We start from the raw sequence: 114,219 nt of genomic DNA on the forward strand, positions 1-114,219 counted from the left end.
AGATAGCCCGTATCCTCGCCGTCGATAAACCAGTTCCCGTTCTCGCCGATCTCCGGGGTGTTGCCGACAGCCTTGACCTCGGTATCCACATCCCCGACCCAACACGGAAATCAGCGGTTTTCTTCCAGCGCGTTTTCATATGGTGTCTGGCGGGGCTGCACCGGCTGATTGGGAACAACTATCGGTTCAGCATTTCAGGTAAGGCCAGAGAGAACATGGAGACGGTCAAACGTAGCAGCAACAATGTGATCGAGTTTCTGCAATCTGAGGGCTACATCCGTTTCAAGGCTGACAGCGAAGCCAGCTCGAAGGCGATCTATGAAGCCTACACAAGATGGTGCGACGATAACGCACAGAAGCCTATGTGGGGATATGTTTGCGAACCTGACCATGAATGTCAAATCAACGCTGATGGTGATTCGTTGTAGACACCCGTCAAATTGTCGGGACGGCATCTCTGTAAATCCTGCACTTTGCGGGATGCTGTTTTCTGAAATATTTTGTATAATATTATCAATGAATAAGAAAAAGGAGGTACTCATTATGGCATTTTCTCTCGACAGCAAGGTAAAGGACATTCTGAAGAATCCGGCGGCAGCAGCTGTTCTGGACAAGTACAGCCCTGATGCTTCCAAGAACCCGCAGATGAAGCTCGTCGGCGGTCTGACGCTGCGCAAACTCGCCAGCTTCCCGCAGTCGGCGTTCCTGCAGCCCCATCTGGAGGAGCTGGACAAGGAGCTTCAGGCGATCGAGTAATTACCGAAGCCAAAAAGGAGCCTGACCACAGGCTCCTTTTTGTATGCTGCATGAAAGGAAAACAATATGGATCTGAAAAAACTGTTTGGATATGAGGGAAAAACGGTTGTCGTTTCCGGAGCATACTCCGGCATGGGACTGGCTGCGGCACGGCTGCTGCAGGAGCTCGGGGCAAACGTTTATACGATCTGCCGCCGCAACGGGCGGCACAGTAAGCTGGATTTTCCAGTCGCAGGCGAGCTGTACGCCGACTTCGGCGTCAAGGCGGATCTGGATGCGCTTGCAGATGCGCTGCCGGAAACGATCGATGCCATGTTCCTCTGCCACGGTATCGCGCTGAAAGCGGATGCCTCCAATGCGCTGGAGGTGCAGAAGGTCAATTTCCTCAGTCACAAATATCTGCTAGAAAAGACGCTGCCAAAAATTGCGGAGAACGGCTCTGTCAATATCATCGCCTCGACCGGCGGCTTTGGCTGGCAGGATGCCTTTGCAGACTGCGCAGCAGTCGTAAATGCCCCGAGCTATGAGGCTGCGCTCGACTGGTATGCCGCGCACCCTGATGTCATTCAGAACGGCTATGTCTTCTCCAAGCAGTGCCTATGCACGTATGTCAAAATGAAAGTCCACGCGCCGGAATACATCGACCGCAAAATTCGCCTGAATGCCATCAATCCCGGCAATACGATCACGGGACTGACCGATGAGTTTAACCGGAACACCTCGCCAAACGGCGACGCAGCCGAGGGAAAGGCCGTCATTGAGGCGATTTTTCTGGACAGCTGGAACGGTCGCTGGGCAACCGCGGAGGAAATGGGCTATCCTCTGGTCGCCATCGGCAGTCAGATCTTCTCTTATATGAGTGGTCAGATCATTTATTTTGACTACGGCATGAGCAGCGTCTGGGAAACAGATGCGCTGGACGCCGCACCCAACTGATTTTGCCCGGTTCATCCCTTCAAAATGGGCGGCACTCCGATTGGAGCGCCGCCCGTTTTATGTGCCTGTCAAATCTGCGGGACAAAAACCCCGGCGTTCTGACCGCCGTCGGCGAGAATGTCCACGCCGTTGATGTATCCGGCCCCGGAAGAGCAGAGGAACGCCGTCAGTGCGCCCATCTCATACGGATGCCCCCAGCGCCCGGCGGGGATCAGCTCGAGCTGGTTTTCTGCCGTCTCCGGCTGATTGTCGATGAGCTTCTGGTGCATGGGCGTGAGCAGCCGGTCATAGAAATCCGGCTCATTCCATGCTTCAAACGCCTGCGACCACTCGTCTGTCTGCGGCATGGTGTAGGCAGCGACGGAGGAGAAATTGATCATCACGCCGCCCCCGGCCAGCACCAGATAGAATGCCTCGACCATATTGACCGTACCGGCCGCGTTGATACGGATAATATTTTCCGTCGCCGTGTCGCTCGGCGAGACGCCGGAGGTATGGATGACCTGCGTCACGTCACCGAGGGAAGCGGCGAACTCCGCCAACGCCTGCACCTGCGCGCGATCCGCGATGTCCGTTTTGCAAAGGTGCCTCTCCACGCCAAGCTCGTCCAGCTCCACTTTTGCCGCTTCCATCTTTGCGAGGTTGCGCCCCGCCAGCACGATCACGGACGTTTTTCCGAGTTCCTTACAGATCGCCTTTTCCCATGCCGCCGTGACCGCCTGTCACGACCGTAATTGTTTTCTTCATGTGTGACCTCCCTGATTTGGATACGGCACAGGCGGCTCTGTATAGGCCGCCTGTGCTGTGTTTTCGTTTGTATTCTTTCAGAAGCACGTCCAGCCGCCGTCGCATTTGAGTTCTTCGCCGTTCACATAGCGGGACTGGTCGCTGGCAAGGAATAAAATCGCATCTGCCAAGTCCTCCGGCATGGCCAGCTCGCCGGAGAACTCCAGCAGCTTGCTGGTCCTGCCGAAGCCGAACTCGTCGGCGGGCGGCATGACCAGCGGAATATCGGTCACGACGCCGCCGGGCGAGAGCGCGTTGCAGCGGATGCCCTCCTCCATGTACATGAACGCCGTGTTCTTCGTCGCCGCCAGCACCGCGCCCTTGCTCGCGCAGTAGGCCGCGCCCGCGGTCTGGTGCGTTGCGCCGACGGAGCAGATGTTGACGATTACACCGCCGTCGCCCTGTGCCAGATACTGTTTGCATTCCTCGCGCAGGCCGTACATCAGGCCGAACGTGTTGATGCGGAACGTCTTTTCCAGCATTTCATCCGACATATCGGCAATGGCGGTATTGTCGTCCATCACGCCCGCGCAGTTGACGGCAACGTCCAGCCGTCCAAACGTCTCGACTGCCTTTTTCACCATGCCCACGGCTACCGCCGGGTCGCCGCCGTCGCCCGCGTACCACGTCATTTCACCGGGAGCATCCTTGCATTCCTCGGCCAACTCCTTCAGGCGTTCTTCGCGGCGGGCGACCGCCACGACCTTCGCGCCCTCGCGGCAGAACAGCTCCGCCGCGGCGCGCCCGATCCCGGCGGAAGCGCCGGTCACGATGCAGACTTTACCATCTAATCTTCCCATAATGTCCTCCTCAGCAGAAAACCTTGTTTACGACAACAGCGGGCGAATCGTTGCAGCCGACGGTCAGCTCCGCGCCGTCGGGCACGTCCGCGCAGACGGTGGCGAAGCCAATGTTCTTGTTCACGGTATAGCCGTAGATGGTCTGCGCGCAGCGGCCGACCTCGACGCCGTACCAGTACACACGCTCCCAAATGGAGATATCCTCCGTCGATTCGCGGGAAAATTCCAGACCGACCATACGGTATTTCGGGTGCTCTTTCCGTGCCAGCGCCGCTTCTTTGCCGATAAAGTCCTTGTCGGCGGCGACCGCCCAGCCGAGACCGCACTCATACGGGCTTAAATACTTGAAGTCCTGCTTCAGTGCAAAGCCCTTTTCCATCGGGATGGAACGGACGTAGACCTCGAGCGTCTGCAGCTCGCGGCCGCCGACGGACGCGACTGCCTTCAGCGCCAAGTCGTGAACTTCCGCGCTCTTGTCGAATGCGGAGTAGATCTCATATCCGTTTTCGCCGGTGAAGCCGGAGCGGTGGATATAAACGGGGATATCGCCGAGCTTCCGCTCACAGATGCCGAAGCGCTTCAGGTCGTCGACCGGCGCGTCCAGCATGGCGTTCATCGCCTTGAGGCTGTCCGGGCCCTGCACGGCGTACATATCCCAGTCGTAGGTGATGATCTTCGCGTGAATATCAGCCTCTCCCTTGTGCTGCTCGATCCACGGCAGCAGGCGCGGGCCGTAGAGGTCGGAGACCCAATACAGGCCGTCCGCCATGTGCATAACGATCACGTCGTCGATGATCTCGCCGTTTTCGTCCAGCGAGGCGGTGTATTTCGAGCGCCCGACGGCGACCTTAGAAATGTCGCTGATATAAATTTTTTGCAGGACTTCCAGTGCGTCCTTGCCGGTGATCTCCACCAGATCGTGCGTCCAGCGGTAGAAGCCGACCCCTTTGCGGATGGCTTCGGCATCGGCGCGCGCAACTTTGTCTTCCTTAAACAGCATATTCCCGCACCTCCTTACAGCATCCGCAGGTCTTCCTTGCGGATAACCTTGATGAGCATATCTTCCTCGTCACGGTCCTCAATGACGCAGGACCATTCCGGACTGACGAGCGTCTTTGCCGCGCCGTTCCACTGCGCTTCGTAGGCGTCGACCAGCTCGTCGAGCGGCGCCATCTCATAGCGTGCAGTGAAGTCCTCTGATTTGACCTTGATCCATGTCTCGTCCTTCGTCCAGCGCACCATCTCATACGGCACCTGCTGCACGTCGAGCATATAGCGGATATATCCGCCGAGGATCCGGCCGTCGTTCTCGTCCATCTCGTGTGGCACGCCGAGGTAGCTGCGCAGGCCCTCTTTGGCGAACGGATCGATGAACTGGTTCTTGCCGGCAGTCGCAAAGACGATACGGAACACGCGCAGGAACTCGTCTTCATCGGGGGCCATGTCCTTGATGGCCATCATCGGGAACTGGATGGACCAGACCCAGCCCATCTGCGCGACCCAGTGGTACGCTTTTTCGAGCGACGTTTCCTCGCCGAAGTTCTGCGTGTACTGCCCGTTGCGCAGGCACTGGCCTTCCTTGACCATACGCTCGCGCGGGGTGTCGTGGATGGGGTCGACGGGCTGCTGCATGTGGTCGAGCCATCCCTGCTTGGGAAGGCCGTACACGTCGCGGCGCTCCGCGACGACGCGGCAGTGCTTGTTGCCGCAGCCTCGGGCCTGACACATGTTGAGCGCGACCTCGTTCTCCGTGCCCTTGGAGGACGCGAGGTCGAAGTTCGCCGTGAACATACTAGTCGTCATGTTGCAGAGCTCACTGCCGACGATGTCCCACGGACAGGTGTCGAGCTCCTTTTCCACACGGTTGCGCGTGAACTGCACGACGCGGCCCGCCATGTTCTCCCACTCATCGCCGGAGTCGCCGGTGATGCCGCCGAGCCAGCTCGACTTTTCGCACAGCTCCGGGATGTTGAAGGCTTCATAGAGCGAAGCGTTGACATAGTTCTTCTGTTCCTCCGGGGTTCCCGCGACGGCCATATTCATCATGTTGGCGATGTCGCAGATGGCTTCTGTGCGTTTTTCCCAGCTTGGCTCGAAAATCCGCATGACCTGGAAAAGGTTGGCGGTCATGGCGGCGATCTGGCGGTTCAGCTGCCGGTAGGCTTCCTCCTCTGTGATGAGCTTGCCCCACGCGGTCGCGAAGCATTTCCTGGAATCCAGTTTTTCTTTCAGCATGGTATTCCTCCTATTTTGTTTTTACGATACATCTATTATAAGCCGCTGGACACACAGCGAAAATCCTACAAAAAGTTTGTTTTTTGCAGCTTGCAATCGTTCACTTTGTATACTGGAAAGTCATACAATTTGCAGGTGTGATTTTTGTGCAAAACAGCAATTTTAACGCGAATTCACATGCATAACCATTTAAATTGTACGGTTATGCATTGACAGTCAGGAGCAGTCGAAATATAATAAAATGAACAAAAATTTGAAATGAGGGACTGCTTATGAAGCTGTGCGCGGATATTCTCTATTGGAAGTTGAAGGAGGAACTGAAAGCCGTCGAGATGCACGGTGCTGGCAGCCAGGAATTAAAGCTGATCCGGCCGGAATTTTATCTCGACCAATCACAGACCTTTGAGAAAAACCGCGTCTACGTCTGTTCCGCCGATCATCTGCCCGTGCATCCGTCGCTGAACGAGAATGTGTGCCTCGTCTGCCTCGGGCAGCACTGGAATCTGACGACATTTTATAACCGGTGCAGCGTGATCGTCATCGAAGCCGACACGGATATTTTCCGCGTGTTTAATCTAGTGCAGCACATTTTTGATCGGTATGAAGCATGGGAAGAACAACTATGGCACATCCTCCGCCATGGAGCGGGTCTGCCGCAAATGCTGACGGCTAGCCGGGGCGTCTTTGAAAATCCAGTGCTGCTCATTGGCTCAGACTTCCGTTACCTAGCGGTTACGGATGAGGAATATTTTCAAAAGGATCTCGGCATCCGATTAGACACCGAAACCTTCGACGCAGAGAAAATGGCGACATTTTTGTCCCTGCATGATCTTTCTACCCATGTGCACGAGCCGCTCCTGCTGGAACTGCAAAATACGCGAACGTTGTCGGTCAATGTGTTCGATCAGGAGGAATACCTCGGCTGTCTTACGGTGTTTGAGGCGTTCCGGCCGCTGCGGGAGTCTGATCGGTCGCTTGCTGTCTTCTTTGCCAAGCTCCTGCGGCAGGCCATCCAGCAGAATCCTGTCCTGGCAAGTACCCGTTCCGCCGTCCGCCGTGCGCTGCGCAGCGTCATTGCCGGGCAGCCGGTCGATTTTGAGCTGCGGCGGGCGCTCAGCCAGGAAAATGGGAAGACGGACTGGGTCTGTGTCCGGCTCCAGCCGAAGGCCGGCGCAACTTTCCTGCCCGGCGCTTATCTTTCCGCCGCTCTGGAGGAACGGCATCCCGGCGCAATGGCGTTTGAATATGAACGTGCTGTCGTTGCATTTTTGCCCGCTGAACAGGCAGAAAGGGAAACAACGGCGCAGCTCTTGCCGCTGCTGGACAGGCTGGGACTGGTCTGTGGTGTTTCCAGCGTGTTTTCCAATTTGTATGAGACGAATCAGGCGTGGTTTCAGGCGTCCAGCGCACTGCAAAACGGGCTTTCGCGGGACGAGAGCAGCGTTGTATTCTATTTTCAGGACTATCTGCTGCCCCAGCTCCTGTCCGGTGCGTTGGCTGGCCGGCCCTCGTGGGTCTATTACCCGGACGGCCTGAAAAAGCTTAAGGCGCACGACGAGGGCTCGCAGGTCTCGTATCTGGAGACGCTGCGCGTCTACCTTGACAACAATCTTTCCGTTACCAAAACGGCGGCAGCGCTCTATCTGCACCGTTCGACGCTCTTAGACCGCCTCGCTCATATCACACAAATGCTCGGCTGCAACTTGAAAGACCCTGACTTTTGCCTTACCCTCGGTATCATTCTCAGAGCCGAGCTGGAGCAAAATCGGGTGAATCAATCGCATTAAGGCAAAGATGAACCTTGCATTTTTCTTCTAACACCCCCTATGTAGTTTGTTTTCCTACATAGGGGCGTTTTGCCTATTGTCCGCTTTTACTGTTCGGTTCAGATTTTGCATAGGGCGTTCTTTTATGAAAAAATACCCTTGACAAATCTCGTCTCATAACGCCCCATTTGATTTTTCTCATGTTAAAATCCTCCTCTTATATAAAAAATTCAAATTAACTCTCCGTTAAAAATTGCCGTCAGCAACGCGCCGGTACAGCCAATCCTTGTAGATTCCGTTCCGAAAAATGCCTTTACAATCGGAATCTTACGATATTTTCGAAATATCTGACGACAGTTCAGAATCTCTTCTGCCTGCAGCAGATAATAATCCGGAATCCACCACCCCTCATGTCCTATGATGACCCTCTGCGGATTGAAACTGTTGCAAAAACTGATAAGACCACATGCAAGCTTTTCTGTCATATCCGAAAAGATGACATCCATCTTTTTTTCCCGCTCTGTCCATTCCATTCCCTTTTCTTTTTTTACAAGCGCGTCCTCCATCTCACTGCAGAAGGCTGCAAAGGGTTTCCCATCGCCCGTAGCTTCCATAAGCCTTCTCTCTATGATATCACTCGATATATATTTTTCCAGACAGCCTCTGTTTCCGCAGTCGCAGGGAATCCCATTCCAGTCAATGCTGGTATGGCCCAGTTCACAAATCATACCGGTCCCGTTTTTGTACAACTCTCCATTTACGATTACTCCCACGCCCACGCCATTTCCCAGACCCACATAAAGGAAATCATCGCAGTCGCTGCCACTGCCGTAATACTTTTCCGCAATCGCGGCACAATTACATTCTCCGTCAAAATATGTCGGCAGATGATATTGCGTCTGAATTTTTCGTTTCACTTCCAAATCATGAAGTCCATAAAAATCGATGGGCGTCAGAATTTCTCCATAAAGCGTATCCACCGGTCCCATGGAGCCAATTCCAATCCCGAAAATCTTTTTCTCCGGAAATGTATCCAATATCTCATCAATCGACCGAAATATATGAGGGAAAAACTCTTCCGCCACGTTTTCGTTCATCTGGTATTCCAGTTTTTTCAGAACCTGCAAATGCATATCACAGAGAAAAACACTGCATCGTTCCCGATGAATATGCACACCAATCAGCTTCGGCGCCCTGTGGGAAATACAAAGCTGAATCGGATTACGTCCTTTTCCATCCACCTGCATTTTTTCCCGTTCTTCCAGAACTCCCTGCTCCAGAAACTCATTGACGATATAGGTCACTGTCATTTTTGACAACCCGGTTTGCTGCGCCAGCTCGATGCGCGAACTGCATTCCCCCGTGGCGATAAGCTGGAGAATCAGCCCCCGGTTTTGCTGCTTCAGTCTTGTGTTGTTGACTCCTGTTTTCGGCATAAAAGCTGCCTCCCAAGTAAATATCTTTTCTCTATCTGTATTCATAAAACAGTTTTACTTTATCTCTATTTATATAATACATTGCTCTTACTATTTGTCAAGATAAAAGTAAATTCATTTTACAAATACACTAAAGAGCACAAAAAAAGTCCCCGAAGCTGCTCCGAGGACTTTTTTGTACCGAATTCACTCTCTTTTTTACGCAAACATGGAAAATGCCATAACCACGCTTCCGAGAATCACCAGAATCACACCCGTCACCCGGTTCAGGGTCTTCGGGGTCGCTTTATTGGCAAACACCGCCGCGATTCGCGCCCAGAGCAGGGTAAAGATCACGCAGAGAATCCAGACCGTCCAGTCCGGCGTGCCACCGATGGCGAAATGAGATACCGCTCCGGTAAATGCTGTGAAGGCCATGATAAACACACTGGTTCCCACCGCTGTCTTCAGCTCGTAGCCCAGCACCGAGGTCAGGATAAGAAGCATCATCATACCGCCGCCTGCGCCCACGAAGCCGCAGATAAAGCCGATGAAGATACCACAGACCATGGACTGAATCGCCCGCTTCTTCGCGGATACGCCCTGCATGGCCTCCTTCGTGGTCATAACCGGCCGCACGATGAATTTGATGCCCAGCAGGAAGGTCATAAAGACAGAAAAGGTTCCCATGGTCGTGGACGGCACCAGACTGGATATCCAGCTTCCCACCACCGTAAATACCAGCACACTGACCATCATAATCAGACCGTTTTTCACATCCAGATTTCCATTTTTCTTATAGGTATAAGCGGATACGGCGCTGGCCAGCACATCCGAGGAAAGGGCGATGCCCACCGCCATATAGGGCTCCATTCCCAGAAATGTAATCAGCATGGGGCTGATGACCGCCGCTGCGCTCATACCGGCGAATCCGGTTCCAAGACCTGCTCCCATGCCGGCAAAAAATGTCACAAAAAAAGTAAGTAAGATTTTCATTTTAATGTTCTCCCTTCAAGATTTCTTCTGCGTTCTTTCCAATGCTGTCCAGGGTCTCCACAAACACCCTACGGGTTTCTTCATCCACCTGCGCAAACAGCTTTTCGCCAAAAGCCAGCTGTACTGCCCGCCCCTCTTTGATGAGCGGTTTCGCCTTTTCCGTGCAGAGAAGCTCTGTTTTTCGCCGATCCCCTGCTACGCTTCGGCGCTTGAGATACCCCTCCTGCACCAGCCGCTCCACGTTGACTGATACCAGATTTGCCTTGATATCCCGCACCTCCACGATATCACGGGCAGTCCGATATTCCGGGTTATTACCCAGGAACATCAGGATGTCGAAGGCTGTCTGCGGAAGACCGAGCTTTTTGCATAAAGGCTTGCACATGGCATTGTAGGCCAGAAGGAGCTTCCTTGGAAATTCAATTTCCGTAACCATTTCATTCTCCTTTTATTTCTTTTTTGGATAGTTCATTTTTGAACTATTATAACACAGAGAGCGATAAATGCAAGAGAAAAAGACCGGAAAAACGGATTCCGATCTTTTTTCTCTCATATCCCAATCTTTACTTATAACTGTTTTACTTCCGGATATCCACCATCCAGCCATTCTCCAGCGCACTCTCGGTATCCCCTGTATTGTCCAGGTTCAGATACATCTCGCCCAGCTTGTCGGCAGGAACCGCGAAGGCCGCATGGACCGTAACGGTCTCGCCGGACTTCAATGTGTCGATGTAGTTATTACCCCGCTCGCCGCCGTAGACGTCGTAGGCGCCGACTTCAGCAGTCAGCATGAGGCCTTCCTCGACGACATAGTCCCACTCATCGCCTGTAGCGGGTGTTTCCAGTTCCCGATGCCATACGCTTGCCCGGTCGCCTTTGGTCTCCAGAAGCTGGATTGAACCGTTGTACATGATATCGGTCAGTGTGTCGCTTCCGGTATTGGTATATTCGACGGTCACGTAGACCAGCTTATTTTCGGATTTTTCCGTCTTCACCACCTGATCCAGCGTATCGATACCGTCACCTTTTTTAATATAAGAAATGGTGCTGCTCTTCAGGTTTCCATTTGCGTCAAAGGCAGTAGCTGCCTCCGCGTCCAGCATGCCCTCCGGCAGGATGCTCTGATTGTCGGCCGTCTGTACATCGGTTACTTTTGCGGTCAGTCCCGGCAGCTTCTCCAAACCATTGTTTTCCATATCCATGATCCTGCCGATACGCTCCGCTTTCTCAAGCAGCTTTTGGGAAAAGGTCACTTCTACCGAATCAGAGCTTTCTTCCGCCAGTGCGTTTTCCTTTTCCGCATCCAGGTACTTACTCCAGTTATAGCAGAGCATCACATCGTCCCCGACGGTCTCTTCCGTGAGCGTCACAGTCACACCCTGGGCGATTTTCAGGGCCTCTTCCTTGGATATATCGGAGCTTGCCAGCATTTCCAGTACCAGATGCTCCTCCGGGTAGGTCACATACAGACTCTGGTTATAGGCCTCCAATGCAGTTTTCAGGTAGACGCCGTCGCGGCCGTTCACCTTCAGTTCTTCTTTTTCCGTCACATTGTAACTGAGCTTTTCAAAGGAAGTGTCTCCGGTGTCCATATAGTAGCAGCCCATGGTCACGCCGCCCCGGCCACCCCGGTAGTTGTATTTGCCCTCTTCCGTCTGTACCATGCCATCAGGCAGGTAAGATGCCTGTATCTTCACATAGTGCTGTTCGTCTGCGGCGGACACTGCGCTGTCCTGAGTGCCGTCCTGACGCTCCTGCTTTGTCTCGTAAGCGTATTTTCCCACCTGGTTATTTTTCAGTCCGTAGAGCACGCCTGCAAACACGGTGGTTCCGAGGGCCAGTGTAGCGGCGGCTACCGCTACGACCAGCCGTTTCTTCGGAATGTGGCGTCCGGCTTTTCGATTTCCGGGAAGCACATCCGGTTTTGCCAGCTGCTTTTCTATCTCCTGTTCGATCATCTGCCGCATGCTCTCCGGCATGTTCGGGAAATCACGGTTCATATTTTCTAATTTCATACCCTGCTCCGTCCTTTTCTTATTGGTAAATCTTCATTCATCAGATTCATGGGAACTCCGCGGCTTTACTGTCGGCGCGAAACTGTCTTTTTTCTTTATTACTGCGCGGCCCGTTCTGTCAGTTCCCTTTTCAACCGCTGTCTGGCCCGGGCCAGCCGATTTTTCACAGCGCTTTCGGTGGTCTCCATCATTGCCGCAATCTCCCGCACACTGTACCCGTCCAGATAGTAGAGAGTCACGCTTAACCGCATCTCCTCCGGCAGCCGGTAAATGGCCTCATAGAGATCCGAATAATCCTTCTGCTCCTCTGTCTTTTCCTCCTGTCGGTAATCCTCCAGGGATACGACGCGCTTTTCCTTCCGCATGACGCTGTAGCATTCATTGAGCAGAATCCGCATGAGCCAGGTTTTCGCATAAGCGTCCTTTTTCAATGTATCTAATTTGGAAAATGCCTTTACAATGGCCTCCTGAATGGCGTCGGCGCAGTCCGCGTCGCTGTATAACAGGGTCTTGGCCACATGATACATGGCGTCCTCCGATGCCATGATCAATTCTCCCAGTTCTTCTTTTTTCATTGTTTCCTTCCCGCCGGCTTTGGTTATTTGGTTGCGCGCTGCATTTGCTTTACATAGATTAGATGCATGGGAACAGGGTTTGGTCGCATACGTCCGGAAAAAATTTATTTCCACTGTATTATATCAAAAAACGACTGTCCGGATCCTACAGCAGATCCATTCAGCCGCTTTTATTATTTCACTTTCTATTTTCCAAAACAGTCCCCTGCCTTAGCCGCCATAATCACTGTTGACCTTATATCGGATCCTCAGGAACATGCACATCTTATCTCCCCGGTAATAGAAATCGTAGGTGGGGCTATGGATAGTTCGTCAATTCTATTATACCTTTCATATTTATTTTCCAAAGGATAATATGTAGCATGTAAAAGTAATTTGTCAAAATTTTTTCTTGACATTTGAATCCCTTTTTCCGTATAATAAGCGGCGGACAATTTCACAGAACAAATCAGAACTGGTATAGAATTGGAAACGACACAAGCGCTTCGCTCTTGATAACGAACAACACATGTGTCTTTTTTGTACCCATTTTTCGAAAAGGAGAACAATTTTATGCCAAAAACAAAATTTCAAAATGTCATTTTCACTCTTATGATGGCTTTCCTCATGGTCTATGCTATGATCTGCTACAACATTTCCCTGAATATCGGAGAAATGAGCAATCAGGTCTTTCTGATGGCTTTTCATGAAATGGTCATCATGTGGCCGATAGCTTTTATCCTGGAGTTCTTTGTGGTTGATAACCTGGCTCACAAGCTCGCTTTCCGCATGGTAACGCCGCAGGATCGCCCGATCGTTATCACGCTGGCTATCTCTGTCATGATTATCTGCATCATGTGTCCGGTCATGAGTCTGATTGCAACCCTGCTGTTCAAAAACGCCGGCTCTCAGTTTATTGCTGTCTGGCTGCAGACCACTTTCATGAATTTCCCGGTGGCTTTCTTCTGGCAGCTGATGTACTGCGGACCGTTTATCCGACTGATTTTCCGGAAAATGTTTCCGGAGAAATAAGTGATATTGAATGGGATTCCAAAGGATTTTCCCCTTGCATAAAATAGTCTGTATCTGCACCATTTCTGAGAAACAGTTGCAAATACAGACTATTTTTTCACAAAAATTGAATTCTATTGCATTAAATCGCATCCAGCGCCTGGGCGATATCCGCAATCAGATCCTTCTTATCCTCCAGTCCGCAGGAAATTCGGATGAGCCCGGCCGGAACCCCGGCAGCGGCCAGCTGCTCATCGTTCATCTGTCTGTGGGTGGATGTGGCCGGATTCAGGCAGCAGGTGCGGGCGTCCGCCACATGGGTCTCAATGGCCGCCAGCTTCAGGTTCTTCATGAATTTTTCCGCCGCTTTTCTTCCGCCCTTCAGCTCGAAGGAAACCACGCCGCAGCCGCCGTTGGGCAGATATTTCTTCGCCAGTTCATAATATTTGTTGGAGGGCAGCGTCGGATAATTGACGAACTCTACCTTCTCATGCTGCTCCAGAAATTCTGCTACAGCCTGGCCGTTTTCCACATGGCGGGGCATCCGCACATGCAGGGACTCCAGACCCAGATTCAGGATAAAGGCGTTCTGGGGAGACTGGACACAGCCCAGATCCCGCATGAGCTGGGAGGTACATTTCGTGATAAAGGCTCCCTCTTTACCGAATTTCTCTGCATAAGTGATACCATGATAGGATTCGTCCGGCGTACAGAGCCCGGGAAACTTGTCTGCATGGGCCATCCAGTCAAACTTACCGCTGTCGATAATGGCTCCGCCCAGAGCCGCGCCGTGGCCGTCCATATATTTGGTGGTGGAATGGGTGACAATGTCAGCGCCCCACGCAAAAGGCCGCAGATTTACCGGCGTCGGGAAGGTATTGTCCACGATGAGCGGTACGCCGTGGGCGTGGGCCGCCTTTGCGAATTTTTCGATATCCAGTACCGTCAGGGCCGGATTGGCAATGGACTCTCCGAATACAGCCCGGGTATTATCCTGAAATGCCGCATTCAGTTCTTCCTCTGTGCAGTCCGGAGCCACGAAGGTGGATTCCACACCCATTTTCTTCAGGGTCACGTCAATCAGGTTATAGGTACCGCCGTAGATGGAGGAAGACGCCACGATATGGCTGCCTGCCTCGCAGATATTAAACAGAGCGAAGAAGTTCGCCGCCTGTCCGGATGAGGTCAGCATACCTGCCGTACCGCCCTCCAGGGCCGTGATCTTCGCTGCCACATAATCATTGGTAGGGTTCTGCAGTCTGGAATAGAAATAGCCTTCCGCTTCCAGATCAAAAAGCTTTCCCATATCCTCGCTGGTGTCATACTTATAGGTGGTAGACTGAATGATCGGAATCTGTCTCGGTTCTCCGTTTCCCGGTGTGTAACCGGCCTGTACGCATTTGGTATTTAATGAATAATCCATGTGTATTCTCCGCCTTTACTTTCATTTTCATGGCTTCTATGTTACACCTATTTTACATATCTGTAAAGATAGTGAACGCATGTTTTGCTTATTCCTGTCGCTTTTTGATCTGCGGCGGCCGATAATGATAGAGTTCGTTGTAGGCCTCCAACTCGTCCACATCTTTCACCCCGCCTGGAATCAGGCCCGTACAGTCCTGGGCTGATGCGGCATTGGCCAGATAATCATAGGAATCAATGAGCTGCTCGTTCGGTTTTCGCATGACAGAACCTCCTGTTATCTATAAGAAAAATCATGAAAAAGGGACAATAGCTGTATTTTCTGTGACACTGCTATTGTCCCCTGCTTTTGTATTCTTATGTCTGCCGTTTTATGGCTTTATTTTTCCTGCATATATTTTCCGGTCACACTTTCCGGATTGGCCGCCACCTGCGCGGGCGTACCGGCAGCTACAATGTATCCTCCGGCTTCTCCGCCGCCCGGCCCCATATCAATGATATAATCGGCGTTCCTGATCACATCCAGATCGTGTTCGATAACCATCACCGTAGCACCATTGTCCACCAGGGTCTGGAAGACCTGCAACAAAGTCCGGACGTCCAGCGGATGCAGGCCGATGGTGGGTTCATCGAAGACAAAGACCGAATCAGACTGACCTTTCCCCATCTCACTGGCCAGCTTCAGACGCTGGGCTTCGCCGCCGGAGAGGCTTGGCGTCTCCTCGCCCAGGGTCAGATAGCCCAGCCCCAGCTTTTCCAGAACCTCCAAGCGCTGATGAACAGTCTTCAGATCTTTCGTGGCCTCCAGCGCCGTATGCACATCCATTTCCATAAGCTCCGGCAAGGAATACTGCTTTCCTGATTTCGTTTCATACCGAATCTGCCAGGTCTTTTTCCTGTACCGGGATCCGCCGCACTCAGTACAGGGGATATCCACATCCGGAAGGAACTGCACATCCAGGCTGATTTCTCCGGTGCCATCGCAGATTGGACAGCGCAGCGCCCCTGTATTGTAGGAGAAATCGCCTGCTTTATAACCGTCTCTTTTTGCGTCTGCCGTCCTGGCAAATACCTTCCGTAGTTCATCATGGACGTTGGCATAGGTGGCCACGGTAGAGCGTACATTGATCCCGATGGGCGTGGCATCGATAAGCTTTACATGGGAGATGCCTTCGGCTGAAATCCCTTTCACATGCTCCGGCAGCTTGGTTCCGGCTGTCACAGCCTGCAGACCCGGTACCAGACTTTCTAGTACCATGGTAGTTTTTCCGGAACCGGATACGCCGGTTACGACTGTCAGCCTGCCTTTGGGAATGTCTGTTTCCAATGGTTTTACCGTATGAATCTGCGCCGTGGAAAGATGGATCTTTCCCAGAGAAAACAAGTCTGTTTCTGCCGCCTGGCAGCGTATCCGGCTGTCTGCCTTTCCTGACAAAAACGGACCAATCATGGAAGCCGGATTTGCCACAATCTCCGGGATACTGCCCTCGGCAATCACGTGTCCCCCACCTGCGCCTGCCTCCGGTCCCATCTCGATAATCCAGTCGGATTCTGCAAGGATCTGGATATCATGGTCCACCAGAATGACTGAATTACCGTCGGCGATCAGATCCTGCATCACTGCATTCAGTCCGACGATATTGGAAGGATGCAGACCGATAGATGGCTCGTCCAGCACGTAGAGCACGCCGGTGGTTCGGTTCCGGACGGCTCTGGCCAGCTGCATCCGCTGACGCTCTCCGGTAGACAGCGTCGAAGCCGCCCGATCCAGTGACAGGTAAGAAAGTCCCAGATCCATCAGACGCCTTGCCGCGCTCCGGAAGGACTCGCAGATGCTTTCGGCCATGGGGCGCATCTCTTTTGGCAGAGATGCAGGCACACCGTCCACCCAGTCCGCCAGCTCCCCAAGGGTCATCCGACAGGCCGCCTCTAACCCAATGCCGCGAAGCTTCGGTGCTCTGGCCTGTCCGGAAAGTCTGCTTCCACCGCATTCCGGACAGATTTCTTCTTTTAGAAAACGCTCTACCCGCTTCATGCCCTTATCATCCTTTACCTTCGCAAGCGCATTTTCTACGGTATAGACTGCGTTAAAATAAGTAAAATCCAGTTCTCCCGCCTGATTGGTCTTCTTTGCTTTATAAAAAATGTGTTTTTTCTCCGCCGGACCATGGTAAACAATCTCTTTTTCCCTTTCCGTCAGATCCCGGAAAGGCACATCGGTACGCACGCCCATTTCCCGGCACACATCGGTCATCAGGGACCACATGAGGCTATTCCAGGGAGCCACCGCACCCTCGTCAATGGTCAGGGACTCATCGGGCACCAGCGTGTCCAGATTTACCGTACGAACACTTCCGGTACCGCCACATTTCGGGCATGCCCCCTGGGAATTGAAGGACAGCTCTTCCGCCGACGGCGCATAGAAATGCTCGCCGCATTCCGGACAAATCAGCTCAGAACCGGCCGCTACTGCAAGGCTTGGCGCCACATAATGGCCATTCGGACAGCGGTGGCTTGCAAGTCTCGAATACATCAGTCTTAAGGAATTCAGAAGTTCTGTTCCGGTACCGAAGGTACTTCGGATGCCCGGAACGCCGGGCCGCTGATGAAGAGCCAATGCCGCAGGGACATACAGAACCTCGTCCACCTGGGCCTTGGCTGCGCCTGTCATACGCCGCCTGGTGTAGGTAGACAGGGATTCCAGGTAACGCCTGGAGCCTTCCGCGTACAGAACGCCCAGAGCCAGAGAAGATTTCCCTGAACCGGAGACACCTGCGATTCCCACGATTTTATTCAGAGGCACGTCCACGTCGATATTTTTCAAATTGTGTACTCTTGCGCCACGCACCCGGATACACGCAGGCGCTGTATGCAATTCTTTCATTTATTTCCCCTTTTATCCGATAATGGTGGAACCGTTTCCATAGAGATAAACGCGAAGCAGACCCATCAATACCAGATGCCCCACATAAAACCAGTAGAAAAACCACTTCATGCCTTTCCAGTTTCCCCTGGTTCCATTATAGTAATACATAAACGGCCACACAAGGATGATGCCATATTGCAGCAGACCATATACCACGTCGATGCAGAGACACCATACCAGCACATACATGGAGATGTAAGCCAGCATCCCAAGCACCTGTTTTCTCAGATTTCCCCGGTTGTTGTAAATATGCAGGGAGCATAAGACCGGAAAGCAGGACCAATCGGACGGAAACGCCAACAGGCATAACAGAAGAATCAGCAAATTCTTCTGCCACTCCGTCAGAGCAAAGCTCCGGCGTTCCTCGTCATTCACATACAGCGCCAGCGCCGCGCAGAACAGAGCCCAGATTACGCTGGTCTGATTCAGCACGGAGCTTCGGAATGGAATCCAGGAAATGTCGAAACAAAAGGTGTAGGCGAAATGGGATATGACTGCGAAAACGAACAGCCTCTCCAGATACTTTTTCAGATTTTTCGTATATTGATAGCCCTCGGCAATCATAAACCACATGGTGGGAGCCGCCAGACGGCCAATCAGGTGAATACCCAGAAGCCACCAGGCCTTGTTATCGTAGCCCGGCCAAAGGGTCCAGGCCAGATGGTCAAGAGCCATGGCCAGGATGGCAAATACTTTCAACTGGTTTCCGGAAAAACCGGTAAATTTATTTTCCTTCGTCTGCATTCTCCCCTCCCATTCCGAAGTAACGAGAATGTGGCGTGCAGTTATTCATCATACCATCTCGTTTCTTCGCATTTTTGTCATTTCATGATTTTGCCGCAAACATTTTCAACCGTTCCAGCAGATCGCCCTGTAAATAGTATGTCGTCTCAAAATTCAGATACCGCATGGTCTGATCGTCCCACATGATTTTGATCTGTGCCGGGAATTCATCGTCGGCGTCCCAGAATTGAATCAAAACCGGGAAAAATGAAAATGCGGGGATCTCTGCCGTCACGTCCGCGCCTGCCAGCCTGGGCTTTATCTGACCGCCCAGGCGGATGCAGGATTGTTTTAATTCTTCCACTTTTCCGGAAAAATAATCGGCGTATTTCTGTGAGAAAATATCCGCGCTGGGGCTTGCTCCTGCTGCTGCAAAATTCGCCACCAGCGTCCATTTTCCACCGAGGGGCGGAAGCTCCGGCTCTGAACTGTGGCAGAGCATGTCGTAGATGGTCATGACGGTCTCGTAGGAACGGCACTCTGTATATGCCTCCCCATTCTTTTCATAGACCGTACCGGTGACCCGCTCGATGCGGCAGGGTGTCCCGATATAGGTCAGGTACAGATACCGCTCATCCATTTCCAGATGGAATTTCACTGCTAACTTTTCCTGATCATATTTCAAAAAATAACTCTTTCCGATATCAACCTGTTTGTCATAGTTTGATGCCATTTGTTTCATCCTTTCCTGCATTAAGCCCTTCCCGTTTCTGCACCTTTCCTGGAAAAAGCTTGCCAAAGCTATACTCTCTTTTATAACTTTATTTTCAGAGTACTGAGCGCCGCAATCAGAATTCCCACACAGGCAATCACTATATCAAATCCATAGGGAATCCCAAGCATAAGCGACACCACCGTATACGCCAGAAACGCCAGCGCAAAGTACCCGAACCGCTTCATATGCGCCAGAGCGAACGCCTTTCTCCGCTCGCTGCCTGCGGCTTTGGCGTCCTCATAACTGGTGCCATTGTACCAGTAGACATACTCTGTCTGATAAATCAGAAAGGTCAGGATAAAGATACCGATGGTGCACGCATTATCTACGACAGCCAGCGTGAGCTGTGTGCTAAGATTTGGCAGAAAACACGCGCCTACTGTGAGCACACAGAATCCGATGAGCCAGATCACAAACCCGGTGTAGCTTTTCTTATATACCTCCATGAATAACTCCTCCTTAATTGACTGATATACGTTTTCACGCCCTGTTTGTCTCCATCCATTTCACCGCAAAATCCACAAGCTCTCTCTGATACATCAGCCTGACAAAGGCATTGCCAATCTGGACCCCGGGAACCGCATACGCTTCTTCAAAATCCTCTCCGATTTTTTCAAAATCATTGCCATCCACAAACAGGGTTTCGTAGGCTTTCCAGACTCTTTTCCCCGCTTCTGACACTGCGCTGTGTTCCACACAGGTATGCTTGCCCGGATATTCCGCATATCTGCCCCACACGCACACAGACCGAGCCGGGTGGTCGCTCCGGACACTGCCGGGCATCTGCCGGAACATTTCCGCAACAGCACCCATTGTATTGGTCGGGGTCAGATTTTTGTCATAAACCGGCCAGTTGTCCCGAATGAGCTGCCAGTCCTTTTGATCTGCCTCCCAATGAACCCCCGTCTCCGGATCCAGGTTTTTCCATGACTGTGTGGGCATCATGATTGTTCCGGAATCTCCAACCACTTCCATTAGCGCCTCAATTACAGCCTGTGCGCCGCCGCAGACATACCCCATCTTTCCCAGGGAAGTATGAACCATTACGGTATCTCCGATTTTCAAACCAACCTCTTTTAATTTTTGGATTATTTCATCTTTCAGGATAACCTGCATTCCACTCCCCCTCCATGTCTTGAAATCAACGCTATCCCCTACAAAACCTTCCGTCCGTTCACCGTCAGCTTAAATGTGGTTCCCAGCACCTCAGCCGATTTCCGGCAGAGCATCATCCGCCCCAGGAAGCTCTCAAAATAATCATACATGAAGCAGATACTTTCGTCAATCTGCAGATCCAGCGCGATCACAGATCTGTCCTTCTCAATTTTCGGCTTGTATTCCGCGTGGTGGGTCCGGTTGATGGCGTTGCCGATATCGTGCATATAACCGGCGATTTTCACCAGCTCCACATCGTGGTTTGTCTGGATATGCAGAATGTCTTTGCTATTTTCTCGTTTAAGGGAACAAGTCCACAGCCTTTTTCGTGTTCGAGCCGTTTGTGGGAATATATCTACTTACTTTCACTTACAAGAACCATGTCAGGATGAATCACAAACTCAATACCAGCTTTTATTGAATGGTAGTCTGTTATACCTGCGATATTTTCTTTATTTCTTTGTTTGAGAACTCCTGGATTATTCAGAAATTCGATTTGTAATGTCCCCGCCTCATTTGCCCAAGCAGACATATACAACACATGGCGGATTTTCTTCACATCACCGTCAAACTCGAACAGCAAAGCAAAGTTCGCCGTTTCCACATTGGCGTTCTCCACCAGCACCTTGTTGGTATCCAGTGTTTCTTTCAGCACATCGGTACGGAAGGACTCAGGAATCATTGCAAGCTCCAGATCGCCCTCATACCCCATATTGTTGCTGCAAAGTCAGTAAAGGAGTGATCGTATGGGTATGACAAAGATGATTGAGATTGACGGAAAGCAGGTGCCCTTCAAGGCATCTGCCGCCATTCCGCGTATTTATCGTATTAAGTTCCATCGGGATATTTATAAGGATCTCGATGCGCTTGGAAAAGCAGTCGGAAACGGTGATGAGGATTCCTCTCACCTCGATATGTTTTCCCTTGAGATGTTCGAGAATATCGCCTACATCATGGCAAAGCACGCAGACCCTTTCATCCCGGACAGCCCGGAGGAGTGGCTGGATGAGTTCAGCACCTTCTCCATCTACCAGGTGCTTCCGAAGATTATCGAGCTGTGGGGGCTGAATGTCCAAACGGATGTGGAGTCTAAAAAAAACTTCACGCAACTGACCGCCCGATGACCACACCATTATTTCTGCTTCGCTGCGTACAACTCGGCATCTCCATCCGGGATCTTGACTTACTCACAATCGGAATGGTGAACGATATGTACGCAGAAGGCGGAAATGATAAATATAAAGGCTATTCACAGATGGCTACGCAATCTGACATAGATGCCTTTTAACAGAAAGTTTACAGCTTATATAATGACACTATATTGACGTGACACGAGTATGTGAGTATACTGTAAACCATATGGAGATTTTGCGTATGTCAGCAACAAATCTGAACATCCGAACGGATAAGGAAATCAAAAATCAGGCTGAGAAGATTTTTAATGAACTCGGTCTGAATATGACAACTGCAATCAATATGTTTCTGAGAACTGTGGTTCGAGAATACGGCATTCCATTTGAATTAAGGCTGGACGTGCCGCAGGAAACAGCGGCAGAAGCAGCTTTAGAGAGCAAGAAAATGTTGTCTGACCTTTCAGAATGTAAATCCTCGAATGAGGAAACAATTAAAGGATAAATCTGAAAAGCGAATCAGCTGATGGAAAAATGCACGCTCTGCAGATGCGGTATTTACATCAGTCCTTTCCACATATTTCTACGAAATAAGAAGTGGAGTCAAATTGAATGAAAACACAAGCAGACAAGAAGTCAGTCAAAGACATTCAGGAGTTAAAGCAGAGATTTACTAAGATTTCCATAGGTTTATTTGCAATTTTGACGCTTTCAATCATATTGTTGGCATCAGCATATACATATATTCTGCAAAAATCGTATACAGATATCGCCCTTGAAACGGAACTCAAACGTGATATGGAAAATGCGGATGCAATCCATAAATTGGTAAATGAAAAAATCGGAAGAGAAGAATTTGCCACGCTCCGCCATCAATCTGATGAAAATACAGAAATGTATCACGAGATTTCCTCGTTTCTAAATGAAATTCGAACGCTGAATTCAACCAGATATTTATACACCGCCACCCGAAATGAAGAAAACAGGCTGATCTATGTGGTGGACGGTCTGGATCCCAACGCAGGAGATGTCAGACATCCGGGAGACTATATTGAGGATGAAATGATTCCGTATATTAGCAAGGCTCTTTCAGGAGAAACGGTGTATTCGCAGAACATTGTTGATACGACATGGGGTCCTATTTTCACAGCCTGTTATCCTATAACAGGCGATTTAACGGGCGATTCGGATGAAATAGTTGGTGCTTTATGCATTGAAATGGATATGCAGTCTGTGAATGGGCTGGTAGAGCGAACAAGAAGAGCATCCGTTTATGTTGGAACTATGGCAGGATGTATGCTGTTTTTGCTTTGTGCTGTCTGCTTTATCGGCTACAAAAGAAAAAGAGAAGATGAAATTGAACAGACGCTTTTATTACGCGAGGCTGCGGAAAAAGCAGAGACCGCAAACAGAGCAAAATCATCCTTCTTACTTAACATGTCACATGATATTCGATCACCTATGAATGCTATTATCGGATTTACGGACATTGCACTGAACCAGACAAATGTATCTGAAATTCACAATAGTCTGCAAAAGGTAAAAATAAGTTCAGAGCATCTGCTGTTGTTATTGAATAATGTACTGGATCTTAGCCGTATCGAGAACGGAAAGGTAAGCTTCTCACCTGAGCCGGAGGATTTGCCTGTCCTAATAGATAATGTGATTGCTATCGTGGATGGACTCCTGCTGAATCGGGATTTAACATTTGAGATACATCGCAACATCCCCAAAGAACTTTATGTTCTGACGGATGCAACAAAAATTCGTGAGATATTGACGAATCTTCTGAGTAATTCGGTCAAGTTTACAAAAGATGGCGGAACGATTACTTTTGAAATTAGTATCAAACCTGGCATAGACGAACGGCATATTGTAGGCAGTTATGTGGTAAAAGACAATGGCATTGGTATGAGTGAAGAATTTCAGAAAAGTCTGTTTGAACCCTTTTCACAGGAGGATAACGGCGCACGAACACATTATGCCGGAACGGGACTTGGAATGGCAATTTCCAAGCAATATGTAGAACTGATGGGCGGTACAATTACGGTTCACAGCAAGAAAGAGTGTGGTTCGTCTTTTTCAGTAGAAATTCCTATGGAACTTGCAGACCCAAAACAGATACCTGAGCTGAATCTGATACAGGATGTCAGCCTTAATGGAGTAAAGGTTCTTCTCGCAGAAGATAATGAGCTGAATGCGGAATTGGCAATCACGCTGCTCGAAAAAGCAGGTATGCATGTAACTCGTGCAGTAGACGGACAGGACGCAGTGGCTTGTTTTGCCAACAATCCAGCAGACACATATGATGTGATTCTAATGGATGTCCTGATGCCTAAAATGAATGGGCATCAGGCGGCAAGGGCAATTCGTGCAATGAGCAAGGAGCGCCCAGACGCTGCGAAAATTCCAATCATCGCACAATCTGCAAATGCATTCACGGAAGATGTACAGACATCCTTGGATTCTGGAATGAACGGACACATTTCAAAGCCATTCAATATAGATGCAGTGACCACTGCAATAAAACAAAATATAAAGAGATAGAAGATTAAGCAACAATCCGATAACTATCAGAGCATCGTTCAAGGTTTATTTGGACGGTGCTTTTTCTATACCCGTTTTGCAGAGAGGAGGTGCGCTATGGCGGGAAGTAGAATCAAGGGTATCACGGTCGAGATCGGCGGCGATACCACCAAGCTTCAGACAGCCTTAAAGGGTGTCAATTCAGAAATCAAGAATACGCAGAGTCAGCTCAAGGATGTCGAAAAGCTCTTAAAACTGGATCCAGGCAACACCGAGCTGCTTGCGCAGAAGCAGAAGCTCCTCTCCAGCGCCGTCAGTGAAACAAAGGAAAAGCTCGCCACTCTCAAGACTGCTGCAGAGCAGGCAAATCAGGCACTTGCGAATGGTGACATCTCAAAGGAACAGTATGATGCCCTTCAGTGGGAGATTATCGAAACGGAAGAAGATCTCAAAAAGCTGGAGGCACAGGCAAATCAGTCTGCTACTGCTGTGCAGAAGATTGCTACTGCTGGTGAAAACCTGAAGTCCGCAGGCGATAAGGTTTCCTCCATCGGTGAAAAGCTCCTTCCCGCCTCTGCTGCAGTTACAGCTCTTGGCGTTGCTGCTGTAAAAACAGCATCCGAGTCTGCGGATGCCATGAACTACATGACCATGGCCGGATGGAAAACCTCCGATATGCTGGATGGTATCGAAGGTATCATGACGATTGCAGGTGCCGTGAATACGGTCACGGGAGCCATCAAGGGCATCGGTGCAGCGACATCCGGAATTAGCGCTGTGCTGAAGGTATTCTCCGGCATTGGTCTTGTGATCGGTGGTGCTATCACCGCTGTGAAAAACTTCATCAATATGTTCCAGAACGGATTCTCCGTAGTAAAGGATATCCTGATGGACGTTGGCATTGCCCTTTGACATGTTGCTAACATCCGCAATCATAAGGTTAAGACATGGCGTACAGACCGTTTGACTTTGTAAACGTGTGGCGGGTATGCCGATATTTTGTAACACTTTTATAATGCAAAATCATTATAAATACTGCTACCGAATTTGGTAATATATCGGTCCGCAGATTTGTTTTGGGCAGTTTTGCGAATGGCATTAACACCCTTTCAACGTCCCCTTTTATTGAAACCGATATTTTCCTTTTCCATGTCCAGTTACCGGCACAATCACTTCACTATCAACCAACAGTTTTATTAACTTGGAAGCGCCTGATGGCTTTAATCCGGTAATATCTTCTACAATCGTTCTTCCAAAGTAATCTTCTTTTCCATGTTTTGAGAATATTTCTACTGTATGATTTATTGTTTTTTCTGAAATCGTATCTGAGAAAGAAAGTAATTTATTTCGAATGTCCACTTTTGTGTTTTCAATGTCCACTTCTTCACTCTCAATATCCACTTTTGTGTTTTCAATGTCCACTTCTTCAAACACTCCACTAATATGCATCGAACGATTATGAAGTTCATTCTTCTCATCCAACAACAAATTTCTTAAAAACATTTCCAAGTACTCAGTTGTCTCATGAACACCATTTTTTAAATCGTTATAATTAGCTCTAACAAGCGCATTCCTAAAATACCATGCGTTCTCCGCAAAAATATCATTGGTTACGTCAAATCCTAGCGTTCTAAGATACTTAATAAAAAATACTGCTGTAGTTCGTGTGTTTCCCTCTCCGAATACATGTATCTGCCATAATCTTGATACAAAGATTGCCAAGTGATGAATAATATCTTCCATACTCAGGTTTTTATAGCTAAACTTCTTTTCCTCTGCAAAATCATAGTCCAGGGTTGTGCGAAGTTCTGACGCACTTCCATAAAGAACCGTTGCTCCATTCAACACCCATTCTTTTTTTGTAATATTATAATCTCTCAGTTTTCCGGCATGTCCATAAATCCCGGCAAACAACTTTTTATGAATAGAGATATACTCATTCGGAGTAAAACTAAATGCTTTCTCCGACAAAATTTTTGCAATTCTAACGGCAACTTTGTCGGCCTCTTCCGTACGGTCTTCTGTATCTTCTTTTGGATTTTCTTCATAATACGTATTGAGAAGCTCCTGCGCTTCATCAATTGAAATATCACCTTCAATATTCTTTATTGCAGTATCAATCAAATACTTCGATGGCTTTAATCCATCCACTGCTTGAAGTCCGATAGCTGTATGCCAGGCGTAACCTTTGTCTCTTTTATTCGGTTCTGATTGCTTTATATATTCTTTAAAAGGATCTTTATCCATCAAATTGCCTCCATTCATTTTTACCAATACCAGCTCTTTCTGATACTGTCTTGCAAAGATTTTTCCTTTTCTTCAGCACTTTTTTCATGCTGACGTTTTCCCAGATATTCATCCTCAGTCGCTATAGACGGATCATACCAGTCAGCTTTCTTCAGAGCCCATTCAATCCATTCTGGAGTAATATCTTCATTTCCACTATCTATCATAGCCTGAATATATTCTCTTATTTCCTTTGCAATTCTATAGTCTTCAGCTTTGTTTACAAGTTCTTTTACAAGACGAATTTCTTGTTCCTTTCTTTGTCTATTTTCTTCTCTGCGTCTCGCTTCTTCAACTCTCTTACGTTCTGCCTCTTCACGTGCTTCTCGTACAATTCTATTCTCTTCTGCCTTCTCATACAGGGTAACCAAAATATCACCCATTCTATCTTCTAATTTTTCAGAATCGTTATCTCTAATGTAGCTTCGCTCCCCAAACACAATACGAAGTTTACCATTATATACCTTGTCATACTTTCTAATTTGCGGTTTTGAAGCCCATCTATGATTTTTGATATCATCATTATATTTTACGAGCGCCTGTGCCTCTTGCTTAGTCATTTCATGCTTCACTTGGTCTTGACTCTCAACCATACGAAATCTAACAATATCACCTCTAATTTTCACAGACAAATCACTATTAATGCTTCCACCTAAAGATTCAATTGATTTGAATACGGTATCTAATATTGCAATTGCACGAGTCATACACTCATCAGACATTTCCTTAAAGAATTCAGGCTCGTTTTCTGGTTTGTTATGTCTTGGATTATAGTATGGTCTACTCTGTGCTTCTTTCAGCTTTGACTTATAATCTGCAATATCCTTCTTGTATTGGACCAACATTTTATGCAATCGTGTACTTTGACTTATCTGCAGATTGCACGCATACTCTAATACTTTATTTCTTTCCGTCTCATCCAAATAATCAAGAATTCCATCCGACCACTTAGGTATGTTCTCCGTTTTTTTCTGCAGTAAATCTTCCTCGGCTGTTACGTCCAATTCTTCTGTTATGTCAGTATGCACTTTCTCTACTACTTCTGCCTTAGCTTTCCGAACACGCTTAATAACCGCGTCTTTCGTTATCAATGAAATTTCTGTATCTTCCAATCCAGAAAATTCGGCAATCTCATTCGATACATCTTTTCCCATATTCTTCTTAGTCCAATAACCAGAAGAAGGAAAAGGTATATTTTCTACTTTACAAGTTGCTATCAGTTTACCATAATTCAAGTTATATTTTCTGGCTACACCTGCAACTGAAAGAGCCCATATTTCATCATAGAGCTGCTTACGAGTCAATTTAACTATTCCTTTTTCGTTCTCCACCCCGGCAGCTCCTTTCCTGCATATTTTTTGTCAACATCTTTGTATTTTCCAAGCGAAAACGCATATTCATAAAGCTCTAATTCTGCTGATTCTCGTTTTCGCTTAATAGAAAAACCAAATCTTTTTTCATTTCTTCAAACTGTTCTATTATAGTATTTAGACTCTTTTCTATATTTTGAACTTGTACTTCTGATGTTTTCCCATACTTATATGCAATTAATCTCTCACCAATTATGTGATAGGACCAACTCTCAGAATATGTTCTATCTCTTTCTTCATTGTGAATTGCAAAACCAATCGGTAAAAGATCATTTCTCATGCCGATACTAACCGCCATAGGGGATATGCCTAGGTAATCTGCCGCTATCTTACATGTTATTTTACTCATATTTCTAATATCTTCATCTGTGTATTTAGGCATAATTTACCTCCATTTTCCAAAATATATTTTCACGACTCCAGAACATCTGGCGGTATCATTCTATTTTTTCAGTTCTCCATTTAATGACATTAATTGCGTGCTCAATATAGTTTTCATATTCGTCTTTGTCCATATTAATCAAACTTTTTACAGACATGTTCTTGTATATTCCAGCAATTATTGCATCATCTCCGCACATATATGAATTTGAGTATTTGTTATAAAATGCCAATGCGTGATCCCTGATTTTCTCATTATTAAAATAAATATCCGGACAATCGTAGCAACAAAATTGTCCTCTGTGAACATTTCCCCCCGGCCAAACTGGTATTACATTTCCAACAGTTTCATAAACATCAATAAATTGTTGCAATCCCTGATAATTATTGAGTTCTCTACACTTATCAACACAACTCAAAATAAAATATTCGCTATATGCCAATTCTCTTGGGGAATTTCTATTTTGTGGCCTAATTGTATGTCCGCATACCTCAACCAACTCTGGATACTTTGCTTTAATTCCTAACAAATACATACTTTTAAACGAGTATAGGACATCTGTATAACACCATTCTATTTCCTGACCTCCTACACCTACGATTATTTCGCCCCAAAGCTTCTTTGTCTTTTCCTCATTCAGTTTTTCAACACTCACTTTTCTGGTAAGCATTTCTTGAACACGCATATTATTCTTAATACATGAAATCAATGCAACGTCCGCCGGCAACCATTTTACACTATTCAATTTATCTATCGTAAGCCATTTTGCATCCTCAGCCTCTTTTAACACAATTTGGCCGCATATAATTTCTGCCCAAAAGCAATCCATCGAAAGGTGAAATGCGGGATAATCATATTCAATAGTATCAATCAATTCACCAACGTTAATGTTTACTTCCAATTCTTCTTTTATTTCTCTCACAAGAGCCTGCTGAGGTGTTTCACCTTTTTCAATCTTTCCTCCTGGAAATTCCCACTGGCCCTTGAACTCTCCATATCCTCTTGCTGTAGCCAAAATCTGTTTCTTATCTTTGATAGAATCACAGATAACTGCAGCTACTACTTTTATCGTCTTCATATCGCGTCAAATAAATTCCAGCATTTTCTTTTCCATGCAGAATTCATACCCCATCTTTTTTAATCCAACTTTATCAAATTCAACAGCAATAGATGTTCCTTCAATAGCTGTAATCGTTCCTACACCAAATGCCTTATGCTTTCAGTACAACGGATAGACTTCACTATTAAATTATCCACTTCCTGATCACATACAGACAAAACATTCAGCGTATGGAATCCGATGCCATCATGATATTCATTATCAAAAGCAGATACCTGTTTTAGCAGATAATCTGCAAATTTATCTTGTATATAAGTTTTGAAATCTGTATATGCCATATAAACAATCCTTCCTGTATTTATTTTGATTTATCGCTCTGCTTACGAAGTTTCAAAAATTCTTGCTGTACATTTTCTGGGGTATAACAATAGGAATTTATGACTTTAACTTTTTCCTAATAATCAGCTTTATGATAATACATACGACCACCAAAACTGCCACCAAGGCACCATCCAACAGCAACTCTGTGTACCATGGTGCAGACTGCATGGCATATAAATTTGGATAGGTTTTGAAGTGCCAGAACTTATAAATTCCGAACCCAATGAAAACTCCTATGAATGAACCAATAACGATGTTTAAAAAACAATTCAACTTTCTCAGCATAGTAGTGCACTCCTTTCCAAATTCCGATTTCCTTGTATTTCAAATATTTTACATCTCCTTTTGTCTGTTTCATCCATTTTACACAAAAGGATAGTCTGCCTTTGTTAGTTTCTCATGTTTCCCCTGTAAAATAAAAGTTAAGTTTTCTTCTTAAGCACCCAGGATCTCCAGAATCTCTGACAGATTCCCCGCAAAACAAATGCCCTGCTGCCGTTCCCCGGAAGAAAGCCCCTTCGCAATCATATGTTCAAGCAGTGCCTTCAGGCTGTCATAGTACCCGTTCAGGTTGTAGAGAATACAGGGCGCGTCAAGCTGCTTTAAGGATACCTTCGACATGACCTCCGCGATTTCCTCCAGCGTTCCGGTGCCGCCCGGAAAGGCGAGAAAGGCATCCCCAAGCTCTATCATTTTCGCCTTCCGTTCCGCCATGGTGGGCGTCACATGAAGCTCCGTCAGGCCTTCATGCTGCACGTCCTCGTCTACAAAGCACCGGGCTTCAATTCCGATTACCCTTCCGCCTGCTGCAAGCGTACTGTCTGCCAGATCGCCCATCAGGCCGGTTCTGGAACCGCCATATACCAGCGTATTGCCGCTTTCCCCAATCCAGCTTCCCAGCTCCTGTACCGCTGTCTTCAAAGCCGGATCATTTCCTTCATTTGCCCCCAGATATACGGTAATGTTCATAGTCTTTTGTCTCCTGTCTTTCCTTATTCTCTTTCTGCCGATACTGCTTCGGCATCATTCCCGTCAGCTCCCGGAATCTAAAAACATTTCCCATGAGTTCAAGCTCATAACCTTCTTCCTTTGCCTCAAAGCTTCCGGCCATTTCCGTAAATTCCATCAAGGAATTTGATTTCATTACATCGCATCTGCTCTGTGAAAGCACTATATCCATCTATTCCGGTCGGAATCTGAAATCCGTGCTTGATGATACAAATATCCTCTCGTGCCTCTACATTCTTCTCATAAGTCGAACCACGGTTGAGCCACATAACAGCATCTTCTTCCTCTCCCATTTCAGGATAAAAATAAAATCCCTTCTTGGCATCAAATCGGAACATATACGCCAATACTTGCAGATAATCCTTGTTTCCAATATTATCAATCGGTTTGTACTTCGCATCTGCAATCACTCGTGCCTCTGAGTTTCTGCTGATGAAGTCTGGGTAGATAAGTCCGCGATTATGGTCAAACAAACGCTGAGAACCTTTTGTAGCTTTGTTCATCGGATGATAGAAAATCTCGCCCACAATCGAATTCATATACTCTTCCCAGAGCCATGCGCCATCAAAGAGCAATCCATATACCTTCTTGCTTCCCATTCCAATCTGATGTTTCTGATGCTGTAAGATAAGTAGACACAAGTTCTGCAGTTCACGATATTCTCGGTAATATGCGTGTCTAATGGTATTGGTCTTATTTGCATCGATAATCTTCTGTCGATTACACATCTCGTAGTTAGGAGTGGCCGCTACAACATCCTTGACCTCATCCTTAGCCTGTGCAAGCAGTTTATGTCCGTATGGCTTATGTTTGATAAACTCCACCGTATGACGGATTAATTCCATCAAATCATTATCAAAGGAATACTCCCTCCGCGAATATGCTACATTACCAACAAACGGTGTATTCTTAACAATGTGTCTCGCTATATCTATCGTTCCCTTAACATTGCTGTCATTGTATGTTTTTCTCACATAAGTCTTAAAGACACCCTTACGTATGGCACTCTTTAAGTAATGTGGGAAAATAAAAACAAGCAGATTGAAAACACGATCATCATTGTTCGCATCTGTTTCCAAATCCACAATATTCGGGACATCAAATACTCTCTCAAGCAAATATTGAAACAGGAAGTCCTGCCCGTTATCACTAAATCTTGATTCAACTATGAGTTTCTCATCTCCAAGTCCCATGAAGCCCATGACGTTGCTTGACAAATAATAATTGTTTACACTCTGTAAAATCATCTGGTCTTTTGTGATATCATCTGCATCTCTAAGAATTTCCGGGAATACAAATATCCCTTCATTCTCCAACTGCTCCAAAGTTTTATCTGCAATTTTGCTTGTCAGAAGTGATATACCAGACAATGACTTCTTAGGTGTTCTCGAATTATCTTTTATTTTAATTCGACTCATCTACATTAACTCCATCCGACTTTCCTTGGTTATATGCTTTCTTAAATCGCTCCATAATACTTTCTTCATCATACATACCATTTATGTATTCCTGTAACAACGGATGTAGGTAATCTGACCATAACTGGTCAAAGTCAATATTCTTCAGCTTTAAGAAATAGGAGGCACCAATCTGATAGTTTTCATTCAGACCTTCTGTTGCTGCAATTTCCACATTCAAAGCTGACATTCGGGCAATTGCCTCAGCCTCTTTCTCTTCGTTGTTCAAGTTAGCAAGCATCTCAAGGCGCTCATCTGCACGAAGCTCCACAAAACGGAATCTTCGTCTCATAGCGAAATCAAAGCTGTCTACAGATCTGTCAATATCATTCATCGTACCAATGATATAAACATTGTCTGGGATATAGAATTTTTCATTGCTATCAGCATGAAGATTTGCATACTGGGTGGAAACCTCTCCTGCCACACCCCTGTATCCTGGATCAACAGCAAAGAACAACTCTCCGAAAATCTTAGATATCTCACCACGATTTATCTCATCAATGATGAATACATATTTCTTCAACTCTTCCTCTCTTATAATCTTTGCAGCCTTTTTCTTTTTCTGAATCTCGTTAAAAATAACAAGATTATAGGAATATCTCTGCTGTATAAAATTGACATTAAAAAATTCCGTAATATCTTTTAATTTGTTAAATTCTCTTCCGGACTCTAACATCTGTCTAATTTCAGAAATATTCAATCGGATACTGTTGATGGATGCATTTGGTGGTATTGAAAGATAAATATGCTCATCATCGACATCTGTGATTGTAAATTCTGTACCCTTTTTGGTCTTGAATGTGTTATTTCCTATGTCCACATCATCAAAGAACTCTTTCATTGCTTCTTGAACAGATAATTCATTTGCAATGACCTCTGTGGACTTTTTAGAATTCTCATAGTTTCTTCTAGCCTTATCCACAAATTTCTTAAAAACGCCATCTTGCAATTCAAAACCCATAGAACCATCTTCATTCGTCTTTGGCCGGAGTCCTTCTACGAAATCCGAATAGTCATAACTTGGGTGAAATTGGACAAACTCTACCTGTTGCTTTTGCTCATCTGTGAGCATCGTATAATCATCAAAATAGCCATTGCTAATAATGTCAGTGGCAATTTCTTTTGCAAGATAAGTCTTTCCAGTTCCTGGAGCGCCTCGGAATATAATGTTCTTAGATTCCACAAGCATAGTAGAATATGGATTCAGATAGCCATTAAATTCTGCTGGTTTTACTTCCTCTACAACTGCTGCCTCTTCCTCTGCATTTTCCTTCTCGTCCTTCTCACGATAAATCAATTTGAAGGAATCTCCCGGATTACCGAAACGTGTCAAACACTCCTGAACAAATCTAAGAGTTGTAAAGATATTCCATGAATAAATTACAAACTGTCTGCCATCATCATAATCATACGACATTGTATTGAACGGATTTATATTGTGTGCTTTTGCTTCGTCCTTGCTGTAATAAATTCCACGAATCATTTCCTTATCTGGAGCGTATTGACAAATTGGAAACTGTTCTTTTTCTTCTACTGGCAAGGCTGCAATCTGTTTTTCATAAATTTGAAACGCAATACGTGGTAAAGTTTGGTTTGTATTCCGTCTCTCACCTTTCCCATAATTTCTTTTGATAACAGTTCCATCGACAGCAACAAATGATGCATCCAAAGGCTTGAACACATCTCCTGCACTAATATTATCCATAGTGAATGAATCATCAGTAGAAGTAACAGAATCTGATGTTATAGTAATCTCGTATTTTGTCTGCTTAATCTGAATCTCATATCCTTTTGCAGTAAGATAGTTTTTTGCTTCGACAGCATTATATCCAGATACATCTATCTCTGCACCATTCTGCAGATGATTTGCTACTGCGATGACATACTTTGGTGGATAGGTATTACCGTTTTCCCATACAAGCTCATACTTGGTACTCGTATTGTGCCAAGGAACTCCATTCTCATCAATATATTTAATAGCCTCTGCTATAAATTGTCCGTCAACTTTTGGGACTGCCATGATAAGCACCTCCATTTATGAATATACAAAGTTTATTATATCACTAAACGGGTGTTTTGGCACCCACAATCGTTAAGCGGCGCTAACACAAAAAGGCACCCAGACATCAGTGCCTTTTTTACAAATCTAACTCTTTTAATCTAACCAACCATCTCTGAATTGCCCCGCTTTTCATAAAATCGAGCAATGCTCCTTCGCAAAATCTATTTGCTCTGATTGCACCAATCAAGAGTGCCAATACAGTCCTAGCATCAAGATCAGACACAATGGCACCTTCCATCGAATTTGTCCCCCATTCGATACCTGCTTTCTCCAGTATCTCTCTATAATTCTTCATATCGTATTCTGGATGTTCGTCCACAAATTTATACACAGCATTCTCAAATGCAATTGCTTCTCTACCATAATTTACATATGGCATCTGAATCGGATGTTCTGGGCTACCATCATTTTCTTTATCAATTACCCAGTTGCCGTATTCCTCACTATCCAGTCTTTCAATAAAACCTGTCAGTTCCTGAAACATAGTCATTCCTCCACATCAAATATCTTTCCAAAGAACCCCATTACCAAATTATCAATCGTACCTCCGCCAAGGTAAAGTTCCTTGAATTTACTGTATCTCTCGAAATTGCGATTCGGCTGGCACATTATCTGAAAATACCAGTCGAAGAGATTTTTCAAATTGAAGACTGAACCGCAAATAAAAGAAAGCCGAGGACTATTTCCCGGTTTTCTTTTTCGCTTAACTATTTATAGTCCTCTTACAAACTCAACTGCATTTTTTATATCTTCTTCATCCGGATGCCCTTTGGCAATACCTCCCAACAGTTTAAATGGACCAAATGTGTCATAACCCTTGCACCCAAATTTTCCTATCACTTTCGAACGCTTCTTGTCCAAAATCTGCCCTATGGATTTATAATTCTCACTTCCACCATAAGTACAGATCAGAAATATCTTTTTGTCGTCCGGTAGATTTTTCTCTGCAAATTCCAATATCGATTGATGAAATTTTGAAAAATAGATTCCTGATGCAAACCCAATCATATCATAACTGTTCAGATCTGCATCTGGCTGTTTTACAGCATCAATCAAATCGACCTGGCACTCTTCTGCTATGCTTTTTACTAATTTTTCTGTATTTCCATGATGTACAGATGCATATACGATTGCTTTTCTCATTTGTTTTCCTTTCTGCAGAACTCCGCAAAAGCCCTCGTTAGGGACATTCTAAGTTCCAGACGCAGCAAAACACTATCGTCCAAACCATTTATTCCAATGAAATTCGATCGCCATCAATTACAACCGATTTGTCTCGCACCAGCACATTCAGTGCAGCATCCATCGCCTCATTGATGGCTTTGCCAACACGCGCCACACCACACTGCGTAGCTAAAGAACGGTACAACCCGTTTCTATCGGCAGTTACGTTTTGTTTCAGAATCTCAAACATTCCAGCAGCTAATTCCTCTGGCGCAATTTGTTTGATGTCACGCTCAATATCGCCCGGACCTCTGAACCGAATCTCTTTTCCGTTATCCAGATACAAGAATCCATTTCTGCAGATAATACCGTAACGCTGGCAGCCATACATCTGCTGCTCATAGGCTCTCTGCACGACGCTCGTGACCTTTTCACGGTCGAAATACCACACGATACGTTTTAGAAACAAATCTTCCGATAAAGGTGCCTCCACTTCCAAAATTTCCTTAACGATTGCCTTGAAATCACTGTGATGATGACGTCGGCAAACCTCAAAAAAATCCACCGCCTTATACGCAGGAAACTCAAAATGCTTTTCGACTGCAACCTCTTCAAATGTTTCTGTTGGCTGACTATCTACTGGCTTTACTTCTGCTTTTGTTGGATTTTTGACCGCATCCGCAGCTGCCTCTGAAAGCCGAAGCTGTTCAACCGATTTGTTTCTGAACCAGTCCGTAGACCAGATGCGATAGAATTTCCAACCCATGCGCTCCAGAATTTCCTGCCGCAGACGGTCACGGTCTCGTGCGTTTTTAGAGGAGTGATACGTTGCGCCATCACACTCAATCGCAAGTACATAATCGGAGCTGTTCGGTAACTTCAAACCGAGATCAATACGGAATCCAGAGCAACCGACTTGCGTATCTACTGCAAAACCTTTGGATCTCAGATAGTCACACACCTCAAGTTCAAAATCAGAATCGAATTGCTCAAACGGGCTGACAGAAATTGTCCGTTTCAACGCAACGCTACCGTTCTCGGCATAATCGAGGTATTCACGAAATTTCCTCAATATCGTTTGGAGAAAGCAAAAAGCTACTAGATGCAGAACAAATCAAGGTGAATTTGAGGCCACTGATGAAAATACTATGGGACCATATAGATTTTTATTTTACTATTCAAGATTTCTGCATAAAAATTTCGCTAATCGCTGTGTCATTTTGCTACTCGTTTCTTTTCCTTTTACCGTTCTCTTCTGTTTTCTTTCCGATAAGCCCCCGGCGTCATTTTGCAGGCTTCCCGAAAAACCTTTCCGTAATAAGCTGCGCTGGAGAAGCCGGTCGCCATGGCAATCTCCTCCAGGCTCAGCTTTTTCGGATAATGATGGTGTATAAAGGCCAGCATCTGCACCAGACGCTCCTGACGAATGGTCTGAACCGGCCTTTCTCCATAATTGAAAAGCGCAATCTCCTTTCCCAACAAAAGCCAGATTTCCGAAAACAGATTTCTGGTCTGAAATTCTGTATCCGACTCATTCTGGAGCCTGGCAGCCGCCCGCAGCTTTGCTAATATTTTCTGCTGATTCTCATTCGTCCCCCGTAATTCCAGAATATCCAGCTTTTTTATTCTGCAGCACCGGTTCCAGATATTTTGTTTCGAAAATGCTCTTAAAATGCCCGGCCAGGAATGTGCTGTTCAGCAGATGGGAATCGATCTGACAATGTTCCTGATTTTCCATACTGCAAAGAACATTGGTATTGATGAAAAATCCCTCTCCCTTTTCAAAGTTCCGCCTGATGAAGCACATAGGGATATTCCACCGTCAGGCCTTCGATTTCTTCTGCCTGGTTCTTGTTGATTTTTATTTCCATTCTTGTCTCCCATTTTATACTTTATTTCATTTCTGGCGTTGTTTTGATAGTTATTGTCCTTATATCTATTTGTTTTAGATATATTTGTTTTTATAATTATAGTATCAAGCGACCGGATTGTAAAGAAAAAGGAGGATTCCTATGGAAGCTATCATTATTACCGTCATCTTCGCCGCTGTTATTCTGCTCTGTGTTCTTGAGGAAGGCATGAAAAACGGAAACATCTAAACCCCAAAATAAGGGAGGCTGCCGCAGCCTCCCTGATCAGATTTCCTGTAACTTATTTTTGATGTTTTTACTATAGCAGGAGAAAGACCTTTTCGGGATAAAGAAGCCACTCATATCCGTATGCTCCAGTTCCAGCAACGCTATTTTTTTGTCCATTCCGCCCGCATATCCTGTCAGACTGCCATCCGTACCTACCACGCGATGGCAGGGAATAATAATGGATACCCCGTTGTGCCCCACTGCTCCGCCGACTGCCTGAGCAGACATATGGGGAACCTTTTGTATGTCCGCCATCCTGCGGGCGATCTCACCGTAGGTCATGGTCTGCCCATAAGGAATCTGTAATAATATCTGCCATACCGCCTGCCGGAATGCGGAACCGACGGGATGAAGCGGCGGTGTAAAGTCCGGTTCTTTCCCGGAAAAATAAATATCCAGCCATTGTTTCGCTTCTGCCAGGACAGATGTTTCCCGGGAAATATGTTCTCCCGGAAGCGTATTGGCGAAATATTTCTGTCCTTCAAACCACAGACCGATCAGGCCGATTTCATCCGCGGCCAGTAATATATCACCCAGCGGTGATTTGTATGTATCTGTATATACCATAGCTATACCTCAAAAAATGTAGATGAAGCCTCTAAATCCGTCCAGCTTTCGTTGGTGCCACTTCAAACAATACTATAATATTTGCCTTTTTTCAAGCCTCCGCTTTGGGTTTTCTGTTGTCTCTTTCCGTTCGCTGTATTATGATTATATCGCGATTTACGATATTTATTTCACAGATTAAATTCATGTACTATCACAAAATCGCCAAACCCAGGCGGAGATGCTTAAGAAAACAAACCACTACCTCAGCCGTTCCACTTTTTTCTTCTGAATTTTCTTCAGGAATCCATATCCTGCCAGGCACGCAAGTACCTCTGTGATGGGAAAAGCCCACCAGAGCAGTGTCACGCCCGCCTGTCCGTTCCGGACAAAAACCGAAAAGATTCCAGCCAGCGGCAAAATCAAAAGCAGCTGCCGAAGCAGAGAAATCACAAGGGACTCGATTCCGCTCTCCAGAGCCTGATAAATCCCCTGATAAGCCACATTGATACCTGCGAAAATAAAACTGACAGAAATCACTCGCATAGCCCCAATAAAAGCTTCTCGTGACTGCCCTGCATTAAACAGGGTCGCAAAGGCTCCCGGGAAACCTTCCGTAATCAGGGTTCCGAAGATCATCAATGCCGCTGTATAGATCAGACCATACCGGATTCCGTCCCGGATTCTCTTTTTCTCTCCCATACCATAGGCGAACGCCACGATCGGCGTAATCGCGTCTCTGAGTCCGAAGGCCAGAAACAGTACAAACTGCTGCACCTTATAGAACAGCCCGTACGCCGTCTGGGCCGACGGACTGAATTTAAGAATCAGGTTCATGACATAGACCATCAGGGACATGAGCGCCTGGGCAATGATAGCCGGAAGTCCGATGGCGTAGATTTCCTTTATGATTCTGCCCTCCGGCTTCAGATACTTCATTCCATGGGCAAATTCCCGATTTAACTTCAGATGAAATACCAATAACAGTACTGCCGATGCCATCTGCCCGATGACTGTGGCGTAAGCTGCTCCCCGCACGCCCATTTCCGGAACCGGGCCAAGTCCGTAAATCATGATCGGGTCCAGAATGATATTGATCACGGCTCCCGTGATCTGACCGATGGTCGAATACAGGGAGCGTCCCGTGGCCTGCAGCAGCTTTTCCAGTATGGAGAAGAAAATAATTCCCATGGAAAGAATACAGCAGATTCGCAGATAGTCAGTTCCCATGGCAATGACTTCCGGCTCGACAGTCTGCGAAGAAATATAGGTTTTTACACCACAGATTCCAAACAGCAGACATACCACGTAAATCACCACACCCAAAAACAGGCTGTTTCCGGCTATCTTCGCAGCCTTTTTCTGATTTCCCTGTCCCAGCGTCATGGCCAGAAGCGCATTGGTTCCCACGCCCGTTCCGACACCCACGGCCACCATCAGCATCTGAACCGGGAATACCAGTGTCAGTGCATTTAACGCTGCTTCGCTTCCCACGCTCATATTTCCCACAAAGGCACTGTCAACAATATTGTAGACGGCCTGCAATGCCATAGACAGGATCATAGGCACGCCCATCTGCAGCATCAGCTTCTTTACCGGCATTTCTTTCATTCTGTTATTTTCTTCCATTTAAAATAAATCCTCCTTTTTGCATAAAAAAAGTGCGCGCCTATCTCATAAGCCGGACTTACGCTAATAAGCTACACACTTTTTTCATGACATTATCTGATTTTAAAATACAAAAACGAGCAGCAGAAAACTGGATTTACGCAGGTCTGCTACTCGTTCGATTAATTATTATATTTGTTATTTTACTAAAAGTCAAACAAAAAATCTTGCTTTTTTCTTTTACAGCTTATGCTCCTGATCTTTCAGGCATTGCTTTTTACTCACTGAAGGTATAACGAATCAGATACCCCTTGGAATCTCCGGTAATGATCGTCACATCTCCGTTCGGATTCTCGATGGTCTCCAGAATCGGGTATTTGCCATGCTCCCGCACATAGCTTTCCGGGCTCTCGGCCTCTGCCTCGATAAATTCTTTCTTGGCATGGGAAGCTCCGCCGCATGGATTCATGGTTTCCACTAAAATTTCATACTCTTTCATGATGCCGGTCTCCTTTTCAAAGATTGATGTCTTTATTATAGCCAATCTTTCGCCGGAAATCAAAAGACATTTTCACTAAATTTTCTTATTTACTAACCTTCTGTCCAATCACATACAGCAGCGCTGCCACCGCCATACCATTGATGGACGCAATACCCCAGGGCAGCACATTTGCCACAACGGCGCCTGCGATGACACCGATCACCGCGAACCAGTTCACAGCAGCCAGCGGCGCGTGCTCGTCCTCGTAGTCTTTCTTGTTCATAAAATAAGACAGCACCAGAATGATACCCACCGGCGGCAGAGTGCAGTTCAGAATGTTCAGCCAGCCGCAGAAGTTGTAGTACAGCCATACGGAAAGCAGCGTTCCGATGATACCGGCCACCAGAACCATGGGCTTTTTCTTCTGATGGAAGATATTTGCCAGACCCAGTCCGGAGGTGTACAGAGCGTTATCGTTGGTGGTCCAGATGTTCAGGCCCAGCACCAGAATTGCCAGGTAAAACAGATTCAGACGCAACATGACCTCGAAGATATCATTTCCGCCTACGAAAATATAGGCGATGGCGCCGAAGAAGAACATCAGGGAGTTGCCGATAAAGAAAGCCACAACCGTCGCGATGGTTCCGGTCTTGGCATCCTTGGCGAACCGGGTAAAATTCGGCGTGGCCGTTCCGCCCGATACGAAGGAGCCGACTACCAGGCCTGCGCCGCCGACTACACTTAAGGTACCGCTGGATACGGCAAACTGATCCACGATAGTTCCCTCGCCCTGTGCCACCGCCATCACCATAGCGATGGTTCCGAGAACTGCTACCGCCGGAACGGCAATATAACTGATGATGGTCAGAGATTCGATTCCGAAATAAGCGGACGCGGTCATACAACCACCGGCCAGAATAATCAGCGCCCACATGGCTATCTTACTGTCACCTAAGAACTGATTGGCCACCGGAATGGCAAACATGGCCACACCTACGCCAAACCAGCCGATCTGGGTAAAACTGATCATAGCGGAGGACAGATAGGATCCCTTTTCACCGAAGGCCTTTCTCGCCAGCAAATCCATGCTGAGACCGGTCTTGGCGCCCACATAGCCCAGAAGTCCTGTATACAATCCCAGAATGCAGCCGCCCAGAATCAAGGAGCCCAGGAACTCCCAGAAATTCTCGCCTGCTGCCAGCTGCTGACCTACCCACATGCTTGCGGAAAAGAAGGTAAAGCCCAGCATAATCATGAACATGGTCACGAAGCCCTTGCGGCCCTCTTCGGGGACTGCCTGCTCCGCGTAGTCTACGTCTTTTTTCTCTTTCACTTTACTCATTTTTTCATCTCCTGTTTTTTATTGTTAGAAATTTCAAGGGCACAAGCCTTATCCTGCAAGCAGAAACGGCTTCTGCCCTTGAAATTCTGCCACCTTAAAAAATCAGGGCGGAACCCCTTGTATCAGTCCGTCCTGATTTTAAAATCCTTATTTACAAAATGTATTTCCGAAGTGCATCGGTAAACTCCCCGATTCTCTGCTCGGCAAGCTCTTTTAAGGTGATATTCTTCATGCTCTCGATATAACCCTGCTCCTGGCGGTACAGCCACCTGGTATCAGCCGGGCGGATCTTCTCATAATGGTTATTATGAACCCAGTCCTCATAGCTTACCGGAAGCGGATAGCCCAGCTTCTCAGCCAGCAGCTCCCGGAAATCAATCCGGTCCGCGCGGTCACGGATGCCTTCCCAGAACTCCAGCACTTCCTCCACATGCTCGTGGATCTCATAGCGTCTCGCTCCGCCATCGTAAATGATACATTTTTCAAAGAGCGGACTGCACATGGAAAGAGTCTCTCTGCGGAACTCCGGCGCTACGATACCGCCCTTCCAGTAGAAATCCACATCCGGCAGATTGATGCCGGACACGCCCTTGTCCTGGTAGGTACTGAAAATACCCTCATAATAAATGGTAATAAAGCCTTCAAACTCCGGCCAGAACTCCCGGATATCCCGGGTCAGATCCTCCAGGATGTCGATACCCTTGGTTCCGCCGATGGTGAAGATGATGATATTGCGGAGCTTCGCGCCGTGATCCCGGTAGAAATCAGTCACATAGCGGAGACAGTGAATCAACGTCTCGCCGCTGGCAATAATATCGCCGATCATCAGAGTGCTGTCCGGCACCATGGTCAGCTTGCTGTACTTGATCTCCAATCCCGCGATCTCCTCATTTTCAAAGACACGCTCACTGGACAGGAAGCTGATGTCATGAACACGGATGTGCTCCCGGTAACAGCTCTCCTCCAGCGGATAGTTGAGAGCGCCTCTCAAAATAGAAAGAATATTGGCAGTGGTCACCTTCTTCTGCTCCTTCAGATAATAAAGCATCTGGGATGTGGCGGAAATCAGACAGTTATACACCTCATAGCCTACAATCTCCGGCGTATTCAGAAGCTTTCTGGACTCCGCCTCTGATACAATATAATACTCATTCAGGTAGTTTCCGCCGTCCAGCCGATAACAGGCCACGCCCTGCTCGTCAAATTCCGGCACCAGAACCACATTCTCCCAGTTATTCATTCTTATCTCCTTCGCTTTGCTGTATTTCACGTAACTTTTACGTTATCTTTACACATACCTTAGAATATATTAACGGGTCGGTCGGGTTCCGTCAAGGGGAATCGGGCGGAAATTCGACAATTTTTTCCAATACAGGGTACTTATTTTTAGACGCCGAACACCTTCGCCGCCTTCTCCATCCGCTCCGCAATCTTCACACCAAAGGGGCAACGTTCCTCGCAGGACCGGCAGCCGATACACTCGGATGCCTTATGCTCCAGCAGCTCATAGTGGGACTGCACCGTGGCCGGAACTTCAGGCTGCATGGTGGCCAGATCATAAAATTTATTGATCATGGCAATATCCAGGTTGACCACGCAGGGCTTACAGTGACCGCAGTAGGTGCAGGCTCCACGATAGGAATGAAGCGGTGCGTTGGCGATGACGGAAGCGTAATCTTTCGCCTCGTCAGACGCGGTTTCGTAGGCTGCAGCGTCATCCACCTGCTTTTTGGTATCGTAGCCGCACAGGATGGAACAGACTGCCGGACGTGTCAATGCGTAGTGAATACACTGAACCGGCGTCAGCTTCACGCCGAAGGGCGAACGCTTTTCATCAAAAAGGCGGCCTCCCGCAAAACCCTTCATGACCGTGATTCCCACATCGTTCTGCTCGCAGACCTGATACAGATGCGCCCGCTCCGCGTCGATGCCTTTCAGGGCCGTATCATACTGCTCCGCAAACATGGTCTCGATGTCTTCGCTTGCCGGAAGCATGTCAAAGGCCGGATTAATGCTGAACAGAATCATTTCCACATAGCCGGACTGAGCCGCTTTCACAGCCACCTTTGGGTTATGGGAGCTGATGCCGATGTGACGGATGGTGCCGTTCTTTTTGAGCTCCATCACGTAATCCAGATAGTCGGAATGCTGAATTTTCTCCCACTCTTCCTCGGAATCCACGTAATGAATCATCCCCAGATCGATGTAATCGGTCTGCAGCCGTCGAAGCAAATCTTCAAAGGCCGGCTTTACATACTCCATTTCACGGGTACGGTAATACTGGCCGTCCTTCCAGGTGGAACCGATATGGCCCTGAATGTACCACTGCTCCCGGTTCGGTTTGATTCCTTCACCAATAATATCTCTGGATTTCGGATCTGCCATCCAACAGTCCAGAATGTTAATTCCTTTTGCATGGGCGTAGCGGATCACCTCCACGCTCTCTTCCACCGAATGCCGCTCCAGCCACTCGCCGCCGAAGCCGATCTCACTTACCTTTAATCCTGTTTTTCCAAGTCTCCTTGTTTTCATCTTAATCCTCTCCCTTTCCTGTTCAGACACGGATCCGATACTGATTTTATCATAGTACAGGTAAGAATGATTTGCAAGTTCATAAAACCTGCACTGAAATACAGAAAACCTGAATTCTATTAGTTTCGTATAAACCTATATTACTGCGCTTTCTTCTCTCCCCGCTGCATATACAGATAACACCCGATACAAAGCACGATTCCCACCGCCGTGGATATGGGCGCGGCAAGACCGATCCGGGTCAGGCTGGCGTCCGGCTGAATGCTCATGTAATACGACAGGGGCAGGCGGACCAGAAGGGTCTGTATCATACCCTGGGCCATGACGAATACCGTTTTGTTATTACCGTTAAAATAGCCCATCATGCTGAACAGGATTGCGGTTCCCAAAGTCTCCGGGGCAAAGCCCTTCAGATAATCATAGCCTCTGGCGATAACAGATACGTCTGTGGTAAAGAAACCACACAGCACGTCGCCCTTCAGAAGCACCAGGGCAAATACGACGCAGCCTACAGTAAGTCCCACGCCCATGCCGGTAAACATAGACTGCTTCGCCCGCTTGTGTTTACCTGCGCCTACATTCTGGGAGACGAAGGAGGCCATAGACTGCATTAGAGCGCTGGGTACCAGCATGGCAAAATTGACGATTTTACACGCTACGCCGTAGCCGGAGGAGGCCTCCAGACCCAGACGGTTGATAAAGGCGCAGAGGGCCAGGAAGGAACACTGGGTCATAATCTCCTGAAAAGCCAGCGGAAGTCCACTTTTCAGAAATCTCGGACACTGGGCATTCCAACGAAAATCCTCTTTTTTGATGTCAAAGGGCAGTCCCCGCTTTACCAGAAGCAGCACCGCAAATACCACGCTGCAAGCCTGCGCCGCCACGGTTGCGATGGCCGCGCCCGCCGCGTCCATATGAAGGCCTGCCACCAGCACCAGATCGCCGACAACATTGATGACACAGGCCACCAGCACAAACAGAAGCGGGGAGCTGCTGTCACCTAAGCCCCGGAAAATGGCCGCCAGCACATTGTAAGCCACGATGAAGAAAATGCCGGCTCCACAGATCCGCACATAGGACGCAGTCAGGCTCACTGCCTCCACAGGCGCCTGCATCAGCACCGCAATAGGCCGCGCCAATCCTACCATAATCAGGAACAGCACTACAGAAATCACAGCGAATACCACAGCGCCTCCGCCGATGGCCGGTCCGATGTACTGAGGTCGCTTTTCGCCCAGATACCGGGCAATGAGCACGGTGATACCCATGGCAAGCTGAGTCACTGCAAATGTCACCAGGTTCAGTACCTGGCTGCCGGTGGAAACTGCGGAAAGTCCCGAGGTGGAACCAAAGTGTCCCACCACCAAAAGATCCACCGCGCCGTAAGCCGCCTGCAGTATCAGTGCGCCAAGCACCGGCAGCATAAAGGCCACCAGTTTCTTTAAGATATTTCCCTGGGTAAAATCCGCTTTATCGTTTGTCATAGGTCGCTCTCCTTCCGCTCATAATCTGATAAAACTTTTCGATGGTCGCAATCATCGTTTCGGCCTCCTCCTCGGAAATACTGTCAAAATATGGAAGTATGCCGTTGAAATATTCCTCGTCGTATTTCTGATGCAGCTTTCTCCCCTTTTCCGTGGCAGTAAGGAAGGTCACCCGGCCGTCGTCCGGCGAAGCAATTTTCTGAAGATAGCCCTTTGCTTCCATCTCCTTGACCGTGCGGGTCACGCCGGGTCTCGGAATATTCAGGAATTTACTGAGATCGGAAATCCGAACCTGTTTCCCTTTTTCTTCCAGCTCCTGCATGCAATCCAGGTAATGAATATAGGACGGCTGTACACCCTCCGGCAATGGGGGAAGCATATCCCGGGTTCGCTTCGCCATATAGCAGGCATCAAACATCTGCTTAATTAATCGATGGTTCATCTGTATGTCTCCTTGCATTTAGTTACCAATGTTAATTATCATTGATAATTATATGGAAAATCAGATTTTTGTCAAGTATATTTTGCTGGATTCCGAATTCCGGTAACCGACCGTTCTATAACCGCATACACAAATCAGGGGATAAGATCACACGCGATCTTATCCCCTGAAGCTTTACTTTTTCCACTTTTTATTGGATAAACGCCTTAAACGCCAGATAATTCTCATACAGATCCGCCTTGGATACCACCTCCCAGGGAGAATGCATGGAAATCACCGGAACGCCGATATCTACGGTGTCGATGTTAAACTTGGCGATGAATTTGGCCACGGTTCCGCCGCCTCCTTCGTCCACCTTACCCAGCTCGCCGGTCTGCCATACCACGCCGTTCTCGTCGAACAGGTTCCGCAGATACGCAAGAAACTCAGCGTTGGCGTCGTTGGATCCGCTCTTTCCTCTGGCTCCGGTAAACTTCATCATACCTGCGCCGCAGGACAGGAACACAGAGTTGGTCTTTTCGCAGACCTCCGGATAATTGGGATCGTAAGCCGCTGTCACGTCCGCGGACAGACACTTGGAATGAGCCCGTACCGCTGCGGCGGACACTCCGAAGGCTGCTGCCAGCTCATCGATAAGATCCGTGAAAATGGCACTCTGCATACCTGTGGTTCCCTCGCTTCCGATCTCCTCCTTATCTGCCAGAATAACCATAACCGTATGCTGATCGGAAGTCTCGTCCAGGCAGGCTTTCCATGCGGGGTACGCGCAGACCCGGTCGTCGTGGCCGTAGCTTCCAAGCAGGGCGCGATCGAAGCCCACATCCTTGGCCTTGAAAGCCGGAACCATGGACAGCTCGGCACTCATGAAATCTGCCTCGGTGATACCGTATTTATCATTCAGCAGGTGCAGCACATTGTTCTTAACGGTTTTTTCATCGTCCTCAGTCGCTGCCGTGTAAGGAATGTTGCCAAACCAGATGTTCAGCTGCTCGCCCTCGATGGCGTTGCCCAGAGGCTTCTGATTCTGCTTGGCTGCCAGATGAGGAAGCAGATCGCTGATATAAAACACCGGATCGCTCTCGTCCTCACCCACTTTTACCTGCACCGTAGTGCCGTCCTTTAATGCCACCACGCCGTGCAGGGCAAGGGGTATGGCCGCCCACTGATATTTGCGCAGGCCCCCGTAGTAATGTGTCTTGCCCAGAGCCACGCCCTCGGACTCATAGAGGGGAAGCTGCTTCAGATCCAGACGGGGACTGTCGATATGAGAGGCGATGATACGGATGCCGTCCTTCGCGATATTCTCGGTGCCCACCTTGATCAGATACATATTTTTTCCGCGGTTGTTGTAATAAATCTTGTCGCCTGCCTTGAGCTTGCAGCCAAAATCGAAAGCCTCGTAGCCTGCTGCCTTCGCAGCCGCCTCCACATAGGCGCAGCACTCCCGTTCGGTCTTTCCTTCGTCCAAGAACTGCTTATAGCCCTCGGCGAAATCGAAGATCTCAGTCATCAGGGTCTCATCTGCGGTTTCGTAGACATTTGTTCTTTTGTAAGTGAGTGAATCCATGTGTGTTCCTTCTTTCTATCACGATATTGTGCGTATCTATTACTCTGTCTTTGATTTTACCACGTTTGAAACCATATTTCTATCTCTGTTTTTCTCATTGCCGTACCTACTGGGCGTCAATTTAACCTCCCCCAAATTCACCTGAAAAAGCCAGAACAAAGATCTGATCGACTCTGTCCTGGCTTTTAAAGACTTGTTATATCTGCGTCCTGCAGATCTTCTTTGCTGCCTGATTAAGCTCACTGTTCTCCAAAATCAGCTTTTGGCCAAGCAGCGCTGCCTTTGTGAGTTCTGGCTCTACAGGCAGAACTGCCAGTATCCGCTCAGGATCTCCTATGGCCTGCTCCAGCACCTTCCTGCTTTCCTCGTCCACTTTATTCAATACATAATACATGGGTTTTTGAAGCTTTCCACTCAGCTCTCCTATCTTCACCGCAAGCTTGGCAGACTCATAGGAAGGATCACAGACCATCAGAATCAGATCCACCTCATCATCCAAACCGCGCCCGAAATGCTCAATTCCAGCCTCCATATCCAGAATAGCGATCTGATTTTCCTCAAGCGTTAATCTGCTGACAAACTGCTTCATCACCGTTCCCATAGCACAGGCACAGCCCTCGTTCGCCTGATGAATCTTTCCGCTTACCATCAGCTTGATTCCGTTCTTTTCTGTGTAATACCCTTTCGGAATATCACTAAGCTTCCACTGTCCTTCAAAGAATTGATGCGTAAAATTAGATAGCATCATATCCTTCAGAACTTCCTCTTTCCCTCCAAAAAAACCGGTAAATTCCTTTGGATTTTCCATACTGAGATGCCGGTGCAGTCCATAGTTCGATTCGTCAGAATCGATGATCAGAACTTCTTTTCCCGCCGCCGCAAATCTTTCCGCCAGCAGTGATACAATGGTACTTTTTCCGCTTCCACCCTTTCCACATACAGATATTTTCACTTTGCCACCTCCTCAAGATACAGGGACAGATGTACGTCGCCCGGTATTGCAAAACCGCACTGATCGCAGATGCTTTCTCCCACAGTCTGCCCATCCCGTATAAATACCTCTATCACGCCTCCGCATTTGGGGCAGTCAATCTCTTCAATCGTCGTCATACCGCGTGCTTCCTGGCACGTAGGTAATACATCACTCATTTTCGCACCTGCTTTCTATCCGGGTTCCGTAATTTCTTGCAAGCCAGAAGATACATCTGCCCTGGAACTTGTGTCAGGTTATCCTTTGCGTATTCCAGCTTCATATTTGATACGACCTTTCTTTTTCCTTTCCATTTTTTTTGGCTGTTCCTCCAGACTACAGCTCCAGCTTTTCCACAATCTCCTGAAGGGCTTTCCGCACCGGAGAGTCCATGGGAAGCTGTACAATGGGCTTTCCGTCGCAGTCAAAGCGGTAAATCATATCGTCATGAGGCACTACTCCAAGGAGCTCCAGATTCTGATTTTGTATCTCTTCCAGTGTTCCGGCATCCAGATTCCCCTCCGGAGCCCGGTTGATAATCAGTCCCACCTTCTTTGGCTTAAAATTCAGCTCCTTCATCAAAGCAGCAATCCGCCCGGCCGCCTGCACGCCTCTCCTGGAACAGTCGCTGACTAAAATCGCGACCTCCATCATCGGCAGGAGCCCACGGCTCACATGCTCCATTCCTGCCTCATTGTCCACCACCACATAAGGGTAATGGCTCTGCAGCTTCTGCACCTGCGTCTGAACCAGGCCGTTCACAAAGCAGTAACAGCCTTGCCCCTGGCTGCGCCCCATGACCATCAAATCAAAGTCATCCTCCTCTGTAAGGGCATCTGCCAGCCGGGCCTCCAGATAATCCTTTTTCGTTACCCCGGCGGGAATCTTATACCGGCTATCCGATCCCGCCCGCTCAATCTCCTCCCGGAGCTCTCCAAGAGTAATGCCCGCCTCCACGCCAAGCACCTCATTGAGATTTGAGTTGGCATCCGCATCCACAGCCAGAACCGGCTTCTTCCCGCTCTGGCAGAGATACTGAATCAAAAGGCCGGTAAGCGTGGTCTTTCCCACACCGCCTTTGCCGGCTACTGCAATCACATGTCCCATATCCTCTCCATCCTTTCCTGTGCCAAATCCACATTTTCCTGCGTTCAGCAATTATTCTGCTGCCGTCCTGATACAGGGTGTTCTTTTTATAAACAATATGTTGATTTTCTTTACAAACTGATTATAATAAAAGTATCAGAAAATACAATCATCAATTTAAAGCTGTCTGTAGGTTTCTGAACAGTTTTCCGTATTCTGTTCAGAAACTCCAATGGAAATCATCGAAAAAGGAGGAAATTCCCATGCCGGAAAAGACACAGAAAGAAGACCGGAGGACGCGTTATACCCGCCAGGTCATAAAGGAAGCATTTTTAAAGCTTCTGGAAGAAAAGGAATATCCCAAAATCACAATCACTGAGATCTGCAGGCTTGCGGAAATCAACCGGGGAACCTTCTATCTCCACTATTATGATACTGCCGATGTGCTGGATGATCTTCTAAGCGAAATCCTGAAAGAAACCACCAGCGTCATCGACCATGTCTTCTGCCCTGCAAGAGCCTCCGGGAACTGCTCCTATCCTTTCTGTGACAGGCTGCACAGCAGCGACCGATATCAGGCGCTTTTTCTCGACGACACCATCTCCGCACAAATCATAGAAAAAATGGCGGAAATGACAAAAGAAGACTATGTGACCTGGCTGATGTCACACAGTCTCCTTACCTTTGAAGAAGCCGAAGCCATTTTTTATTTCCAGATGAACGGCTGTCTGTCCATCAATAAAGTCATGCTGCGCAATCACTGCTCCGACTGGAAAAAGATACAGCGGGCCATCGATCAGTTTATCCGCGCAGGGCTGGAATCATTTCTGATCCGGGATCAGAGGGAATACTGATCCGCATTTCATCCGATAACGGCGTTTTGTCTGTCAATATTCTCCTTGCCACGCACCTACTGGGCGTCAATTTTTTCCTTCAGCTCCGTCAGATACATCCAGCGCTCCATCTTCTCATCCAGAAGGCTCTGCGTCTCTTCCTTTTCCTTCGTAAGCTCCGTTAAGCGGCTATACTGGCTGGCATGGGCAATCATTTCTTTATCCAGCTCCTCTATCTTCGCTTCCAGCGCAGCGATATCGTCCTCGATGGTATCGAATTCCTTCTGCTCCTTGTAGGTGAATTTCAGCTTCTTCTCCCCTTTATCCCAGCTAGCTTTCTTCTTGCCGCCGGGTTCGGAAGCTCCCGCTGCTTTTATGCTCTTTAAAGCGCCGCCAAAATCCGTCCCTGCTGCGCCATGCTCCCGGGCCAGCGCTTCCATATAGTCGGTATAGCCGCCCTCGTACTGGCGGAAATGACCGTTGCCGTCGAAGGCAAAGATCCGATCCACCACATTGTCCAGGAAATACCGATCGTGGGAAACGAGAATTACAATGCCGATAAAGGAGTTCAGGTAATCCTCCAGAATCGTCAGCGTGGGAATATCCAGTTCGTTGCTGACCTCGTCCATAACCAGCACATTGGGGCCGGTCTGCAGGACGCCTAAGAGATAGAGCCGCCGCTTCTCCCCGCCGGAGAGCTTTCCGATGGGCGCGTACTGCATATCCGGGGTAAACAGAAAGCGTTCCAGCATCTGGGACGCCGTGATCCGTCCATCTCGGGTGGAAATGTACTCGGCAATATCCTTCACATAGTCGATGACCCGCTGATTTTCATCCATGTCCGGCAGTTCCTGGGCGAAATAGCCAAGCTTGATGGTTTCGCCCACCTCCACATCGCCGGAATCCGGCGGGATCTGCCCTGCTATCATTTTCAGCAACGTAGACTTTCCGCAGCCATTCGGGCCAACAAACGCGATAGTCTGATTTTTCAGGAAAATATACGTAAAATCCTCAACAATCTTTCGGCCCTCGTATTCCTTGGATACGTGGTGCAGCTCAATGGTTTTCTTGCCCATGCGGGTTTCGACCGAATCCAGCTCCACGGTTTTATCAAAGACCGGAGCCCTTCCGGCCTTCAACGCTTCCAGCCGATCCAGTCGCGCCTGCTGCTTGGTGGTCCGGGCCCGGCAGCCTCTGGCCGCCCATTCCAGCTCCATGCGGAGAATGCTCTGCCGCTTCCGTTCGGTGGCCAGCTCCATTTCCTCCCGCTTTGCCTTCAGCTCCAGAAAGCCCGAATAGTTGGCCTGATAACTGTAGAGCTTTCCCCGGCTGATTTCCAGAATCCGATTGGTCACCCGGTCCAGAAAATAGCGGTCATGGGTTACCAGAATCACGGTTCCCCGGAATTTCCGAAGCCAGGCCTCCAGCCAGCGGATCATCTCCTCATCCAGATGGTTCGTGGGCTCGTCCAGAATCAGAATATCCGCCGAAAGCAGCAGGGTCCGTGCCAGGGCCACCCGCTTCTTCTGCCCGCCGGACAGCGTCTCGATTTGCGCACCCACATCCGGGATGCCTAAGGTGTTCAGCATATTTTTTGCGTCATACTCGGTGACCTCTCCGCCCGCCACATAGGACAGCGCAGTAGCCCCATCCGGAAATGTGTTCGCCTGGGACAGAAAGGCCAGCTTTACGCCATTTTGCATAATGACCTGCCCCTGATCAGCCTCCTCGGTACCTGCGATAATCCGAAGCAGGGTCGTCTTGCCCGTGCCGTTGATGCCGATGATCCCGACCTTTTCTCCCTCCTGAATGCCACAGGAGATATCATCGAAAATCCATTTATCTCCGTAAAGCTTGCTTACGTGCTCGATATTTAAAATGTTCATAATACTTCCGTCTTTTCTCCTTACAAACTCATACGCGCTATTCCTGCCGTCCGGTACTCCAAAAGCTTCTCCTTTAGCCCCTGATGCTCCTCCAGCTTCAGCTCCGGGTCTAATTTTTCGATCTTCGCGGCCTCCTCACTGGCAGCCTGCAGGATCAACGCGTCTGTAAAAATATCTCCAATCTTAAACTCCAGAATTCCACTCTGGCGGATTCCGAACAGATCGCCCGGTCCCCGAAGCTTCAGATCTTCTGAAGCAATATAAAAGCCATCATTGGATTTGTTCAGAATCTCCAGTCGCTTTTTGGTATCCTTACTGTCGGATCCACTAACGAAAATGCAGTAGGACTGGTGCTTTCCGCGTCCTACACGCCCCCTTAGCTGATGAAGCTGAGCCAGGCCGAAGCGCTCGGCGTTCTCCACCATCATAACTGTGGCGTTTGGCACATTGACTCCCACCTCGATAACGGTCGTGGAGACAAGCACCTGGATTTCGCCTGCCGCGAAGCGCTCCATAATGTCATTCTTCTCGGCGGCTTTCATTTTCCCGTGCAGATATTCAATGGCGATGCCGGGAGCCAGCTCCTTTTGCAGCTTTTCCGTATAATCTACCACATTTTCAATCTCGATCTCCGGATTTTCCTCCACCATAGGGCAGATAATGTACACCTGCCGCCCGGCGGCCACTTCCCGCTCGATAAAACGGTAGGCCTTAGGCCGATAACTCTCGTCCACCACACAATTCTTGATGGGCAGACGATTGGCCGGAAGCTCATCGATGACGGAGATATCCAAATCCCCGTAAATGATAATAGCCAGAGTCCGGGGGATCGGCGTGGCGCTCATGACCAACACATGGGGATGAAGTCCCTTACTCGCCAGTGTCTCCCTCTGGCGAACGCCGAACCGGTGCTGCTCGTCTGTCACCACCAGTCCCAGACGGGCAAAGCTTACCTTCTCCTGAATCAGCGCATGGGTTCCGAGAATAATCCGCGCCTCACCGCTCTCAATGCGCGCATAAGCCTCCCGTTTCTCCTTGGCCGTCATGGATCCGGTCAGCAGCTCCACGCATACGTCCATGGAAAGCCCGGAAAGCAGCTCCCGGATACTCTCCGCATGCTGTCTTGCCAGCACCTCGGTGGGCGCCATCAGCGCCCCCTGATAGCCGCTCTCCACCGCGGAAAGCAATGCCAGCAGCGCAATGACCGTCTTACCGGATCCCACGTCTCCCTGCACCAGCCGGTTCATGATCGTTTCTCCCTTAAGATCCGCCTGAATCTCATTCCAGACCCGCTTCTGGGCCCCGGTGAGCTCGTAGGGCAGTGATGAAAGCAACTGCTCCACAGACGCTCCCGGATGAATCACGCACTCATTGACCGTGTCTTCGGTCTGCTCTTTCATCTGCCGCAGGGCTAAAATAAACAGGAAAAACTCATCAAAGACCAGACGCTTTCTGGCCAACAGCAGATCCTCCCGCTTCACCGGAAAATGGATGGCCCGCAGGGAAAAGTTATATTCCGCTAACTGCTGTTCGTTCCGGATACGCTCCGGCAGATATTCTGTGTCCAGATCCAGTTGCTCAAAAGCCTGGCGCACCGCCTTGGTCACAGTCTTATTGGACAGACCGCCGGTCAGTCCATAGATGGGCTGCATAGTGTCCAGCAGCTTCTCATAGTCCTCCGGCGCGTAAATCTCCGGCTGATCCATGGTGGTTCGACCCTTTTTCTTCTGCACCCGTCCCCGGAAGATATAGATGCAGCCAGGCAACAGGCTGTTTCGCAGAAAGGGCATATTAAACCAGGAAAGCTGCAGGTGCAGGCCATTTTCCTCTAAGGACACGGTGGTAATATGATACCTGCCCACTCGCCTGCCATCCGGGATCCGGCGGATAACGCCGGTCACGGCCTGTATCTTATCGGCCTCCAGAGCACCGATTGACACCGGTCTTTCATATACATCATACGTCCTCGGATAATAAGACAAGAGCTCTCCCACCGTGTCTACCCCGACACGGTGAAAGAGCGCAGCTGTCTTTTCTCCAATGCCTTTTAAGGCTGTAATTGGGGAAGCTGTATTCATTTTCTACTCCACAGAAACTACATAATAGTAAATCGGCTGTCCGCCAAAATGAACCTCGATATCGCAGTCCGGATACAGATCGCTTAAATCCTCGCCCAGCTTGTCCGCATCCTCCTTCTTCACGTCCTCGCCATAGTAAATGCTGATAAGCTCGGAATCCTCGTCGATGAGCTCCTTGAACATATCCAGCGTAGTCTGCTCCACATCCTCGCCCACAGCCAGGATCGCGTGGTCGCCGATGCCCATGATATTGCCCTCTTTGATCTCCTTGTCATCGATGTGAGTATCACGCACCGCATAGGTAACCTGACCGGTCTTCACATTGGCCAGCTCCTCGGTCATGCGGGTCTCGTTCTCCTCTGCACTGGAATCCGGCATGAAGTTGATCATGGCCGTAATTCCCTGGGGAACCGTTTTGGTGGGGATAACAATAATATCCTTATCCTCACAAAGCGCCTTTGCCTGATTTGCTGCCAGGATGATGTTCTTATTGTTCGGCAGAATGAAGATATGATCCGCGTTTACCTTTTCAATGGCATTGAGCATATCCTCGGTGCTGGGGTTCATGGTCTGACCGCCCTCGATCAGGTAATCCACGCCGAGACCCTTGAAGATCTCACCAATGCCCTCGCCGATGGATACTGAGATAAAGCCCATCTCCTTTCTCGGCTCTTCTGCCTTCTGCTGAGCCGCAATCTTGGAAGCATCCTTGATGAGCTTCTCCTCATGCTCCTCACGCATATTGTCGATCTTCAGCCGGGACAGGGAACCGTAGGTCAGCGCCTTCTCGATGGCCTGACCCGGATGATTCGTATGTACATGAATCTTTACGATATCATCGTCAGCCACGCACACAATAGAATCACCGATAGACTCCAGGAAAGCCTTAAATTCCATCTCGTCCTTATGCTCAAACTTCTTATCTAATACGATAATAAACTCGGTGCAGTAACCGAACTTGATTTCAGCCTCTGTCTCCGCGCTGATCTTCACCGGAGCGGACTTCGGCGCTTCAAAGGTGTAATCCACCTCTTTTCCCAGATAAGCGTCATAAGCGCCCTTCAGCACCTCCACAAGGCCCTGTCCGCCGGAATCTACCACACCTGCCTCTTTCAGAACCGGTAAGAGATCCGGAGTAGTCGCCAGCACACGCTCCGCCTCTTCAATCACACCTGCAAAGAAGACGTCCAGATCCTCTTCCTCCAGAGCCAGCTCTGCCGCCTTATCAGCCGCGCCTCTGGCCACCGTCAGAATTGTTCCCTCCTTCGGCTTCATAACCGCCTTGTACGCAGTCTCTACTGCTTTCTGGAATGCATTGGAAATGGTCATCACGTCCAGGGTCTCATACCCCTTGATTCCCTTGGTGAAGCCACGGAGCAGCTGGGACAGGATAACGCCGGAGTTTCCGCGCGCTCCTCTTAAGGATCCGGAGGAAATAGCCTTCGCTACTGTCTCCATAGTACGCTCAGACAGGTTGTTGACCTCGGAAGCTGCAGACATGATAGTCAGCGTCATGTTGGTTCCCGTATCGCCATCCGGCACCGGAAATACATTCAGCTCGTTGATCCACTCTTTTTTCGCTTCCAGGTTCTTAGCGCCGCCTAAAAACATCTTTGTAAGCGTGTTTACCTCTATCGTTTTCATAATGTCAAAAAACTCCTCCTGAAATTAATCTATGACCCGAACACCCTCAACAAAGATGTTGATTTTCTCAATGGTCATTCCGGTGAACTCCTCCACCTTGTACTTTACATTGCTCATCAGATTGTCGGATACAGCGGAAATGCTGACGCCATACGCTACAATTACATGGAAAGAAAGCGTAATCTTATTGTCGTTGATCTGTACGTTCACGCCGCGGGTCAGGTTGTCTCCCTTCAGGAGCTTTACCAGTCCGTCTTTCATATTTACCATGGCCATTCCAACGATACCGAAGCACTCCACTGCTACGGAACCTGCATATCTGGCAATAACTTCCGGGTCGATCATGACAGCGCCCATCTGCGTATTCATAAGTCCCTTCATTATCATTACCTCCACTCTTATTTTTTATTACATCAAAAAAGCCCATGTCTCTCTTTGCTTATCAGATGACATAGATATAGTGTATTATAACCTGTTTTACCTCGAAAAGAAAGCTATTTTTCATACTTTCTAAAAAATTGTAATATTTTTAAATTTCCACTTGCAAAATATAGTGGCATCTGCTAGAATAACTTATGTTGCGAGCCTATATATAGGTTCACTATCGTTCAAGAGGAGGTGCAAACATGGCAAAGTGTGCAATCTGTGAAAAAGGCGCTCATTTCGGAAACAACGTCAGCCATTCACATAGACGTTCCAACAAGATGTGGAAATCCAATGTTAAGTCTGTAAAGGTTAAGGTTAACGGCGCTGCCAGAAAGATGTATGTATGTACATCCTGTCTGAAGTCCGGAGCAGTTGAGAGAGCTTAAGTTTAAGATCGAGAAATTAGGAGCAGCGTGTGCCGCTCCTTTTTTTGTGTCCCTTTTATAGAAAATAAGAAAGAATCCTGCGTTTTATTTCATAATCACAGCCCCGATGAACCACAGCACATATACATGTACCGGGTAGAATATGTAGTAAAAATACTTCCGGAACTGCGGTGACAGCTTGTCCCGCTTCCGCTTCTTCTTACAAAAGCCAAGCTTTTCATTGCAGCCGAGCACCAGCGGCAGGGCAAAGATCATCATCCACTGAAAATCATTATGGAACATATGGGACAGATCAAAAATCGGACGGAAAGATGCTCCCCAGAGCACCAGCCCCGTCATAATCTCCATCAGAGCCACCAGCACATCATGACCCACCAGGGAAAACAATCTTCCCCAGAGACCAAAGGCGGAATTTACAAAGAATACAAGAAAGATACCCAGGTATCCGAGAATCATCCGCTTCTTACTCTTGTCCTCCTTCGTAAAATAGAATAGCACGCCAATCAGCACATACATCAGCGCTCCCTCGCAGGTCAGCGCGCTTCCAAGCAGAGCCGAACCGAAATTCAATACTGCATAGGGCACTTCCACAATTTCATAGAGTCCGGCCCATACACCCGCGACAGCCACCTGATAAAAAATGTATGTGAACCAGATTTTCAATCTCCGCTTCGGATGGCGATTCGCGTATTCAATCAGATCCACCAGAAAAGCAGACGCAAATAAGGTCGCGAACATATTAGTGGTGACGGCGGTGACCAGGCCGGTCTTCTGTGCCACAACGGACATGAGCAGGTTAAAGGCCGCCATGGCTACGCTGGCGATGTAGAGCCGCCGGAAATACGCTTTCTTATCACTGGTTTTCGTAAGGCTCCAGGCCATACAGTAAAAGAACAGCGGCGCGGACAGCTTTCCGAGCCACTGCAGAAACACCGGCATACCCGGAATCAGCGATCCGATATACCCCAGCACCATGGTCACAAGCGCTATCCGCTTCAATGTAGTTACAGACATTTTCTATCTCCCTTTATCGTTATTGTTCACTCCGTTCTCAATAACACGCTCCGCGGGACAGTGCATGTGAACAATAATCTTTTATCTTCCGCATTTTCCTCCGGACGAGAACAGATTATACCCGACAATCATCAGGGAAAAGGCCGCCAGCGCCCGCACAAACCAGCCGTTGACCGGCATAAAAAAGGTGGTGAGGATTCCGACGCCTATCCAGAACATCACAAAACCAAGCAGCTGTTTCATAACGGCTCCCGGCATATTATTTCTTATTCTATTCTATGTCCTTTTTTTTGAAATGTGTATCCTGGCAGCCGATTACTCTGCCTTTGGATCTGCCTCCGGCTCGTCCTTTTCGATTACGTCTACTGCGTCCTGGATGGCGTCTGCCACCGGACTCTCATTCTTTGTGCCGCCTGACGCAAACTTGTTCACGAAATCCGGAACCATGTCGAGAATCTTCGTTACAGTATCCTGATTCTTTACATTGACCAGCTTGGTGACGCCATTCGAGATTACCAGAATAGCGCTGGGGGAAATCTTCGCTCCCATACCGCCGCCTGCGTTCTGCTTCTTGTCGCCCGCGAAGGCTCCGGCTCCCACGCCGAAGGATACGTCTACCAGCGGCAGAATGATGGTATCGCCGATGGTAACTGCGTCGCCGACTACGGTTTTTGTAGTGATAAAGCTGTCCATGCCCTTGAACAGGGACTCTACGGTGGTATCAAATGTATTATTCATAAGAAAGCCTCCTTATTATATCTTCTATGATTATAAATTTTTATCGCGATTTCGCACTGCCCAAACCACCTGCGCCTGTTGTGCGTAAAAAAGGTGCAGCGTGATTCAGGATGCTTTGTCATATCGGCACGTCAGGTCACCATTCGGTATACAAAACGAACATTTTTGTCCCGGTACAGCCTCCAGGCAATCTGCGCGACGGTCAGCAGCCGGATGCGGCCCTTCAGATACAGCTCACCCTCCAGCACAGTCTCCTGAAAATCAGGGACTACCTTCACATTATCCATGAAAAGAGGATAAAATATACTGATGCCGCCCAGAATTTCTCCGGTCAGCGCCGGGTCGTCCGTTCCAAAACGCAGGTCACCCCGTACTTTGTTCGGAAGCAGTTTCACCAGAAAACCTTTCAGTTGGCTCCAGGCAAGACTGAGTGCCGCCTTTGTGCGGTCGTCCGTGGCAAAGCGTTTCATTCGTTTTATTTTAACATAGAACCGGTGTAATGTATATTTAAGATTTTTTAATTTTTTCGGAATAGAGCTTAAGCAGCGCCAGATAGTTTTCAGGAAGCCCGCAAGCATTCTCAGAAAAACGGTAATTTTCCCGAAAATTCCGAGATTCCGCTGTTTGCGGGCGGGCCACGGCTCCAGTTCTTCTGTTTCCTCTTCTACAGGCTCTATGCAGATCTCCTGCTCTGCCGCCTTCCCCGCGTCCTCTTCTGCGTCCGCGAAAACTTCTTTCATCCCATCCTCTATCTCTTTTTCATCCGCCAGAAAATCCTTCACGGTAAAAATAAGTACCTTCAGCTTCGCCGACAGTTCCCCGTTCCGAAAGCTCACCGGTACCCGTACCAACTGAAGCAGCCAGTGCACCCTTGCTTCCACGAAAAATTCCTCTTTCTTTTTCAGATGGGCCTCGTACCGAACCGGCACCAAAAGAAGCAATGCCAGAATCAGCAAAGCCAGTCCCAGCACCACTGCAAGTATGAGCAGTATGATTTTCAAGATAATCCAGATTATATGCAGCATACTGTCAGTTCTCCGTCCTGCCAAAATACTCCCGCACGGCGAAGCCGCCGGTCTTCCGATAGATGTCCTCTACCATCCGCTGTACCAGCTCCAGGGCCTCCTCGTAACCCGACGCGATACCCACCACGAAAAGATCCTGCTTATAAAAGGCCGGCTGCTTCAGATGGGCCGCGTGAAAAATATCAAAAAGATTCTCCGGATTGGAAGCCAGGGTGATCAGATAGATGCTGACCATCCCCATACCACGGTTGGCTTTTCTTATAATCTTATCCTTTTTTTTCGCCGTTTTGTCAGTCAGATAAAGATTTTCCGCCCACTGCATTCCGAAATCCTCTCCAGACAACAGTCTGTCCGCACTGCGCTTACGCTATTGTCCTAAATTCGAAAAATGAGGGTATCGAAACCTATCCGCGACACCCTCTTTCCTCTCGTTTCTTCTAAAAATACTTTTTATTGCCCCAGAGATTACTCTTTTTCAGATCCAGATACTCATTGTAGGCCCGCTCCAGAATCTGCTTCTCATTGGAAAACTTCAGCAGATGGTAGGCCTCGTGATACTTATAATATCCCGAATCCACAAAATACTCCTCGCGCTGTGGTTTACTGTAATAATTGTCCGCCATCATCAGATACCAGTGAACGTCCTTCTCTACCGTGTCCTCCGGCACCGTGAAAGAATACTGGCTCTTGCCAATATACTTGATAATCGCGGCATCTACGCCCGTTTCCTCGCGCACTTCTCTTAACGCCGTCTCCTTGTACTCTTCTCCCGGCTCTACAGTCCCCTTCGGCAATACCCAGCCCTCATAACGGTTCTTGTAATTCTTGTACAAAAGCAGGATCTTACCTCGAAATATTACCACACCGCCACAACTGGTTGCTTCAATCATTGCAAAACCTCCTGTCCTGGTGTGTTCAAAAACTAGGTATAGTATAGCGCTTTTTGGGAGATTTGACAAGCGTTTGTTATCACCTTCTACTCGGTCCCGTTCATCAGATCCTTCAGAGCCTTATTCCCATACCATTCCTGAAAAATCTGCCGTGCAATGGGCACTGCGTACTCGCTGCCGCTGCCGCGCTCCTCCACCAGCACGCAGACCGCGATATCCCGGTCCCCGGTATCAGAAAAGCCTACAAACCAGGCGTGGCTCTTGCTCTTATCACTGGTGTACTCGGCTGTTCCCGTTTTACCTGCGGTCTCAAAGCCCAGGTCCTTCAGCTTGCTTCCTGTTCCGCTCTCCACCACGGCCTTCATATATTCGGTCAGTGCAGCGGCCTCGTCCGCCGTCATCAGGGAGCCGTACTCCTCCGTATCGAAGGTTTTCACCGTCGCGCCCTTCGCGCTTCGCACCTCCTCCAGCAGATAAGGCTTCATCAGCACGCCGTCATTGGCAATGGTGCCGGCAATCAGAGCCATATGAAGGGGTGAAACAAGCGTCTCCCCCTGGCCGATGGCTGTCATCATCTGTTCTGCAGGCGTGGCGTCCGTTTTCAGGGAAAAGGAGCTCTTGGAATAAGTCAGAGGTGACGGCAACTCTGTGTTGAACAGTAACTCCTCACAGGTACTCTTAAACGCACTCTCATCCAGCGACAGGCCAATGGTGGCAAAGGCTGAATTACAGGATTTCGCAAAGGCCTTTGTCAAATCCTCGGCTCCATGGGCCTTCTTATTATAACAGCTGATGGTATAGTTTCCCTCTGTAACCTTTCCCTTGCAATTGAAGGAAAAGTCTGCATAGGAATCCGGATTTTCCCGCATATACTCCAGCAGCGTCACAATTTTAAACGTGGAGCCGGGCGCGTAGAGTCCCTGGGTCGCGCGGTTGTAGAGGACGCTGCCACTCTCCGGGGAATCCTCCGCCGTAAGCGTATCCCATTTTTCATTGATAGTACCTGGATCGTAGTCCGGCTTGGACACCATGGCAAGCACCCGTCCGGTCTGTGCTTCCAGCACTACCACCGCACCCCGGTTCTTGCCCAGGGCGTCGTAGGCGGTTCGCTGCAAATCCATATCCAGGGTGGTCACCACATTATCCCCCTGACTTTTCTGGTCTTTCACCTGATTTTTCAGTTGCTCTGCCGGTGAGATACTGGAAGTCAGCAGGTAGTAATTGGCTAACTGCTCAATGCCTGTATTTCCACGGGTAGAATAGCCCACCACATGGGCAAACAGATTGGCGTAGGGATATTCCCGGGTCTCTGTACCGTCCGACGCTGCCTTCGTCTCCGCCAGCACTGTGCCGTCCGAGGCCAGGATATTTCCCCGGATATTCCGCTCTGCAAAGGCGTCCAGCCTGGCGTTGTAGGGATTGTTGATTACATCCGGACTTAAGACCGCGTCAAAATAGATAAAATAGCCTGTCATCAGCGCAAACAGACCGATGAAAAGGTACGTAATCACCGCCAGCTCATGATTTTTCCTGCTTTTTGCTCTGCCCGTCTTTGACTCTTTTTGCTTTTCTTGCTTTGGCTGCTCGTTCTTTTTCAATCTGCAAATCCTCGTCTTCTTTTAAGAGATACATACCCTGAATAATATAAAACATCAGGATACTGGACGCCAGGGAGCTTCCGCCGTAGCTCACCAGCGGCAATGTCACGCCTGTGGACGGAATAAAGCGGATGGCTCCTCCGATGGTCAGGAACACCTGAAAACCATAGAGGGTCCCGAAGCCCAACGCCGTATATTTGTAGAATCGGTTCTTGATCTGCATGGCAATATTGATAAACATGATAAAACAGCTCATGCATATCAAAATCAGGCATACGGCGAAGATACCGCCCATTTCCTCAGCAATAGCCGAGAAAATAAAATCCTGCTCCACTACTGGGATCTTATTGGGCATGCCCAGATTCAGTCCCATGCCGAACCAGCGTCCGGTTCCGATGGCAAATAAGGACTGCGTGATCTGATACCCTTCATTTTCAATGACGCTGAAGGGGTCGGTCCAGGCCAGCACCCGGACCCGCACGTGGGCGAACAGATGATAGCCGATGACCGCCGCCACCGATCCCGCTCCCAGACCTGCCAGGAAATACAGAGGTTTCTTCGTGGCCACATAGAGCATCACCAGATAGGTTACAAAGAACAGCAGTGCCCCGCCCAAGTCGCTGGACACTGCCAGCACCAGCACATGGGCCGCCGCCAGAATGGTCGTCCGCACAATATCCGCGAATTCCGTGCTCTTACTCAGCATGGCTGCCACAAAAAATACAAAGGTAATTTTCACAAACTCACTGGGCTGGAACACAAATTTGCCGATAACCAGTGATAATTTCGCGCCCGAGGTGGTCTTGCCCACTACGGCCACGGCCATCAGAAGCGCCAGCCCGCCGATTCCGTAAAGCCAGGGCAGCTTCTGCAGAAAGCCGCATTTTCGGATCAGTACCGGCACAATCAGTGCCACCGCCAGTGCCACCGCCGCAATCTGAAATTGACGCACTGCCTTGTCATATGACAGCCGCGTCAGCATGATGAAACCAATGGCCAGCAGCAGACACATATTGTTCAGCACCAGCCGATTTGCCTTCGGATAGATAATCCGGGTGAACACCAGCACCGCCTGCAGCAAAAAAAACTGAAAGGCGTAGAATACCGCCAGCTTCATTTCCCCGGTCTGCATGTACAGCACCACAAAGGCCAGGGCATGAATCAGGAACAGGTTCAGAATCTGCAGCCGAAAACCATGGCGCACCTCCTCCTGATCCCGTTTTCGCAGCACCGAATAGCTTAAGGATGTATAAAGCGCAATCAGGATAATAAACGCGTATTTGGATAAATCGGTAATCAAGAATACCATATATTTACTGTACTCCCCGTTTCAAATGTCCCTTTGTGTAGCTGTACTCCGGTCTCCGGCACGGCGCGCCGCCGCAAAACACCTCTGTGTAATCCTTCAGAATTCTTCGGATTTCCTTCCGGCTCTCCAATGTAAAGCAGAGACGTAACGCCTCCGGCGCAAGCCGCTCGACCTCTTCTTTATTATTCAGGAGAGACAGCGGTTCACTGTTATAAATTACATTATAACAGTAACGGCAGTAATTGACAGCCGGAAATTCTTTCTTATAGCGATCTATCAGCATCCGCACCGTCTCCTTCTGATCACAGCGCTCCACCGTCCGGTGCAGACAACCTGCCGTAGTCATCAGCGGCAGATAACCGTAGGCAATGAGCTCGGCATCTCGGGCTCCCCGCTCCTTAAGTTCCCGGTCGTTCAGCTCCAGCGGAAGTGTTTCTCTTGTGATTCCCTGTTTTTTCCAGAATGTGTCGGCTTCCTGATTCCAGCTGTAGAGGTTGTGATCACCAATCAGCGGCAGTTCCAGCCCCTGATTTTTTACAAATTCCAGCTCTTCCAGGTTTTTCAGTACCAGGCCGTCCAATCCCGCCTGCTTTATCAGCTCTGTCCGCTCCTCAAACCACCGTCTGGCGGGTGTCCGGAAAATCGCCGGCAGTACCAGCAGACATTCCTTTTCTGCCCTGTGGCAGACATTTACATATTCCGGCAGCCGTTCAAAATCCAGCTTTTCGCTGGTCAGATAGACTGCCTGTACCTCCGGAAAATCCAGCACTTCCGGCAGATATTCTGCCCGCTCCAACTGTACCAGAAGCGGAAAATAACCTGGCTTCTGTGCCTTTTTGTCCGTATCTCCGCCTGCCCCGTTGCATGTAAGCAGCTTCCGTATATCTCCGGATGCTCTGTGCGTTCCTGCCGTACACTGCTCTGTCAGCTTCTCCAAAGCCTCCCGCCGCATCCGGTTCAGCTGCCCGTTGGGGCAGAAGATATCGCCGTCCATCTGTATCGCGAGCTTTCCGAATATAAAGGGAGTATCCCCGGTCTTCATAAGCTGCTTGCGGATATCCGCTTCCGTCATAGGCTGATTCTTCGGCACCTGACCTGGCTCGCCCTCCACGCGCACCTCTGCGTCCCGATACCGCACCGCAAGCTCCGACGGTCCATCCAGGGAAATGCGGAAGCTGCCCTCGATGGTTTCCTTCTTATCCCTGTCCAGATATTCCTTCCGAATCTCCTGCAGCAGCGCCTCGTATCGCTGCTTTTCCTGCATGGCCTTCTTTCCCTTCTCCTCAAAATGGCTGGGTCTGGTCAGGGAAATCATATCGCGGCCATTGTGTACCTGATAATAGCCTCTGGAAAATCCGCCCCGGTTATAAAGTGCCTGCAGTTCCCCATAATCCTTCGGATCCACACGATATTTATCCCCTCCATATTCCAGGTAATGATCCAGATATTTCCGATAAACGCGCACTACGCCTGCCGTGTACTCGGGTCGCTTCATCCGACCCTCGATTTTCAGGGAGCAGACGCCTGCCTCCAGAATTTCCGGCAGAATCTCAATGGTGCACATATCCTTGGGACTTAAGATATACTCCTCGCCCTTTTTGCCAAGCAGCTTTCCATCACCCTTCAACTGATAAGGCAGGCGGCAGGGCTGAGCGCACCGGCCACGGTTGCCGCTGCGGCCGCCAAACATGCTGCTCATCAGGCACTGGCCCGAATAACAGTAACAGAGGGCTCCGTGAATAAAGCTCTCAATCTCCACATCCACGGTATCATGAATCCGGCGAATCTCCTGCAGCGACAGCTCCCGGGCTGTCACCACACGGGCAGCTCCCTGCTTTTTCAGAAATTCAGCTCCTTCCGCGCCAAGCACCGTCATCTGAGTGCTGGCGTGAATATCCAGATCCGGGAAGTTCTCGCGAATATAGGAAAAGACACCCATATCCTGGACAATGACTGCGTCCAAACCGCTCTCATAATAGGGCTTCAGATAAGCTCCAAGCTCCTCCATCTCCGAATCCTTCAAAAGCGTATTGACTGTCATATACAGATCGCAGCCGTGCAGATGAGCGAACTCGATAGCCTCACACAGGCCCTTTTCGTCCGGATTCTCCGCATAGGCCCGGGCGCCAAACCTTGTGCCTCCGATATATACGGCGTCCGCTCCCGCGTTGACTGCGGCCCGCAGGCTCTCAAAGGAACCTGCCGGAGCCAGAAGCTCTGTCTGATGTCTCATGTTTCCTCCTCCACAAAAAAGGCGCCAAAAATCCGTCTGGCGCCCTCTCCATTTATCTCTGTGTATTGTTTCCACTGTTCACAGAATTCACATTATTTCCAACATTATTCTGCTTTCCCGCATGCTGCTCATTTCTGCGGTTATTCTGTCCGGAGCCTGCCTTCTTCTCTTTTTTCAGATTCTCGATCTCCAGCCGGGCCTCAATCAGATCGTGACGGACGCTGTACAGCTCCCGCTCCTTCTTCTCCAGCTCCGCGGTCAGCTTCTCAGCCTGGTTCTTGGCTTTAAAATAGTCGTCCGCCAGGTTCATACTCAACATCAGCTGCCGCTGATCGCCGCTCTGTTTCCGGTAGTTTTCCGTACTGTGGCACTCGTTCATTTTCTCGTTGATATAGACTGCTATCTGATGCAGATACTCCTGGCTTTCGTAGCCGCTGATCTTATAGACCCGGCCATCCACCACCACTTCCACTGCGTTTTTCATCGCCATCTCGTTCACGTCCTTTGGTTTTTTCGATACTCTATTATATCACATTACCGCCATCCGGCACAACACCCAGGTGATGATATCCCAACTCTGTGACCACACGTCCCCGGGGCGTCCGGTTAATGAAACCTTTCTTGATCAGATACGGTTCATAGACATCCTCTATCGTGCCGGAATCCTCGCCGATAGCCGCCGCCAGGGTATCCAGGCCTACCGGGCCGCCCATGAATTTCTCAATCATGGTCATAAGAATCCGCCGGTCGATCTGATCCAGACCATAGCGATCCACTTCCAGCAGATCCAGCGCGAAATCCGCAATCTCTTTCGTGATCTTCCCATCATATTTGACCTGGGCGAAATCACGTACCCGTTTCAGAAGCCGGTTGGCCAGTCTCGGAGTTCCCCTGGAACGTCTGGCCAGCTCCAGGGCTCCCTTCGGGTCAATCTCCACGCCCAGCACGTCCGCCGAACGCTCCACAATGGTCTGCAGCTCCTCGTCTGTATAGAACTCCAGATGATGAACCACGCCAAAGCGATCCCGCAGGGGCGCTGTCAGAAGTCCCGCCCTGGTTGTCGCGCCAATCAATGTAAAATGCGGCAAATCCAACCGGATAGACCGGGCCGAAGCGCCCTTTCCAATGACAATATCAATGGCAAAGTCCTCCATGGCCGGGTACAGAACCTCCTCCACCTGTCGGTTCAGCCGGTGAATCTCGTCCACAAAAAGCACATCACCCTCAGACAGATTGTTGAGGATAGCCGCAATTTCACCGGGTTTTTCGATAGCCGGACCGGAAGTCACCTTCATGTGAACGCCCATCTCATTGGCAATAATGCCGGCAAGAGTCGTCTTGCCCAGTCCCGGCGGTCCGTAAAACAGCACATGATCCAGAGATTCTCCCCGGGCTTTGGCCGCCTGAATATAGATCTTCAGATTTTCCTTAGCCTTCTCCTGGCCGATATATTCATCCAGCGTCTGAGGCCGCAGACTGTAGTCTGTGCGGATATCCTCCTCCATAGCCTCCGTTGTAATGATACGTTTTCCCATCTATCTGTCTCCTAGAAGCTGATATATTTTAACGCAGCTTTTAAAATATCTTCTACATTCATACCGTCGGCTGCTTCCACCTTCCGCACAGCCTTCAGGGAATCGGAAGCGGAATAGCCAAGGGCTGTCAGAGCTTCCACGGCCTCGTTCCGGGCCTCGCTCAGATCGGGAGCCGCTCCAGCTGCCGCCTTTGCCTGGCTATTCTCCAGACGCGCCTCAAAGGCCTCCTCAAGGCTTAATTTATCCTTCAGCTCCAGAATCAGCTTCTGGGCTGTCTTCAGGCCGATACCAGGCGCTTTTGCAATGGCCTTCGCGTCATCCGCCAGCACCGCGAAGCGGAGATCGTCCGCGGAAAGGGCGGAAAGCACTCCAAGGGCCGCCTTCGGACCGATACCATTGACGCTCAAAAGCTGCTGAAACAGCTTCCGATCCTCCCGGGTAAAAAAGCCGAAAAGCACAAATGCGTCCTCCCGCACCTGCAGGTAGGTATACAGGCGAAGCTCCTCGCCTGCCGCCGGTAAAAGATCCAGATCCCGTCCGGACATGAGAATCCGGTAGCCGATTCCACCGGTCTCCAGCACTGCCATACTCTCCTCTGGCTCAATATAAGCCAGTGTACCTCTGATATACGCAATCATGGCTGTCTCCTGTTCTGTGTAACCTGTACCGGTTTTCTTCTTCCGAAGGGCTTCGGTACAGTCAGTTGTTCAATAAACGGCACGCACAGATTTGATACCAGTATCGCGTACACCATACCCTCTTCTATCCCGGCCAGCCGAAGCGCCGCCGTCATGACGCCAATCAGAACGCCGTACCAGATCTGGCCCTTTCTCGTAATCGGTGACGTCACACAGTCCGTCGCCACAAAGAAAGCTCCCAGAATCAGACCGCCTCCCAGAAACTGGGTGGTAAAATAGAGCTGATCAAAGCCCTTTCCCGCACCGAGAAACAATGTAATCAGGAAGGAGATCCCAATCGCCGCCGGAATCCGCAGATGAATGATACCAAAGGCCAGCAGCAGCACCGCGCCAAGGAGTAACATCGCCGCCGATACCGTACCGATACTGCCGTTGGTATTGCCCCAGAGCATCGGATAGGGATCTACGGTCTGTCCGGACAAAAGCTGCCCCAGAAGCGTCCGGGAACCATAGCTGCCGAAGCTGTAATCCTTCATATATTTCGGAAAAGCCAGAAACAGAAAACAATAGCCGGAAAGAGCCGGATTCAGCCGGTTCTTTCCAAGGCCACCGAAAGGCATCTTGATCACGCCGACAGCAAAAAGCCCTCCTAAGGCTCCAAGCCACAGAGGCGCGTTTGCCGGCAGCATCAGGGCCAGCAATTCCCCCGTCACCATGGCACTTCCGTCCGCCACAGTCAGCGGCTTATCCCGAAACGCTTCAATGGTAAATTCTGTAAGTGTACAGGTGACAACGCAAATCAGCAGATGCAGAAGTACCCGCGGTCCGAAATGAAGGACGCCGAAAATCTCCGCAGGCAAAAGCGCCAGAAGCATCATCCGCATCATACCTGCTGTCGTCATCGTTCCCTTCACATGAGGAAAGATCCATTTGTAATTTTTTTCCATTGTCTCATTTCCTCCCTATCTTCTTCCCTGTGCCAGCAGCTTCCGGCGCATGTCCTGAATGGACGGAGCCAGCTGTCTTCTGGCCGGGCATACAAAGCTGCAGCTTCCGCAGCCCAAGCATTCCATGCCGTTCATATCCCGGAACTCCTGCTCTTTTCCGGCCTCCGCCGCGTCCGCAAGCTTTGTGGGCAAAAGATAAATCGGGCAGGCCTCTGTACAGGAACCGCATCGGATGCAGACGCCCGGCTTATCCGTATAATCCTGACTCATGCACAGAAATCCGGTTACTGTCTTCGTCACCGGAACCTCCAGGTTCTTCATCTCCACACCGCGCATGGGACCGCCGCAGACAAACTTCTTCGGCTGCTTCGCGTAACCGCCCGCTGCCTCCGGAAGCTCCGAAAAACTGGTGCCGATCCGAACCAGAAAATTTTTCGGTTCCTTCAACGCTTTTCCGGTCACCGTCACTGCCCGCTTCGTCACCGGAAGGCCGAGAACCAGCGCCTCATAGATGGCGTGAAGCGTTTCCACATTCAGTACGATACAGCCCGCGTCTGCCGGAAGCTGGGACGTGTTGATCTCCGCGCCGGTACAGGCATAGATCAGCATACGCTCCGCACCCTGGGGATACTTGGTTTCCAGTACCCGGACCTCCATCCGGGGTTCACTTCCGCTGGCCATCTGCATGGCTGTAATGGCGTCCCGTTTATTATCCTCCATGGCAAAAATACCGGTAGCACGCTCAAAAAGACTCAAAACAATCCGAAGTCCCTCAACCAGACACTCCGGCGATTCCAGCATTCTACGGTAATCACTGGTCATATAGGGCTCACATTCGGTACCGTTGATCAGGACATAACGGATTCTCTTAGGATTCCGTACTGCCAGCTTGATATGGGTCGGGAATCCGGCTCCTCCCATACCGACCACTCCGGCCTCCTGGATCCGGCGCAGGCGCTCCCCAACCTCCAGCTCCTGCCAGGGCTTTATCTCCGAAACCGGCATTTTTTCGTACAGACCGTCATTTTCGACTACCACAGACAAAATCTCTTTTCCGGATACGGTTTTCCGCGGCTCAATCGCTTTTACCGTACCGGACACCGACGCATGAACCGGCGCGGAGATATCGCCACTGGCCTTCGCAAGGAGCTGTCCCTCCAGTACCCGGTCTCCCACAGCTACCACCGGCACTGCCGTGCCGCCGATATGCTGACGCAGGGGATAGATCAGATCTCCCTTCGGCAGATACTCCTCCAATGCTTTTTCTCTTGTAAACCGCTTTCTCTTGTGCGGAAATACTCCGCCCTTAAAGGTCACATGTGCCATGAATTTTTATCACTCCGGTATTTTTTATTTCAACTCATTACTGTTCTCTGGAACCCTTGCCAACCTTCCGTACCGCACGCTCTTTCAGCGCCTGCGCCCGGGACTTCATGTTCGGGTAAGCGTTCATGGTACGTCTGGTAAATACGTTACTCATACCTTTCAGACGCTCAAAGCGCTTCTGCGCAGCGCCGAAACGCTCGGCCAGCTCTGCCAGACGTCCTTCCTGACGGGCTTTAAATTCTTCAGGAGACTCACCCGCAAAGGCTACCATTGCATTGACCCGATCCTCAAGACGCTGTTTCAGCTCCGGTACATACTCAGGCAGACGGTAATGGGCCAGCCGTTCTTTGAGTTCCTCGGTGCTCTCATAGAGCTTCGTATTCTGGATATATTCGTACAGCTCGTCCATAACCGCGTCCATATTCCGCAGCTTCTCGCCAATCTGCATGGCGTTCATGTAGGACATGCCGAAATCCACCGCGTATACCAGGGTCGCCACGCTCACCAGCAGCTTTCCGGTCGCCACGCTGTACAGGCTCACAATCCAGTCCACAAAAGGCTGAAATACATAAAAGAGAATCACGGAAAACACTCCCCAGCCCAGGGATGCACCCAGACAGATGCGCCCCTGAAAATTAAACTTATTCTTGCTGTAATCCCACCAGCTGGTATGGAACAGAGCCTCCATCAGAACCGCCGTAACATATTCCAGAATTGTCGGCACAATCACGCCGCAGATATAGAGCAACAGAATATTTCCGGCGATGGGCTTCAGAATCAGATAGACGATGACAGCCCCGAAGCCATAGATGGTGCAGACCGGACCGGCCACAAAGCCTCGATTGACCAGTTTCTTCTCCTTTATGGATACGTAGGAGCTTTCCCAGAGCCATCCCAAGAAGCTATAGATATAAAACCAGTTGACGATATGGTAAATGTCCACGCCTGCAATCTGTATATTCCACATACTGTCCTTTCTCCTTGTGTATTTCACAAAATTATGCCCAGACAAGGCGCGAGGACACGCACGCCAAAGTGCCTGTCCTCCCGTCTGTGTATATCCGTTTGTAATTCTTTTCTTACTCTTCCTCAGCTGCTACCGCGTCGATGTCCACATCTGCCACATCGCCGGCTGTCTCGTTGCTCTGCAGTGCCTTCATGCTCAGAGAAATCTTCTTATCCTCGCCATTGAAGTCTACAACCTTTGCCTCGATCTCCTGACCGATGCTCAGTACGTCAGACGGCTTCTCTACGTGCTCTCTGGAAATCTGGGATACATGAAGCAGTGCGTCTACACCCGGCTCCAGCTCTACAAATGCGCCGAAATCTGTCATTCTTGCCACCTTACCGGTAACTACGTTGCCTACTGCATACTTGTCAGCAGCATACAGCCACGGATTCTGATCCTCAAATTTCAGGCTCAGGGCGATCTTGGTATCACGGATATCCTTAATCAGGACATTCAGCTTCTCGCCAACCTTGAATACCTTCTTCGGGTTCTCTACGCGTCCCCAGGACATCTCAGAGATATGAAGCAGACCGTCTGCTCCGCCCAGATCTACGAATGCACCGAAATCGGTTACGTTCTTTACAACACCCTCTACCACATCGCCTACATGGATGCGCTCGAAGAGCTCTTTCTGCTTCTCAGCTTTTTCAGCAACGATCAGCTGCTTACGGTTACCGATGATGCGGCCACGGCGCGGATTGAACTCGGTAATAACAAAGCTGATCTCCTGACCTTCATACTTCGCCAGGTTCTTCTCATAGGTATCGGATACCAGGCTTGCCGGGATGAATACTCTGGACTCATCTACAACAACGCTTAAGCCGCCGTCCAGAACCTGGGTAACCGGTGCTGTCAGCACTTCCTCGTTCTCAAAAGCCTCTTTCAGACGCTTGCTGCCTTTCTCGGCTGCCAGACGCTTGTAGGTCAGGAGAACCTGTCCTTCGCCGTCGTTGACCTTCAGAACCTTTACTTCCATAGTATCACCTACATGGATGACTGTGGTCAGGTCGATGGGGCTGTTGCTGTACTCATTCTTGGTCAGGATACCGTCGGATTTGTAGCCTATGTTCAAGATGGCTTCATCTTCTTTGACATCAATCACAGTGCCTTCGACAACCTCTCCGTTTCTTATTGTTTTCAGTGAACCTTCAAGCATTTGTTCAAAACTTAATTCTGACATGTTTTTGAACCTCCTCAATAATTTTGTTTGGGGTCGAAGCCCCTGCTGTAATACCTACGCAACGGATGGACTGCGATGTCTTCAAATCCAAATCATCAAGTGACTGTATATAGTAAGTATTTTCACATTCTTTTTTACATATTTCAAATAGCTTCTGTGTGTTGGAGCTGTGACTTCCTCCGATCACTATCATCGCGTCTACATCGGACGCAATTTCCCGGGCTTCGGTCTGACGCTCCTCGGTTGCACTACAGATCGTATTTAAAACAATTATATCATAACCCTTTTTTGAAATAATTTCAACTATATCTTCAAATTTATTGTAGTTAAATGTCGTCTGGGACACAATGCAGAGCTTTTCACCCATCGGCAGGGCAAAGTTTTCCGCTTCTTCAAGGGATTCCACCACGTAGGCAGGTTTTTCGCACCAGCCACGGATGCCCTCCACCTCGGGATGCTTTGCATTACCGATGATCAGGATGTGACGTCCGTTGGCTTCTTCCTTCCGGGCGATACGGTGAATCTTTTTCACAAAAGGACAGGTGGCATCCACCAGATTCACGCCCTGCTGTTTCAGAAGATCATACACCTTTTCCCCCACGCCGTGGGCCCGGATGATGACTGTACCGCTGGTGAGGCTTTTCAGTTCTTCTTCGGAGTTCAGAACTTTTACGCCCTTTTCCTCCAGTTCCTGTACCACGATTTCATTGTGTACAATGGGGCCATAAGTGTAAATGGGGCCCTCCGCCTGCTCCACCTGTTCGTATACCGTGTCCACGGCCCGGCGCACGCCAAAGCAGAACCCGGCCGTTTTCGCAAGCCTTACTTCCATAGGCACCTCCTAGTGAATCAGATCGGTAATTGCCGTGATTACCTCATCAATGGTCATATCTGAGGAATCCACATAAGTCGCGTCCTCCGCCTGACGAAGAGGTGCGAACTCCCGCTCCATATCCCGCTTGTCCCGCTCGATAATGTCAGCCTCAATGGCCGCCAGATCACAGGTCTCACCCTTTTCCGTCAGCTCGTCATAGCGGCGCTTGGCGCGGCAGGCGCTGGACGCGGTCAGATAGACCTTTACATTGGCCTTCGGAAGCACATAAGTGCCGATATCCCGGCCATCCATGACCACATTTTCCCGCTCGGCCAGGGCGCGCTGCAGCTCCACCAGCTTCAGGCGCACGTCCTTATTTACAGAGGACGCAGAAGCCATATTGCCTACCTCCTCGGTGCGGAGCAATCCGGTTACGTTCTCACCGTTCAATAATACCTGCTGTAAGCCGTCCTTGTATGCAATCGTAATATCAGCGTCACGGCTTGCCGCACTGATTTTTCCGCTCTCGTCCGCGCTAATCCCCCGGCGCAGCAAATACAGCGCCATGGCACGGTACATAGCTCCCGTATCCACATAGATGTACCCCATCTTCTTCGCCACTGCCTTAGCAATGGTACTTTTTCCGGCTCCCGCCGGTCCGTCAATCGCTATCTGATATGTCATAGGTTCCTCCTCTATACAGCATTACCGGCTGCGTAGGCCGTGGACCAGGCAATCTGCAGATTGAATCCGCCGGTCACTGCGTCCAGATCCAGTACCTCACCGATAAAGTATAATCCTTTTACGAATTTTGATTCCATGGTGGAAGGATTGATCTCCTTCACAGCCACGCCGCCTTTGGTAATAATCGCCTCTTTGTAATCCCGAAGCCCCGTCACGGTCATAGGCAGGCTTTTGGTCAGCTTCACAAAGCCCTGCCGCTCCTCCCGGGAGATATCATGTACCTTCTTATCCTGGTCGATGCCACTGAGGCCAATCATCACCGGCGTTAATTTAGCCGGGAACAGGCTGCCGATCACATTTTTGAAGCTCTTATTGTGATTTGCGTCAAACTCCCTTAGGATACGTTGGTCAAGCTGTTCCTCACTGAGCGCGGGTTTCAGATCCAGTACCGCCTTAAGCTCCTGCTTTGCCGCCAGGGTTCCCACGTAGCTGCTGGCTGTCAGCACCAGTGGTCCGGTGATACCGAAATGGGTGAACATCATCTCTCCGAACTCCCGGAATACCTCTTTCTTTCCATTGCAGATCCGAAGCTCCACATTTTTCAGGGAAAGTCCCTGTAAATCCTTTACAAATTGTTCCCGGATATTAAAAGGAGTCAGGGACGGGATGCAGTCGGTCACCTTATGGCCCGCCTCTTTCGCGAAACGGTAGCCGTCGCCTGTGGAACCGGTTACCGGATAGGAAAGACCGCCCGTGGCCACAATAACCGCGTCACCCTCTATTCGGGTTTTATCTGACAAAATCAGACCTCTGGCTTCTCCCGCTTCAACGATAATATCTTTTACTTCTGTATTCAAGTGAATCTCTACGCCAGCACGCCGCATACTGCGCCGCAGCGTATCCAGCACATCCGCCGATCTGTCCGACAACGGGAAGACACGTTCCCCCCGCTCCGTCTTGATCTTCAGACCCTCTTCTTCGAAAAAGGCCATGGCGTCCTGGTTGGTGAAGCCGTAAAAGGCGCTGTATAAAAAACGGCTGTTGGTCCGCACGCTGGCGAAAAGAGTGTCCATGTCGCAGGCATTGGTCAGATTACAGCGGCCCTTTCCCGTAATATACAGCTTCTTACCCAGCTTTTCATTTTTCTCATATACGTGGACCTCATGGCCGTTTCTGGCCGAGAAAATGGAAGCCAGCATACCAGCTGCGCCGCCGCCCACGATCAATACCTTGCTCATGCAAATTTCTCTCTTTCTATCTGTACACCTGTAGCAGCTCATCATCACAATGTCACATCGTTTCGGGTGAAATAGTGAATTTCATACGGATACTTCGTAATGTAAAAACAGCGTCGGCGAAAATTCGCCAACGCTGTTAGTGTACCACATTTTTGCCGGATCGGCAATCTGCGATTTCAAAATCTGATTTTTCAAAAATCCGATTATACCGGATATGCCCCGTTCTCGGTATCTGCTACCGTTGCGTCCATCTTCTTCTGCTGTGCGTCTCTGTACTTGAAGAAGTCGGTTGCTACCTGCGGGAACAGTGCGTAGGTCAGAACGTCCTCCGGCTGCTCCTCGTACTGCTTCATCTCGCTCTCCAGAGTCTCTAATTCGTTCGGAACCAGGTCTGCCGGACGACAGGTGATCACCTCGGCATCGCCGATGCACTTCTTCTGAACCTCCGGATTGAACGGCTTTACAGTCTTTCCATAGTGTCCGGACAGCAGGTCCTTGGACTCCTTGGTTACCATCTTGTAACGCTCGCCGCCTACCACATTCATAACAGCCTGTGTACCTACAATCTGGGAGGACGGAGTTACCAGCGGGCACTCGCCGAAGTCCTTACGTACACGCGGAACCTCCTCCAGTACCTCATAGTATTTGTCGGAAGCGCCCAGATCCTTCAGCTGGGAGGTCAGGTTGGACAGCATACCGCCCGGTACCTGATACAGCAGGGTCTTGATATTCACGCCCAGGTTCTTCGGATTCAGCAGGCCGCTCTCCAGAGCCTCGTCGCGCATGGGACGGAAGTAATCCGCGATCTCAGCAAGAAGCTTCTGATCATATCCTGTATCATAGGGAGTTCCCTTGAAGGTTTCAACCATAACCTCGGTTGCCGGCTGGGAAGTTCCCAGAGCGAAGGGAGACATGGCGCAGTCGATGACGTCTACGCCGGCCTCTACTGCCTTTAAGTAGGTCATGGAAGCCACGCCGGAGGTATAGTGAGTATGCAGCTGAATCGGGATCTTAACGGTCTCTTTCAGTGCCTTAACCAGCTCCGTAGCCTTGTACGGAAGCAGCAGGCCTGCCATATCCTTGATACAGATGGAGTTTGCACCCATCTCCTCGATGTTCTTCGCCATGGTGGTCCAATACTCCAGTGTATACGCGTCGCCCAGGGTGTAGGACAGCGCTACCTGTGCATGGCCGTTCTCTTTGTTGGCAGCCTTTACTGCTGTCTGCAGATTACGCAGATCGTTCAGGCAGTCAAAGATACGGATAATATCAATACCATTTGCGATGGACTTCTGTACGAAGTACTCTACGACGTCGTCGCCGTAGGGACGGTAACCCAGAATGTTCTGTCCACGGAACAGCATCTGCAGCGGAGTTTTCTTTGCCTTGTCTTTGATTTTACGAAGTCTCTCCCAGGGATCCTCATGCAGGAAACGAAGGGATGCGTCGAAGGTAGCTCCTCCCCAGCACTCCAGGGAATGGTAGCCTACCTGATCCAGTTTTTCCACGATGGGCAGCATCTGCTCTGTGGACATACGTGTAGCAATCAGAGACTGATGTGCGTCACGCAGGATAGTCTCGGTAATCTGTACCGGTTTCATATCTGACATAATAGTTCCTCCTATTATTACGGCTCCCAAAGTCAGATGTCTTATCGTGCAGGCACGAACGCCATCTGACTTTTTGAGCCCGGCATCATTAAATTCCAAAAATTGCCATAAAGGTTCCGGCTGCTACGGCCGTACCGATAACTCCGGCTACGTTCGGTCCCATGGCATGCATCAGCAGGAAGTTGGTCGGATCTGCTTCCGCTCCTACCTTCTGTGATACACGGGCTGCCATCGGAACTGCGGAAACTCCGGCGGAACCGATCAGCGGATTGATCTTGCCCTTGCTGAGTACGCACATAAGCTTGCCCAGAAGAACGCCGGCCGCGGTACCGAACGCGAACGCAATCAGACCCAGGGCTACGATCTTCAGTGTGCTGATATTCAGGAATGCCTCTGCGCTGGTGGTTGCTCCTACGGAGGTACCAAGCAGAATAACAACGATGTACATCAGGGCGTTGGACGCTGTATCCATCAGCTGACGTACCACGCCGGACTCGCGGAACAGGTTACCCAGCATCAGGGCACCTACCAGCGGAGCGGTGGTCGGCAGAATCAGGCAGACAACAATGGTTACAATAATCGGGAACAGGATCTTCTCCAGCTTGGATACTGGACGAAGCTGCTCCATCTTGATTTTACGCTCTTTCTCGGTCGTCAGCAGCTTCATGATAGGCGGCTGAATAATCGGAACCAGAGACATATAGGAATACGCAGCTACCGCAATGGGTCCAAGCAAAGCGGTCTGCTCCAGTTTTCCGGCCAGGAAGATGGAAGTCGGGCCATCTGCTCCACCGATGATGGAGATAGCCGCTGCTGCCTTGTCGGAAAAGCCCATGAGCATAGCGCCCAGATAAGCTGCGAAGATACCGAACTGAGCTGCCGCTCCCAGAAGGAAGCTCTTCGGATTCGCGATCAGCGGACCGAAGTCGGTCATGGCTCCGACGCCCATGAAGATCAGGGACGGCAGGACAGACCACTCATCCAGTACATAGAAGTAGTACAGAAGTCCGCCTACTCCGTTTGAAGTTTCCTCCGGACTTGCGATAATATCCGGATAAATATTTACAAGAAGCATACCAAAAGCGATCGGAACCAGAAGAAGAGGCTCGTACTCTTTTTTGATAGCCAGATACAGGAACACGCATGCTACCAGGACCATGACGTAATTTCCCCAGGTCAGGTTAAAAAACGCAGTCTGATGCATGAGGTTTCCCAGGGTTTCTAAAATGTATCCCATGTCTTAACCTCCGTTGATTTCTCTTAAGGCTATGCCATTAGTTCAGGGATGCCAGTAAATCTCCGGACTCTACAGCCTGGCCTACGCTTACGTTGATGCCTGCTACGGTGCCGTCCTGGGGTGCTACTACCGGGATCTCCATCTTCATTGCCTCAAGAATGATGATGCTGTCACCGGACTTCACTGCCTGTCCGACACTTGCCTCTACCTTCAGTACCTTGCCCGGTACGGAAGCCTTTACTGCTACTGCGCCTGCTGCTGCGGGAGCTGCCGCCTTCGGAGCTGCTGCCGGTGCCGGTGCTGCTGCGGGAGCTGCCGCTGCGGGAGCTGCTGCTACTGCGCCTGCGCCCTTCTCTTCAACGACTACATCATAAGCTACGCCATTTACGGTAATTGTATAATTTTTCATCTCTATGAATCCTCCTAAATATGAGCATGCGTTATGCTTTTTTCCATTTATTGTTGCTTCTGCGCTTGATAGAACGTACTACAAAGCCATCTGTAGATGTACCCTCTGCCGCCGCAATTGCCGCAGTGATGACTGCGATAAGCTGCAGATCGTCTGTCGGTGCAGGTGCCGCAGGTGCCACAGGAGCAGGTGCGGGCGCTGCCGCCTTCTTTGCCGCATCCTTCTTTGCCTTTCCCCGATTCTCAAATACGGATACGTATTTGAACAGGGAAATGATAAACGCCAGAAGAATCAGCACAGCGAATACAGATCCCATACCAATCAGGGTATTCAGGGCTGCCTTTTTGGCAATCTCTCCCTTGCTGTAGATCGGGTCCATGGTTACCGTGGTAACCACATCGTCCTTATCAAACTCCAGAGCCAGACGCATGTTATGATCTGTGAACTCATAGACAGCAGTGTAGGTTACATTGCCATCCTTGTCGGTGGTGCCGCCCTCATATTCCTTCAGGCCTACAAAATCACCGAACTCATCGAAATTGGCATCATAGGATTTCAGCAGGCTTAAGTATGCGTCTGCCGTAAAATCAAACTTCTGTCCGGTTCCGCCGATATAGGGATACAAAGCTACCTGCTGCTCAAAATCATCATAATTCTCCTGAAGATTGCTCAGATTCGCATCCAGGCTTTCTTTATCTGTACCAACCAGCATCTCCACATAGCTGTCGAGCTTGCCCTGGTATACCTCCTCGTTCGGAAGAGTCTCCTTGGCAGCGCAGCCGGTCAGTACAAAAAGTCCCATCAGGAGCAGCAGAGCCGATAATTTTTTCAAGCTTCGTTTCATACTCTCACTCCTCTTAGACAGTTCCGTGTTTCTTCGCCGGACGGTCCTCTCTCTTGGTAAATAACATCTCAAACGCGCCGATCACATACTTTCTGGTATCCTGCGCCTCGATAACGGTGTCCACATAGCCCCGTGCAGCCGCTGCGTCTACGCTGTCCTGAAGAGCCGCGTACTCTGCCGCCTTCTCCTGCTGGGTTGCGGCGTCCGCGTCCGCGTACATGACTTTTGCCGCCAGGGAAGCGTCCATCATGCCGATCTTCGCGTCCTTCCATGCGTATACCAGATCTGCGCCGATTCCCTTGCTGTTCATGATCACGTAAGCGCTGCCAAATGCCTCGCCTGCGATTACATTTACCTTCGGAACGGTCGCGTTCGCAAATGCGTAGGTAAGCTTCGCTGCTGCCTTACCGATATTGCGCTCGGTGCACAGGGAAGCCTTAAAGCCCTTTACATTGGTAATGGTCAGAACTGGGATATTGAACGCGTCACAGAACTCTACGAACTCTGCTGCCTTCTGGGCACCGCGTGCCGTCATCTCCTGCTCTCCATTGGCTACTGCGCCTACGGTCATGCCGTTCAGACGGATAAAGCCTGTCACCATATCCTTGGCGTAAGCTGCTTTGGTCTCAAAGAAAGCCTTGCCGTCAGCGATAGTGGAGAGGATGTAGGATGCGGAATACTCCACGCCCTGAAGTTCTGCGCATACGCGGTTCAGATCGTCCGCGCAGTCAGAGTAGCAGCCCTCTTCCTCATTGTTGCCCGGAAGCATTGCAACCAGTGCGCGGATCTGAGCCAGGATACCTGCCTCGTCAGCAACTACATCGACGCTGCCTGCTTCCTCTGCCTGGAATTTAGCAGAAGCACTGTCACACTTCTGGGTGCTGTTGCCTGCGATGGTGTTCGGAGCGTTCACGAAAAGCTTCGCGTCCTTCTCCTCCATAAAGGTAAAATCAGAAAGTCCCGGTACGACAGCCAGCCCGCCGCCGCAGTGACCGAACACTGCCGTGATCTGCGGAACTACGCCGGACGCCAGCGCCTGCTGGGTATAAACCTCTCCGAATGCGTTCAGGGCGTCTACGCCCTCCTGCAGACGGATACCTGCGCAGTCGATCAGACCGATGACCGGCGCTCCCATCTTACATGCCAGCTCGTACAGACGTACAATCTTCTTCGCATGCATCTCACCCAGGGTTCCGTTCAGTACGGAAGCGTCCTGACTGTACACATAGACAAGATTACCGTCAATCAGACCATAGCCGGTAACTACTCCGTCAGACGGGCACTTAGACTGCTGCAGATTAAAATCAGTGCTTCTGGCAGTCACCTGTCCGCCGATTTCCACAAAACTGTTCCCGTCCAGCAGACCTTCAATTCTTCTGCAAGCCGGGCTCTGTGCTGTATTACTCATTTCCAGCCCTCCATATATTTATTTGATAGTGTATTGTATAAACTACCATTGATACAAAACGATATCGGGATCAATTTTAGCAAAAAATAGACAGAGAATCAATATGAAATGTGCAACAAATTTTGCTTTTTACATAAAAACTTGTTATAGATCTATAAAAAAAGGAATGAACTGCCGTCATTCCTTTTTCAACATTTCTTAATTTCCTATTCAAATAGTTTTTTCTGTCTTCGTATATGCCTTATAACAGAATTCAATGATATCCTTCCGGGTCACAATCCCGATGAAGATGCCCTTGTCGTCGATAACCGGCACGAAATTCTGGTTCATGGCCTTGGACACCAGGTCTTCCATATTGGAATCAATGGAAATGGGCTCGCAGCGCATCCGGCGCTTCACAATGGTAAGCGGGACCTCCTCGGCCTGCTTTAAATCCAGTGCGAACTTATTTTTCAGGGACCACAGGAAATCGCCCTCGGTGATAGTGCCGATATATTCACCCTGACGGTTAATGACCGGAATCGCGGTATAACCGCTGCGCTCCAGCTTCTCCAGGCCCTGACGCATGGAAAAATCCTCGTAGAGGTAGGACACCTCCGCTTTCGGTTTCAGGAAAAATAAGATATTCATTTGTAATAAAACCCCTTTCTCGGTTACAGAAGCGGTGAAAATACCCGGAGCACCGCGCAGAACAGACTTCCAAAGAAGCCCTGTCTTGTGTCGCTTAAGGCAATCTCCCTACCCTTTTCCATGGTCGTCAGGCTGTCCCGCTTCACGTCCATCACCAGTGGATTCTGATAGAAGAAGGTACCGCATTCAAAATGCAGATACAGACTCCGGTAATCCATGTTAATCGTACCCACCACGGCCGCCTCGTCGTCGCAGACAAAGGACTTGGCATGGAGGAAGCCCGGTGTATACTCGTAAATCCGCACGCCTGCCTTCAGAAGCACCGGATAATAGGAACGGGTCAGCTGAAAAATCGTCTTCTTATCCGGAATGCCAGGCGTCATGATCCGCACATCCACCCCCCGTTTGGCCGCCAGACAGAGAGCCGTCTGCATCTCGTGATCCACGATCAGGTAGGGAGTGAAGATATACACATAATCCTTCGCGCGATTCAGGATGTTCAGGTACACATTTTCACCCAGGCGCTCGTCGTCCAGAGGCGAATCGCTGTAGGGCTGTATAAAGCCCTGACCCTCGAAGGCTTCCGGATGCCACACATGGGGCCGGAAAGCCTCATAGGATTCGTCCGTATGCCGGTGGGCGTTCCACATCCGCAGAAACATGACCGTATAGTTCCAGACCGCCTCGCCCTTCAGCATAAAGCCCGTGTCCTTCCAGTGCCCAAAGCGCACCTTTTCATTGATGTACTCGTCCGCCAGGTTCACGCCGCCGCTGAAAGCCGTATGACCGTCGATAACCACTATCTTCCGATGGTCACGGTTATTCATTACCAACGACCATAATGGAATAAATGGATTAAAGGCAAAGCTCTTGATGCCCTTGGATTCCAGAATCAGACTGTAGGCGGGCGGAAGCAGGGATACACAGCCAAGGTCATCGTAGATAAATCGCACATCCACGCCGGCCGCAGCCTTCTCCTCCAGAACCTTTAGAATACTGTTCCACATCTTGCCCTCGCCTACGATGAAGAACTCCATGAAAATAAAGTGTTCCGCTTTTTTTAATTCATCCAGAAGAGAGGCGTAATACTCCTCTCCGATTTTATAATAAGTCGCTGAAGAATGATCCCAGACCGGATAGCCGCCGGTTTCGGCCAGATAATAAGACTCGCCTTTCGTTCCCTGATCCATCTCGCCAAGCCGTCCCATGACTTCTTCCTGCTGCTTAAGCTCCCCTTCCGTACGCTTCCGCTCCGCGTCCAGCCTTTTTCGCATGCCCTTGGTCGGGCGCTTGTGACCTACCGCCATATAGAACAGGCCACCCAGAAGCGGCGCTACCAGAATCAGGATGATCCACGCGATCTTGTAGGCCGGATTATCCTCCGTATTAATGATCCACAGCACTGCCAGGATACTTATAATCCGGAAAACAAGGGACAGGCCCGTGGAATAATGAACCAGCTTTGTAAAAGTCAGCAGAAACCAACCCAGCTGAACAGCCAGAAGAATACCGAATATCACAATCCGGTTCAGCAGCTTTCCCAGAATCTTCTTCATACTTTTGTCCCCTCTCTTTCGTACCGATCTATGATATCATATTTTCTGATACTTTCCAACCGGCGGGAACCTGATTTCACAAAAAATTAAGGACTGTAACTTTTTGTTTACAGTCCTTCACCGGCTGCCTGAGTTTCCTCCGGCATGAGTGTCTCATTTATTGCCGGCGCTTCTTCCGGCACAGATTCTTCATTTGTTACCGGTGCCTCGTGTTTTTGCTTTTGTTTTTTCTCCGGCTTGTAATCGTAGGTTACTGCCTCACCCTCGGATACCGGCCTCGCGCCCAGATACTCCTCCAGCGTAATGTCTCTCTCGTAGATCTCCTTTGCCGCTTCCAGGCCCACATAGCGGAAATGCCAGGGCTCGTAGATAATACCCGTAATATCCGTGCTTCCGTTGGGATAGCGCAGGATAAAGCCATATTCCCAGCTGTGCTCCTTCATCCACTGAAAGCCTTTCGTATTCTCCTGCTTCTCGTCCAGCTTCCGGTACTCAGAGGAAACCACATCAATGGCCAGCCCCAGATGATGCTCACTGGTGCCCGGCACCGCCACCACCTGTCCTGCCTTTGACAGTGCGTCCTCCAGAGAATAACCCTGCTGCAGGTAGGAATCCGTCTTCTTCTCATACAGTGTAATCTGTTTGTTCATATCCCGATAAGATGAACTTACATAGATGGTCACTCCATCCTTCTTGGACGCCTGAATCATAGCCTTGAAATCATCATAGGCCCGGGCGTCTATCTGATGTCCGCTGCCAATGCTTTTCAACTCCACCTGATAATCCTCCGGAATCGGATGGGTCTTATTGACCAGAATCAGATTCCAGTCCTCCGGCAGATTTTCCTCCGTATCCTCCGTTTTTTCTTCACCGTCTGTATATTCTGTCACAAATTCTTTCGTCTCTTCCGCTTCCAGCACATCCGGAAGCGCTTCCTCCGACGTAGTCAGCACCGGTTCCTCCAGGCTCTGGGCATATACCTGGCCGATAAAAGCACCCATGCCAAGCATGGTACACACCGCTCCTGTGAAAATCCAGGCTCTTTTTTTCTGTCGTCCGGTCATAAGGTCTCCTTCGTTTTTTGTCGTCTTTTGTCCGTTCTTCAGTATAAAAGAAAAGAGCCTGATTTGCCAGACCCTTTTTCTGAAATCTTTCTTAAGATTTTGTGAATGCGCTTCCTTACCATTCCTTATTTTCCACAATCCGGATGGAAATATGGTAGGACACAATCAGCCCCACGATAGCCAGCGCTCCGAAGACTGCGCCTATAGACAGGAATCCCCGATCACCCAGTCCGGAAAGCCATGTTTTCATGTTATCTATACTGAACAGCAGCGCGAAGCCGGCAAATACAAGCAGGTAAGTCGCTACAAATAAAAACCGGGACTTTTCTACACCGAATTTATAGATGCAGGGCAATATAAAAACAATTGTCATCAGATAAATACAACTGATGGAACATGTGGACGCCAGAAGCTCTCCGTACCCCATCTCTGCCTTTGCTCCCAGCACCGCAAGCATACCTGCGCCGACCAGAATCCCAAGCGTCACCATAACCGTGAAAAGAAGCAGCGCAAACAGGTATTTCGCCTGTACCAGTTTCTTTGGCGTCAGGGGAAGGGTCAGCGCGTACCGGTTAAAATGGGAGGCTTCATCGTAGGAGGCTGTCGTAATTAAAAGCATCAGCCCATATACCAGAAGCAGGCTGGAAAGCACGGTTGGATTGTCTGTAACCAGGCCCCAGATCACTAGGCACACCATGCAAATCAGATAGATCTTCCCCATCTGCCGCAGTGTATACAAATCCTTCAAAATCAGTCCCTTCATCCCGCACACCTCTCATTTCCCGGCTCTCCCGCCGTATAAAGAAGAATATCCTCCAGGCTTGCCCGATCCATAACCAGATGCTCATCTGCCTCCAGCCCTTTCCGGCTCCGCACCAGCACCTCCGTATCGAACCGACCCCGGCGGACACCCACCACAATGGCCGGATTCAGCTTTGCGGCCTCTTCGGCGCTGCATCGGATCAAGGCGTATTCCTCCAACAGCGTATCCCTGTCTTCATACAGAAGAATCTCCCCTTTATGAATCAGCAAAATGTAATCCGCGATCTTCTCGATGTCGCTGGTGATATGGGAGGACAGAAACACCGTATGCCGCTCGTCCATAACAAATTCCCGGAGCATATCAAGAATCTCCGCACGCACCACCGGATCGAGACCGCTAAGCGCCTCATCGAGAATCAGAAGCCGGGCCTGATGGGACATGGCCGCCGCGATGGAAAGCTTCATTTTCATGCCTCTGGAATATTCTTTGATCATCTGCTTCCCCGGGAGCCCGAACCGATCACAGAGTTTTCCAAAGCGTTCCTCCTGCCACCCTCTGTAGATGGCCTTCAGCATCCGATTCACATCTCTCCGGTTCAGATAATCTGGAAAGCAGTTCTCATCAAAAACCACGCCGATCTGTTCTTTCAATGTCTCGTCCTTTGCGCCGTCCGGCTCGCCAAGCAGTGTAATTTCTCCGCCGTCCCGCTTTATCAAATCCAGAATCACTTTTATCGTCGTGCTTTTTCCCGCACCGTTCTCTCCGATAAAGCCCACGACGCTGCCCTCTGGGATCTGAAAGCTCACATCCTTCAGTGCAAAACCCGGATACTGCTTCGTCAGATGTCTTACTTCTATGGCACTGTTCATATTCACGCCTCCTCAAATAGTAATTTCAAAATGTCCACAAGCTCCGTCTCGTCCATACCGCACTGTCTGGCCGCGTCCACTGCTGCCTGCAGGTGCCCTTCCACGGCCCGCAGCCGCTCCTCACGGACAAATTCCTGATCTGCTTCCTTTACGAAGCTTCCCTTACCTACTACCGTGGTGATAAAGCCCTCCCGCTCCAGCTCCTCGTAGGCCCGCTTGGTGGTAATCACGCTAATCCGAAGCTCCTTTGCCAGCAGCCGCATGGAAGGCAGCGCCTCTCCCGGCTTCAGGGATCCATTCATAATCTGCCCCTTAATCTGAGCTGTGATCTGTTCATAGATGGGCTTGCCACTGGAATTACTGATGATGATATTCATAGGCTGTTTTCCTTGCTTTCTTTGTGTGTGTTGTGCTTATATAATGTATATATCATATATATACATTATAGTCAACCACTTTTTATTCTGTTTAACGAATTGATACTGCAGGATGCTACTTACGGCGGGTCGTGTAAACGACATGCTACCTCTCCGCCGCAGTGCGATAATATTTTTAGGTAACAGGGGATTCCATAGGAATTTCCTGTTACATAAAAAGCGCCTGCCTCCGGTTTCCCGAAAGCAGACGCCTGTACACGCTGTCTGTTTATTTCATTTTAATAATATCTCCGCACCGAAAGAATACCCCGGTAGGTAGCCGAGCTGATCTTGATGCCGGTCTTGGGTGTGCTGGAGTGGACGATGCGTCCGCCGCCGATGTAGATCCCCACATGGCCGCCATAATAGATGATATCTCCCGCCTGGGCGTCCGCATAGCTGACAGACTTGCCGGAATGTCCCTGGGCGTCAGACTGACGGGGAATGGAAATCCCAAAATTCTGATAGACCGCCCAGGTAAAGCCAGAACAGTCCGCGCCGTTCGTCAGGCTGGTGCCGCCGGATACATAGGGATTACCCACAAACTTCAGGGCATAGCTTGCAATCGCCGCGCCAGATCCGCCTCCGGAAACGGATGTGGAAGATCCGGAGCTGCTCCCGGAACCGGAACTGCCCGAACCGGAATTCGATCCGGTGGAAATGGTGCCGGACTTGGATGCTTCACTGTTTTTCGCCGCCGCTGCAGCCGCTTCCGCTTCCTTTTTCTTCCGCTCAGCTTCCAGCTTCTTGAGCTGCTTCTGCTGATCCTGCAGCTGCTTCTTATAGGTCGCTGCCTGGGATTTGGCAGCAGCCAGCTGACTGTCATAATCTGCCTGCTCTGCCTTCTTCTGCGACAAAGCGGCCTCCGTGGCGCTCTTTTGATCCTCATACTCCGCCTGCAGATCCTCCATATCAGCCTTTTCCTGCTCCAGCTCCTCCAGCAGATCCGCTACCTCCTGCTTGGTTTCCTGATATTCCAGGAACATTTCCCGGTCCTTGGTCTGAATCTCCTGGGCGAAATCCGCCCGGTTCAGAAAATCGGAGAAATTCTCCGCCTGCAGGAACAGGGACAGATAATCCATATCTCCCTCTTCGTATATGTACTGAATCCGAAGCTTCATGGCTTCGTACTGCTCTTCCTCTTTCTGCTTGGCCGCCTCGTAATCAGCCTGAGCCTGATCCACTTCTTCGGCCTTGGCCTCAATATCGCTCTCCAGAAGCTCGATATTCAGCACCAGGGTCGTCAGCTCGGAGTTCAGGGAATTCACCTGGCTGAGCACGCTGTTGCGCTGACTCTCGATGGACTTCATCTGGGAATTGATTTCGTCCAGCTGCTTCTGGGTCGCCTGCTGCTGCTTCTTAATCTCTGACTCTGTGGTCGCCGACGCCGTAATAGAAAATCCCATCACCCCGGCCAGCACCAGGGCTGCCATTTTCTTACCTGTATATCTGAATTTTTTCATCAAAATAATCTCCGTATTCTTATGTTTTTCCCTGCTCATAGATATTCTAATTATAGCTGGTTTTTGGCCTTATTTCAAGCGATAATGGGCAATTTCAGTTTCCTTTTTCTGGGAAATTCCTGTCTGCGTACTTTTATCTATACAGCACTTTTTCAGGAGCTCCAGTCTGTGGCAGAACATCTCATAATACTGCGGCAAAGCCGCGAAGCAGGCCCGTTCCACCTCTTTTTTCTGACACAGGCCGACGCGTCTGACCGCCTCCACAGCCGCCTCCTTCTGCGTCTTGTGCTCCCGGTGAAACAGCGTCTGACAGTTTGCTCCCTCTTCCGTATCATAGGCATAAAACGCCCGGTTAAAATCCATAAGCTTATGCAGACCCACCGGCTTATTGGTTTTATTTTTCACCAGCACGCCCCAGTTTCCCCAATGCCGATCCGTATTGCCCGTCAGATAATCCAGAATATTCATCATGTAATAGCTGTGGCGATCCAGTCCCAGCACATATTTTTTTGTATCCCGTCCATGATTGGCCGAATAGATTTCAAAAGCCTCCATAGAAACAATGGAATATTCCTTGGAGGTAATATTATCACTGGCCGTCACCATTACCCCGTCAAAATAGTCCTTTTCATAAAGCACCTGATTCGCGTCAAAGCAACGGCAGATTTGGCTGGCCAGAAGCTCCCGTTCCACTGCTTCCGTTCCGCCGTCTTTCAGTAACCGGAAGCCGCCCTCCACTCTCTGCCAGGCCTTGGGAAAGCAGCCGTTGGTGGCCAGATCCTGCGCCAGCTGTTCATTATTTACTGTATATTGTTTTCCCCGCAGGGCGATATCCATAAAGGTATTGGAAAGGTGGTTATCGTAGAGATTCACCTGCGCGAAGGTGACCCGTTCTTTCTGATTGCGGACCCAGAATACGTCCGTCAGGGATACACAGCAATAGGACAGGGCGATCCGGGCGCGTTCCCGATCCGTAACGGCCTGCTGCATCCCGATGCTGTTCAGAATCTCCTTCGCGTACTGCCTGTCCAGCGTCAGAATGCGGGTGGAGCACCAGTAATAAAAATTCGTCACATTATTGACCAGTGTATCAACATCCGTCTCTTCTTCTAGGTACAGATTGTAGGGCAGAAAAGAGCGGTAATAGATCTTACACCGCCCGGAAGTATCGATTCTCGCTACCCGTCTGTCCATATGCATAATTTCATAGATTTCTACGCCCATCGGTTCTCTCTCCCTTTTCTTCATTACTTATTATATACCAGATTTCCGGCGCTTTTCCACTGTTTTTTATATATGAATATGCATATATATATTCTCATATCATCATATTTTCAAATATTATTCTTGTCACCGATTTTTTCTTATGTTACAATCAATATAGCTTTCTCAATCATTTGAAAAAGGAGGGATCGCATTTTGAGCAGCGAACTGATGCCCGCCGATGACGAGGTTTATTATCTTTCTGAATTTTTTAAGGTATTCGCGGATTCCACACGGATCAAAATTTTATTTGTACTCCGTGACGGAGAACAATGTGTCAATGATATTGCCGCGGGGCTTGAAATGTCCCAGAGTTCTATCTCCCACCAGCTGCGGGTCTTAAAGCAGAGCCGCCTGGTAAAGTTCCGTCGGGACGGCAAAACCATCTACTACTCTCTGGCCGACGATCATGTGGTCAATATTCTCTGCCAGGGTCTCGAGCATATCGAAGAATAAGAGAGGATGTTGTCAAAAAAGCTTCCGGATTCCAAACGGTTTTTACCGCATGGATTCGGAAGCTTTTCTTTTTCATACACTATTTTCCATGAATTGCCCTGCCATACAGACAGCTATCCGTTATAATTGCGGGCAGAATTCCTTCTGCACGTTTCCTTCCAGATCCTTCCAGACAAATGTGCCATCCTCCAGAATCATATAGCCATGCCAGCTGTTCTCCTTCGGGATGGATACGGATCCGGGATTCAGGTAAATATAGTCCTCCGTCTCCTTACACACAGGCACATGGGTGTGTCCGTGGAGCAGAATGTCACCCTTTTTAAGCTGCGGCAGGTTCTTCTCGTTGAACACATGGCCATGGGTGGCGAAAATCATCCGCTCATTCAGATACAGAATGCAGTAGTCCGCCAGTATCGGAAATTCCAGCACCATCTGATCCACTTCCGTATCGCAGTTGCCGCGCACACACAGCAGATCCTGCTTTCTGGGATTCAGCATGGCAATCACCTGCTTGGGCGCGTAATCCTTCGGCAGGTCGTTGCGGGGACCGTGATACAGGATGTCGCCCAACAGCAGCAGCTTATCTGCCTTTTCCTCATCGTATGCTTTCAGAAGCTTTTCACAGTAATACGCGGAACCGTGAATATCTGACGCTATCATCAGTTTCATTTTTTGTTTCTCCTTCAGTTTGAATTATTTTTTTGCTGCCGCACGAAACGGATCATGCTCATGGCAGCCTTTGCTCCCTCACCGACTGCTTTGGAGATCTGCAGAAGGCCTCCGGTACAGTCTCCGGCTGCGTAAAGTCCCGGTACGTTGGTGGCCATTTCTTCATCCACTTTGATGTTCCGTCCTTCTGTCATGGCTCCGATTTTCCGGGCCAGCTCGGCGGCTCCGGCGCTTCCCAGCGCCACAAATAAGCCGTCCAGGGCAAGGGGCTCACCGTCATCGAAGCTTACGCTTTCCAGCTGTTCTTCCCCATTTACGGAAATCAGCTTTTTCTCTATCACAGCCACGCCCTCCGGAGCTGCTGTAGTGAGCGCTTTTCCGTTGGTCAGGATCACAGCTTCGCCGACTACAGGCAGAAGCTGGCCAAGTTCATGGATGGCATAGTCCTCATTTCCCAGGACGCCCACCTTCCGTCCCCGGTAAAAGAAAGCGTCGCAGACAGCGCAGTAGCTGACGCCGCGGCCCTCCAGCTTCGAAAGCCCCGGAACATTGGCTGTCTTCCGGGAGGTTCCCGTAGCCAGCAGCACGGCCTTCGCTTCATAGGTTTCCTTCCGGCCTTCCAGCCGAAAGCTTCCATTCCAGCTGATATGGAAAATCTCGTCCTCTGTAAGCTCTGCTCCCAACGTTTTCGCCTGTCTCTTGGTATTCTCCACCAGCTCGCAGCCGGATATGGGCTCCGCCATGCCGAAATAGTTTTCGATCTTGTCCGCTTTTGTCAGCGCGCCGTCATCCTTACCGATGACCAGGGTCTTTAGATTCGCCCGGCTGGTGTAAAGGGCCGCCGACAACCCGGCCGGTCCGTTGCCTACTATGATTACGTCGTATGCCATCTCAGACTCCCAGCAGATTCTTTACAGCTTCTTTGGACTGCAGACCTACGACCGTGGCTGCGGCCTGTCCATCCTTGAACAGCATCAGGGTCGGAATGCTCATGACGCGGAACTTCTGCGCCAGTCCCATGTTCTCATCCACATTCAGCTTGCCGAATTTAACGCCCTGTACCTCTTCCGCCAGCTCGTCGATAATAGGTCCCTGCATCTGACAGGGTCCGCACCATACAGCCCAGAAATCCACCAGTACGGGAACGTCAGACTTCAATATCTCTGTCTCAAAGTTTGCTTCTGTAATCTCTATCACTGCCATAATGATAACCTCCTTATATGAGCCCGCTGCCGGGTTCTCCCGGCCCGGCGCGTTTTATTTTTCTTACTGCTTTACTCTACCACATCCAGAATGAAAAATCTACATTTTCCTGTTCTCAATGTGTCCAGCTTCTGCCGCCTTTATGTAAAATTTATCAGCTATAAATTTTCTTGACTTTTCTATTCCTGTGTGCTATTTTGTGTTTAGATATTTAGATATTCATCTAACTATCTAAATATCGGTTTCTGAATATCAGGAAAGGAGGCACTATGTTAAATGATGCTTTTAAGGCTTTGTCGGATCCCACCCGGCGGCGGATTCTGGAGCTGCTGACCGAGGGAGATCTGACTGCCGGGGAAATCGCCGGCTGCTTCGATATCTCCAAGCCTTCTGTCAGCCATCACCTGAATGTCCTGAAGTCCTCTGGGCTGGTGCTGGACGAGCGCAGAGGCCAGAACATCGTCTACAGCCTGAATATGACTGTTTTCCAGGAACTTATGAAATGGTTTTTTGATTTTTCCAAAGGAGGAAAATAAGAAATGAAATTAACGAAAAAGGATTATTTTTTTATCGGACTTTCCATAGTCTCTCTGCTGGCTCACGCCTGCCTGCTGCCGGGAATGCCGGACATCGTCCCCACCCACTGGGGCTTTGACGGGACGGTCAACGGCTATTCCAACAAATACGTGACCCTGTTCCTTGCGGCGCTGCCCTGTATCCTGTTCTTTTTCATGAAGCTGCTGCCCTATATCGATCCAAGGAAGAAAAGCTACACGCTCCATAAGAAGGCCTTTGATATTTTTATTTACACTATGACCCTGTTTCTGATCTGCCTTACCTGGGCTACCGACGCTGTCATTTTCGGCCTTCCGGTGCGGATCGAGCAGGTGGTTCCCGTGGCCGTGGGAATTCTCTTTCTGGCCATCGGCAACTATATGCCGCAGCTTCGCACCAATTACACCATGGGAATCAAGACGCCCTGGACCCTGGAAAATGAATATGTCTGGAAGAAAACCCACGCCATGGGCGGCGTTCTCTTCTGTATCATGGGAATTCTCCTGATCCTGTCCGGTGTCTTCCCCTCCAGGCTTATGACCATGCTGGCCTTTGGCTTTATTCTTGCAGGCACCCTCTGGCTCTACGTATATTCCTGGCTGGTATACCGAAAGCAATCCGGCTCATAATCCGTTTCTTCAATATCTTCAATAAGGGGCGTGCCCGGAGCGGAATTTTTCCGTCCCGAGCACGCCCCTGTAACTGTTCCAAAGCCTTATCTGGTTCTGGCCATTGCCTCCTGATAATCCTTCGTATCCACGAAAATCTCTTCCTTCCACGGATTCTTCTTCTGTACCTTCGCCTGCTTCAGGATATAAGCGAAGCTAAATACGTTGACTGCAAACGCAATCACAGAAATCAGTCCCTGCGCCGTAGGATTCGCGGTAACCGGCATAGTGCTTCCCATTGCCGCGGCTATGCCGCCCTCGCCGTAGACGGAGGTCACCGTAGTGAAACGGCTGGCGTCCTGGAACAGCGGAAATACCTGTGCGAACATACACCACAGAGCCAGGGTATTGGCACGGTTCTGGATCCAGCCGCCCTTATTCCAGAGAGCCGCCGCAAAGGTGGGTGCCAGAAGCAGTGCCAGACCGCAGTACCAGGAATGGGTCGGCAGATTCAGATAGGTATACTGGAAATTCCAAATGTCATATGCCAGAATGTATACCCAGATCATATCCGGCCACAGCATATCCTGCTTATTTTTAGAGGAGTAAATGCCCCACCAGCCGGTCATACATACGATATTGAATAGACCCGCCAGGCCATTCAGCACATTCCACCAGCCGCCATACAGCCATACGCCCTCTGAGGACAGCCACCAGCCGCCTGCCAGAGATCCGGCCCGGATAGCGGATTCAAAATCAGAGGCCACCGCGATCAGAATGTTGATTGCCACAATCACAAAGGGGAAGGCTTTAAACCAGTATGATTTTCCCAGTTTTCCCCAGTTGTATTTCAGTACCATAAATCCGATACAGCCCGCCGTCGCCGCGTACAGCTTGGCGTAATGGAACCAGCTGTTCATATGTACGTAGGTGTCATTCTGCAACGCCCATTCTGCGCCCGCCGCCGCTCCGATGTAGATCGCGATAAAATACACCGTCAACACTGCGGGAAGAGCCAGGAAACACGCGATTCCGCCCCATTTGGTCCGTCTTGCCACCTCGTTCATCAATACCAGTCCGGCAAAGACCAGCAGCCAGCCTAACAGCTGCCAGCCTGCGGTTTCTCCATAAATCTGAAAAAACATTGTCTCACTCTCCTTTTTCTTATTTCTGCAATCCTCACAACAGGTAACTGCGGGAAGCGTCTTTCACGCTGCTCTTATCCCCTTCATGATGATCTGAACCATCTCTTCTTTTCCCTGCTCGTAGGTCAGCCCGTTTTTATAGAGAATATCGCTCTCCGTAAAACAGGTTACCGTTCCCCGGATCATCGCCATTACCACCGGAACGGAGATATCCTTTCGGATCTTACCTTCCCGTACGCCCCGCTCCAGATACTGCTCCGCAAGGATCCAGCCCTGATTCACCGCCTCCATCAGGTATCTGTACTGCTTTGGATACTTTCGGGCCACCTCAAAGAGCCGGCTGAGGCCGATATTGTAATACTTGGTGGGAATCGCGCAGAACAGCCGTTCCAGCTTTTCCAGAGTATCCAAACTGTCATCCTGTTCAATGGCTTCCCTCATATCGGTAAAATCCCGGGCATACCGGTCGGCAATTCCCACCAGCACATCCTGCTTGCTCTCAAAGATGGTGTAGATGGTTTTTTTACTAATCCCTAATTCCTTCGCCACATCGTTCATGGTAAATTTCGATCCATGTTTCGTAAATTCTTCTATGGCTGTATCAATGATTTTCTCTCTCATTCATCCCTCCTTAGGGTGTTTCCTTTTTGTCAGGGGAAACCCGGAAACCAAAAAAAGTTTCCTAGTTTCCATCATTGTATCATAGCCCAGGCTACCGGTCAATCCGGAAACATAGACAAAAAAATGAGAGATGCTTGGTGAAAAAGTCATCTCTCAAATCCCATTTCGGTTTTATTCCATGCCCTGTTCTTCTGTTTTCCGTATCAGTCTCCGCAGGGGCAGCGCCACCAGAAGCAGGCCGAATACCACGAAGCAGATCGCCTGCAGCACCTCAGGCAAAAAGCCCAGGGCTCCGGCTACCAGAGGTTCCAAAAGATAATACCCGTTAAACAGCATATGGAAGGCAATCCCAGCCCAGATGGAACGATAGCGCAGCACCAGATATCCGGCCAGAAGGCCTATCAGAAAGGCATAGCTTCCCTGTACCAGGTTGAGATGGGCAATGCCAAAAAACAGAGCCTGCAGGATATTGATCACCCAGAAGGAGGCTCCCGCCCGCTTCAGATATTCGACCGTCAGGCCGCGGAAGATCAACTCCTCCGCAATCGGGCCAATGATGACCGTCGCCAGGATCGCGGAAATTCCACTTTCTCCAAGACCCGCGTCTTCTATCAGCTCCGTGTACTCCTGCATGGATTTCGGATCCAGCACCTCCCAGCCGCTCATCAGAATCCCTATCAGAAACTGCGCGCCCACCGCCATCAGAAGCAGGCTTACCAGATCTTTTTTTTGAAACAGTGACATTTCCCGGATCCCGTATTTCTCCCGCCACCGTACCACACTGATATAATACCAGAGGCCTGCTACACCAAGCAGCAGTACGTCAGAGATCAGCAATACCGTCATGGTATCGTTCATGTATATCTGTGTTCCCTCTTCCACGCCATATTGCACCATGAACCTTATCATCTGAACCGTAGAAGCCGCAAATTGTATTCCCAGCATAGCCACCAGCGGCAATATGCTTTTTAAATATCCTCCTGCTTTTTTCATAGGCACCTCCGTTTATCTTTTCTTTTGTCCCTTTTTTCTATCTTATCATATCTGTTCCGGTCTGGCTACCTTCAGAAGCTTTATATAAAAAGGATCCTGCTTTTTACAGAATCCCTTTGTCTTGATTTCTACTATAAAATAAATTCCAGCAACAGGCCCGCTCCGGCGGACAGCAGGTACAGGAGACCTACGATGGCTGCATTTTCCTTCGCCGGATGATTTTCCCGGAATAAGACTGCCAGGCCGACGCCTGCTCCGGCGCATAAACCGCCCATGGCGGACGCAAGGCTCAGGCCCCCGGCCAGGTAGAGCTCGGTGATGAGAATTGAGGAAGCGCAGTTGGGGATGAGTCCCAGAAGCGCGGTCAGGAAGGGCTGGAACCAGGTGTCTTTGCCCAGGAAGGTGGTCAGGGCGTCCATACCCACCCATCCCAGTACGATGTTCAGGATGGCGGTGAAAACGAAGACATAGATGGTCAGCTGAATGGTATGACGCACAGCCGGTTTTACGATGCCGCTGTCGTCGCTGCAGCCACAGCCGCGGCACATATCTTCGATGTGCTTGTGCTCCTTTTTCTTACGAAGCAAAAAGTCCAACAGGTATCCGGCCACAATGCCGATCAGCATTTTGCCCAGAAGAAGCCGTCCGATGACCCGGCCGCTGCCCGGATGGCTGAACAGTATCAGGATGGCCTCGTCGGAGGTGGACAGGAATACGGCCATCAGGGTTCCCAGAGTGATAACGCCGCCGGAATACAGGTTCGCCGCTGCTACGGAGAAACCGCACTGGGGAACGCAGCCAAAGATGGCTCCCACCAGAGGGCCTGCCTTGCCCATTTTTCCCAGGGCACGATTCATAAAGTTATTGGAATAATGCTCCAGCGTCTCCAGAAGCAGAAAGGCGGTCAGCAGAAACGGCACGGTCTTCGCGGTATCCAGAAGCGCGTCCAGGATTGCATCCAGTATCATTTTTACACCTCTTTCTATCGAAACGTCTTATCTAAGCCCTCGCTTTACGATAAGAAATTTTTGTCACAGGAATGATTTGCGATATGCCAAAATCGACATTGGTTTTTAGGATACCATGTTCTGAAGGATTATGCAAGGAGGCTTTTTCAAAGTTTCGTTAAATTTTTGATAATCTTTCTTGCTTTTTGGAAAATCTATGTTATAATGTACCTGTTCGGATACAATCTGAACGAAAAATAAATAATAGCGAAGTAGGATTTTATGCGTCAAGTGTTCGCAGGCTGGGGAGTCGCCGCGAAACGAAAAGGAGAGCTTTGACTCGGTCTTACGATATATTATCCGCACCCGTTGCTACAGATGAGTACATCTCATGTGTGGAGGAATCGGGCTTCATAAGCAGTCTCGATATTATTTATTTTGTAACCTGTTTCTCACACACAAGTATGGAGGTGTATTTTTTATGCAGTTTTTTTCCAAGGATGCCCTTTCCTTTCGTGAACAGTTTAACAATCTCCGGAAGGTACAGAGTATCTGTCTGTGCGGTCTTTTCGTGGCCGCGTACGTAGCTCTTTCCTTTTTTAATCTGAAGCTTACCCCGTATCTGGAATTCCGCTTTGCTTTCCTGGCGCTGGCTGCGGCAGCTGCCTACGGCGGTCCGGTGATGGGTATGACAGCAGGTATCGCAGGCGATGTGGTCAGCTTTTTCGCTGCTCCGCAGACCGGTCCCTTTTTCCCGGGCTTTACCATAAGCTACGCGATTCTCGGTTTTGCGTTCGGCCTGATTCTGTATCGCTCCAGGGTAACCCCGGTTCGTGTTTTCGCGGCTGCCCTCTTTGAATTTGTGGAGGCCTGCACGCTGAATACCCTATGGCTGCATTTTATGTACGGCATGGAATGGAAGTATCTCTTCACCATCCGTCTTGTAAAATGTATCGTTTCCCTGGGGATCAATACGGTACTGCTCTTCATTTTCATGAAGGCCTTCAGCAAGATTATTTCCAGTGTTCTGACTCCCGCAAGCGTGTCCAGATCTTAAATGGAGCGCTGATTTTATAACCAAAAGAACCGCAGCCGGAAAATCGGGTTCCGGCTGCGGTTCTTTTTTTGCTTTCCTTTCGCCTATCGGTAAACCGACATGCGCTGTCTGTAAATGCGTTCCTTCTTTTCCCGTTTCTTCGCGATACTTTTTCTGATAATCAGTGCTATCGCCATTGCCGCAGCCCCGGCTGTCAACAGCCACATCAGCGGATGCTGTGTGTCGCCGGTCCGGACGGCTCTGACAGCACTCCGGTGTCCGCCGGAGCCTCCGGAGCTTTGATTTTTCGGCGCATCATACCGGTTATCAAAGCGAATCGCGTCGGATTTTTCCTGCTTTCCTTCCCGCTTTGCCACCACTTCTGCCGTCAGGGTTCCATCGCCCCGGCGGATCACCTGTACGTCCACCAGATAAGCCGTCCGGTCATAGTTGAAGCGTTCGGCGCTGTCCGTATCCTGGGAAATGCGGTACTGATACGTTCCGACCTCTCCATAGGTGACAGGGCCGAAGGTAATCGTGCCCGCGCCGGTGCGGGTCTTCACGGTCTCTATGGGCAGCGGCGCGTTCTTTGTCACCGCTTCCAGGGTTACTTTATAATCTTTACCGCCCGGGATATTTTCACCACTCACTTCGACCTGCACCGGTATGGTGAGCGTACAGCTTTTTTCTGCCGCCTCTGTCTTCACCGGCAGCCACAGGCTAAGAATAAAAACGAAAAGCGGCGCCCATTTCCAGACCTTTTTTTTCTTATTTTTCACAGGTGTTTACACCTCCCTTCCGGCTGACGTTTCTTCCAGCCAGCCGAATACTACCACGCGTCCATTGGTTCCCACATCATCTGCGCAGGTGGAAAGCCCGATAAGCTTCTCACCCCGAACTGCTTCCCGATACTGTACCGCCTTTTTTCTGATATGAGACAGAAGCCCTGAAACATCCACGTCTTTTCCGCTGTGATAGATTTGTTCATCATAGGCGTCCGTCTCCACACACGCAAAAATATGGATAGTCAATTCCTTATCCGGCAGATACAGGACGCCGTCCGGATGCTCTGTAAAATACGCTGTTTCTGTAAATTTCGCCACATCGCCGAACATGGCGCCATTTTCCATATGGTGACCATAGAGCAGGCTGTAGCTGTCGGAGAAATCGGGACTGTCCGCGCTGGCCAGGAATATTGCGCCAGACAGAGAAAATTCGCCGTAGACGTCCTGATTGACATAGATCATATCGTTTTCTCCCTGCAGCACCGGATAGTCGATATGCGTATCCGGTATGGTGATCCAGGCGCGCACGTCGGGATTCAGTTCCTGAAGCTCCGCAAAGCCTGCGCTTTCTCCATCTCCTACCGGCTTATAATCCAGAAGTTCGGCGGATACAAAAGCATTTTGGCTTACCCGGTACGTATCCCAGAGGGAATACGTACCGTAGGCCAGCATTACAAAGACCAGCAGGCCTGCAATTATGGTGAGTAACCGGTTCCCAATCCCGGCCATTCTCGCTGCTGCCCGCCACATTTCTTATTCCCCGAACAGCTTTTTCTTACGTCCAAAGAAGAAGATCATCGCTGCCGCGAAGGCCAGCATCAGAGCATAGGGAGCTACGGTGCTGACTACGCCGCCGGGAATTTTGGCGTCGCGGTGGTTCTCCACGTAGAGCAGCTTCCCGTCTTCCGTTACCTGATTCTCCTTCGATACCTCTTTTCCGTCCGCATCCACATATTTCGTGGTGTAACCGTCTGCGGTATAATCCTGTTCATTTACCGTATAGGTATCACCGGCAGTCAGGCCATAGATATGGATGGAACCGGTATCCTTGATGGTATACTCCGCTTCCACGTTGTTCTCCAGATGTGTCTCCGTTACCCTTCCGCCCTCTTTATCTGTGATGACAACCTTATACCATTCACCGTCTGCGCCTTTCACTTTTACATGGAACCTGAAGTCTTTATTTGTCTCGCCCATATTTCCGGTAACTTTTTTGACAATGGTGATATCGTGCGTTGTGTCATGCTCCTTGCCGTAATCATTGGTGAAAATCAGGTCAGATTTCGTGTCCTTGGTATTCCCCTCTTTATCCGTCACCGGCTTTGTGCAGAGGATATTTTTTACATACAGGCTGCCGGTATCATCCTTTAAGACAAATACATAGACATCATAAACCGTTCCGTCATAAACGATACCCTCGTAATTACCGGCTGTTTCCCTCGCCTGATAATGATAGACGCCCGGTCTCGTAAATTTTGTAATATCCCATTTGATATTATCGCTGCCTTCATAGGATGCTGCAGGCGCTGTCCCGGACGGCGCAAATGTAATGGTTCCCTTTTCCATAGTCAGACCACCCTCTACGCCGGATAAAACCACATTATCCGCAAAGGTTGCCTGCGTCGTATCTTTGCTGTGATCCACCGGCGTCAGCGTAAAGGAAAAGCTCGTATCCGGAGCGTACGTATGCCCATCTGTGGTCACAATCTTTTTATATTTCATCTCTTGCAAAGGCGTTACCTCCGTCGCTGCCAGCGCATTTCCGCCAAATGTAGTCAGAAGCACTGCTCCTGTCATCATTCCTGCTGCCAGTCTGCCTGCGATTCTCTGAAATTTCATCTCGTTCCCTCTCTCTTTCCTGCCTCGTTTTATAGTTCTCATAGTTCCGATCTGCGGACTGCTGTAATAACAGTCCCCTTTATCTCAGAGTGTTTCACCGGCCCGAAATACCGGCTGTCTAAAGCCCCCTCCCGGTAATCGCAGAGCACAAAGACCTCGTCCTCTTTCAGTGTCACCGGATAGTCCACCTTTCCATCATATACCGGCGTCCGGTAATAAATGTCAGTTTCCAGAACCTGATAGCCATTGATGTAAAGTCCATCCTCTCCGGCCACCTCCACGGTGTCCCCGCCACGGGCCACAATACGGCCCACATACTGCCTGTCCTCCTTGCAAAATACAATCACTGAGCGATCGTTCAGCTTTTTTCCCAGCCGATAGTACAGCACCAGATCGCCTGCCTCCAGCTTCGGGCTCATGGAATTGTCTTTCATGGCCGTCACGCCGAAAACCACTCCGAACAGCAGCCAGAAGACTACCATCATCACACCCAGCCGGACCAGGAAATATTTCACTTCAGCCTTATCGCGTTCCATCGTATCGTCGTCTCCTGTATGCCAGATATGCCAGAGCCGCCATAGTCGCCGTGCCAAGCAGCGCTGCCCATACGCCGCTTCCCAACTGTCCGCTGAAGCCGAGGCCTGTGGGTACCGGGATATCCACGCCGTCCAGCTTCACTACGGGCATCGGGAACTCCTCTTCCCTCGGAACCGTATCATTCCAGGTGTAAATCAATTTTGCGCTGTCTTCCACATTGGAATAAAAGCCCCAGCCGTCCGCATGGGTTCCTGTATCGGGCTCCGCTCTATCCGGGTAAGTCTCGTCTGCCTCAAAATACTTCTTGTAGGCCAGCTCCGACGGCGCGATGTGAACCGTGATTTCATAGGTCCAGCCATCGCCCAGCTCGTATTCGTCCGGGAATTTCAGCTGAAGCTCACGGGTCGTCGGGTTATAAACGACTGTCGTTCCGTCCGGTATGCTCTCTTCGCCGCCTTCTGCATTCACCGCTGAGAGTGTGTATACAAGCTCTGACGCATTGGTCAGGGGCTTTCCGTCTTTATTCAGCAGATCTACATTTTCACTGAGGGTATCGGTAACAGTCACATTCTTACAGGAAAGCCTTGTAATCTCACCAGCCATTTCCGAAAATGCTTTTTTCAGTTCTTCCAGACTGCCGCAGAGGTATGGCGCGTTATTCTCTGTGACTTTACAACCGGAATTCTTTTTCTCGATCCGCACGCTCAATTCTTTTAGTGTAGCCGGATTGATTGCCTGCTTGTCTTTTCCGATACCAATGGCGTAGAAATAGTTGATGCCGGTCATTTTGTCTGCCTGGGTATAGGCGGCGCTGGAACAGCTGCCCCAGTTATACTTATTTCCCCACCAATCTTCATCTGCATCTTCATCTCCGGCTCCCACAGTATCTCCGTCACTATTATAATAAAACGTTGGTTTTCCATCCGACAGAAACAGTACTGCCTTTTCCGCGTCTGAACGGGCTTTTGCCAGTTGTTCCGCCCCCGTACGGAGTCCTGCCTGATAGTTCGTTCCACCGGAGGGTTTATAATCTAGCTTACCGCCTCCGATACTGTACTGATCCTGTGGATTTGTCAGATTCCCACTTATTTTAAAATTCTTCGCCTCGTTCCATTCTACAGCTATGCTTGCGTCATTCCAGGTTCCATCATCTTCACTTCCACTGTATGTCACAATACTGTAACGAACATCCAGTCCATCATTCTGTTCCAGTGTATCGATCAGCTGCTGAATGGCCAGCTTGGCATTGTACCAGCGGCTGTTCTTATAGTTTGTTTCCTTAGATCCTCCCATAGAGTAAGTCATTGACCCCGACCTGTCCACAATCAGAAGGACGTCCAGTTTCCGGGCATTACTGTCGGTATCCGCTTTTCCCGTAAATTCCAGCGTCAGAGCGTAAGTTCCATCCGGATTCCGCTCGGCATATTTCCGACGGGCCAGGGACGGAGCTTCCGGTTTCACCGTCGCCAGATCCAATACCACTGGCTCTGCCACCATAATCTCTCTCTGAAGCTCCTCGGGAACCAACTCCTCTTCCGGCAACACTGTTTCCATTACTTCCGCATCGTCTGCCTCAGAGCCTGCTTCCAGATTTCCCGCTTTCTGTCCTTTCTCTGTGGTTTCTGGATTTTCTGCCTCATTGTTCTCTCCGGGAGCCACAGTTTCCGTATTTTCATCCGGATCTTTTTCTCCGGTATCTTTCCCGGTGTTCTCATCCGAACCACTGTCTCCCTGTTGCTGTTCTTCCGCCTGCCCGTCCTGTTTTCCGGCTTTTTCCTCTGCTTCTGTCTCTCCGGCTTCCATTTCCGCGGTCTCCATATTCTCTGCCTCCGTCGAAACATCTTCTATGTGTTCCGTTTCAGCCAGCACCGGGAAGCCGCTGCCTCCGGCTACTGAAAAAAGCAGCAGAAGCACAAGCAGGTACGCCCACATTCTTTTTGCTTTTCTCCTCAACTTTTTCATTCTCCTTTTTTCACTGCAAACTGTCTGTTGTCCTCTCTCCCCCTTTCTGTTACTACTTTCCATTCTATGTGGTTTTTCCCAGATTATTACAAATCACTTTTAAAATCGTTCGTCAGCTTCTCCGATTTTGCGACAACGAGATAAAATACGCTTCGCGAATTTGACTCGTTGCTCGCGTAAAAAATACCGTATCAACAGAACTTGCTGTTGATACGGTATCTCCGTTTTACCCTATTTATTTTATATCGGGCGGTGTTGCTGCCCGTCTACCCGCGAAACGCAAATGATTACGCCTGCTCTTCCAGACTCTTTCTCGCCGCCTCTGTATGCGCCACATAGATCTTTCGCACACTGGGATACTCGCCAAGTCCCTTCAGCACGCAGGATACCTGATACCCTTCCGCCTCAAACTGACTCTTCCAGGAATCCTCGTCTTCGCCGGACATGTCGTTGTTTGCATGATCTCCGGCAACCACCATAAAAGGTGCCAGAATGACCTTTTTCAGCGCCAGCGCACGAAGCTGCTTTTTCAGGGATTCCATGGACGGATAAGCCTCCACAGTTCCGAGAAAGGTTCGGGTATATCCCAAATCCTTAAAGGTGTAATCCAAGGCCGCGTAAACGGTATTGGCGTAATGGGTAGTTCCATGTCCCATAAATACCAGCGCCTCGTCCTCTGCAAGCGCCGGAAATTCTGACATCACCGCCTGCAGTACCGCCACATTGTCTTCTGTAGTGGTCAGCAGCGGATCGCCGAACGCGATTTTTTCAAAGGCTTCCTTTCGTGCCAGCACATCCTCCTTCATCAGATCATTTTCAATGCCATTAATGATATGGGTGGGCTGCACAATCAGTTCCTGTACGCCGTCGGAAATCATCTGTTCCACAGCCTCCGCCACCGTAGGAATCACAATACCATCCCGCTTTTTCAGCTTCGTGATGATCATCTTGCTGGTCCATGCCCGATACAGGGTATACTCCGGGTAGGCTGCCGCCAGATCTGCCTCAATGCGATCGATGGTCTTTTCCCGGGTCTCATGAAAGCTGGTACCGAAGCTCACGGCCAGGATTGCTTTTTTCTTATTTTCCATTTATTTCCAATATCCTTTATTCCAGTTATCCGCCTATTTCCCGGCCAGAATCTTCAGCGTGTTGATGGAGATATCTCCCACCACCGCCAGATCCTCCGCCTGGTAAGCGTAGGGGAAATTATCCTCGAAAAGGATCTGGGACGCAGGTGGGAATTCGTCGTCGCCGGTCCAGAGAATAAAGCGCACATGCAGACCGTTGATATACTCGAACTCGTAAGAAGCGTCGCCCAGGGTCAGTCTCTTCGCACCAAGCTTCTCCATAGCTTCGCAAAACTTATCCAGCTTGAAGCCAAAGGCGAACTTAAGACGGGTCAGGCATCTTCCCTCGAACTGCCGGAAATACACTTCGCCCCAGGGCACTTCCCGGTAGGTCAAATATTTGCCGCTACTTTTGACCACCTGACCGGAAATCAGGAACCGGAGCACACTAATCTTCGCTGCCACAGTATCCAGCAAAAGGAACGCGCCTTCTTCCTCTTCGTTCTCTTTATGTACCGCAAACTCCGGATAATCCACCAGATAAGGATAGCCCATCAGGCGTACATGAAACTGCTGCTTCTCCTCGTCGTATTCGATGCCGCAGCGCTCGGCTGCCTCCTTTGGGTCGATTTTCTGATATTCGTTCAGATAATGCTCAAAGGGAATTCTCTCTTTATTGTCCTTTTCGTAAGGAAATTCCATGGTTTTTCAGTCTCTCTTTCTCGCAATATTTCCGTCTTTATACCTGACTCATCACCGTCGGGAACAGGCTGCTGTCCGTATGAGGCAGGAAACAGCAGGCCACGAATTCATCCATATAGCCCGGTTCTGTGGAAAGCTCCAGATAGGTCATATTCTGGGCCAGCTCATAGACCTTCTTCTCTGCCTTGGTGGAAAGCAGCATAGCGTACGCGCCGCACAGAGAAGAGTTGCCTATGTAGTGATAGTACTCAATCGGAATATCCGGGAACATACCGATATTCACTGCGTTCTGCATGTTGATACCGCTTCCGATGCCGCCTGCTACATAGACCTCCTCGATCATGCTGATGTCAAAGTCCAGACTCTTCAGCATGGTACGGATCGCTGAAAAAATCGCACCCTTGGCACGGATGAAGTTATCGATATCCACTTCCGTGATCTCCACGTCCTTGCTGCCCGCAGCCTCCTCCTCGAAGGCCAGGACATAGCTGCCCATGCCGTAATGATCATGCTTCACGCGCTTGCCTTCCCGGACAAATTTGCCCTTGGGGCTGATGATGCCGCAGCGGAACAGCTCCGCAATCACGTCGATGATACCGGAACCGCAGAGGCCGATGGGCTTCTGTCCCGGATCGCCGATAATATCAAAAGTAGGCTCCATGGTCTCCTTATCGATCTTACATGCCTCAATCGCGCCGTCCGTCGCACGCATACCACAGCTGATATCGCCGCCCTCGAAGGCCGGTCCTGCGGAACATGCACAGCTCATCATGAAGTCAGAGTTACCGAATACCAGCTCACCGTTGGTTCCCAGGTCGATGAACAGGGAGAAATGGGGCTGGTTCCAGAGCATGCTGACCAAAGCGCCGGCAGTAATATCGCCGCCCACATAGCTACCGATATTCGGCGCGATGATCACATGGGCGTCCGGATGCACGTTCAGGCGGATGTCCGACGCATAGATGGAATTGGTCTTATAAAAGGCCGGAATATAGGGCTCCATACGCAGCGGATCTGCGTTGATACCCACCAGCAGATGGTTCATGGTGGAGTTGCCGCCCACGGACAGCCGGTAAATCTGGCGGGAGCTTAAGCCTGCCGCCCGGCTCATCTGCTGAATCATCGGATTCAGGGTCTCGTCGATGATCGCGTCCTGCAGCTTCTTGTGTCCGCCCGGCTTCTGGGACTCGATGATACGGTTAATCACGTCTGCACCGTACCGGATCTGTCCGTTACCGGAGGACGCCTTGGCCAGAATCCTACCGGTCAGCATATCAACCATAACTGCGGATACAGTAGTCGTACCGATATCGATAGCCAGTCCAGCCGCTACGACATTGGCCGATTTTTCGAACACATCATATACGAACACGTGCTCCTTATTCTGGGCAATGACACACTGCACCTCGAAATCACTGGCCCGCAGCACATCCGGAAGCTCCATCAAGGTCGAGAACGGAAGCTCAATTTTCTCGATGCCGGTCACTGCCTGCAGGGCTCTTGTGAGCCGCTCATTGTCAGGCATGGTATCATCCAGAGTCGGTACGTCCATCTTCAGATCAATGATACGAATGTTATTACCCAGAGTCAGATCGGCCTCTGCCAGATGCTCCATGCAGTCGTCAAAAATCTTGATCTCCTGGGGAGAGCTTAAGTCTGCCACCTTCATGCGGCTGCGATACGCAGACGCGATATCCGGCACCATGACCTGCACATCGCCGGCTACCGTACTGCAACAGGCCAGACGCCAACCCTCCGCCCACTCTTCCTCATTGATATGGCGGGTCTTCTTGGAATCCAGCTCGCCTCCCAGCAGCTTCACGCGACACTTTCCGCAGGAGCCATTGCCAGAGCAGGGCGCGTCGATGACCACGTTGGACTTCCGCGCCGTCTCCAGCAGATTCTCTCCTGCCATAGTTGAAACCGTCACTTTCTCGCCGTTTTCAAACTGGAATACTACATTTGCCATTTATATCTTCCTCCTGACTTCTTCCCTCTCTTGAACAAAAAAATCCCTTTGATAAGAGTATAACATACTCCTCCCGCTTAGTCCAATGTAACTTGACGGATTTTCCCGGGTTCTGTCAGAAGACTGATTTTTCCTATACGGCTCCTAGTTGAGTTTCAGATCGCCATCCTTGATCCAGCCCATCTTTCGCTCGATTTCACAGAAAATGGTACTTAAAACAGCCGGAAGCACGAAACAGATGAGAATCAGACCCACCCAGTCAAAGCCGGTGATAGCTGCCCGGGTACCTGCCTCAATCTCGCTCATCCAGCCGGTATACACGCCAATCTGACCTACCAGGCCGCAGGTTCCCATACCACTGGATACGGGTGTGCCGTTCATGGTCATATGGAAGACACAGGTGGCAATGGGGCCGGTGATGGCGCTGGCCAGGGTCGGCGCAACCCAGATGCGGGGATTCTTCACGATATTGCCCATCTGCAGCATGCTGGTGCCGATGCCCTGGCTCACCAGGCCGCCCACGCCATTTTCCTTATAGCTCATGACCGCGAAGCCCACCATCTGGGCGCAGCAGCCCGCTACCGCAGCGCCGCCTGCAAGTCCTGTAAGACCCAGAGCTGCGCAGATAGCCGCACTGGAAATCGGCAGGGTCAGAGCCATACCGACTAATACGGATACGATGATACCCATCAGCAGCGGCTGAAGCTCGGTCGCCCACATGATCAGCTGACCTACACTTGAAGCCGCCGCGCCGATGCCCGGCGCAATCAGCTCTGCCAGACCGACGCCCACGAAAATGGTGACGCCCGGCGTTACCAGAATATCGATTTTTGTTTCTTTGCTGACCAGCTTTCCGCATTCCGCCGCGATGACAGTGATGACAAGCACCGCCAGCGGGCCGCCCGCGCCGCCCAGTACATTCGCCGCGTTGCCGACTGCCACTAAACTAAAGAGCACCAGTGGCGGACACTGCAGTGCCCAGCCGATGCTGACCGCCATGGCGGGTCCGGCTACCGCGCTGGCGTAACCGCCCAGCTCAGTCAGATACTCGATCCCCAGCTGCTTGCCAAGAGTGCTTACGATAGTGCCGATCAGCAGGCTGGCGAACAATCCCTGCGCCATGGCTCCCAGTGCGTCTACCAGATAGCGTTTCACGCTGATTTCCACATTTTTCTTTTTCAGAAAAGCTTTTACATTTTCCATTTTCTTACTCCTCTTTTCCTGTTAGTAACCATTCTGCTTAATAAAGCCTTTACATCATACCATACAGGTGACAAGACAGCAAGTACCGACATCAAATTTGTTTATTTTTGTTTTCTGTCTGGTTTTCATGGATCCTGTGGAAATTCGATGATTTATCTGAAATCTTTAAAATTTCTTCAGAATTTATAACGTAATTCTAAATATTTCATCATAGTTTTGTAATATCTTTTTGTTAAAATACTATATATGAAAGAGAACACACATCGTAAATGAGGTGAGCCTATGAAAAAATTTTCCCTTTGTATTCTGGCCGGACTGCTGGCGCTGGTTCTTTATCTGGAACCCTTTTCTGTAAAAGCTGAGACCTTACCGGGAACTGACGCCCCGACTGTTTCTATGACTTCTATTTCTCTGGAGGAATCGGAAAAATGGATTCTCGATGAGGTTCTTTCAGATTATGTATCTGAGCATGTGGTAAATATGGAAGAAGCTTCCGTTCCCTGTACCATCGGCGAACTGATTGACCGGGGCACCTCCTCCTATCTCTTCTATCAGGATGAGCAGGCAGACGGAACCGTTTATACGGCAGCCGGTTATGCTCTGACCCAAGATGGAAGCTACGTATACTTTGAGCTTACTTCCGCTTCCCCATTGGATACCGCAACGGTTGATTTTGAGATTGCAAAAAATTTTGGAAGCAACGGCGATACGAATTCGCTCTCTTAAAAATGAATGTTCCATAAGTATCCTTCTTAGAGTTATAAAAATTGCTCCGACTGCCACACCTGGCAGCCGGAGCATTCTCTTTTTCTAAATCAACTTGAAGTGCTGGAGCGCATGGGTGATCCCGCCCTCTCCTACGCTGTCCGTCACATAATCCGCGATTTCCTTTACCTCCGGATCCGCATTTTCCATGGCCACGCCGATTCCGGCAAACCGAAGCATCTCCATATCGTTTTCCCCGTCGCCGAAGGCAATGATTTCTTCCCGATCGATGCCATAATAACGAAGCACCCGCTCCATACCCTTGGCCTTACTGTTGCCCGCGGCGATGATATCCACACCGTAGGGATTCCAGCGGGTCATGCGGCAGTGGGGCATATCTGCAAGCACCCGATTTACATCCGCCTCATCGGCAAATACATTGACCAGATAGACCGGATTGCCATCGAAGCGGCCTGTCTTTGGCAGTTCCGAGGAGATGTCCGCCTGGGTCTTCCGCACCCGGTCATTGATGAAATTGATATAGATCTGCTTCTGCTCCACGAAGGCCACCGGCAGCTCCATTTCATCAAACCAGCGCAGAGCGCCCTGCATATCCTCCTCAGGAATGGCACATGCGTCTATCAGCTGTTCTTCTTTGTCCAGACAGATCTGACCGTTCAGAAGCACATGCCCGTCAAAGGAAAGCTCTGTCACGCCCAGCTCCTGAAGCTCCAGCAGATGCCGTCCGGTGCTGGTGAAAATTTTCACGCCGCTTCTCCGTAACTCTGCCAAAGCCTCCTTCGTGTCTGATGGAATCTGACCGATGCTGTGATCCATCAGTGTTCCGTCAATATCAAAAAATGCTGCTTTTATCATCTCTGTAAGCCTCTCTTATTCTGCGTCCAGAAGCACCACACGGACTGCTTCCTTCTGCTCATTCAGCCAGATGAGACACCGGCTTCCTTTTTTGATATCCTCAGCCCGAACTATGTTCCGGGTACGGAAGGGCTTTATCTCCGCCGTGTCCGGAATCACATAGCTCTCTCCATCTTCAGCAACCACTTTCAGGCAGCCGTCTTTCGCAACCGGCTTCCGGGCAATGACTGCGTAATAGGGTGCAGCTTCCTTCTCCGAAACATTGGTAAACACTACCTCCGGCGTACACTGAGGCGGCAAAGACAGGGTCATGGCCGGTCCCAGATACGCCACAAAGCCTCCCTTTTCCACGTCAGAAAGCTCCAGCGGCAGACCGCTCTCCCCATCTACCAGAACCGTATTCTCCGGATCGATCGTCAGAATCATCTCTCCCTGGGAAGACATATCAGACTGATTGTCTACTATGATATCTTCCTCCGAGATCTCTTCAATTTCTCCATAGATACGGACTGCCGTATCCTCTGCCTTACTGCCGCAGGCGGTCGCCGCCGTCAGCGCCATGGCCAGTCCCAGTACCGGTATCACTCTTTTTAATTTCATATTCGTCCTCCTGAATCTTTTTCCCCAACCTGTCTCTCCCTACAGGTTAGCCCCATTGTATCAGATGGATACCGAAAAAGGAAGCTTTCTTAAGAACAATTAAGGATCCAAAAAATGGGGCTTGACTTTCTGCAGCCAAACCCCACTTTCTGATTCTCTCGTTTTATCAAAAATCCTGTGTTACATAATCGGATCCAGACCCAGTACCGGATGGTTCTTCTCCTGCAGGAACGCCATCAGAGCCTCCTCATCGGTTGCTACGGTCTCGTCTGCGATCATATCGGCAAAGTTATCAATGCCGTATTTCTCTTTTGCGGACTTGTTCAGACGCTCTGCTACGTCGTCCTTCAGCTCCTTCGGCATCCATACGATACGCTCAAAGCCGCCCTCGGCGCTCATGAACTTCTTGGAAGCGATAAAGTGACGACCATGGCCCATGAAGCCCGGCGTCTGAACTCCGCCGCCTGTCATACTTGCCAGCTCACCGAAGGTCATGCCAAGGGGCGTCATACCTGCGTACTCACGGTTGGCAATGATAACGCCATTGGAGAAGGGCTCGATACCACAGATACACTCGAAGCAGCCACAGGAGGTCATCGGGTCTTCCATGATGGAGTACAGGGTTACTCTCTCAAGGGCTCCCTGGGTTGCCTCAGCTACCATACGGTTTACATCCGGGTAAATTCCCTTTACTTCGTCCTCACAGCCTTCCTTGGAAATCGGCTGGCAAGGTCCGGTGGGGTTCAGCTCCTTGGTTGCCTTTGCATCCAGCCAGGAAACGGCTCCGCAAAGTCCCAGACGCTCCGGAGTTACCACGCAGCAGTGTGACGGTGCGAAGGACTGGCACAGGGTACAGGTGTAGAACTGGTCTACGCTCTCATCAGTCAGGGTCTCCAGACGCTCGTCACGCTTCTCATAGGTCGGCATAGCGACGGTATCCAGAAGCTCCTGAACCTTATCGGTATCGGTTACGATGGTAACCTGACATTTATCTACGACGATATCAAACTCGTCCATGATCATATTGTAAAGCACCTCTGCGAAATGGGTCAGGCGAAGTCCTGCTTCATAAGCAGCCTTGCTTACACGGACACGGATCTGATTTCTCTGGCCGGTGTGCATCACACCTTCCATATAGTTGTACCATGCATGGATCTTACGCTCGATAACCGGCTCGAAGTCAGGCTGCATCTTTGCTCCCGCCACCTGTACATAGGTAGCCAGCGCGAAGGTCTGACCCTGCTCCAGCTCGTCCAGATCCTTGCCTACAATGGTAATCTTGTGATCCTCAATCTCATCTGCATTGCAGGTCTGTACCAGCTCGCAGGTGGGCGCCTTATGGGAGCTGAACTCTACCTGCATATCGCCTCTCCGGATAATCTCGCCCTCGAATGCGGAAGCGAAAGCAACCGGAATCGGAAGCTCGGTTACTTTAATCTTAATGTTACGCAGCTCCAGGGACTTCTTCACGGTCAGGCTGTGATCCAGAACAGACTCCAGCGCGCCCGGAACCTGATTCTCGCCCAGATCCACGTCTACGACTACCGGGAAGCCCAGCGCGATAGCGCCTGCGCCTGCGGATACAACCACCTCGTTCAGAGCGCCGAAGGTATTTACAAATGCGGGTACTCTTTCCTTGGTATATTTCAGCAGTCCCGGAAGATCGCCAGGTGTAACATTACCGAAGATCAATGCTGCACGGATCGCCACAGTTACTACATGGATGACTGCGGTTACATCATGTCCCAGCGGAACTACACGGAAATCCAGACCGATCTTTACGCCTCCCTCGGCACACTGCTCGATGACGTCGCCAATCAGGAAGGTCATGATACCCTTGCTCTGGTAATCTTTTACAACTGTCACTACATCTTCTGCATTGTCAGCCTTGCCCAGTACAACTGCTACGCCGGGAATATCTCCGGTTACAAGAGGTACGCCCAGAGAACGGATAACCGGATCCGGTACGAAGCCGATACCGCTGTCCTCTGCATACGGGTCGGCATTATCCACATACTTCAGGGCCTCGATGATCTCTGCTCCCACTGCGGTAGCCAGACCTGCGTTCAGTGCCTCGCCCAGGTCTTCCTTGTTGCTGATCAGGCTTTTCAGTACGCCTACACAGGCCGGCAGATCGCCAAGCTTGCTTACCTTTACGCCGGTAGCAGCGTAGATGGTCGGCAGGAAGTACGCCGTATCCGGCATTGCAACCTTCTTGTCCTCACCGTACTTTGCAATCGCGTCGTTTACAGCACCTTCTGTCAGTCCCGCAACTGCGTTTGAGCCTCCGTAGATTAAATCTGTTAATACGCTCATTTCTTATGTCCCTCCTTGGGTTATGTAACTGTTTCCTTTGGAAATCAGCCTTTAATGATTAAATTTTAGCACTCCTGTATAAGGAAGTCAATAACCCCGGGGGAGGGTTTATGAAATTATACCAACTCGGTATTTTGGCATATTCATACCAAAACACTTCGCGGGATAGTGCCTGTGAACAGTAACAAGTAAAGAAACCGAAGATGGCTTCTGGATTTTTTTCCAGAAGCCATCTCTGTCATTTTTTATAATACTTTACTCAGGAAATCAATGGTTCTGGGCTCCTTCGGATGAGCCAGTACCTCCTCTGGAGTTCCCTGCTCTACGATATAGCCGCCTTCCATGAAGACTACCCGGTCTGCCACCTCGCGGGCAAAGCCTATCTCATGGGTTACGACCACCATGGTCATTCCCTCTTTTGCAAGCTCCTTCATAACCGCCAGAACCTCGCCGACCATCTCCGGGTCAAGGGCAGAGGTGGGCTCGTCGAAGAGCATGATATCCGGCTTCATAGCCAGGGCGCGGGCGATGGCCACACGCTGCTTCTGTCCGCCGGAGAGTTGGCTCGGGAATGCCTCCGCCTTATCTGCCAGGCCTACACGTGTCAGAAGCTCCATGGCTTTTTTCCGGGCCTCGTCCTTGGTCATCACCTTCAGATGGACCGGAGCCAGCGTCATATTGTCCATCACATTCAGATGGTTGAACAGATTAAAATGCTGGAACACCATACCGATGTTCTGACGCACCTTATTGATATCCGTGTGCTTGTCCGTCACGTCATAGCCGTCTATCAGAATCTGGCCTGCCGTCGCCGTCTCCAGCTGGTTCAGGCAGCGCAGGAAGGTGGATTTACCGCTTCCGGAGGGTCCCAGGAGAACCACAACCTCGCCTTCGGTAATATCCATACTGATATCCTTCAGAACCTCCAGCTTTCCAAAGCTCTTTTTCAGGTTCGTTACATGAATCTTATTATCTGCCACGGTTTACCCTCCTCTCGATTCTCTTTGCCAGCTTACTTAAGGTAATGATGACAATCATATACATCACGCCGACGATGGCCCAGGACTGCAGCGGCTTTAAGGTATTACCGGAAATGGTTTTACCAATCAGCGTCAGCTCCGGGAACGCGATCACGGAAAGAATCGACGTATCCTTCAGGGTAATAATAAACTGGTTAATGATAGACGGAATCATGGTGCGTACCGCCTGGGGCACTACGACCAGCGCCATGGAGGAACCATAGGAAAGTCCCAGACTCCGGGAAGCCTCCATCTGTCCCCGATCCACACTCTCGATACCGGCGCGGATAATCTCCGCCATATAAGCGCCGCAGTTTAAAGAAAGGGCGATGGTACCCGGCATCAGATTATCCCAGCGGAACTGGATTCCGATTCCCTGCAGACCTGCCGGAATACCAAAATAGATAAAATAGGCCAGTACAATCAGCGGCACGCCGCGGATGGCATCCACATACACAGTTCCGATGAGATTCAGTACCCGATTGTGTCCCACATTCATCAGACCAAAGATCATACCGATGACCATGGCAATGACCAGGGTCAGAAGAGTCATCAGCAAGGTCTGTCCCATGCCCTTCAAAAGCATCAAGCCATATACCTGAAGAATTGCTATCATATATCTTTTCTCCTCACTTGTTTACTCCCGCTGTCCGCGGGGCTTCTCTGCCGCGGAATACTTCCTGCATTGTGGAAACCTCCGTATCCGGGAGCTTCCACAGTACAGGAAGCAGCTGCATTGCTACGCAGCTGCTCCGCACCTTTTATCCCTATTCGCCAAGATACTTATTCAGAATCTCATCGTAGGTTCCGTTGTCTTTAATCTCCTGCAGTCCCTTGTTGAACATATCCAGAAGCTCCTGGTTATCCTTATTCATGATAGCCATACCATAAGGAGCTACCTCGCTTGCGGTACTCTCTACGATAGTCAGATCCAGTCCGCCGGTCTTGATGTTGTCTGCCATGATCGGCTTATCCTCTACGCAGGCATCTGCCTGGCCAAGGACAACTGCCTGATACATGCTGGGAGAATCCTCATAGGTAGAAATCTGGAAGCCGTATTCGTCCTTCAGGCTCTCTGCATACTGAGCACCTGCTGTCGCATTCTTTACCGCAATGGTCTTACCCTTCAGATCGTCCAGGCTCTCGACACCGCTGTCCGCCTTCACTGCAAATACCTGATAGGAATCATAGTAAGAATCGGAGAAAATCCATCCGTTTGCCTGACGCTCTTCTGTGATGCTCGCACCTGCCAGCAGGGCATCTGCCTGACCAACCTGTACAGCGGTAACTGCTGCGTCCCAGCCAAGGCTCCGGAGATCGACATTGAAGCCCTGATCTGCTGCTACTGCCTTGATGATATCCACGTCGATTCCTACGAACTCACCCTTCTCATCGGTGTACTCAAAGGGACGGAATACCGTATCCATTGCGATAACCCATGTTTTGTCAGATCCGGTGCTCTCAGCAGCGTCTGTACTTTCAGTTGTCTCTGCAGGCGCTTTCTCAGCAGCCTTATCAGAGCTGGAAGATCCGCATGCAGCGAGACCCAGGGTCATGCTTGCAGCCAAAGCCAATACAAGTAACTTTTTCATAATGTATACACTCCTTTTCCCCGGCTCATTGGCCGGTCATATTTAGCACAAGGGCGATGTATAGTTATACACCGCCCTTGATGCCACCTCTTAAGTATAATTTTTTCTGTTAAAGTTGTCAAGCAAAAAACTTTTTCGCTTTTCGTTAAATTTCCCTGGCAGCTGCCAAAACCATTTCTACTGCCCTGTCAATTCCCAGTTTTTCTGTATTGATCGTCAGATCATAGTTTCGGGCGTCCCCGTAGATCTGCTTCGTATAATACTCACAGTTCTTCTTACGGGAGCGGTCTGCGTCGCGGATATCCTTCTCCACCTGGGAAAGCGGTACCCCCGGCATCATGGCGGACATACGGTTGACTCTCCAGTGGAAGCCGGCATGGGCAAATACGTGGAGACAGTGATCGAATTCCCTTAAGATATACTCGCTGTTCCGGCCTACAATCACACAGTTCTCATGATTTGCCATTTCGCGGATAGCGTCTCTCTGAGCCTGCCAGAGCTCTTCGTCCAGGGGCTTATTGTAGAAATCAAACAGACTCTGGGCAAAACCAA

At 49.6% G+C, this 114,219-nt stretch carries 117 protein-coding genes, 3 pseudogenes and 1 riboswitch (2 of these 121 running past the window's edge); of the genes and pseudogenes, 15 read left to right on the top strand and 105 right to left on the bottom strand.

All coding sequences use genetic code 11. The features are described from left to right. Positions 1-89: the 5' portion of a hypothetical protein gene (locus WMO29_RS04435; protein ID WP_349163929.1), read on the bottom strand. 379 nt of this gene lie to the left of the window's left edge; 89 of the gene's 468 nt are visible here — the first part of the coding sequence; its start codon is at positions 87-89; the stop codon falls past the left edge of the window. 454 nt (positions 90-543) lie between these two features. On the opposite strand from WMO29_RS04435, the gene WMO29_RS04440 reads away from it, so the two are divergent. Beyond that, positions 544-756, top strand: a complete 213-nt coding sequence (locus WMO29_RS04440; protein WP_022221317.1) for a hypothetical protein — start codon at positions 544-546, stop codon at positions 754-756. A 66-nt stretch (positions 757-822) separates the two neighbouring features. Beyond that, the gene (locus WMO29_RS04445) at positions 823-1,692 is read left to right on the top strand and encodes an SDR family oxidoreductase (RefSeq protein WP_349163931.1); all 870 of its coding nucleotides are present in this window, start codon (positions 823-825) and stop codon (positions 1,690-1,692) included. A gap of 68 nt (positions 1,693-1,760) precedes the next feature. On the opposite strand, the gene WMO29_RS04450 is transcribed toward WMO29_RS04445, so the two are convergent. Genes WMO29_RS04450 through WMO29_RS04470 form a run of 5 tightly spaced genes read right to left on the bottom strand, consistent with a single transcriptional unit; the run spans position 1,761 to position 5,513 of the window. Further along, the gene (locus WMO29_RS04450; protein WP_349163932.1) at positions 1,761-2,357 is read right to left on the bottom strand and encodes an SDR family oxidoreductase; all 597 of its coding nucleotides are present in this window, start codon (positions 2,355-2,357) and stop codon (positions 1,761-1,763) included. A gap of 19 nt (positions 2,358-2,376) precedes the next feature. Further along, the gene (locus WMO29_RS04455) at positions 2,377-2,544 is read right to left on the bottom strand and encodes a hypothetical protein (protein WP_349163933.1); all 168 of its coding nucleotides are present in this window, start codon (positions 2,542-2,544) and stop codon (positions 2,377-2,379) included. Continuing rightward, positions 2,517-3,278 carry an SDR family NAD(P)-dependent oxidoreductase gene (locus WMO29_RS04460; protein WP_349163934.1) on the bottom strand — a complete coding sequence of 254 codons (762 nt, stop codon included), beginning with the start codon at positions 3,276-3,278 and terminating at the stop codon, positions 2,517-2,519. Before WMO29_RS04460 ends, WMO29_RS04455 begins: the two co-directional genes overlap by 28 nt. Positions 3,279-3,288: 10 nt before the next feature. After that, positions 3,289-4,278, bottom strand: coding sequence for a glycine cleavage T C-terminal barrel domain-containing protein (locus tag WMO29_RS04465; protein ID WP_349163935.1), 990 nt, complete (start codon positions 4,276-4,278; stop codon positions 3,289-3,291). A gap of 14 nt (positions 4,279-4,292) precedes the next feature. After that, a complete protein-coding gene (locus tag WMO29_RS04470) occupies positions 4,293-5,513 on the bottom strand; it encodes a hypothetical protein (protein WP_349163936.1) in 1,221 nt (406 codons plus the stop codon). Between the two features lie 272 nt (positions 5,514-5,785). Between WMO29_RS04470 and WMO29_RS04475 the strand changes: the two genes are divergently transcribed. Beyond that, entirely contained in the window at positions 5,786-7,300 is a 1,515-nt protein-coding gene (locus tag WMO29_RS04475; protein WP_349163937.1) for a PucR family transcriptional regulator, read from the top strand. 209 nt (positions 7,301-7,509) lie between these two features. Here the strand turns inward: WMO29_RS04475 and WMO29_RS04480 are convergent, their stop codons facing one another. From WMO29_RS04480 to WMO29_RS04500, 5 genes are all read right to left on the bottom strand, one after another. Continuing rightward, positions 7,510-8,715 carry an ROK family transcriptional regulator gene (locus WMO29_RS04480; protein ID WP_349163938.1) on the bottom strand — a complete coding sequence of 402 codons (1,206 nt, stop codon included), beginning with the start codon at positions 8,713-8,715 and terminating at the stop codon, positions 7,510-7,512. A gap of 198 nt (positions 8,716-8,913) precedes the next feature. After that, entirely contained in the window at positions 8,914-9,690 is a 777-nt protein-coding gene (locus tag WMO29_RS04485; protein ID WP_349163939.1) for a sulfite exporter TauE/SafE family protein, read from the bottom strand. Position 9,691: 1 nt separating this feature from the next. After that, entirely contained in the window at positions 9,692-10,126 is a 435-nt protein-coding gene (locus WMO29_RS04490; RefSeq protein ID WP_349163940.1) for a MarR family winged helix-turn-helix transcriptional regulator, read from the bottom strand. Positions 10,127-10,268: 142 nt separating this feature from the next. Continuing rightward, positions 10,269-11,705, bottom strand: a complete 1,437-nt coding sequence (locus tag WMO29_RS04495; RefSeq protein WP_349163941.1) for a DUF4367 domain-containing protein — start codon at positions 11,703-11,705, stop codon at positions 10,269-10,271. 98 nt (positions 11,706-11,803) lie between these two features. After that, positions 11,804-12,280 carry an RNA polymerase sigma factor gene (locus WMO29_RS04500; RefSeq protein WP_349163942.1) on the bottom strand — a complete coding sequence of 159 codons (477 nt, stop codon included), beginning with the start codon at positions 12,278-12,280 and terminating at the stop codon, positions 11,804-11,806. Positions 12,281-12,832: 552 nt separating this feature from the next. On the opposite strand from WMO29_RS04500, the gene WMO29_RS04505 reads away from it, so the two are divergent. Then, complete coding sequence (locus tag WMO29_RS04505; RefSeq protein WP_349163943.1) at positions 12,833-13,291, top strand: DUF2798 domain-containing protein; 459 nt, start codon at positions 12,833-12,835, stop codon at positions 13,289-13,291. Positions 13,292-13,412: 121 nt separating this feature from the next. Here the strand turns inward: WMO29_RS04505 and WMO29_RS04510 are convergent, their stop codons facing one another. The 9 genes and pseudogenes from WMO29_RS04510 to WMO29_RS04550 all read right to left on the bottom strand — a co-directional run. Further along, positions 13,413-14,693 (bottom strand): O-acetylhomoserine aminocarboxypropyltransferase/cysteine synthase family protein, encoded by a 1,281-nt coding sequence (locus WMO29_RS04510; protein WP_349163944.1) that lies wholly within the window; start codon positions 14,691-14,693, stop codon positions 13,413-13,415. Between the two features lie 88 nt (positions 14,694-14,781). Beyond that, entirely contained in the window at positions 14,782-14,955 is a 174-nt protein-coding gene (locus tag WMO29_RS04515) for a hypothetical protein (RefSeq protein ID WP_186873422.1), read from the bottom strand. A 116-nt stretch (positions 14,956-15,071) separates the two neighbouring features. Beyond that, positions 15,072-17,576 (bottom strand): excinuclease ABC subunit UvrA, encoded by a 2,505-nt coding sequence (locus WMO29_RS04520; RefSeq protein WP_349163945.1) that lies wholly within the window; start codon positions 17,574-17,576, stop codon positions 15,072-15,074. A 12-nt stretch (positions 17,577-17,588) separates the two neighbouring features. Then, on the bottom strand, positions 17,589-18,362 hold the full coding sequence (locus tag WMO29_RS04525) for a TraX family protein (protein ID WP_349163946.1): 774 nt from the start codon (positions 18,360-18,362) through the stop codon (positions 17,589-17,591). Positions 18,363-18,444: 82 nt separating this feature from the next. Then, positions 18,445-19,074, bottom strand: coding sequence for a DUF3786 domain-containing protein (locus WMO29_RS04530; RefSeq protein WP_349163947.1), 630 nt, complete (start codon positions 19,072-19,074; stop codon positions 18,445-18,447). An 80-nt stretch (positions 19,075-19,154) separates the two neighbouring features. Next, positions 19,155-19,562, bottom strand: a complete 408-nt coding sequence (locus WMO29_RS04535; protein WP_349163948.1) for a hypothetical protein — start codon at positions 19,560-19,562, stop codon at positions 19,155-19,157. Positions 19,563-19,596: 34 nt separating this feature from the next. Continuing rightward, entirely contained in the window at positions 19,597-20,232 is a 636-nt protein-coding gene (locus WMO29_RS04540) for an AAC(3) family N-acetyltransferase (RefSeq protein WP_349163949.1), read from the bottom strand. A 38-nt stretch (positions 20,233-20,270) separates the two neighbouring features. Next, positions 20,271-20,525, bottom strand: coding sequence for a hypothetical protein (locus WMO29_RS04545; protein WP_349163950.1), 255 nt, complete (start codon positions 20,523-20,525; stop codon positions 20,271-20,273). A gap of 278 nt (positions 20,526-20,803) precedes the next feature. After that, a pseudogene (locus WMO29_RS04550) lies at positions 20,804-20,992 on the bottom strand (major tail protein); the annotation flags it as partial. Between the two features lie 25 nt (positions 20,993-21,017). On the opposite strand from WMO29_RS04550, the gene WMO29_RS04555 reads away from it, so the two are divergent. The 4 genes and pseudogenes from WMO29_RS04555 to WMO29_RS04570 all read left to right on the top strand — a co-directional run. Continuing rightward, complete coding sequence (locus WMO29_RS04555) at positions 21,018-21,395, top strand: hypothetical protein (RefSeq protein WP_349163951.1); 378 nt, start codon at positions 21,018-21,020, stop codon at positions 21,393-21,395. A gap of 250 nt (positions 21,396-21,645) precedes the next feature. Beyond that, the gene (locus WMO29_RS04560) at positions 21,646-21,906 is read left to right on the top strand and encodes a type II toxin-antitoxin system RelB/DinJ family antitoxin (RefSeq protein WP_349163952.1); all 261 of its coding nucleotides are present in this window, start codon (positions 21,646-21,648) and stop codon (positions 21,904-21,906) included. Positions 21,907-22,013: 107 nt separating this feature from the next. Next, positions 22,014-23,948, top strand: a complete 1,935-nt coding sequence (locus WMO29_RS04565) for an ATP-binding protein (protein ID WP_349163953.1) — start codon at positions 22,014-22,016, stop codon at positions 23,946-23,948. Positions 23,949-24,044: 96 nt separating this feature from the next. Beyond that, a pseudogene (locus tag WMO29_RS04570) lies at positions 24,045-24,692 on the top strand (phage tail tape measure protein); the annotation flags it as partial. Between the two features lie 357 nt (positions 24,693-25,049). On the opposite strand, the gene WMO29_RS04575 reads toward WMO29_RS04570, so the two are convergent. From WMO29_RS04575 to WMO29_RS04700, 26 genes and pseudogenes are all read right to left on the bottom strand, one after another. Continuing rightward, positions 25,050-26,174 (bottom strand): Fic family protein, encoded by a 1,125-nt coding sequence (locus WMO29_RS04575; RefSeq protein WP_349163954.1) that lies wholly within the window; start codon positions 26,172-26,174, stop codon positions 25,050-25,052. A gap of 20 nt (positions 26,175-26,194) precedes the next feature. Next, positions 26,195-27,544, bottom strand: coding sequence for a hypothetical protein (locus tag WMO29_RS04580; protein WP_349163955.1), 1,350 nt, complete (start codon positions 27,542-27,544; stop codon positions 26,195-26,197). A gap of 76 nt (positions 27,545-27,620) precedes the next feature. Further along, positions 27,621-27,965, bottom strand: a complete 345-nt coding sequence (locus tag WMO29_RS04585; RefSeq protein WP_349163956.1) for a hypothetical protein — start codon at positions 27,963-27,965, stop codon at positions 27,621-27,623. A gap of 682 nt (positions 27,966-28,647) precedes the next feature. Beyond that, positions 28,648-29,043 (bottom strand): annotated as a pseudogene (locus WMO29_RS04590) ((deoxy)nucleoside triphosphate pyrophosphohydrolase); the annotation flags it as partial. A 119-nt stretch (positions 29,044-29,162) separates the two neighbouring features. Then, on the bottom strand, positions 29,163-29,363 hold the full coding sequence (locus tag WMO29_RS04595) for a hypothetical protein (protein ID WP_349163957.1): 201 nt from the start codon (positions 29,361-29,363) through the stop codon (positions 29,163-29,165). A 478-nt stretch (positions 29,364-29,841) separates the two neighbouring features. Then, the gene (locus tag WMO29_RS04600; protein ID WP_349163958.1) at positions 29,842-30,375 is read right to left on the bottom strand and encodes an LOG family protein; all 534 of its coding nucleotides are present in this window, start codon (positions 30,373-30,375) and stop codon (positions 29,842-29,844) included. Continuing rightward, positions 30,344-30,550 (bottom strand): hypothetical protein, encoded by a 207-nt coding sequence (locus WMO29_RS04605; RefSeq protein WP_349163959.1) that lies wholly within the window; start codon positions 30,548-30,550, stop codon positions 30,344-30,346. The genes WMO29_RS04600 and WMO29_RS04605 overlap by 32 nt, the downstream gene beginning before the upstream one ends. Continuing rightward, positions 30,501-31,832 (bottom strand): McrC family protein, encoded by a 1,332-nt coding sequence (locus WMO29_RS04610; RefSeq protein WP_349163960.1) that lies wholly within the window; start codon positions 31,830-31,832, stop codon positions 30,501-30,503. Before WMO29_RS04610 ends, WMO29_RS04605 begins: the two co-directional genes overlap by 50 nt. Further along, positions 31,819-33,894 carry an McrB family protein gene (locus WMO29_RS04615; RefSeq protein ID WP_349163961.1) on the bottom strand — a complete coding sequence of 692 codons (2,076 nt, stop codon included), beginning with the start codon at positions 33,892-33,894 and terminating at the stop codon, positions 31,819-31,821. Before WMO29_RS04615 ends, WMO29_RS04610 begins: the two co-directional genes overlap by 14 nt. 118 nt (positions 33,895-34,012) lie before the next feature. Next, the gene (locus WMO29_RS04620) at positions 34,013-34,420 is read right to left on the bottom strand and encodes a DUF6508 domain-containing protein (protein WP_349163962.1); all 408 of its coding nucleotides are present in this window, start codon (positions 34,418-34,420) and stop codon (positions 34,013-34,015) included. 227 nt (positions 34,421-34,647) lie between these two features. Continuing rightward, positions 34,648-35,079, bottom strand: coding sequence for a flavodoxin family protein (locus WMO29_RS04625; protein WP_349163963.1), 432 nt, complete (start codon positions 35,077-35,079; stop codon positions 34,648-34,650). Positions 35,080-35,167: 88 nt separating this feature from the next. Then, positions 35,168-36,121, bottom strand: a complete 954-nt coding sequence (locus WMO29_RS04630; protein WP_349163964.1) for a PDDEXK-like endonuclease domain-containing protein — start codon at positions 36,119-36,121, stop codon at positions 35,168-35,170. A gap of 221 nt (positions 36,122-36,342) precedes the next feature. Beyond that, positions 36,343-36,582 (bottom strand): AraC family transcriptional regulator, encoded by a 240-nt coding sequence (locus WMO29_RS04635; protein WP_349163965.1) that lies wholly within the window; start codon positions 36,580-36,582, stop codon positions 36,343-36,345. A 103-nt stretch (positions 36,583-36,685) separates the two neighbouring features. Next, positions 36,686-36,907 carry a hypothetical protein gene (locus WMO29_RS04640; protein WP_349163966.1) on the bottom strand — a complete coding sequence of 74 codons (222 nt, stop codon included), beginning with the start codon at positions 36,905-36,907 and terminating at the stop codon, positions 36,686-36,688. A gap of 328 nt (positions 36,908-37,235) precedes the next feature. Beyond that, positions 37,236-37,805: a methylated-DNA--[protein]-cysteine S-methyltransferase gene (locus tag WMO29_RS04645; protein WP_349163967.1), complete on the bottom strand. Its 570-nt coding sequence runs from the start codon at positions 37,803-37,805 to the stop codon at positions 37,236-37,238. A gap of 240 nt (positions 37,806-38,045) precedes the next feature. Continuing rightward, positions 38,046-39,413 carry an MATE family efflux transporter gene (locus tag WMO29_RS04650; RefSeq protein ID WP_349163969.1) on the bottom strand — a complete coding sequence of 456 codons (1,368 nt, stop codon included), beginning with the start codon at positions 39,411-39,413 and terminating at the stop codon, positions 38,046-38,048. 256 nt (positions 39,414-39,669) lie between these two features. Beyond that, positions 39,670-39,891, bottom strand: coding sequence for a hypothetical protein (locus WMO29_RS04655; protein WP_349163970.1), 222 nt, complete (start codon positions 39,889-39,891; stop codon positions 39,670-39,672). A gap of 85 nt (positions 39,892-39,976) precedes the next feature. Further along, entirely contained in the window at positions 39,977-41,215 is a 1,239-nt protein-coding gene (gene codB, locus WMO29_RS04660; RefSeq protein ID WP_349163971.1) for a cytosine permease, read from the bottom strand. A 151-nt stretch (positions 41,216-41,366) separates the two neighbouring features. After that, positions 41,367-42,455 (bottom strand): hypothetical protein, encoded by a 1,089-nt coding sequence (locus tag WMO29_RS04665; RefSeq protein ID WP_349163972.1) that lies wholly within the window; start codon positions 42,453-42,455, stop codon positions 41,367-41,369. 146 nt (positions 42,456-42,601) lie between these two features. Next, positions 42,602-43,747, bottom strand: a complete 1,146-nt coding sequence (locus WMO29_RS04670) for an aldo/keto reductase (protein WP_349163973.1) — start codon at positions 43,745-43,747, stop codon at positions 42,602-42,604. A 140-nt stretch (positions 43,748-43,887) separates the two neighbouring features. Further along, on the bottom strand, positions 43,888-45,231 hold the full coding sequence (locus WMO29_RS04675) for an MATE family efflux transporter (protein WP_349163974.1): 1,344 nt from the start codon (positions 45,229-45,231) through the stop codon (positions 43,888-43,890). Continuing rightward, positions 45,218-45,673, bottom strand: coding sequence for a MarR family winged helix-turn-helix transcriptional regulator (locus tag WMO29_RS04680; RefSeq protein WP_349163975.1), 456 nt, complete (start codon positions 45,671-45,673; stop codon positions 45,218-45,220). The genes WMO29_RS04675 and WMO29_RS04680 overlap by 14 nt, the downstream gene beginning before the upstream one ends. Before the next feature lie 190 nt (positions 45,674-45,863). Then, positions 45,864-47,240, bottom strand: coding sequence for an aminopeptidase (locus WMO29_RS04685; RefSeq protein ID WP_349163976.1), 1,377 nt, complete (start codon positions 47,238-47,240; stop codon positions 45,864-45,866). A 196-nt stretch (positions 47,241-47,436) separates the two neighbouring features. Continuing rightward, the gene (locus tag WMO29_RS04690; protein ID WP_349163977.1) at positions 47,437-48,192 is read right to left on the bottom strand and encodes an ATP-binding protein; all 756 of its coding nucleotides are present in this window, start codon (positions 48,190-48,192) and stop codon (positions 47,437-47,439) included. Next, positions 48,189-48,389, bottom strand: coding sequence for a hypothetical protein (locus tag WMO29_RS04695; protein WP_349163979.1), 201 nt, complete (start codon positions 48,387-48,389; stop codon positions 48,189-48,191). The genes WMO29_RS04690 and WMO29_RS04695 overlap by 4 nt, the downstream gene beginning before the upstream one ends. Positions 48,390-48,546: 157 nt before the next feature. Further along, positions 48,547-49,317 (bottom strand): ATP-binding protein, encoded by a 771-nt coding sequence (locus WMO29_RS04700; RefSeq protein WP_349163980.1) that lies wholly within the window; start codon positions 49,315-49,317, stop codon positions 48,547-48,549. Positions 49,318-49,559: 242 nt separating this feature from the next. On the opposite strand from WMO29_RS04700, the gene WMO29_RS04705 reads away from it, so the two are divergent. Then, on the top strand, positions 49,560-50,150 hold the full coding sequence (locus WMO29_RS04705) for a TetR/AcrR family transcriptional regulator (protein WP_349163981.1): 591 nt from the start codon (positions 49,560-49,562) through the stop codon (positions 50,148-50,150). A gap of 56 nt (positions 50,151-50,206) precedes the next feature. On the opposite strand, the gene WMO29_RS04710 is transcribed toward WMO29_RS04705, so the two are convergent. From WMO29_RS04710 to WMO29_RS04725, 4 genes are read right to left on the bottom strand one after another with little or no spacing between them, the layout of a single operon-like run. Continuing rightward, positions 50,207-52,015, bottom strand: coding sequence for an ABC-F family ATP-binding cassette domain-containing protein (locus tag WMO29_RS04710; RefSeq protein WP_349163982.1), 1,809 nt, complete (start codon positions 52,013-52,015; stop codon positions 50,207-50,209). 20 nt (positions 52,016-52,035) lie between these two features. After that, a complete protein-coding gene (gene recG / locus WMO29_RS04715) occupies positions 52,036-54,093 on the bottom strand; it encodes an ATP-dependent DNA helicase RecG (RefSeq protein ID WP_349163983.1) in 2,058 nt (685 codons plus the stop codon). Between the two features lie 3 nt (positions 54,094-54,096). Further along, positions 54,097-55,737, bottom strand: coding sequence for a DAK2 domain-containing protein (locus tag WMO29_RS04720; protein ID WP_349163984.1), 1,641 nt, complete (start codon positions 55,735-55,737; stop codon positions 54,097-54,099). Positions 55,738-55,761: 24 nt separating this feature from the next. Then, positions 55,762-56,118 carry an Asp23/Gls24 family envelope stress response protein gene (locus WMO29_RS04725; RefSeq protein WP_158362048.1) on the bottom strand — a complete coding sequence of 119 codons (357 nt, stop codon included), beginning with the start codon at positions 56,116-56,118 and terminating at the stop codon, positions 55,762-55,764. Positions 56,119-56,363: 245 nt separating this feature from the next. On the opposite strand from WMO29_RS04725, the gene rpmB reads away from it, so the two are divergent. Next, on the top strand, positions 56,364-56,549 hold the full coding sequence (gene rpmB / locus WMO29_RS04730; protein ID WP_158362047.1) for a 50S ribosomal protein L28: 186 nt from the start codon (positions 56,364-56,366) through the stop codon (positions 56,547-56,549). An 84-nt stretch (positions 56,550-56,633) separates the two neighbouring features. On the opposite strand, the gene WMO29_RS04735 is transcribed toward rpmB, so the two are convergent. The 32 genes from WMO29_RS04735 to WMO29_RS04890 all read right to left on the bottom strand — a co-directional run bounded on the left by WMO29_RS04735 (position 56,634) and on the right by WMO29_RS04890 (position 88,220). After that, positions 56,634-57,563 (bottom strand): TraX family protein, encoded by a 930-nt coding sequence (locus WMO29_RS04735; protein WP_349163985.1) that lies wholly within the window; start codon positions 57,561-57,563, stop codon positions 56,634-56,636. Between the two features lie 81 nt (positions 57,564-57,644). Further along, complete coding sequence (locus tag WMO29_RS04740; RefSeq protein ID WP_178038553.1) at positions 57,645-57,806, bottom strand: hypothetical protein; 162 nt, start codon at positions 57,804-57,806, stop codon at positions 57,645-57,647. Between the two features lie 72 nt (positions 57,807-57,878). Beyond that, positions 57,879-58,301 carry a spore germination protein GerW family protein gene (locus WMO29_RS04745; RefSeq protein WP_178038554.1) on the bottom strand — a complete coding sequence of 141 codons (423 nt, stop codon included), beginning with the start codon at positions 58,299-58,301 and terminating at the stop codon, positions 57,879-57,881. Between the two features lie 131 nt (positions 58,302-58,432). Further along, positions 58,433-59,326 carry a DUF2953 domain-containing protein gene (locus tag WMO29_RS04750; RefSeq protein WP_349163986.1) on the bottom strand — a complete coding sequence of 298 codons (894 nt, stop codon included), beginning with the start codon at positions 59,324-59,326 and terminating at the stop codon, positions 58,433-58,435. Positions 59,327-59,330: 4 nt separating this feature from the next. After that, positions 59,331-59,648 carry a hypothetical protein gene (locus WMO29_RS04755; RefSeq protein ID WP_349163987.1) on the bottom strand — a complete coding sequence of 106 codons (318 nt, stop codon included), beginning with the start codon at positions 59,646-59,648 and terminating at the stop codon, positions 59,331-59,333. 115 nt (positions 59,649-59,763) lie between these two features. Beyond that, positions 59,764-60,216, bottom strand: coding sequence for an NUDIX domain-containing protein (locus tag WMO29_RS04760; RefSeq protein WP_178038557.1), 453 nt, complete (start codon positions 60,214-60,216; stop codon positions 59,764-59,766). Between the two features lie 86 nt (positions 60,217-60,302). Continuing rightward, a complete protein-coding gene (locus WMO29_RS04765) occupies positions 60,303-61,814 on the bottom strand; it encodes a peptidoglycan D,D-transpeptidase FtsI family protein (RefSeq protein WP_349163989.1) in 1,512 nt (503 codons plus the stop codon). Next, positions 61,735-63,123, bottom strand: coding sequence for an FtsW/RodA/SpoVE family cell cycle protein (locus WMO29_RS04770; RefSeq protein WP_349163990.1), 1,389 nt, complete (start codon positions 63,121-63,123; stop codon positions 61,735-61,737). Before WMO29_RS04770 ends, WMO29_RS04765 begins: the two co-directional genes overlap by 80 nt. Positions 63,124-63,127: 4 nt before the next feature. Continuing rightward, a complete protein-coding gene (locus tag WMO29_RS04775; protein ID WP_349163991.1) occupies positions 63,128-65,356 on the bottom strand; it encodes a U32 family peptidase in 2,229 nt (742 codons plus the stop codon). 52 nt (positions 65,357-65,408) lie between these two features. Beyond that, a complete protein-coding gene (locus tag WMO29_RS04780) occupies positions 65,409-65,846 on the bottom strand; it encodes a cell division protein ZapA (RefSeq protein ID WP_349163992.1) in 438 nt (145 codons plus the stop codon). 34 nt (positions 65,847-65,880) lie between these two features. Then, positions 65,881-66,891: a Holliday junction branch migration DNA helicase RuvB gene (ruvB, locus tag WMO29_RS04785; RefSeq protein WP_349163993.1), complete on the bottom strand. Its 1,011-nt coding sequence runs from the start codon at positions 66,889-66,891 to the stop codon at positions 65,881-65,883. Between the two features lie 11 nt (positions 66,892-66,902). Further along, positions 66,903-67,529 (bottom strand): Holliday junction branch migration protein RuvA, encoded by a 627-nt coding sequence (gene ruvA / locus WMO29_RS04790; RefSeq protein WP_178038563.1) that lies wholly within the window; start codon positions 67,527-67,529, stop codon positions 66,903-66,905. Next, on the bottom strand, positions 67,526-68,476 hold the full coding sequence (locus WMO29_RS04795; RefSeq protein WP_178038564.1) for an RnfABCDGE type electron transport complex subunit D: 951 nt from the start codon (positions 68,474-68,476) through the stop codon (positions 67,526-67,528). The genes ruvA and WMO29_RS04795 overlap by 4 nt, the downstream gene beginning before the upstream one ends. Before the next feature lie 15 nt (positions 68,477-68,491). Continuing rightward, entirely contained in the window at positions 68,492-69,802 is a 1,311-nt protein-coding gene (gene rsxC, locus WMO29_RS04800; RefSeq protein WP_349163994.1) for an electron transport complex subunit RsxC, read from the bottom strand. Positions 69,803-69,839: 37 nt separating this feature from the next. Next, complete coding sequence (locus WMO29_RS04805) at positions 69,840-70,769, bottom strand: putative ABC transporter permease (protein WP_349163995.1); 930 nt, start codon at positions 70,767-70,769, stop codon at positions 69,840-69,842. Positions 70,770-70,881: 112 nt separating this feature from the next. After that, positions 70,882-71,991: a 30S ribosomal protein S1 gene (gene rpsA / locus WMO29_RS04810; protein ID WP_178038567.1), complete on the bottom strand. Its 1,110-nt coding sequence runs from the start codon at positions 71,989-71,991 to the stop codon at positions 70,882-70,884. Then, on the bottom strand, positions 71,972-72,823 hold the full coding sequence (gene ispH / locus WMO29_RS04815) for a 4-hydroxy-3-methylbut-2-enyl diphosphate reductase (protein WP_349163996.1): 852 nt from the start codon (positions 72,821-72,823) through the stop codon (positions 71,972-71,974). Before ispH ends, rpsA begins: the two co-directional genes overlap by 20 nt. Positions 72,824-72,832: 9 nt before the next feature. Beyond that, positions 72,833-73,489 carry a (d)CMP kinase gene (gene cmk / locus WMO29_RS04820; protein WP_178038569.1) on the bottom strand — a complete coding sequence of 219 codons (657 nt, stop codon included), beginning with the start codon at positions 73,487-73,489 and terminating at the stop codon, positions 72,833-72,835. 11 nt (positions 73,490-73,500) lie between these two features. Then, entirely contained in the window at positions 73,501-74,727 is a 1,227-nt protein-coding gene (locus WMO29_RS04825; protein ID WP_349163997.1) for a BaiN/RdsA family NAD(P)/FAD-dependent oxidoreductase, read from the bottom strand. A gap of 203 nt (positions 74,728-74,930) precedes the next feature. Then, positions 74,931-76,337 (bottom strand): oxaloacetate decarboxylase subunit alpha, encoded by a 1,407-nt coding sequence (locus WMO29_RS04830; RefSeq protein ID WP_178038571.1) that lies wholly within the window; start codon positions 76,335-76,337, stop codon positions 74,931-74,933. Between the two features lie 88 nt (positions 76,338-76,425). Then, the gene (locus tag WMO29_RS04835) at positions 76,426-77,574 is read right to left on the bottom strand and encodes a sodium ion-translocating decarboxylase subunit beta (protein ID WP_178038572.1); all 1,149 of its coding nucleotides are present in this window, start codon (positions 77,572-77,574) and stop codon (positions 76,426-76,428) included. A 37-nt stretch (positions 77,575-77,611) separates the two neighbouring features. Continuing rightward, positions 77,612-77,983: a biotin/lipoyl-containing protein gene (locus tag WMO29_RS04840; RefSeq protein WP_186873490.1), complete on the bottom strand. Its 372-nt coding sequence runs from the start codon at positions 77,981-77,983 to the stop codon at positions 77,612-77,614. 31 nt (positions 77,984-78,014) lie between these two features. After that, the gene (locus WMO29_RS04845; RefSeq protein ID WP_349163998.1) at positions 78,015-78,827 is read right to left on the bottom strand and encodes an OadG family protein; all 813 of its coding nucleotides are present in this window, start codon (positions 78,825-78,827) and stop codon (positions 78,015-78,017) included. A gap of 13 nt (positions 78,828-78,840) precedes the next feature. After that, positions 78,841-80,235: an acyl-CoA carboxylase subunit beta gene (locus WMO29_RS04850; protein ID WP_349163999.1), complete on the bottom strand. Its 1,395-nt coding sequence runs from the start codon at positions 80,233-80,235 to the stop codon at positions 78,841-78,843. A 210-nt stretch (positions 80,236-80,445) separates the two neighbouring features. Next, entirely contained in the window at positions 80,446-80,865 is a 420-nt protein-coding gene (locus WMO29_RS04855) for a CBS domain-containing protein (RefSeq protein WP_349164000.1), read from the bottom strand. A gap of 23 nt (positions 80,866-80,888) precedes the next feature. Beyond that, a complete protein-coding gene (gene cls / locus WMO29_RS04860; protein WP_349164001.1) occupies positions 80,889-82,421 on the bottom strand; it encodes a cardiolipin synthase in 1,533 nt (510 codons plus the stop codon). A gap of 107 nt (positions 82,422-82,528) precedes the next feature. After that, the gene (locus WMO29_RS04865) at positions 82,529-83,485 is read right to left on the bottom strand and encodes a D-alanyl-D-alanine carboxypeptidase family protein (RefSeq protein ID WP_178038578.1); all 957 of its coding nucleotides are present in this window, start codon (positions 83,483-83,485) and stop codon (positions 82,529-82,531) included. 115 nt (positions 83,486-83,600) lie between these two features. Further along, entirely contained in the window at positions 83,601-84,248 is a 648-nt protein-coding gene (locus WMO29_RS04870; RefSeq protein WP_349164002.1) for an ABC-2 transporter permease, read from the bottom strand. Then, positions 84,245-85,117, bottom strand: coding sequence for an ABC transporter ATP-binding protein (locus tag WMO29_RS04875; protein ID WP_349164003.1), 873 nt, complete (start codon positions 85,115-85,117; stop codon positions 84,245-84,247). The genes WMO29_RS04870 and WMO29_RS04875 overlap by 4 nt, the downstream gene beginning before the upstream one ends. A gap of 2 nt (positions 85,118-85,119) precedes the next feature. After that, the gene (locus tag WMO29_RS04880; protein ID WP_349164004.1) at positions 85,120-85,494 is read right to left on the bottom strand and encodes a GntR family transcriptional regulator; all 375 of its coding nucleotides are present in this window, start codon (positions 85,492-85,494) and stop codon (positions 85,120-85,122) included. Between the two features lie 278 nt (positions 85,495-85,772). Further along, the gene (locus WMO29_RS04885) at positions 85,773-86,996 is read right to left on the bottom strand and encodes a C40 family peptidase (RefSeq protein WP_349164005.1); all 1,224 of its coding nucleotides are present in this window, start codon (positions 86,994-86,996) and stop codon (positions 85,773-85,775) included. Between the two features lie 69 nt (positions 86,997-87,065). Next, positions 87,066-88,220 carry a HipA domain-containing protein gene (locus tag WMO29_RS04890; protein ID WP_349164006.1) on the bottom strand — a complete coding sequence of 385 codons (1,155 nt, stop codon included), beginning with the start codon at positions 88,218-88,220 and terminating at the stop codon, positions 87,066-87,068. Between the two features lie 210 nt (positions 88,221-88,430). Between WMO29_RS04890 and WMO29_RS04895 the strand changes: the two genes are divergently transcribed. Then, positions 88,431-88,715: a metalloregulator ArsR/SmtB family transcription factor gene (locus WMO29_RS04895; protein WP_178038592.1), complete on the top strand. Its 285-nt coding sequence runs from the start codon at positions 88,431-88,433 to the stop codon at positions 88,713-88,715. A 120-nt stretch (positions 88,716-88,835) separates the two neighbouring features. On the opposite strand, the gene yfcE is transcribed toward WMO29_RS04895, so the two are convergent. The 3 genes from yfcE to trxA are packed head-to-tail and all read right to left on the bottom strand — an operon-like array spanning position 88,836 to position 90,587. Beyond that, a complete protein-coding gene (gene yfcE, locus WMO29_RS04900; RefSeq protein WP_178038583.1) occupies positions 88,836-89,384 on the bottom strand; it encodes a phosphodiesterase in 549 nt (182 codons plus the stop codon). Between the two features lie 14 nt (positions 89,385-89,398). Beyond that, complete coding sequence (locus tag WMO29_RS04905; RefSeq protein ID WP_349164007.1) at positions 89,399-90,274, bottom strand: NAD(P)/FAD-dependent oxidoreductase; 876 nt, start codon at positions 90,272-90,274, stop codon at positions 89,399-89,401. A gap of 1 nt (position 90,275) precedes the next feature. Next, positions 90,276-90,587 carry a thioredoxin gene (trxA, locus tag WMO29_RS04910; RefSeq protein WP_349164008.1) on the bottom strand — a complete coding sequence of 104 codons (312 nt, stop codon included), beginning with the start codon at positions 90,585-90,587 and terminating at the stop codon, positions 90,276-90,278. Between the two features lie 269 nt (positions 90,588-90,856). Between trxA and WMO29_RS04915 the strand changes: the two genes are divergently transcribed. Both WMO29_RS04915 and WMO29_RS04920 read left to right on the top strand, forming a co-directional pair. Beyond that, positions 90,857-91,123: an autorepressor SdpR family transcription factor gene (locus WMO29_RS04915; protein ID WP_178038586.1), complete on the top strand. Its 267-nt coding sequence runs from the start codon at positions 90,857-90,859 to the stop codon at positions 91,121-91,123. A gap of 3 nt (positions 91,124-91,126) precedes the next feature. Then, entirely contained in the window at positions 91,127-91,771 is a 645-nt protein-coding gene (locus tag WMO29_RS04920) for an SdpI family protein (protein ID WP_349164009.1), read from the top strand. An 86-nt stretch (positions 91,772-91,857) separates the two neighbouring features. Here the strand turns inward: WMO29_RS04920 and WMO29_RS04925 are convergent, their stop codons facing one another. From WMO29_RS04925 to WMO29_RS04940, 4 genes are all read right to left on the bottom strand, one after another. Next, a complete protein-coding gene (locus tag WMO29_RS04925; protein ID WP_349164010.1) occupies positions 91,858-92,895 on the bottom strand; it encodes a DUF5692 family protein in 1,038 nt (345 codons plus the stop codon). 63 nt (positions 92,896-92,958) lie between these two features. After that, complete coding sequence (locus WMO29_RS04930) at positions 92,959-93,516, bottom strand: TetR family transcriptional regulator (RefSeq protein WP_178038589.1); 558 nt, start codon at positions 93,514-93,516, stop codon at positions 92,959-92,961. 171 nt (positions 93,517-93,687) lie between these two features. After that, positions 93,688-94,509, bottom strand: a complete 822-nt coding sequence (locus WMO29_RS04935; RefSeq protein WP_349164011.1) for a CPBP family intramembrane glutamic endopeptidase — start codon at positions 94,507-94,509, stop codon at positions 93,688-93,690. A gap of 131 nt (positions 94,510-94,640) precedes the next feature. Beyond that, positions 94,641-95,477 carry a putative manganese transporter gene (locus tag WMO29_RS04940; protein WP_349164012.1) on the bottom strand — a complete coding sequence of 279 codons (837 nt, stop codon included), beginning with the start codon at positions 95,475-95,477 and terminating at the stop codon, positions 94,641-94,643. Between the two features lie 245 nt (positions 95,478-95,722). Continuing rightward, a riboswitch (THF riboswitch) is annotated at positions 95,723-95,830 on the top strand. 107 nt (positions 95,831-95,937) lie between these two features. Between WMO29_RS04940 and WMO29_RS04945 the strand changes: the two genes are divergently transcribed. Next, complete coding sequence (locus WMO29_RS04945) at positions 95,938-96,513, top strand: folate family ECF transporter S component (RefSeq protein ID WP_349164013.1); 576 nt, start codon at positions 95,938-95,940, stop codon at positions 96,511-96,513. A gap of 83 nt (positions 96,514-96,596) precedes the next feature. On the opposite strand, the gene WMO29_RS04950 is transcribed toward WMO29_RS04945, so the two are convergent. From WMO29_RS04950 to WMO29_RS04990, 9 genes are all read right to left on the bottom strand, one after another. Further along, positions 96,597-97,271 (bottom strand): Spy0128 family protein, encoded by a 675-nt coding sequence (locus WMO29_RS04950; RefSeq protein ID WP_178039494.1) that lies wholly within the window; start codon positions 97,269-97,271, stop codon positions 96,597-96,599. 6 nt (positions 97,272-97,277) lie between these two features. Further along, the gene (srtB, locus tag WMO29_RS04955; protein ID WP_349164014.1) at positions 97,278-98,027 is read right to left on the bottom strand and encodes a class B sortase; all 750 of its coding nucleotides are present in this window, start codon (positions 98,025-98,027) and stop codon (positions 97,278-97,280) included. A gap of 3 nt (positions 98,028-98,030) precedes the next feature. After that, the gene (locus WMO29_RS04960; RefSeq protein ID WP_349164015.1) at positions 98,031-99,116 is read right to left on the bottom strand and encodes a DUF7601 domain-containing protein; all 1,086 of its coding nucleotides are present in this window, start codon (positions 99,114-99,116) and stop codon (positions 98,031-98,033) included. 38 nt (positions 99,117-99,154) lie between these two features. Next, a complete protein-coding gene (gene lepB / locus WMO29_RS04965; RefSeq protein ID WP_349164016.1) occupies positions 99,155-99,652 on the bottom strand; it encodes a signal peptidase I in 498 nt (165 codons plus the stop codon). Then, a complete protein-coding gene (locus WMO29_RS04970; protein ID WP_349164017.1) occupies positions 99,639-101,606 on the bottom strand; it encodes a DUF7604 domain-containing protein in 1,968 nt (655 codons plus the stop codon). Before WMO29_RS04970 ends, lepB begins: the two co-directional genes overlap by 14 nt. Before the next feature lie 296 nt (positions 101,607-101,902). Then, the gene (locus WMO29_RS04975) at positions 101,903-102,706 is read right to left on the bottom strand and encodes a sirohydrochlorin cobaltochelatase (protein WP_349164018.1); all 804 of its coding nucleotides are present in this window, start codon (positions 102,704-102,706) and stop codon (positions 101,903-101,905) included. A 33-nt stretch (positions 102,707-102,739) separates the two neighbouring features. Further along, positions 102,740-103,387 (bottom strand): DUF3786 domain-containing protein, encoded by a 648-nt coding sequence (locus WMO29_RS04980; RefSeq protein ID WP_349164019.1) that lies wholly within the window; start codon positions 103,385-103,387, stop codon positions 102,740-102,742. Positions 103,388-103,424: 37 nt separating this feature from the next. Further along, positions 103,425-105,356, bottom strand: coding sequence for a corrinoid activation/regeneration protein AcsV (acsV, locus tag WMO29_RS04985; protein WP_349164020.1), 1,932 nt, complete (start codon positions 105,354-105,356; stop codon positions 103,425-103,427). Positions 105,357-105,500: 144 nt separating this feature from the next. Further along, a complete protein-coding gene (locus WMO29_RS04990) occupies positions 105,501-106,559 on the bottom strand; it encodes a PTS sugar transporter subunit IIC (RefSeq protein ID WP_349164021.1) in 1,059 nt (352 codons plus the stop codon). A 282-nt stretch (positions 106,560-106,841) separates the two neighbouring features. Here WMO29_RS04990 and WMO29_RS04995 point away from each other — a divergent pair, with 282 nt between their 5' ends. Beyond that, positions 106,842-107,285: a hypothetical protein gene (locus WMO29_RS04995; protein WP_349164022.1), complete on the top strand. Its 444-nt coding sequence runs from the start codon at positions 106,842-106,844 to the stop codon at positions 107,283-107,285. An 84-nt stretch (positions 107,286-107,369) separates the two neighbouring features. Here WMO29_RS04995 and WMO29_RS05000 read toward each other — a convergent pair whose 3' ends face one another. From WMO29_RS05000 to WMO29_RS05030, 7 genes are all read right to left on the bottom strand, one after another. Further along, entirely contained in the window at positions 107,370-108,140 is a 771-nt protein-coding gene (locus WMO29_RS05000) for a Cof-type HAD-IIB family hydrolase (protein WP_349164023.1), read from the bottom strand. A gap of 15 nt (positions 108,141-108,155) precedes the next feature. Further along, a complete protein-coding gene (locus WMO29_RS05005; RefSeq protein WP_349164024.1) occupies positions 108,156-108,740 on the bottom strand; it encodes a hypothetical protein in 585 nt (194 codons plus the stop codon). 180 nt (positions 108,741-108,920) lie between these two features. Beyond that, the gene (gene acsB / locus WMO29_RS05010) at positions 108,921-111,056 is read right to left on the bottom strand and encodes an acetyl-CoA decarbonylase/synthase complex subunit alpha/beta (protein WP_349164025.1); all 2,136 of its coding nucleotides are present in this window, start codon (positions 111,054-111,056) and stop codon (positions 108,921-108,923) included. A 245-nt stretch (positions 111,057-111,301) separates the two neighbouring features. Then, positions 111,302-112,036 (bottom strand): amino acid ABC transporter ATP-binding protein, encoded by a 735-nt coding sequence (locus tag WMO29_RS05015; protein ID WP_349164026.1) that lies wholly within the window; start codon positions 112,034-112,036, stop codon positions 111,302-111,304. Next, on the bottom strand, positions 112,026-112,691 hold the full coding sequence (locus WMO29_RS05020; RefSeq protein WP_349164027.1) for an amino acid ABC transporter permease: 666 nt from the start codon (positions 112,689-112,691) through the stop codon (positions 112,026-112,028). The genes WMO29_RS05015 and WMO29_RS05020 overlap by 11 nt, the downstream gene beginning before the upstream one ends. 151 nt (positions 112,692-112,842) lie before the next feature. Next, positions 112,843-113,667: a transporter substrate-binding domain-containing protein gene (locus tag WMO29_RS05025; protein WP_349164029.1), complete on the bottom strand. Its 825-nt coding sequence runs from the start codon at positions 113,665-113,667 to the stop codon at positions 112,843-112,845. 145 nt (positions 113,668-113,812) lie between these two features. Beyond that, a protein-coding gene (locus WMO29_RS05030) for a cytidylate kinase-like family protein (protein WP_349164030.1) crosses the window boundary here: on the bottom strand, positions 113,813-114,219 show its 3' portion. 184 nt of this gene lie beyond the right edge of the window; 407 of the gene's 591 nt are visible here — the last part of the coding sequence; the start codon falls outside the window, past its right edge; the stop codon is at positions 113,813-113,815.

Origin of the sequence: Laedolimicola intestinihominis (genome assembly GCF_040096155.1) — a bacterium.
In the GTDB taxonomy this organism is placed as follows: domain Bacteria; phylum Bacillota; class Clostridia; order Lachnospirales; family Lachnospiraceae; genus Laedolimicola; species Laedolimicola intestinihominis.

What these genes read in the sequence shown, in the direction of transcription:
- WMO29_RS04440 (WP_022221317.1), top strand. Translation starts at nt 544, where the DNA reads ATGGCATTTTCTCTCGACAGCAAGGTAAAGGACATTCTGAAGAATCCG.
- WMO29_RS04445 (WP_349163931.1), top strand. Translation starts at nt 823, where the DNA reads ATGGATCTGAAAAAACTGTTTGGATATGAGGGAAAAACGGTTGTCGTT.
- WMO29_RS04455 (WP_349163933.1), bottom strand. Translation starts at nt 2,544, where the DNA reads ATGCGACGGCGGCTGGACGTGCTTCTGAAAGAATACAAACGAAAACAC.
- WMO29_RS04460 (WP_349163934.1), bottom strand. Translation starts at nt 3,278, where the DNA reads ATGGGAAGATTAGATGGTAAAGTCTGCATCGTGACCGGCGCTTCCGCC.
- WMO29_RS04465 (WP_349163935.1), bottom strand. Translation starts at nt 4,278, where the DNA reads ATGCTGTTTAAGGAAGACAAAGTTGCGCGCGCCGATGCCGAAGCCATC.
- WMO29_RS04470 (WP_349163936.1), bottom strand. Translation starts at nt 5,513, where the DNA reads ATGCTGAAAGAAAAACTGGATTCCAGGAAATGCTTCGCGACCGCGTGG.
- WMO29_RS04475 (WP_349163937.1), top strand. Translation starts at nt 5,786, where the DNA reads ATGAAGCTGTGCGCGGATATTCTCTATTGGAAGTTGAAGGAGGAACTG.
- WMO29_RS04480 (WP_349163938.1), bottom strand. Translation starts at nt 8,715, where the DNA reads ATGCCGAAAACAGGAGTCAACAACACAAGACTGAAGCAGCAAAACCGG.
- WMO29_RS04485 (WP_349163939.1), bottom strand. Translation starts at nt 9,690, where the DNA reads ATGAAAATCTTACTTACTTTTTTTGTGACATTTTTTGCCGGCATGGGA.
- WMO29_RS04490 (WP_349163940.1), bottom strand. Translation starts at nt 10,126, where the DNA reads ATGGTTACGGAAATTGAATTTCCAAGGAAGCTCCTTCTGGCCTACAAT.
- WMO29_RS04495 (WP_349163941.1), bottom strand. Translation starts at nt 11,705, where the DNA reads ATGAAATTAGAAAATATGAACCGTGATTTCCCGAACATGCCGGAGAGC.
- WMO29_RS04500 (WP_349163942.1), bottom strand. Translation starts at nt 12,280, where the DNA reads ATGAAAAAAGAAGAACTGGGAGAATTGATCATGGCATCGGAGGACGCC.
- WMO29_RS04505 (WP_349163943.1), top strand. Translation starts at nt 12,833, where the DNA reads ATGCCAAAAACAAAATTTCAAAATGTCATTTTCACTCTTATGATGGCT.
- WMO29_RS04510 (WP_349163944.1), bottom strand. Translation starts at nt 14,693, where the DNA reads ATGGATTATTCATTAAATACCAAATGCGTACAGGCCGGTTACACACCG.
- WMO29_RS04515 (WP_186873422.1), bottom strand. Translation starts at nt 14,955, where the DNA reads ATGCGAAAACCGAACGAGCAGCTCATTGATTCCTATGATTATCTGGCC.
- WMO29_RS04520 (WP_349163945.1), bottom strand. Translation starts at nt 17,576, where the DNA reads ATGAAAGAATTGCATACAGCGCCTGCGTGTATCCGGGTGCGTGGCGCA.
- WMO29_RS04525 (WP_349163946.1), bottom strand. Translation starts at nt 18,362, where the DNA reads ATGCAGACGAAGGAAAATAAATTTACCGGTTTTTCCGGAAACCAGTTG.
- WMO29_RS04530 (WP_349163947.1), bottom strand. Translation starts at nt 19,074, where the DNA reads ATGGCATCAAACTATGACAAACAGGTTGATATCGGAAAGAGTTATTTT.
- WMO29_RS04535 (WP_349163948.1), bottom strand. Translation starts at nt 19,562, where the DNA reads ATGGAGGTATATAAGAAAAGCTACACCGGGTTTGTGATCTGGCTCATC.
- WMO29_RS04540 (WP_349163949.1), bottom strand. Translation starts at nt 20,232, where the DNA reads ATGCAGGTTATCCTGAAAGATGAAATAATCCAAAAATTAAAAGAGGTT.
- WMO29_RS04555 (WP_349163951.1), top strand. Translation starts at nt 21,018, where the DNA reads ATGGGTATGACAAAGATGATTGAGATTGACGGAAAGCAGGTGCCCTTC.
- WMO29_RS04560 (WP_349163952.1), top strand. Translation starts at nt 21,646, where the DNA reads ATGTCAGCAACAAATCTGAACATCCGAACGGATAAGGAAATCAAAAAT.
- WMO29_RS04565 (WP_349163953.1), top strand. Translation starts at nt 22,014, where the DNA reads ATGAAAACACAAGCAGACAAGAAGTCAGTCAAAGACATTCAGGAGTTA.
- WMO29_RS04575 (WP_349163954.1), bottom strand. Translation starts at nt 26,174, where the DNA reads ATGGATAAAGATCCTTTTAAAGAATATATAAAGCAATCAGAACCGAAT.
- WMO29_RS04585 (WP_349163956.1), bottom strand. Translation starts at nt 27,965, where the DNA reads ATGCCTAAATACACAGATGAAGATATTAGAAATATGAGTAAAATAACA.
- WMO29_RS04595 (WP_349163957.1), bottom strand. Translation starts at nt 29,363, where the DNA reads ATGGCATATACAGATTTCAAAACTTATATACAAGATAAATTTGCAGAT.
- WMO29_RS04600 (WP_349163958.1), bottom strand. Translation starts at nt 30,375, where the DNA reads ATGAACATTACCGTATATCTGGGGGCAAATGAAGGAAATGATCCGGCT.
- WMO29_RS04605 (WP_349163959.1), bottom strand. Translation starts at nt 30,550, where the DNA reads ATGAAATCAAATTCCTTGATGGAATTTACGGAAATGGCCGGAAGCTTT.
- WMO29_RS04610 (WP_349163960.1), bottom strand. Translation starts at nt 31,832, where the DNA reads ATGAGTCGAATTAAAATAAAAGATAATTCGAGAACACCTAAGAAGTCA.
- WMO29_RS04615 (WP_349163961.1), bottom strand. Translation starts at nt 33,894, where the DNA reads ATGGCAGTCCCAAAAGTTGACGGACAATTTATAGCAGAGGCTATTAAA.
- WMO29_RS04620 (WP_349163962.1), bottom strand. Translation starts at nt 34,420, where the DNA reads ATGTTTCAGGAACTGACAGGTTTTATTGAAAGACTGGATAGTGAGGAA.
- WMO29_RS04625 (WP_349163963.1), bottom strand. Translation starts at nt 35,079, where the DNA reads ATGAGAAAAGCAATCGTATATGCATCTGTACATCATGGAAATACAGAA.
- WMO29_RS04640 (WP_349163966.1), bottom strand. Translation starts at nt 36,907, where the DNA reads ATGTGCTTCATCAGGCGGAACTTTGAAAAGGGAGAGGGATTTTTCATC.
- WMO29_RS04645 (WP_349163967.1), bottom strand. Translation starts at nt 37,805, where the DNA reads ATGGTATATACAGATACATACAAATCACCGCTGGGTGATATATTACTG.
- WMO29_RS04650 (WP_349163969.1), bottom strand. Translation starts at nt 39,413, where the DNA reads ATGGAAGAAAATAACAGAATGAAAGAAATGCCGGTAAAGAAGCTGATG.
- WMO29_RS04655 (WP_349163970.1), bottom strand. Translation starts at nt 39,891, where the DNA reads ATGAAAGAGTATGAAATTTTAGTGGAAACCATGAATCCATGCGGCGGA.
- codB (WP_349163971.1), bottom strand. Translation starts at nt 41,215, where the DNA reads ATGAGTAAAGTGAAAGAGAAAAAAGACGTAGACTACGCGGAGCAGGCA.
- WMO29_RS04665 (WP_349163972.1), bottom strand. Translation starts at nt 42,455, where the DNA reads ATGAATAACTGGGAGAATGTGGTTCTGGTGCCGGAATTTGACGAGCAG.
- WMO29_RS04670 (WP_349163973.1), bottom strand. Translation starts at nt 43,747, where the DNA reads ATGAAAACAAGGAGACTTGGAAAAACAGGATTAAAGGTAAGTGAGATC.
- WMO29_RS04675 (WP_349163974.1), bottom strand. Translation starts at nt 45,231, where the DNA reads ATGACAAACGATAAAGCGGATTTTACCCAGGGAAATATCTTAAAGAAA.
- WMO29_RS04680 (WP_349163975.1), bottom strand. Translation starts at nt 45,673, where the DNA reads ATGAACCATCGATTAATTAAGCAGATGTTTGATGCCTGCTATATGGCG.
- WMO29_RS04685 (WP_349163976.1), bottom strand. Translation starts at nt 47,240, where the DNA reads ATGGATTCACTCACTTACAAAAGAACAAATGTCTACGAAACCGCAGAT.
- WMO29_RS04695 (WP_349163979.1), bottom strand. Translation starts at nt 48,389, where the DNA reads ATGAGTGATGTATTACCTACGTGCCAGGAAGCACGCGGTATGACGACG.
- WMO29_RS04700 (WP_349163980.1), bottom strand. Translation starts at nt 49,317, where the DNA reads ATGGGACATGTGATTGCAGTAGCCGGCAAAGGCGGTGTGGGAAAGACC.
- WMO29_RS04705 (WP_349163981.1), top strand. Translation starts at nt 49,560, where the DNA reads ATGCCGGAAAAGACACAGAAAGAAGACCGGAGGACGCGTTATACCCGC.
- WMO29_RS04710 (WP_349163982.1), bottom strand. Translation starts at nt 52,015, where the DNA reads ATGAACATTTTAAATATCGAGCACGTAAGCAAGCTTTACGGAGATAAA.
- recG (WP_349163983.1), bottom strand. Translation starts at nt 54,093, where the DNA reads ATGAATACAGCTTCCCCAATTACAGCCTTAAAAGGCATTGGAGAAAAG.
- WMO29_RS04720 (WP_349163984.1), bottom strand. Translation starts at nt 55,737, where the DNA reads ATGAAAACGATAGAGGTAAACACGCTTACAAAGATGTTTTTAGGCGGC.
- WMO29_RS04725 (WP_158362048.1), bottom strand. Translation starts at nt 56,118, where the DNA reads ATGAAGGGACTTATGAATACGCAGATGGGCGCTGTCATGATCGACCCG.
- rpmB (WP_158362047.1), top strand. Translation starts at nt 56,364, where the DNA reads ATGGCAAAGTGTGCAATCTGTGAAAAAGGCGCTCATTTCGGAAACAAC.
- WMO29_RS04735 (WP_349163985.1), bottom strand. Translation starts at nt 57,563, where the DNA reads ATGTCTGTAACTACATTGAAGCGGATAGCGCTTGTGACCATGGTGCTG.
- WMO29_RS04740 (WP_178038553.1), bottom strand. Translation starts at nt 57,806, where the DNA reads ATGAAACAGCTGCTTGGTTTTGTGATGTTCTGGATAGGCGTCGGAATC.
- WMO29_RS04745 (WP_178038554.1), bottom strand. Translation starts at nt 58,301, where the DNA reads ATGAATAATACATTTGATACCACCGTAGAGTCCCTGTTCAAGGGCATG.
- WMO29_RS04750 (WP_349163986.1), bottom strand. Translation starts at nt 59,326, where the DNA reads ATGCTGCATATAATCTGGATTATCTTGAAAATCATACTGCTCATACTT.
- WMO29_RS04755 (WP_349163987.1), bottom strand. Translation starts at nt 59,648, where the DNA reads ATGCAGTGGGCGGAAAATCTTTATCTGACTGACAAAACGGCGAAAAAA.
- WMO29_RS04760 (WP_178038557.1), bottom strand. Translation starts at nt 60,216, where the DNA reads ATGATTGAAGCAACCAGTTGTGGCGGTGTGGTAATATTTCGAGGTAAG.
- WMO29_RS04770 (WP_349163990.1), bottom strand. Translation starts at nt 63,123, where the DNA reads ATGGTATTCTTGATTACCGATTTATCCAAATACGCGTTTATTATCCTG.
- WMO29_RS04775 (WP_349163991.1), bottom strand. Translation starts at nt 65,356, where the DNA reads ATGAGACATCAGACAGAGCTTCTGGCTCCGGCAGGTTCCTTTGAGAGC.
- WMO29_RS04780 (WP_349163992.1), bottom strand. Translation starts at nt 65,846, where the DNA reads ATGGCGATGAAAAACGCAGTGGAAGTGGTGGTGGATGGCCGGGTCTAT.
- ruvB (WP_349163993.1), bottom strand. Translation starts at nt 66,891, where the DNA reads ATGGGAAAACGTATCATTACAACGGAGGCTATGGAGGAGGATATCCGC.
- ruvA (WP_178038563.1), bottom strand. Translation starts at nt 67,529, where the DNA reads ATGATTGCGTATATCAGAGGTACACTGGCTTATATTGAGCCAGAGGAG.
- WMO29_RS04795 (WP_178038564.1), bottom strand. Translation starts at nt 68,476, where the DNA reads ATGGAAAAAAATTACAAATGGATCTTTCCTCATGTGAAGGGAACGATG.
- rsxC (WP_349163994.1), bottom strand. Translation starts at nt 69,802, where the DNA reads ATGGCACATGTGACCTTTAAGGGCGGAGTATTTCCGCACAAGAGAAAG.
- WMO29_RS04805 (WP_349163995.1), bottom strand. Translation starts at nt 70,769, where the DNA reads ATGTGGAATATACAGATTGCAGGCGTGGACATTTACCATATCGTCAAC.
- rpsA (WP_178038567.1), bottom strand. Translation starts at nt 71,991, where the DNA reads ATGTCAGAATTAAGTTTTGAACAAATGCTTGAAGGTTCACTGAAAACA.
- ispH (WP_349163996.1), bottom strand. Translation starts at nt 72,823, where the DNA reads ATGGAAGTAAGGCTTGCGAAAACGGCCGGGTTCTGCTTTGGCGTGCGC.
- cmk (WP_178038569.1), bottom strand. Translation starts at nt 73,489, where the DNA reads ATGACATATCAGATAGCGATTGACGGACCGGCGGGAGCCGGAAAAAGT.
- WMO29_RS04825 (WP_349163997.1), bottom strand. Translation starts at nt 74,727, where the DNA reads ATGAGCAAGGTATTGATCGTGGGCGGCGGCGCAGCTGGTATGCTGGCT.
- WMO29_RS04830 (WP_178038571.1), bottom strand. Translation starts at nt 76,337, where the DNA reads ATGTCAGATATGAAACCGGTACAGATTACCGAGACTATCCTGCGTGAC.
- WMO29_RS04835 (WP_178038572.1), bottom strand. Translation starts at nt 77,574, where the DNA reads ATGGGATACATTTTAGAAACCCTGGGAAACCTCATGCATCAGACTGCG.
- WMO29_RS04840 (WP_186873490.1), bottom strand. Translation starts at nt 77,983, where the DNA reads ATGAAAAATTATACAATTACCGTAAATGGCGTAGCTTATGATGTAGTC.
- WMO29_RS04845 (WP_349163998.1), bottom strand. Translation starts at nt 78,827, where the DNA reads ATGAAACGAAGCTTGAAAAAATTATCGGCTCTGCTGCTCCTGATGGGA.
- WMO29_RS04850 (WP_349163999.1), bottom strand. Translation starts at nt 80,235, where the DNA reads ATGAGTAATACAGCACAGAGCCCGGCTTGCAGAAGAATTGAAGGTCTG.
- WMO29_RS04855 (WP_349164000.1), bottom strand. Translation starts at nt 80,865, where the DNA reads ATGAATATCTTATTTTTCCTGAAACCGAAAGCGGAGGTGTCCTACCTC.
- cls (WP_349164001.1), bottom strand. Translation starts at nt 82,421, where the DNA reads ATGAAGAAGATTCTGGGAAAGCTGCTGAACCGGATTGTGATATTCGGT.
- WMO29_RS04865 (WP_178038578.1), bottom strand. Translation starts at nt 83,485, where the DNA reads ATGACCGGACGACAGAAAAAAAGAGCCTGGATTTTCACAGGAGCGGTG.
- WMO29_RS04870 (WP_349164002.1), bottom strand. Translation starts at nt 84,248, where the DNA reads ATGAAGGGACTGATTTTGAAGGATTTGTATACACTGCGGCAGATGGGG.
- WMO29_RS04875 (WP_349164003.1), bottom strand. Translation starts at nt 85,117, where the DNA reads ATGAACAGTGCCATAGAAGTAAGACATCTGACGAAGCAGTATCCGGGT.
- WMO29_RS04880 (WP_349164004.1), bottom strand. Translation starts at nt 85,494, where the DNA reads ATGAATATCATCATCAGTAATTCCAGTGGCAAGCCCATCTATGAACAG.
- WMO29_RS04885 (WP_349164005.1), bottom strand. Translation starts at nt 86,996, where the DNA reads ATGAAAAAATTCAGATATACAGGTAAGAAAATGGCAGCCCTGGTGCTG.
- WMO29_RS04890 (WP_349164006.1), bottom strand. Translation starts at nt 88,220, where the DNA reads ATGGGCGTAGAAATCTATGAAATTATGCATATGGACAGACGGGTAGCG.
- WMO29_RS04895 (WP_178038592.1), top strand. Translation starts at nt 88,431, where the DNA reads ATGCCCGCCGATGACGAGGTTTATTATCTTTCTGAATTTTTTAAGGTA.
- yfcE (WP_178038583.1), bottom strand. Translation starts at nt 89,384, where the DNA reads ATGAAACTGATGATAGCGTCAGATATTCACGGTTCCGCGTATTACTGT.
- WMO29_RS04905 (WP_349164007.1), bottom strand. Translation starts at nt 90,274, where the DNA reads ATGGCATACGACGTAATCATAGTAGGCAACGGACCGGCCGGGTTGTCG.
- trxA (WP_349164008.1), bottom strand. Translation starts at nt 90,587, where the DNA reads ATGGCAGTGATAGAGATTACAGAAGCAAACTTTGAGACAGAGATATTG.
- WMO29_RS04915 (WP_178038586.1), top strand. Translation starts at nt 90,857, where the DNA reads ATGTTAAATGATGCTTTTAAGGCTTTGTCGGATCCCACCCGGCGGCGG.
- WMO29_RS04920 (WP_349164009.1), top strand. Translation starts at nt 91,127, where the DNA reads ATGAAATTAACGAAAAAGGATTATTTTTTTATCGGACTTTCCATAGTC.
- WMO29_RS04925 (WP_349164010.1), bottom strand. Translation starts at nt 92,895, where the DNA reads ATGTTTTTTCAGATTTATGGAGAAACCGCAGGCTGGCAGCTGTTAGGC.
- WMO29_RS04930 (WP_178038589.1), bottom strand. Translation starts at nt 93,516, where the DNA reads ATGAGAGAGAAAATCATTGATACAGCCATAGAAGAATTTACGAAACAT.
- WMO29_RS04935 (WP_349164011.1), bottom strand. Translation starts at nt 94,509, where the DNA reads ATGAAAAAAGCAGGAGGATATTTAAAAAGCATATTGCCGCTGGTGGCT.
- WMO29_RS04940 (WP_349164012.1), bottom strand. Translation starts at nt 95,477, where the DNA reads ATGATACTGGATGCAATCCTGGACGCGCTTCTGGATACCGCGAAGACC.
- WMO29_RS04945 (WP_349164013.1), top strand. Translation starts at nt 95,938, where the DNA reads ATGCAGTTTTTTTCCAAGGATGCCCTTTCCTTTCGTGAACAGTTTAAC.
- srtB (WP_349164014.1), bottom strand. Translation starts at nt 98,027, where the DNA reads ATGTGGCGGGCAGCAGCGAGAATGGCCGGGATTGGGAACCGGTTACTC.
- WMO29_RS04960 (WP_349164015.1), bottom strand. Translation starts at nt 99,116, where the DNA reads ATGAAATTTCAGAGAATCGCAGGCAGACTGGCAGCAGGAATGATGACA.
- lepB (WP_349164016.1), bottom strand. Translation starts at nt 99,652, where the DNA reads ATGGAACGCGATAAGGCTGAAGTGAAATATTTCCTGGTCCGGCTGGGT.
- WMO29_RS04975 (WP_349164018.1), bottom strand. Translation starts at nt 102,706, where the DNA reads ATGGAAAATAAGAAAAAAGCAATCCTGGCCGTGAGCTTCGGTACCAGC.
- WMO29_RS04980 (WP_349164019.1), bottom strand. Translation starts at nt 103,387, where the DNA reads ATGGAATTTCCTTACGAAAAGGACAATAAAGAGAGAATTCCCTTTGAG.
- acsV (WP_349164020.1), bottom strand. Translation starts at nt 105,356, where the DNA reads ATGGCAAATGTAGTATTCCAGTTTGAAAACGGCGAGAAAGTGACGGTT.
- WMO29_RS04990 (WP_349164021.1), bottom strand. Translation starts at nt 106,559, where the DNA reads ATGGAAAATGTAAAAGCTTTTCTGAAAAAGAAAAATGTGGAAATCAGC.
- WMO29_RS04995 (WP_349164022.1), top strand. Translation starts at nt 106,842, where the DNA reads ATGAAAAAATTTTCCCTTTGTATTCTGGCCGGACTGCTGGCGCTGGTT.
- WMO29_RS05000 (WP_349164023.1), bottom strand. Translation starts at nt 108,140, where the DNA reads ATGATAAAAGCAGCATTTTTTGATATTGACGGAACACTGATGGATCAC.
- WMO29_RS05005 (WP_349164024.1), bottom strand. Translation starts at nt 108,740, where the DNA reads ATGAAATTAAAAAGAGTGATACCGGTACTGGGACTGGCCATGGCGCTG.
- acsB (WP_349164025.1), bottom strand. Translation starts at nt 111,056, where the DNA reads ATGAGCGTATTAACAGATTTAATCTACGGAGGCTCAAACGCAGTTGCG.
- WMO29_RS05020 (WP_349164027.1), bottom strand. Translation starts at nt 112,691, where the DNA reads ATGATAGCAATTCTTCAGGTATATGGCTTGATGCTTTTGAAGGGCATG.
- WMO29_RS05025 (WP_349164029.1), bottom strand. Translation starts at nt 113,667, where the DNA reads ATGAAAAAGTTACTTGTATTGGCTTTGGCTGCAAGCATGACCCTGGGT.